The organism is Thermoplasmata archaeon, assembly GCA_015063285.1.
Classification (GTDB): Archaea; Thermoplasmatota; Thermoplasmata; order Methanomassiliicoccales; family Methanomethylophilaceae; genus Methanoprimaticola.
In genome coordinates this window covers 115,344-230,686 of record SUST01000001.1, presented here as the reverse complement: position 1 = coordinate 230,686, position 115,343 = coordinate 115,344, and the positions used below count along the sequence as shown (strand labels likewise).

General features: G+C 51.3%; 102 protein-coding genes, 3 tRNA genes and 2 pseudogenes (2 of these 107 cut by a window edge). 54 read left to right on the top strand and 53 right to left on the bottom strand.

All coding sequences use genetic code 11. The features are described 5' to 3' along the window. From gyrB to E7Z62_01115, 5 genes are all read left to right on the top strand, one after another. Positions 1-89: the 3' portion of a DNA topoisomerase (ATP-hydrolyzing) subunit B gene (gyrB, locus tag E7Z62_01135; protein MBE6521725.1), read on the top strand. It extends 1,819 nt beyond the left edge of the window; only the last 89 of its 1,908 coding nucleotides appear in the window; the start codon falls outside the window, past its left edge; it ends in the stop codon at positions 87-89. A 4-nt stretch (positions 90-93) separates the two neighbouring features. Next, positions 94-2,589: a DNA gyrase subunit A gene (gene gyrA / locus E7Z62_01130; protein ID MBE6521724.1), complete on the top strand. Its 2,496-nt coding sequence runs from the start codon at positions 94-96 to the stop codon at positions 2,587-2,589. Between the two features lie 75 nt (positions 2,590-2,664). Continuing rightward, positions 2,665-2,740: transfer RNA gene (locus E7Z62_01125), tRNA-Phe, on the top strand. Between the two features lie 33 nt (positions 2,741-2,773). Further along, entirely contained in the window at positions 2,774-3,049 is a 276-nt protein-coding gene (locus E7Z62_01120) for a hypothetical protein (protein ID MBE6521723.1), read from the top strand. Continuing rightward, complete coding sequence (locus E7Z62_01115) at positions 2,935-3,474, top strand: DUF531 domain-containing protein (GenBank protein ID MBE6521722.1); 540 nt, start codon at positions 2,935-2,937, stop codon at positions 3,472-3,474. Before E7Z62_01120 ends, E7Z62_01115 begins: the two co-directional genes overlap by 115 nt. 17 nt (positions 3,475-3,491) lie before the next feature. Here E7Z62_01115 and E7Z62_01110 read toward each other — a convergent pair whose 3' ends face one another. After that, on the bottom strand, positions 3,492-3,830 hold the full coding sequence (locus E7Z62_01110; GenBank protein MBE6521721.1) for a winged helix-turn-helix transcriptional regulator: 339 nt from the start codon (positions 3,828-3,830) through the stop codon (positions 3,492-3,494). 76 nt (positions 3,831-3,906) lie between these two features. On the opposite strand from E7Z62_01110, the gene E7Z62_01105 reads away from it, so the two are divergent. From E7Z62_01105 to E7Z62_01085, 5 genes are all read left to right on the top strand, one after another. Continuing rightward, complete coding sequence (locus E7Z62_01105; GenBank protein MBE6521720.1) at positions 3,907-4,293, top strand: nuclear transport factor 2 family protein; 387 nt, start codon at positions 3,907-3,909, stop codon at positions 4,291-4,293. Between the two features lies 1 nt (position 4,294). Further along, the gene (locus E7Z62_01100) at positions 4,295-4,861 is read left to right on the top strand and encodes a flavin oxidoreductase (GenBank protein MBE6521719.1); all 567 of its coding nucleotides are present in this window, start codon (positions 4,295-4,297) and stop codon (positions 4,859-4,861) included. Positions 4,862-4,999: 138 nt separating this feature from the next. Further along, positions 5,000-6,244: a hypothetical protein gene (locus E7Z62_01095; GenBank protein MBE6521718.1), complete on the top strand. Its 1,245-nt coding sequence runs from the start codon at positions 5,000-5,002 to the stop codon at positions 6,242-6,244. Between the two features lie 52 nt (positions 6,245-6,296). After that, entirely contained in the window at positions 6,297-7,661 is a 1,365-nt protein-coding gene (locus tag E7Z62_01090; GenBank protein MBE6521717.1) for an AAA family ATPase, read from the top strand. Beyond that, positions 7,658-8,335 carry a hypothetical protein gene (locus E7Z62_01085; protein MBE6521716.1) on the top strand — a complete coding sequence of 226 codons (678 nt, stop codon included), beginning with the start codon at positions 7,658-7,660 and terminating at the stop codon, positions 8,333-8,335. The genes E7Z62_01090 and E7Z62_01085 overlap by 4 nt, the downstream gene beginning before the upstream one ends. A 30-nt stretch (positions 8,336-8,365) precedes the next feature. Here the strand turns inward: E7Z62_01085 and E7Z62_01080 are convergent, their stop codons facing one another. From E7Z62_01080 to E7Z62_01070, 3 genes are all read right to left on the bottom strand, one after another. Then, positions 8,366-9,619, bottom strand: a complete 1,254-nt coding sequence (locus E7Z62_01080; protein MBE6521715.1) for an ATP-binding protein — start codon at positions 9,617-9,619, stop codon at positions 8,366-8,368. A gap of 185 nt (positions 9,620-9,804) precedes the next feature. Beyond that, entirely contained in the window at positions 9,805-11,439 is a 1,635-nt protein-coding gene (locus E7Z62_01075; GenBank protein MBE6521714.1) for a hypothetical protein, read from the bottom strand. Between the two features lie 103 nt (positions 11,440-11,542). After that, positions 11,543-13,126: a hypothetical protein gene (locus E7Z62_01070; GenBank protein MBE6521713.1), complete on the bottom strand. Its 1,584-nt coding sequence runs from the start codon at positions 13,124-13,126 to the stop codon at positions 11,543-11,545. Between the two features lie 163 nt (positions 13,127-13,289). Between E7Z62_01070 and E7Z62_01065 the strand changes: the two genes are divergently transcribed. Next, entirely contained in the window at positions 13,290-14,249 is a 960-nt protein-coding gene (locus E7Z62_01065; GenBank protein ID MBE6521712.1) for a polyprenyl synthetase family protein, read from the top strand. Here the strand turns inward: E7Z62_01065 and E7Z62_01060 are convergent, their stop codons facing one another. From E7Z62_01060 to E7Z62_01045, 4 genes are all read right to left on the bottom strand, one after another. Beyond that, complete coding sequence (locus tag E7Z62_01060) at positions 14,250-15,266, bottom strand: phosphoribosylformylglycinamidine cyclo-ligase (GenBank protein MBE6521711.1); 1,017 nt, start codon at positions 15,264-15,266, stop codon at positions 14,250-14,252. It abuts the gene before it with no gap. Between the two features lie 93 nt (positions 15,267-15,359). Continuing rightward, positions 15,360-15,755, bottom strand: a complete 396-nt coding sequence (locus E7Z62_01055) for an Rrf2 family transcriptional regulator (GenBank protein ID MBE6521710.1) — start codon at positions 15,753-15,755, stop codon at positions 15,360-15,362. Positions 15,756-15,764: 9 nt separating this feature from the next. Next, entirely contained in the window at positions 15,765-16,691 is a 927-nt protein-coding gene (gene cysK, locus E7Z62_01050) for a cysteine synthase A (GenBank protein MBE6521709.1), read from the bottom strand. Positions 16,692-16,696: 5 nt separating this feature from the next. Next, complete coding sequence (locus tag E7Z62_01045; protein MBE6521708.1) at positions 16,697-17,992, bottom strand: O-acetylhomoserine aminocarboxypropyltransferase/cysteine synthase; 1,296 nt, start codon at positions 17,990-17,992, stop codon at positions 16,697-16,699. Positions 17,993-18,095: 103 nt separating this feature from the next. Here E7Z62_01045 and metA point away from each other — a divergent pair, with 103 nt between their 5' ends. Genes metA through E7Z62_01025 form a run of 4 tightly spaced genes read left to right on the top strand, consistent with a single transcriptional unit; the run spans position 18,096 to position 21,163 of the window. Then, a complete protein-coding gene (metA, locus tag E7Z62_01040; protein ID MBE6521707.1) occupies positions 18,096-19,022 on the top strand; it encodes a homoserine O-succinyltransferase in 927 nt (308 codons plus the stop codon). 4 nt (positions 19,023-19,026) lie between these two features. After that, positions 19,027-20,208 carry a cysteine desulfurase NifS gene (nifS, locus tag E7Z62_01035; protein MBE6521706.1) on the top strand — a complete coding sequence of 394 codons (1,182 nt, stop codon included), beginning with the start codon at positions 19,027-19,029 and terminating at the stop codon, positions 20,206-20,208. A gap of 2 nt (positions 20,209-20,210) precedes the next feature. Next, the gene (gene nifU, locus E7Z62_01030) at positions 20,211-20,651 is read left to right on the top strand and encodes a Fe-S cluster assembly scaffold protein NifU (protein ID MBE6521705.1); all 441 of its coding nucleotides are present in this window, start codon (positions 20,211-20,213) and stop codon (positions 20,649-20,651) included. After that, positions 20,648-21,163 carry a hypothetical protein gene (locus E7Z62_01025; protein MBE6521704.1) on the top strand — a complete coding sequence of 172 codons (516 nt, stop codon included), beginning with the start codon at positions 20,648-20,650 and terminating at the stop codon, positions 21,161-21,163. Before nifU ends, E7Z62_01025 begins: the two co-directional genes overlap by 4 nt. Here the strand turns inward: E7Z62_01025 and gltS are convergent. The 4 genes from gltS to E7Z62_01005 all read right to left on the bottom strand — a co-directional run bounded on the left by gltS (position 21,144) and on the right by E7Z62_01005 (position 24,321). Continuing rightward, a complete protein-coding gene (gene gltS / locus E7Z62_01020; GenBank protein MBE6521703.1) occupies positions 21,144-22,319 on the bottom strand; it encodes a sodium/glutamate symporter in 1,176 nt (391 codons plus the stop codon). The two genes, E7Z62_01025 and gltS, sit on opposite strands and share 20 nt — an antisense overlap. Positions 22,320-22,337: 18 nt before the next feature. Next, positions 22,338-22,844 (bottom strand): flavodoxin family protein, encoded by a 507-nt coding sequence (locus E7Z62_01015; GenBank protein MBE6521702.1) that lies wholly within the window; start codon positions 22,842-22,844, stop codon positions 22,338-22,340. Positions 22,845-23,546: 702 nt separating this feature from the next. Next, the gene (locus tag E7Z62_01010) at positions 23,547-23,894 is read right to left on the bottom strand and encodes a hypothetical protein (protein ID MBE6521701.1); all 348 of its coding nucleotides are present in this window, start codon (positions 23,892-23,894) and stop codon (positions 23,547-23,549) included. Positions 23,895-24,126: 232 nt separating this feature from the next. Continuing rightward, positions 24,127-24,321, bottom strand: a complete 195-nt coding sequence (locus E7Z62_01005; GenBank protein ID MBE6521700.1) for a hypothetical protein — start codon at positions 24,319-24,321, stop codon at positions 24,127-24,129. A 227-nt stretch (positions 24,322-24,548) separates the two neighbouring features. Between E7Z62_01005 and E7Z62_01000 the strand changes: the two genes are divergently transcribed. The 5 genes from E7Z62_01000 to E7Z62_00980 all read left to right on the top strand — a co-directional run bounded on the left by E7Z62_01000 (position 24,549) and on the right by E7Z62_00980 (position 29,576). Next, positions 24,549-25,232 (top strand): RlmE family RNA methyltransferase, encoded by a 684-nt coding sequence (locus E7Z62_01000; GenBank protein MBE6521699.1) that lies wholly within the window; start codon positions 24,549-24,551, stop codon positions 25,230-25,232. Beyond that, the gene (locus tag E7Z62_00995) at positions 25,229-25,855 is read left to right on the top strand and encodes a fumarylacetoacetate hydrolase family protein (protein MBE6521698.1); all 627 of its coding nucleotides are present in this window, start codon (positions 25,229-25,231) and stop codon (positions 25,853-25,855) included. The genes E7Z62_01000 and E7Z62_00995 overlap by 4 nt, the downstream gene beginning before the upstream one ends. Positions 25,856-25,986: 131 nt before the next feature. Then, a complete protein-coding gene (locus E7Z62_00990) occupies positions 25,987-27,207 on the top strand; it encodes an ATP-binding protein (protein ID MBE6521697.1) in 1,221 nt (406 codons plus the stop codon). Between the two features lie 445 nt (positions 27,208-27,652). Next, on the top strand, positions 27,653-28,588 hold the full coding sequence (locus E7Z62_00985) for a hypothetical protein (protein ID MBE6521696.1): 936 nt from the start codon (positions 27,653-27,655) through the stop codon (positions 28,586-28,588). Positions 28,589-28,946: 358 nt separating this feature from the next. Next, positions 28,947-29,576: a flavodoxin family protein gene (locus E7Z62_00980; protein ID MBE6521695.1), complete on the top strand. Its 630-nt coding sequence runs from the start codon at positions 28,947-28,949 to the stop codon at positions 29,574-29,576. Positions 29,577-29,771: 195 nt separating this feature from the next. On the opposite strand, the gene E7Z62_00975 is transcribed toward E7Z62_00980, so the two are convergent. Next, positions 29,772-32,390: an acyl--CoA ligase gene (locus tag E7Z62_00975; GenBank protein MBE6521694.1), complete on the bottom strand. Its 2,619-nt coding sequence runs from the start codon at positions 32,388-32,390 to the stop codon at positions 29,772-29,774. Positions 32,391-32,575: 185 nt separating this feature from the next. Between E7Z62_00975 and E7Z62_00970 the strand changes: the two genes are divergently transcribed. The 4 genes from E7Z62_00970 to E7Z62_00955 all read left to right on the top strand — a co-directional run bounded on the left by E7Z62_00970 (position 32,576) and on the right by E7Z62_00955 (position 37,454). Continuing rightward, a complete protein-coding gene (locus E7Z62_00970) occupies positions 32,576-35,290 on the top strand; it encodes an acyl--CoA ligase (GenBank protein MBE6521693.1) in 2,715 nt (904 codons plus the stop codon). A 41-nt stretch (positions 35,291-35,331) separates the two neighbouring features. Further along, the gene (locus tag E7Z62_00965; protein ID MBE6521692.1) at positions 35,332-35,940 is read left to right on the top strand and encodes a hypothetical protein; all 609 of its coding nucleotides are present in this window, start codon (positions 35,332-35,334) and stop codon (positions 35,938-35,940) included. A 25-nt stretch (positions 35,941-35,965) separates the two neighbouring features. Continuing rightward, positions 35,966-36,871, top strand: coding sequence for an alpha/beta hydrolase (locus E7Z62_00960; GenBank protein ID MBE6521691.1), 906 nt, complete (start codon positions 35,966-35,968; stop codon positions 36,869-36,871). 100 nt (positions 36,872-36,971) lie between these two features. Continuing rightward, positions 36,972-37,454 carry a hypothetical protein gene (locus tag E7Z62_00955; GenBank protein ID MBE6521690.1) on the top strand — a complete coding sequence of 161 codons (483 nt, stop codon included), beginning with the start codon at positions 36,972-36,974 and terminating at the stop codon, positions 37,452-37,454. Positions 37,455-38,175: 721 nt separating this feature from the next. Here E7Z62_00955 and E7Z62_00950 read toward each other — a convergent pair. Next, positions 38,176-40,917 carry a DEAD/DEAH box helicase gene (locus E7Z62_00950; GenBank protein ID MBE6521689.1) on the bottom strand — a complete coding sequence of 914 codons (2,742 nt, stop codon included), beginning with the start codon at positions 40,915-40,917 and terminating at the stop codon, positions 38,176-38,178. Positions 40,918-40,963: 46 nt separating this feature from the next. Beyond that, complete coding sequence (locus E7Z62_00945) at positions 40,964-42,202, bottom strand: (Fe-S)-binding protein (protein ID MBE6521688.1); 1,239 nt, start codon at positions 42,200-42,202, stop codon at positions 40,964-40,966. A gap of 163 nt (positions 42,203-42,365) precedes the next feature. Between E7Z62_00945 and E7Z62_00940 the strand changes: the two genes are divergently transcribed. Next, the gene (locus tag E7Z62_00940) at positions 42,366-43,535 is read left to right on the top strand and encodes a hypothetical protein (protein ID MBE6521687.1); all 1,170 of its coding nucleotides are present in this window, start codon (positions 42,366-42,368) and stop codon (positions 43,533-43,535) included. 123 nt (positions 43,536-43,658) lie between these two features. After that, positions 43,659-44,933 (top strand): Fic family protein, encoded by a 1,275-nt coding sequence (locus E7Z62_00935; protein ID MBE6521686.1) that lies wholly within the window; start codon positions 43,659-43,661, stop codon positions 44,931-44,933. Positions 44,934-45,030: 97 nt separating this feature from the next. On the opposite strand, the gene E7Z62_00930 is transcribed toward E7Z62_00935, so the two are convergent. Then, positions 45,031-45,915, bottom strand: coding sequence for an EamA family transporter (locus tag E7Z62_00930; GenBank protein ID MBE6521685.1), 885 nt, complete (start codon positions 45,913-45,915; stop codon positions 45,031-45,033). A 43-nt stretch (positions 45,916-45,958) separates the two neighbouring features. Then, entirely contained in the window at positions 45,959-47,014 is a 1,056-nt protein-coding gene (locus tag E7Z62_00925; protein MBE6521684.1) for a hypothetical protein, read from the bottom strand. 760 nt (positions 47,015-47,774) lie between these two features. On the opposite strand from E7Z62_00925, the gene E7Z62_00920 reads away from it, so the two are divergent. Further along, positions 47,775-48,566, top strand: coding sequence for a class I SAM-dependent methyltransferase (locus E7Z62_00920; protein ID MBE6521683.1), 792 nt, complete (start codon positions 47,775-47,777; stop codon positions 48,564-48,566). Positions 48,567-48,571: 5 nt separating this feature from the next. Here E7Z62_00920 and E7Z62_00915 read toward each other — a convergent pair whose 3' ends face one another. From E7Z62_00915 to E7Z62_00895, 5 genes are all read right to left on the bottom strand, one after another. Beyond that, entirely contained in the window at positions 48,572-48,985 is a 414-nt protein-coding gene (locus E7Z62_00915; protein MBE6521682.1) for a hypothetical protein, read from the bottom strand. A 129-nt stretch (positions 48,986-49,114) separates the two neighbouring features. Beyond that, positions 49,115-50,335, bottom strand: a complete 1,221-nt coding sequence (locus E7Z62_00910; GenBank protein ID MBE6521681.1) for an ATP-binding protein — start codon at positions 50,333-50,335, stop codon at positions 49,115-49,117. A 243-nt stretch (positions 50,336-50,578) separates the two neighbouring features. After that, positions 50,579-51,520 (bottom strand): purine-nucleoside phosphorylase, encoded by a 942-nt coding sequence (locus E7Z62_00905; GenBank protein MBE6521680.1) that lies wholly within the window; start codon positions 51,518-51,520, stop codon positions 50,579-50,581. A 137-nt stretch (positions 51,521-51,657) separates the two neighbouring features. Beyond that, positions 51,658-53,091 (bottom strand): cardiolipin synthase, encoded by a 1,434-nt coding sequence (cls, locus tag E7Z62_00900; protein MBE6521679.1) that lies wholly within the window; start codon positions 53,089-53,091, stop codon positions 51,658-51,660. A 65-nt stretch (positions 53,092-53,156) separates the two neighbouring features. Next, positions 53,157-53,651, bottom strand: coding sequence for a hypothetical protein (locus tag E7Z62_00895; GenBank protein ID MBE6521678.1), 495 nt, complete (start codon positions 53,649-53,651; stop codon positions 53,157-53,159). A gap of 180 nt (positions 53,652-53,831) precedes the next feature. Between E7Z62_00895 and E7Z62_00890 the strand changes: the two genes are divergently transcribed. After that, a complete protein-coding gene (locus E7Z62_00890; protein ID MBE6521677.1) occupies positions 53,832-54,698 on the top strand; it encodes a histidinol phosphatase in 867 nt (288 codons plus the stop codon). Positions 54,699-54,741: 43 nt separating this feature from the next. Here E7Z62_00890 and E7Z62_00885 read toward each other — a convergent pair whose 3' ends face one another. Then, entirely contained in the window at positions 54,742-55,926 is a 1,185-nt protein-coding gene (locus E7Z62_00885) for a metalloregulator ArsR/SmtB family transcription factor (GenBank protein MBE6521676.1), read from the bottom strand. Between the two features lie 174 nt (positions 55,927-56,100). Here E7Z62_00885 and E7Z62_00880 point away from each other — a divergent pair, with 174 nt between their 5' ends. Genes E7Z62_00880 through E7Z62_00865 form a run of 4 tightly spaced genes read left to right on the top strand, consistent with a single transcriptional unit; the run spans position 56,101 to position 60,141 of the window. Then, positions 56,101-57,477 carry a hypothetical protein gene (locus tag E7Z62_00880; GenBank protein MBE6521675.1) on the top strand — a complete coding sequence of 459 codons (1,377 nt, stop codon included), beginning with the start codon at positions 56,101-56,103 and terminating at the stop codon, positions 57,475-57,477. A gap of 44 nt (positions 57,478-57,521) precedes the next feature. Then, on the top strand, positions 57,522-58,277 hold the full coding sequence (locus E7Z62_00875) for a class I SAM-dependent methyltransferase (protein ID MBE6521674.1): 756 nt from the start codon (positions 57,522-57,524) through the stop codon (positions 58,275-58,277). 2 nt (positions 58,278-58,279) lie between these two features. Then, a complete protein-coding gene (locus tag E7Z62_00870) occupies positions 58,280-59,347 on the top strand; it encodes an iron ABC transporter permease (GenBank protein MBE6521673.1) in 1,068 nt (355 codons plus the stop codon). Then, the gene (locus E7Z62_00865) at positions 59,347-60,141 is read left to right on the top strand and encodes an ABC transporter ATP-binding protein (GenBank protein MBE6521672.1); all 795 of its coding nucleotides are present in this window, start codon (positions 59,347-59,349) and stop codon (positions 60,139-60,141) included. The genes E7Z62_00870 and E7Z62_00865 overlap by 1 nt, the downstream gene beginning before the upstream one ends. A gap of 184 nt (positions 60,142-60,325) precedes the next feature. Here E7Z62_00865 and E7Z62_00860 read toward each other — a convergent pair whose 3' ends face one another. The 6 genes from E7Z62_00860 to E7Z62_00835 form a co-directional block, all read right to left on the bottom strand. Beyond that, entirely contained in the window at positions 60,326-60,856 is a 531-nt protein-coding gene (locus E7Z62_00860) for a sel1 repeat family protein (GenBank protein MBE6521671.1), read from the bottom strand. Between the two features lie 403 nt (positions 60,857-61,259). Continuing rightward, the gene (locus E7Z62_00855) at positions 61,260-64,280 is read right to left on the bottom strand and encodes a type I restriction endonuclease subunit R (protein MBE6521670.1); all 3,021 of its coding nucleotides are present in this window, start codon (positions 64,278-64,280) and stop codon (positions 61,260-61,262) included. Then, on the bottom strand, positions 64,277-64,903 hold the full coding sequence (locus E7Z62_00850; protein ID MBE6521669.1) for a hypothetical protein: 627 nt from the start codon (positions 64,901-64,903) through the stop codon (positions 64,277-64,279). Before E7Z62_00850 ends, E7Z62_00855 begins: the two co-directional genes overlap by 4 nt. 63 nt (positions 64,904-64,966) lie before the next feature. Next, positions 64,967-65,662 carry a hypothetical protein gene (locus E7Z62_00845; GenBank protein MBE6521668.1) on the bottom strand — a complete coding sequence of 232 codons (696 nt, stop codon included), beginning with the start codon at positions 65,660-65,662 and terminating at the stop codon, positions 64,967-64,969. A 9-nt stretch (positions 65,663-65,671) separates the two neighbouring features. After that, complete coding sequence (locus tag E7Z62_00840; protein ID MBE6521667.1) at positions 65,672-66,820, bottom strand: restriction endonuclease subunit S; 1,149 nt, start codon at positions 66,818-66,820, stop codon at positions 65,672-65,674. A 2-nt stretch (positions 66,821-66,822) separates the two neighbouring features. Then, complete coding sequence (locus tag E7Z62_00835; GenBank protein MBE6521666.1) at positions 66,823-68,391, bottom strand: type I restriction-modification system subunit M; 1,569 nt, start codon at positions 68,389-68,391, stop codon at positions 66,823-66,825. Positions 68,392-68,572: 181 nt separating this feature from the next. On the opposite strand from E7Z62_00835, the gene E7Z62_00830 reads away from it, so the two are divergent. Next, positions 68,573-69,493, top strand: a complete 921-nt coding sequence (locus E7Z62_00830; protein MBE6521665.1) for an HrgA protein — start codon at positions 68,573-68,575, stop codon at positions 69,491-69,493. A gap of 69 nt (positions 69,494-69,562) precedes the next feature. Continuing rightward, complete coding sequence (locus E7Z62_00825) at positions 69,563-71,209, top strand: DUF262 domain-containing protein (GenBank protein MBE6521664.1); 1,647 nt, start codon at positions 69,563-69,565, stop codon at positions 71,207-71,209. 595 nt (positions 71,210-71,804) lie between these two features. Here the strand turns inward: E7Z62_00825 and E7Z62_00820 are convergent. The 6 genes from E7Z62_00820 to E7Z62_00795 form a co-directional block, all read right to left on the bottom strand. Beyond that, a complete protein-coding gene (locus E7Z62_00820; GenBank protein ID MBE6521663.1) occupies positions 71,805-73,694 on the bottom strand; it encodes a hypothetical protein in 1,890 nt (629 codons plus the stop codon). Between the two features lie 129 nt (positions 73,695-73,823). Continuing rightward, positions 73,824-75,392, bottom strand: a complete 1,569-nt coding sequence (locus E7Z62_00815; protein ID MBE6521662.1) for a zinc-ribbon domain-containing protein — start codon at positions 75,390-75,392, stop codon at positions 73,824-73,826. 104 nt (positions 75,393-75,496) lie between these two features. Then, positions 75,497-76,267, bottom strand: coding sequence for an ABC transporter ATP-binding protein (locus tag E7Z62_00810; GenBank protein ID MBE6521661.1), 771 nt, complete (start codon positions 76,265-76,267; stop codon positions 75,497-75,499). Then, a complete protein-coding gene (locus tag E7Z62_00805; protein ID MBE6521660.1) occupies positions 76,264-77,346 on the bottom strand; it encodes an iron ABC transporter permease in 1,083 nt (360 codons plus the stop codon). The genes E7Z62_00810 and E7Z62_00805 overlap by 4 nt, the downstream gene beginning before the upstream one ends. A gap of 116 nt (positions 77,347-77,462) precedes the next feature. Continuing rightward, on the bottom strand, positions 77,463-78,833 hold the full coding sequence (locus tag E7Z62_00800) for a hypothetical protein (GenBank protein ID MBE6521659.1): 1,371 nt from the start codon (positions 78,831-78,833) through the stop codon (positions 77,463-77,465). A gap of 310 nt (positions 78,834-79,143) precedes the next feature. Next, positions 79,144-79,581: a hypothetical protein gene (locus E7Z62_00795; GenBank protein ID MBE6521658.1), complete on the bottom strand. Its 438-nt coding sequence runs from the start codon at positions 79,579-79,581 to the stop codon at positions 79,144-79,146. Between the two features lie 325 nt (positions 79,582-79,906). Here E7Z62_00795 and E7Z62_00790 point away from each other — a divergent pair, with 325 nt between their 5' ends. After that, complete coding sequence (locus E7Z62_00790) at positions 79,907-80,254, top strand: hypothetical protein (GenBank protein ID MBE6521657.1); 348 nt, start codon at positions 79,907-79,909, stop codon at positions 80,252-80,254. A 508-nt stretch (positions 80,255-80,762) separates the two neighbouring features. After that, positions 80,763-81,104 (top strand): zinc ribbon domain-containing protein, encoded by a 342-nt coding sequence (locus tag E7Z62_00785; GenBank protein ID MBE6521656.1) that lies wholly within the window; start codon positions 80,763-80,765, stop codon positions 81,102-81,104. Positions 81,105-81,156: 52 nt separating this feature from the next. On the opposite strand, the pseudogene E7Z62_00780 reads toward E7Z62_00785, so the two are convergent. After that, a pseudogene (locus tag E7Z62_00780) lies at positions 81,157-81,321 on the bottom strand (ATP-binding protein). A gap of 460 nt (positions 81,322-81,781) precedes the next feature. Here E7Z62_00780 and E7Z62_00775 point away from each other — a divergent pair. The 4 genes from E7Z62_00775 (at position 81,782) to E7Z62_00760 (ending at position 84,805) form a co-directional block, all read left to right on the top strand. Beyond that, positions 81,782-82,882: a transposase gene (locus E7Z62_00775; GenBank protein ID MBE6521655.1), complete on the top strand. Its 1,101-nt coding sequence runs from the start codon at positions 81,782-81,784 to the stop codon at positions 82,880-82,882. A 247-nt stretch (positions 82,883-83,129) separates the two neighbouring features. Further along, complete coding sequence (locus tag E7Z62_00770; GenBank protein ID MBE6521654.1) at positions 83,130-83,810, top strand: hypothetical protein; 681 nt, start codon at positions 83,130-83,132, stop codon at positions 83,808-83,810. Next, entirely contained in the window at positions 83,807-84,265 is a 459-nt protein-coding gene (locus tag E7Z62_00765; protein MBE6521653.1) for a hypothetical protein, read from the top strand. The genes E7Z62_00770 and E7Z62_00765 overlap by 4 nt, the downstream gene beginning before the upstream one ends. A gap of 174 nt (positions 84,266-84,439) precedes the next feature. Continuing rightward, a complete protein-coding gene (locus E7Z62_00760; GenBank protein MBE6521652.1) occupies positions 84,440-84,805 on the top strand; it encodes a hypothetical protein in 366 nt (121 codons plus the stop codon). A gap of 37 nt (positions 84,806-84,842) precedes the next feature. Here the strand turns inward: E7Z62_00760 and E7Z62_00755 are convergent, their stop codons facing one another. Together E7Z62_00755 and E7Z62_00750 are read right to left on the bottom strand one after the other, a co-directional pair. Then, positions 84,843-85,709, bottom strand: coding sequence for a nucleotidyl transferase AbiEii/AbiGii toxin family protein (locus E7Z62_00755; GenBank protein ID MBE6521651.1), 867 nt, complete (start codon positions 85,707-85,709; stop codon positions 84,843-84,845). 8 nt (positions 85,710-85,717) lie between these two features. Beyond that, positions 85,718-86,311, bottom strand: coding sequence for a hypothetical protein (locus tag E7Z62_00750; GenBank protein ID MBE6521650.1), 594 nt, complete (start codon positions 86,309-86,311; stop codon positions 85,718-85,720). Between the two features lie 210 nt (positions 86,312-86,521). Between E7Z62_00750 and E7Z62_00745 the strand changes: the two genes are divergently transcribed. Continuing rightward, the gene (locus E7Z62_00745; GenBank protein MBE6521649.1) at positions 86,522-87,721 is read left to right on the top strand and encodes a hypothetical protein; all 1,200 of its coding nucleotides are present in this window, start codon (positions 86,522-86,524) and stop codon (positions 87,719-87,721) included. On the opposite strand, the gene E7Z62_00740 is transcribed toward E7Z62_00745, so the two are convergent. Further along, complete coding sequence (locus E7Z62_00740) at positions 87,712-88,776, bottom strand: Fic family protein (protein MBE6521648.1); 1,065 nt, start codon at positions 88,774-88,776, stop codon at positions 87,712-87,714. The two genes, E7Z62_00745 and E7Z62_00740, sit on opposite strands and share 10 nt — an antisense overlap. Positions 88,777-88,979: 203 nt before the next feature. Between E7Z62_00740 and E7Z62_00735 the strand changes: the two genes are divergently transcribed. Then, the gene (locus E7Z62_00735; protein ID MBE6521647.1) at positions 88,980-90,065 is read left to right on the top strand and encodes a hypothetical protein; all 1,086 of its coding nucleotides are present in this window, start codon (positions 88,980-88,982) and stop codon (positions 90,063-90,065) included. Between the two features lie 490 nt (positions 90,066-90,555). Here E7Z62_00735 and E7Z62_00730 read toward each other — a convergent pair whose 3' ends face one another. From E7Z62_00730 to E7Z62_00715, 4 genes are all read right to left on the bottom strand, one after another. Continuing rightward, positions 90,556-91,488: a hypothetical protein gene (locus tag E7Z62_00730; GenBank protein MBE6521646.1), complete on the bottom strand. Its 933-nt coding sequence runs from the start codon at positions 91,486-91,488 to the stop codon at positions 90,556-90,558. A 30-nt stretch (positions 91,489-91,518) separates the two neighbouring features. Continuing rightward, on the bottom strand, positions 91,519-91,950 hold the full coding sequence (locus E7Z62_00725) for a hypothetical protein (protein ID MBE6521645.1): 432 nt from the start codon (positions 91,948-91,950) through the stop codon (positions 91,519-91,521). Positions 91,951-92,376: 426 nt separating this feature from the next. Then, positions 92,377-93,789: an MFS transporter gene (locus E7Z62_00720; GenBank protein ID MBE6521644.1), complete on the bottom strand. Its 1,413-nt coding sequence runs from the start codon at positions 93,787-93,789 to the stop codon at positions 92,377-92,379. 343 nt (positions 93,790-94,132) lie between these two features. Next, on the bottom strand, positions 94,133-94,978 hold the full coding sequence (locus tag E7Z62_00715; protein MBE6521643.1) for a hypothetical protein: 846 nt from the start codon (positions 94,976-94,978) through the stop codon (positions 94,133-94,135). A gap of 206 nt (positions 94,979-95,184) precedes the next feature. Between E7Z62_00715 and E7Z62_00710 the strand changes: the two genes are divergently transcribed. Further along, positions 95,185-95,523, top strand: a complete 339-nt coding sequence (locus E7Z62_00710; GenBank protein MBE6521642.1) for a helix-turn-helix transcriptional regulator — start codon at positions 95,185-95,187, stop codon at positions 95,521-95,523. Between the two features lie 52 nt (positions 95,524-95,575). Next, positions 95,576-96,814, top strand: a complete 1,239-nt coding sequence (locus tag E7Z62_00705; GenBank protein MBE6521641.1) for a hypothetical protein — start codon at positions 95,576-95,578, stop codon at positions 96,812-96,814. Here E7Z62_00705 and E7Z62_00700 read toward each other — a convergent pair whose 3' ends face one another. Both E7Z62_00700 and E7Z62_00695 read right to left on the bottom strand, forming a co-directional pair. Continuing rightward, positions 96,815-98,197, bottom strand: coding sequence for a hypothetical protein (locus E7Z62_00700; protein MBE6521640.1), 1,383 nt, complete (start codon positions 98,195-98,197; stop codon positions 96,815-96,817). 11 nt (positions 98,198-98,208) lie between these two features. Next, positions 98,209-98,682, bottom strand: a complete 474-nt coding sequence (locus E7Z62_00695) for a hypothetical protein (protein ID MBE6521639.1) — start codon at positions 98,680-98,682, stop codon at positions 98,209-98,211. 96 nt (positions 98,683-98,778) lie between these two features. Between E7Z62_00695 and E7Z62_00690 the strand changes: the two genes are divergently transcribed. Further along, positions 98,779-100,194, top strand: coding sequence for a hypothetical protein (locus E7Z62_00690; GenBank protein MBE6521638.1), 1,416 nt, complete (start codon positions 98,779-98,781; stop codon positions 100,192-100,194). Positions 100,195-100,208: 14 nt separating this feature from the next. Here E7Z62_00690 and E7Z62_00685 read toward each other — a convergent pair whose 3' ends face one another. Beyond that, on the bottom strand, positions 100,209-101,444 hold the full coding sequence (locus tag E7Z62_00685; GenBank protein MBE6521637.1) for a Fic family protein: 1,236 nt from the start codon (positions 101,442-101,444) through the stop codon (positions 100,209-100,211). Positions 101,445-101,489: 45 nt separating this feature from the next. On the opposite strand from E7Z62_00685, the pseudogene E7Z62_00680 reads away from it, so the two are divergent. Continuing rightward, positions 101,490-102,012: pseudogene (locus E7Z62_00680) on the top strand (flavodoxin). Positions 102,013-102,086: 74 nt separating this feature from the next. Here E7Z62_00680 and E7Z62_00675 read toward each other — a convergent pair. Beyond that, the gene (locus tag E7Z62_00675; protein MBE6521636.1) at positions 102,087-102,617 is read right to left on the bottom strand and encodes a DUF2798 domain-containing protein; all 531 of its coding nucleotides are present in this window, start codon (positions 102,615-102,617) and stop codon (positions 102,087-102,089) included. A gap of 196 nt (positions 102,618-102,813) precedes the next feature. Here E7Z62_00675 and E7Z62_00670 point away from each other — a divergent pair, with 196 nt between their 5' ends. Together E7Z62_00670 and E7Z62_00665 are read left to right on the top strand one after the other, a co-directional pair. After that, positions 102,814-103,785 carry a hypothetical protein gene (locus E7Z62_00670; protein MBE6521635.1) on the top strand — a complete coding sequence of 324 codons (972 nt, stop codon included), beginning with the start codon at positions 102,814-102,816 and terminating at the stop codon, positions 103,783-103,785. After that, entirely contained in the window at positions 103,782-104,777 is a 996-nt protein-coding gene (locus E7Z62_00665) for a hypothetical protein (GenBank protein MBE6521634.1), read from the top strand. The genes E7Z62_00670 and E7Z62_00665 overlap by 4 nt, the downstream gene beginning before the upstream one ends. 902 nt (positions 104,778-105,679) lie before the next feature. On the opposite strand, the gene E7Z62_00660 is transcribed toward E7Z62_00665, so the two are convergent. Continuing rightward, positions 105,680-105,753, bottom strand: a tRNA-Met gene (locus tag E7Z62_00660). Positions 105,754-105,843: 90 nt separating this feature from the next. Here E7Z62_00660 and E7Z62_00655 point away from each other — a divergent pair. After that, positions 105,844-107,013: an ATP-binding protein gene (locus tag E7Z62_00655; protein ID MBE6521633.1), complete on the top strand. Its 1,170-nt coding sequence runs from the start codon at positions 105,844-105,846 to the stop codon at positions 107,011-107,013. A gap of 332 nt (positions 107,014-107,345) precedes the next feature. On the opposite strand, the gene E7Z62_00650 is transcribed toward E7Z62_00655, so the two are convergent. The 5 genes from E7Z62_00650 to E7Z62_00630 form a co-directional block, all read right to left on the bottom strand. Next, entirely contained in the window at positions 107,346-108,875 is a 1,530-nt protein-coding gene (locus E7Z62_00650; protein ID MBE6521632.1) for a leucine-rich repeat domain-containing protein, read from the bottom strand. Positions 108,876-109,166: 291 nt separating this feature from the next. Continuing rightward, positions 109,167-109,242, bottom strand: a tRNA-Asn gene (locus tag E7Z62_00645). A 49-nt stretch (positions 109,243-109,291) separates the two neighbouring features. Next, complete coding sequence (locus E7Z62_00640; GenBank protein ID MBE6521631.1) at positions 109,292-109,597, bottom strand: hypothetical protein; 306 nt, start codon at positions 109,595-109,597, stop codon at positions 109,292-109,294. A gap of 317 nt (positions 109,598-109,914) precedes the next feature. Then, positions 109,915-111,336: a carbon starvation protein A gene (locus tag E7Z62_00635; protein ID MBE6521630.1), complete on the bottom strand. Its 1,422-nt coding sequence runs from the start codon at positions 111,334-111,336 to the stop codon at positions 109,915-109,917. A gap of 65 nt (positions 111,337-111,401) precedes the next feature. Beyond that, on the bottom strand, positions 111,402-112,823 hold the full coding sequence (locus E7Z62_00630) for a carbon starvation protein A (GenBank protein ID MBE6521629.1): 1,422 nt from the start codon (positions 112,821-112,823) through the stop codon (positions 111,402-111,404). A 219-nt stretch (positions 112,824-113,042) separates the two neighbouring features. On the opposite strand from E7Z62_00630, the gene E7Z62_00625 reads away from it, so the two are divergent. The 5 genes from E7Z62_00625 to E7Z62_00605 form a co-directional block, all read left to right on the top strand. Continuing rightward, positions 113,043-113,546, top strand: coding sequence for a hypothetical protein (locus E7Z62_00625; GenBank protein ID MBE6521628.1), 504 nt, complete (start codon positions 113,043-113,045; stop codon positions 113,544-113,546). After that, on the top strand, positions 113,543-114,058 hold the full coding sequence (locus tag E7Z62_00620) for a tRNA (cytidine(56)-2'-O)-methyltransferase (protein MBE6521627.1): 516 nt from the start codon (positions 113,543-113,545) through the stop codon (positions 114,056-114,058). Before E7Z62_00625 ends, E7Z62_00620 begins: the two co-directional genes overlap by 4 nt. 19 nt (positions 114,059-114,077) lie before the next feature. Beyond that, positions 114,078-114,620 carry an HDIG domain-containing protein gene (locus tag E7Z62_00615; protein MBE6521626.1) on the top strand — a complete coding sequence of 181 codons (543 nt, stop codon included), beginning with the start codon at positions 114,078-114,080 and terminating at the stop codon, positions 114,618-114,620. 75 nt (positions 114,621-114,695) lie between these two features. Then, a complete protein-coding gene (trxA, locus tag E7Z62_00610) occupies positions 114,696-115,007 on the top strand; it encodes a thioredoxin (GenBank protein ID MBE6521625.1) in 312 nt (103 codons plus the stop codon). Between the two features lie 4 nt (positions 115,008-115,011). Then, positions 115,012-115,343: the 5' portion of a thioredoxin reductase gene (locus E7Z62_00605; GenBank protein ID MBE6521624.1), read on the top strand. 550 nt of this gene lie beyond the right edge of the window; only the first 332 of its 882 coding nucleotides appear in the window; the start codon lies at positions 115,012-115,014; its stop codon lies off the right edge, out of view.

The window sequence follows — 115,343 nt, the reverse complement described above, 5'->3', positions numbered from 1 at the left end:
TGTTCTCCGTGCTGATGGGCGACGATGTGGAGCCCAGAAGGGAGTTCATCATCGAGCATGCACACGAAGTGATCAACCTGGATGTGTGATACCATGGATGAGGAACAGCCTACCAAGAGGATAATCAACCAGACAGTCGAGCAGGAGATGCAGCGCTCCTACATCGACTACTCCATGAGCGTCATAGTCGGACGTGCCCTTCCGGACGTCCGCGACGGACTGAAACCGGTCCACAGGAAGATCCTGTACGCCATGGACCAGCTCAGTCTAACATACAACAGACCACACAAGAAGTCCGCCACAGTGGTCGGAGAGGTCCTGGGAAAGTACCATCCCCACGGAGATTCCGCGGCATACGAAGCGATGGTCAGATTGGCCCAGCCTTTCTCCCTCAGGTATCCCCTGGTGGACGGACAGGGTAACTTCGGTTCGGTCGACGGTGACTCCGCGGCGGCCATGCGTTACACAGAGGCCAGGATGTCCAAGATGGCCAGCGACCTGCTGCTCGATCTGGACAAAGAGACCGTGGACATGGTGGACAACTACGACGGTTCCCTGAAGGAGCCTTCGGTACTGCCTTCCAAGTTCCCCAACCTGCTGGTGAACGGATCGGACGGTATCGCGGTCGGAATGGCCACCAAGATGCCCCCGCACAACCTCACCGAGGTGTGCAACGCCATCTCCTATACCATCGACAATCCCGAGGCATCCGTCGACGACCTGATGCAGTACGTCAAGGGTCCCGACTTCCCAACGGGAGGAACCATCTACGGCCTGTCGGGAATTAGGTCGGCATACGAGACCGGAAAGGGAAAGCTCAGGGTAAGGTCCAAGGTCCACTTCGAGGACATGGACAACGGTAAGACCAGGATCATCGTGGACGAGATCCCCTATCAGGTCAACAAGGCCATGCTGATCATGCAGATCGCCGACCGCGTAAAGGACAAGGAGATCGAGGGCATCACCGACCTGAGGGACGAGTCCGACAGGCACGGAATGCGCATAGTCATCGAGCTCCACAAGGACGCCATCCCCAACGTTGTGCTGGAGAACCTGTGGAGGAAGACCAACATGGAGATCACCTACGGTGTCATCAACATCGCCCTGGTGGACAACAAGCCCTCCCTCCTCGGTCTGAAGGAGCTCATCGTGCAGTACATCAAGCACAGGAAGAGCGTCGTCACACGCAGGACGCAGTTCGAACTGGACCAGGCGGCGAAGAGGTTCCACATCCTCGAGGGTCTGATGAAGGCCATCAACATGCTGGACGAGACCATCGCACTGATCCGCGAATCGGCCGATGGAGAGGCAGCGAACCTAGGTCTGCAGAACCTTCTGGGCATCGATTCGGAGCAGGCGAAGGCAATCCTGGACATGAGGCTCCAGAAGCTGACCGGACTCGAATTGGATTCCATCAAGAAGGAGTACGACGAGCTCATCGTCCTGATGAACGACCTGAAGGACATCCTCGCCCATGAGCAGAGGGTCCTGAACATCATCAAGGACGAGCTCAAGCAGATGTCCGATACCTACGGCGACGAGCGCCGCACGGAGATCGATCCCAACGAGATCGATGCCGACGAGGAGGACCTGATTCCCAACGAGAAGGTCGTCGTCACCGTTTCCAATGACAACTACATCAAGAGGATCCCCCTGAACACCTACAAGCAGCAGTCCCGCGGAGGAGTGGGGCTCACGGCCATGCAGACCAAGGAGGAGGACCACGTGGCGGCGATGTTCGTCATGATGTCGCACGACTACATCCTCTTCATCACCAACAAGGGACGCATGCAGTGGCTGAAGGGATACAGGATCCCCGAGGGAAGCAGGCAGGCCAAGGGCAAGCCGCTGGTCAACCTGATACCCGACCTGGAGGAAGGGGAGAAGATCATCAACTCCATCACCACCCACGACTTCCCCGACGACAGATACCTGGTGTTCTGCACCAGGAACGGTCTGTTCAAGAAGACCGTCATGTCCGCCTACGGAAACGTCAGGGCAAAGGGAATCAAGGCCATCAAGCTGGACGAGGGCGACGAGCTCATCGCCATGGGAATCACCGACGGAAGCGACCAGATCATAATCGCATCCGCCGACGGACAGGCCGTCAGGTTCGACGAGACCGACGCCCGCCCGCTGGGAAGGGACACCATGGGAGTCAAGGGAATGACCCTCTCCGACGGCGACAAGGTCGTATCCATGGCTGTTGTCAAGCCCGGCGACAGGCTGCTGACCGTGTCCGAGAACGGATACGGTAAGATCTCCGATGTCGACGACTACCGCAAGACCAAGCGCGGAGGAAAGGGTGTTATCACCATCAAGACCGACGAGCGCAACGGAAAGGTCGTCAGCGTCAGGAAGGTCGTCACCGGCGACGAGCTGATGCTCCAATCCAAGAGCGGAAAGATCATCCGCATGCAGGCGGACAGCATCCGTGAGACCGGACGCAACGCAAAGGGCGTCAGGGTCATGGACATGCGCGACGGTGACAAGATCATCGCCGTGGAGCCGCTGATGGCCGAGGACAGCGTCCCCGATGAGGAGCAGAGCGACTCCCCAGAGGTATCAGGGGAGAATCAGGCGCAGTGAGTATCCAGGGGGTGATGAACCCCCGTTTACCCACTAAAAAGGCTTATAAACAGGATGTTCATAGGGGGAAATTGCGCCGTGGTAACTCAGTTGGGAGAGTGCGAGACTGAAGATCTCGAAGTCGCTGGTTCGAGCCCGGCTCACGGCACCATCTCTTCTACCAATCATTCATGAAGGCAACTTTATGGACGAACCCGACCGTATCTTCATCGATTTCCACAAGGAGAAGCTCACCATGATGGAGGTCATGACGAAGGTCGCGGAGCTCCAGAGGCAGTACCCCGAATACGAGATATTCATGGACGGCGACAGCTACGCCATAGTCGGAAGGAGGAGGAAGGAGCGATGGGAAGGGGAAGGATCACGATCGGATTGTACAACTCCTACGACCAGAACTTCAGGGAGCCGCACAGGCGCATCATCGCCCGTGCAGGCGATCTCGCAATGGCATTCGAGATGAATCTGGCACTGTTCGGTTTCCCGATCCCGGAGGAGTGCCGCACGCCGGTGGAGGTGGCCAATTGGATAGCAGGGACCACCAGCATCGGCCATCACGGGGATTACTTCGTGGACCTCGCCGAGAAGGGCCGCTTCCAGCAGTTCCCCTATCCTTCCAAGGGTTTCCCTCCGCAGCTCGGGGAGCCGATACTCACCACATGCAGGGCGGAGCCGGACAAGAAGGTGTCCGTTGGGCAGCTCACGGATATGGTGGAGAACGGTCAGAGCATCCTTTTGGTCTTCGGGATCGGCCCCCACGGGGTACCGAAGAATGTCATGAAGATCCCGAAGTACAATCTGGACATAACGACGGGCGGATTCTCGCTGGAGACCTGCGCCGCTTTGGGATCGGTATGCGGCGCGCTTTATGCGAAGCTCAACTATTGATCCCGGCGATCAGACGGTCAAAGCTGTTCCGGGCGGTGCCTGTCCCCCCATTCGCACATCCCGTCCAGGAGGGGAATCAGTGATTTTCCGGTCTCTGTCAGGGAATATTCGACCTTCGGGGGTATCTGAGGATACATCTCCCTGTGCACCAGACCGTCCTGCTCCAGTTCCTTGAGCGCCGAACTGAGTGTCTTATCGGATACTCCTGCGATGTACCTCTTCATCTCGTTGAATCTGACGGAACCGAATTCCATCAGCGTGTAAAGTATTGTCATCTTGTACTTCCCGTTGATCAGGGAGAGGGTGTAGCTGAAACCCGTTCTGCACAGTTCTTCGTCCGCGATACATCTTACCATAGCACTTTCTCCAAGGTTAGTATATTGATTAACTGTAAGTACTTGACTTAACTATGGCTAACTCATCACTCTCTATATGAGGTCTTCTATAGCAGAATATAAGGCAGTCGAAGAAGCGGCGATGAATTTCGTGAAGAGCGTGGCGCAGGGGGACAGCACCCATGCCCGCAAGCTATTCACCGACGATGCCGTCCTCTTCGGTTTCCTGGATGGGAAACTCGAGCACGGTTCCATCGAACAGTTCTATCACAACGTCGACACCGTTTCGGGCGGGGATTCATTCAAGGCAAGAATCGATGTGATCGATTTGGAGGAGTCACTTGCGGTCGTGCGTGTGCTGGAAGAGGGCTGGGGAGGGAGGATCGACTTCACCGATTATCTCCTCCTTCTCAAGATGGACGGCGAATGGAAATGCGTCGCCAAGGCTTACAATCAGAACTCCAACACCATAAAGAGGGATTGAGATGAAGAAGGATCTGGGATCCGTACCGGCAGTCTGTCCGATGCCCGTACTCATAATATCGGCATACGACGACAAGGGAAACATCAACCTGATGAATGCAGCTTGGGGCATGATATGTCAAATGGACAAGATCGCCCTGTTCATCGACGAGGATCACAAGACCACTCAGAACATACTTTCTGCCAAATCCTTCACAGTGGGATTGGCCGACAGGAAGACAATGGTCCCTGCGGATTATGTGGGGATCGTGTCCGGGAACAAGGTTCCCGATAAGTTCGCGCATTCTGGACTTCATGCAGTGAGGAGCAGCCATGTGAACGCTCCGCTGATCGAGGAGTTCCCAATCTCCCTGGAATGCGATCTCGCAGAAGTGGTGAAGACGGAGAACATGTACGCAGTCGTAGGAAAGATCGTCAACGTCTGTGCCGACGAGGAGATTGTCGCGGAGAACGGCAAGATAGACATATCGAAGACAGATCTCATCATGTTCGACCAATTCAATTGGAACTACAACCTTCTCGGGGAGAAGGTCGGAAAGGCCGGACAGATTGGAAAAGAACTCAAATGAAATGCAGGGCGCACGGGTCTTCCCGTGCGCCTTGACCCTCCCCGCATCGGCAGCCGTCCTTCCAATTTTTCTATGGCGGATAGAATTGCTCTCCGTATGGTTTTTAGTCCTCGTAAAGGGATTCAGTGACCGATCCGCATGACAGGCAACAGGGCAGTGGCTGAGGAGATAGTGGCGAACTGCCGCACCGATCTTTGCATGGACCTCAGGTTCATCACGCGTCCGGTCCTGGCCTTGGAGACGGTCATCCTCGACGGCGACGGTCCGTACCATTACGACAGTTCCCATCTGTATTTCCACATCGACAGGGTTCTCAGGGATTTCTCCAAGGATCCGAACATCATATCGAGGGTCATAGCCCACATGGTCATGCACATGGTCCTCGGGCATTACGACAAGAACGAGAATAGGTTCCGCGACATTGCTGAGGATATGATAGTGGAGTACTCCCTCGATATGCTGGGCACGCCCCATGTCGCACTACCTCAGGCGGACGACCGCATATTCGTGTTCGAGAGGATGCTGAAGAAGACCGGCGCACCGACCGTGGACCTCCTTGCGGAGGAGCTCTCCAAGGTTTCCGAATGGCAGATCAACACCTACCCTCCCCTGTTCTGCATAGACAGCCACGAATCCAGGGACGGCAAGGAGCATCCCGAATGGCAGGAGATGTCCGCCCAGATGATGGTCGAGATCGAGGGTTTCTCCAAGAACCTCTCGGGGAAGACCGATGCCCTCATGCGCGTCCTGCGCATCAGGAACAGGAAGCAGACCGATTACCGCGCATTCCTGAGGAAGTTCCTGACAACCAGGGAGAGGGTCAAGCTGGATGTCAATGAGTTCGATCCGGCGTATTACAGCTACGGCATCCAGCTCTACGGGAACATCCCGCTGATCGATGCGGTGGAGCAATCCAATTCGCCGATGATAGAGGATTTCGTCATCGCCATAGACACCTCCGGTTCCACCATGAGGGGCCCTGTGGTCAGCTTCATCGAGGACGTCTACGACATAATGGAGCAGTGCGAGATTTCCAGGAGGACCAACCTTCATATAGTCCAGTGCGACGACAACGTCCGTTCGGACGATGTAATAAGGAGCCGTGCGGATATGAGGAGGCTCATCGACAACATGGAGATCAAGGGCGGGAAGGGTACCGACTTCAGGCCCGTGTTCGATTATGTCAACTATCTCTTGGACGAAGGGGAGTTCAACAACCTCAGGGGACTGATCTATTTCACCGACGGTATCGGGACCTACCCCACCAAGAAGCCCGACTATCCCGTGGCCTTCCTTTTCTGCGACGATAAGTATCTGGATTTCGAGACCCCCATGTGGGCCATGAAGGTCTGTATCGGCACCCATGATTTGGCTGAGAGGTGACATTCTTTCTCTCGTTCTTTTTATTGTACTAATGTGATTGCTTGGCTTGCCTATGATGAACATTCAGGATGCCAAGGACCATATCAAGGACGCCATTGAGGCGTACATGTCGAAGGACGACGCTGGGAACTACCTGATCCCCCGTGCTAGACAGAGGCCCATAATGGTACTGGGAGCGCCGGGATTGGGAAAGACGGCAATAATGTCGCAGATAGCTGCCGAGCTCGGTCTCGGATACGTGTCGTACACCATCACCCACCATACCCGTCAGTCCGCGATTGGTCTGCCGATGATCGAGAAGGAGACCTACGGAGGCTATGAGTGCACCGTGACTAGGTACACCATGAGCGAGATCATCACATCCGTGTACGACGTCATATACAACGAGGGGAAGAAGGAAGGCATACTGTTCATCGACGAGATCAACTGTGTCTCGGAGACGCTAGCCCCTGCGATGCTGGACCTCCTGCAGAACAAGAAGTTCGGCCCGCACCTGATCCCGGACGGATGGGTGCTGGTGGCGGCAGGGAACCCTCCCGAGTTCAACGATTCCGCCAGGGAGTTCGACGTTGCGACCCTGGACAGGATAAGGATCATCGAGGTGGAACCCGATACGGACGTCTGGCTGAGATACGCGATGAGCAACGGGGTCAACGATTCCATCATCTACTATCTGAAGGTCAAACCGCAGAACCTGCTGAAGATAGAGCGTACCGTTGACGGCATACAGTTCGTCACCCCACGTGCATGGGAGGACCTGTCCGTGGTGCTCAACGAATTCGAGGGCAAGGGCGTCTGGGCATGTATTGATGTCATAACGCAGTACATCAGGGACCCGGAGATAGCGGCGGAGTTCAACAAGTACAGGGAGTTCTACAGGAAGTACCGCGAGGATTACAATTCGGATGCGATCCTGGCCGGTTCCTTCGAGGCCGGTCCCAACACCATGAGCGCGGAAGGGAGGCTGGCCGTCATCTCTATCCTCATCGGAAGGCTGAATGCAGAGGCAGGGAACGCGATGTCTCTGGAGTATGCCATCGACCATCTTGACAGGGAGAAAGGAATGACCATCAACGAGGTCAGGAAGAAACTCAAGACCAACCTGACGGCGGAGGAGAGGGCCGGGCTGCAGTTCACCCTCAGATGCATGAACGATCTGAAGACCCTGGAGGAGCTCACGACCCAACTGGGCGAGGCCAAGGATAAGTTCGACACTCATGTCAGGAATGCGATGGAATTCGCAAAATCCACGTTCGGTACCGGTCCGGAGACCGTCTCGCTGCTCACCGGACTCATCTCATGCTACAATGTGGTAATGTTCTCCAAGCCGGGAGGAACGCTCTATGCGTACAACGACGAACTGCTCAGCGAAGGCAGGAACAGGAAGATCAAATCCATGATGGAGGGATTGCAATGAGCGCTGCCAGAGTGGAGACCGTCCTGACGGACGGAGGACTGGAGATCACGCGGCTGATCACCAGCGATTTGAATATAGTAGTGCCCGCAGTGGTGAACGGTGTGGAAGTGGTTTCTCTCGGACCGCAGTTCCTTAGGGACTGCCACGGGTCCAGCGGACGTACATTGGTCATCCCGGCCAGCATCACCAGGGCATCTTCGGAGGCCCTCGTATCGCTTTCGGGACTCAGGATGATAAACTATCTCGGCAGTTTCGAGGCATTCAACAGTTTCGGATGGAGCATCAGCACGGACTGTCAGGTCACATGCGGTGACGGGTTCTCATTCAACTTCCTGGCGGGCTATTCGATCTGTTTCCCGGATTTCGACAACGAGATCCTCACCACTCGTCAGAGGATGTCAGAGGAGATCGCCATGTCCAGGCTGTCGAACCCCATCTTGCTGACAGATGACAACCGTGAGATGTACATCCAGTACATGAGGTCCCGTATCATCCCCATGGCGGAGCATGCGATCATGGAGAACGATATCGTCGTTCTGCATTCTGCCGTGGATTCCAATCTGATCCCGGACAAGGATATGATCAGTCTTCTGGATTATTCGGTCAGGTCCGGGAAGACTTCCTGCACGTCGATCCTCATGTCCGTGATGAATGCGAAGGCCGTCAAGCAGTGAGGATCTGTTTTCTCGCTCGGATATTGCATCTCACGGGCCCAGACAGCCGAGGGGAACTACCCAAACCCCATCTTCCCTTCTGTATGCTGTTCCTGATCCGGTCAGTACCATCATGAACTTTGGTTTCTTGGACCTGGGATCCATGCAGTCGACCAATCTCAGCAGGTTAGAAGCACCCTCTTCGATGTATTCTTCAGAACCTAATTTGATTTCTATAGCAGCCCAATCGCCATTCCTCAGGGTGATAACTGCATCCACTTCTAGTCCTGATGAATCTCTGTAGTGCTTCACCTTGCCTTTGAGTCTCTCCGCGTAGACTCTTAGGTCGCGAACACAAAGGTTTTCGAACAGGAATCCGAATAGGTTAAGATCGCCTATCAGGCCTTCGGGACCTATGTCTAATGCGGCACAGGCTATGGAGGGATCGATAAAATAGCGCGTATTGGAGGTCCGAATGGCCGTCTTAGATCTGATGTTCGGATTCCACGCCTCTGATTCCTCGATGACGTACAACCCCTTTAGCGCTTTGACATACGATGCGATGGTATCCTCATCCAGTGACATCGTATCGTTCTCTATCATATCGGATTTGATCGTTGAGTTGTTGGCTTGAGTCGAACAGTTTCTGGCATAGGATCTTAGAAGAAGTCTGACCCTTTCAGGATCCCTCCTTACATCATCATTGGACATATCTGTATTCACTATACCGTCCAGATAGTCCACCGCTTGTTCCAAGGCCACATTACGTTCTTGACCGATGGCTTTCGGCCATCCTCCTCTTGCTGTGTAAAACGCGTAATCGGATAGTTTCTTATCGCAACGAGAGAAAGCGCCTCCTCCGTTGAAAAGGTCCTCTAATGATACCGATCCATCACTCTCTCCAGACTCGTAAAGCGTCATCGGTCTCATGGTCAAGGATGTTATGCGCCCAGTTCCTGTGTGTTTTTCAGAGTCATCGATGTCTTTGGGCTTCTTTGATCCTGTTAGAATGAATTGACCGAATGCATCGCGTATATCGACCTCAGTTCTGATCTGATTCCATATGAACGGTATGACCTGCCATTCGTCGATGAGAAGGGGCGTATCACCTTTCAGGAAATCAGAGGGGCTCAGTTTTGCAAGAGCTATGTTCTGCTGCCTGGTCTCCTCGTCCTGCATGCGGATTATTGTTTTGGCAAATTGTTTTGATGTTGTGGATTTTCCGCACCATTTAGGACCCTTGACCCAGACAGCACCCTTGCTCTTAAGTTTGAATTGTAGAGTCTCGTCGACGATTCTAGGCATGTATTTGAAGCTCAATCTATCATGAACACAATCCGTTCGGTAGTTTATTAAGATTCTGTTCGGTAGTTTGTAGATAATCCGTTCGGTAGTTTGTGACGAAATTGTTCGGTAGTTTGTAGAATTAGAACCTCTAAACTAGAAGTCAAAAGGCCCGCAGTCATTGAACTGCGGGCTTTGAATGTGTATCAGACGATCTCTATCGTGGTGGAAACGTTGGGGTAGTACTTCGCATCGAGGAAGTAATCCTCCACCTTGCCGGGGATGTCCCCGAGGTCGTAACCTGTGGCGGTGGTCTCTCCGAAGATGAATCCGTCGGGGTTCTTCTTGTAGTCGGTGGATTCCTTTATGATCACGCCTGCGCATGCGTGCTGAGGCATCAGCACGAGGGCGACTCTGGTATCGAAACCGAGGATCTCCCTGCTCTGATGCGCGATGGCGGCGAACAGTATCGAGGTGTCCTCGCAGTCCCCTCCCTTATCGAAGAGCGTTTCCAATGGGAACTTCCAGTATTCAATGTAGCCGGTGTATTCCTCATCGGCCTGGTATTCGATCTCCTGCGTGAACCTCAGTACGTAATCGAGGTATCCGTACTCGTCGACCTCGCTGTAGCTCATCTTGTACAGTTCGATAAGCTTGGAGACCAATCCATCCATGTACGGGGCCATGATTTTGTCGGTGTAGCTGTAGGTGACGAAGGTCCTGTCACGGACGTGGTCCGGTCTGTCGGAGCTCCTCTGCTGAGGTGTGTAGAGGTCCTTGGCGTAGGTGATATCGGAGTAATCGATCTTCATGGTTATCTGATAGTAGGAGCCGCCGTACGTCCACTCGAATAGACGTGTGACGGTTCCGTCCACATAGACGTTGTAAACCTTCTTGGGAACGTCCGATTCATAAGCGTAGATCGTGTAGGAACCCCCTTCGAAATCATATGTGCCGTCGGACATCTCGGTCGTGCCCATATCGTTGTTCTCTATGAGGAACCTGTCTGCTTGGACACCAAACGTGTCCTTGAGGTCAATCATCACTCCCGGCTCCAGCTCCCTATCCCATCCGAGCCCGTTGAGGGCCAGGATCTCGGTGTCGCGGGTAATTGTGATCTCCAGGGTCGGATCCTTTCCAAGCAGTTTGTTGTTGCGGTCGTACCATCCGCCGAATCCCTTGTCCTTGTCATATTCGGCCGTGAGCTTCACCTTGCTTCCGATGGCGTAGGTCCCCTCGTTGCCGCTGACCTTCACGCCCTCTCCCTCTGCTACAACAAGTTTGCAGTCGGTCTCGATGTCCTCGTGGCCGTTGCTTATGTAGGTGTAGGTCGTGGACGATATGAACGATCCCGACTGCTCGGCCGAACCGACCTCGCGGACTATCTTGTAGGGTATCCAATCGTCAGCTATCCAGTATGTCCAGGTATCTCCCAGTTTGACGAGATCCTTGTAGATGGTGCATTCTTTTTCGCCAGCGGCGGTGGATATGGTCTCGGTCCCGCCCTTCTTCATGGAGCCCTTCTCTTGCATCCAGGAGAATCCTATTATTGGGATTTGGGCCGTCTTACCCATCTCAGTGTATGTGCGGGTGGTCATCCCTGCATTCATGATCTGATAGCTCTTGTCCGATTTGCTGTGGAATGTGTATAGCATCGTTACCTGGCCCGTTTCTGTGTAGGATTCCATACCAGCATCTTTCTCACCGGACAGATCGTACTTTACCCAGTTGCCCTGAATGTCGGGCGAGCTTTCTTGGTTCATGACTATGAAGGCACCGGCTGCAATGCATGCGATGGCCGCGACGGCTATTACCGCTATTATCTTGGGATTGAGTGACATCTGAATCTTGATGGGAATCGTTCTGAATCAATAAATAGGATGATGGGAAAAACCGGAAGAGAATCGTCTGGGGAGGGGTTTCCCTCCCCGGTTAATGGTTTGTTCAGGGTTTCCTGAATTTGACGAAGTAGACCACGATACCGATCACGACTATAGCCGCGATGATCCCGACGACTATCCAGATGGTGTTGTCTGACATGTCGCCGCTGGATCCGCCGTAGAACTTGACCTCTTTCGAATCAGGGTCCTGGGCGACGTAGTATCCGTCGGTTGTCTTGAAGAATGCCGCAGGGTCCTTGTCGGGATTGGAAGCCTGATAGCCCTTGGTGAACACCCTGTCCTTCTTCTCCAGATCGATTCCGATCTCGGTGCCGTCCTTGAAGGTTCCGCATTCGATCGTGTTCTTGCCTTCGATGTAGACATTTGCGACTCCAAGGAATCCTTTCGTATCGCTGCCCTTCTCGTTCTCCATTATGTACATGGAGCCCTGCATTTTGACATTGGCATCGTCTCCGATCAGGATTCCTCCGATCCCATCCTCGGACTTGTTCTTGCTGATTTTACAATCCTCGAGCAGGAGATTGGCGTCGCCGGTCACATATATCGCTCCACCCGATTCATCCGTGAAGTTTTCACTTATTTCGGCTCCCCTTATCTCGACATCTCCTCCGTAGATACGGATCGCACCTCCGTTGACGCTGGCAGTGTTTTTGATGAAAAGGCATCCAGTATCCCCGTTGGGACCGATGAACACCTTACTCTCTTTGATGAAGACTCCTCCGCCGTCAATCCAATCATCACCCATATGGACATTGTTGTATCTGATAGTGCATCCTTTGATGTTGACCGTTTCCGCGTTGTCGATGCAGAGGGCCCCTCCGCATCCATAGCTGCTGTTCCTGAAGAACGTACATCCTATGATGTCAACCTGACCAGTATTTTCGAGACATATCGCTCCGCCGTCATCGCTGCTGAAGTTATCTTGGAATTCACAGTTAGTGATGGTCATGGTAGTTCCGTCTTCGGCGTTGATTGCACCCCCTTTTTCTCTGGCGGTACCCTCAATAAATTTCACATTCTCAAGGACTATATTCGAAGAGTCCAAAGCTCTGATGAAGCCCCCGTCGTCCTCCGCAACGCAATTGGAAATCTCTCCGTTCTTCATCACCAGAGTGGATGACTCTTTGATGAAAATGCAGCCTCCTTCATCGGAAGCATAGGAGTTCTTGAAGTTCACATTCTCAAGGGTGACGGAACTTCCTCCCTTGATATACAGTCCGGCTCCGTTATCATAACACCCTCCGTTCAGGGTTCCGTTTATGATCCTTACAACTGCGCCGTCTTCGAACTTGATCTGACCGGTCTCTTCATGTCCGCGGCCGCCGATCCATCTTTTGAGGACGTGGTTGAACATATCAATGGTCAGGTTCTTCACGCCCCCGATCGTTATGTCGTCATCATTATCCAGTTCTATGTCCTGGCCGAACATGATGACCTCGTCATTCTCGAGATGTTTCAATTCCTCTTTTAATTCACCCCAGTTGTTCACTGTCACGTTCTTGCTGACGGCATCGGACTGCTCCTCGGGGAGCAATGCGAGCGCTGAGAACGCCATGGCGGCGATAATCACTACCGCCAGGAACTTCGTACGGAATGAATGATATTCGTTTGAACGTTCGAAATCCATGTTATCGTGGTTGTATTTAATCTAATCAATTTAAATGCGCCACAGTATGACTCGTAGTTTTCGTCACTATGGCGGCGGCTGGGGTCGCATATGGTCTTAAAATGGGATTCGGTCAACTCTACTTCGCTATTTTCTTTATACTACTAAGGTATCGACGGCAAATATGGCAGCGGATGCTAGCGGATGGCAGGACATCATCTCGGAGGATCTGAAAGAGGTCTCCAGGATAATGCATGAGGTCACCCGCGACAGCAACAAGGAGGTCCAGGATGTTCTCGATTATGCATTGGACTCTCCGGGGAAGATGATTCGTCCGTCCATGATCATCCTCATATGCTATGCATGCGGGACCAAGGCGGACGAGAACACCCTGAAATACGCCGCTGCAGCGGAGCTCACCCATATGGCCACGCTCATCCACGATGACATCAACGATGAGAGCGAAAGCCGCCGCGGCAAGCCCGCGACCTACAGGCAGTTCGGAGTGAAGAAGGCGCTCACCACCGGCGATATGATGCTGGTGAAGGCCATGTCCCTCTTCGATTCCAACCCCAAGCTCCTTCAGAGCATCATCGATATGGGTTCATCCCTTGCCGACAGCGAGTTCCTGCAGTACAACCACAAGTTCGATCTCGATATCATCGAGCAGGAGTACTATCAAGTCATCTCCGGTAAGACGGCAGCGTTCCTTTCCGAATGTGCTAGAACAGGAGGAATCGCAGCAAAGGCATCCGATGAGGTCATCGAGGAGGTGGCCCGTTTCGGACAGCTCTACGGAATGGCATTCCAGATAGCCGATGACCTGATCGACCTTCTAGGAACCGAGAAGGTCTCCGGTAAGACGGCGATGAGGGACCTCAGCGAAGGGATCATTACTCTGCCGACAATTCTCGCTATGAGGGATGTGAAGCTAGGTAACAAGATCCGCGGAATGATCAAGAAGGGCGCACCCCTTGAGGATGTCCGCGAGCTGATCGTCCAGACTGAGGCAGTCTCCGACTGCAAGCTCATCATCAAGGATTATGTCGACGAGGCCGTGGACTGCCTCAGCATTCTTCCGGACAGCCCCTACAGGCAGTCCCTCATTGACCTTACGAAGCTGAACCTCACTAGGCTCAGCTGATCAGTAGTGGTCGTACAGTATGTTCCCGGGTTCCAGCAGGACACCGTTCCCTTTCTGGACGCGTCCGACTATCTCTGCGTTGGAGTACTTCTTGGCGATCTGCTCAGCATCGTCGGCGGGGGCGATGATGGTGAATCCCATGCTCATGTTGAGCGTCTGATAGATCTCCTTGTCCTCCACCTCTCCGAGCTCCTGGAGCTTCTGGAAGATGGGTGCGGGTTTGACGGGGTCGCTGATGACGTACTGGAGTCCCTTCTTCATGCGGAGGATGTTCCTGAGGCCTCCTCCGGTGATGTCCACCAGTCCGTGGACGTTAAAATTCGATGTGATCTCGAGGACCTGCTTCACGTAGATCTCAGTGGGAGTGAGGAGCTCCTCACCCATCGACTTGGAGAGGCCGGATACCTTGTCGTTCCATCTGATGTTGTTGGCCTCGACGATCTTCCTGGCGAGGGTCAGTCCGTTCGAGTGGATACCTGAGGACTTCAGAGCGATAATGAGGTCCCCTTCCTCGCAGGTCTCCCCGGTTATGATCCTGTCCTTGGCGACGTATCCGAGACAGGTTCCTGAGAGGTCCACGCCGTTCACGATCTCGGGGAGGACGGCTATCTCCCCACCGACGATCTCCATGTTGGAGAGTTCCGCACCTTTTTGGAGTCCGATACCGATCTCCTTGGTGATCTCCTCGTTGGGCTTGTCGATAGCGATGTAATCTACGAAGGATGTGGGCTCGGCGTTCACGCAGATGGTGTCGTTGACGTTCATCGCGATGCAGTCGATTCCAACGGTGTCCCATTTGTTCAGGGCTTCCGCGATCATGAGCTTGGTACCGACTCCGTCGGTGGCGAGTGTGATGTATTTGTCGCCGAAGTCGATCAGACTTGCGAAGAGTCCCGGAAGGCGGACGTTCTGTCCTATGCCGTCCCTCTTATACTCCAGCTTGTCGACCAATGCCTTGATCGCGTTCGATTTCTGATCGATGCTAACGCCCGATTTCTCGTAGGTCCAACCGCTCATGTGATCCTCTGAAAGAGGATATGGGCACCAGGTTTTTATGAGTTCGGATGGTGACTTAATGAAATACAACAAGTCTAGATTGTGAAAGAATGTTCAGAGTAGGTCCGTCAGCCTGACGGTGTCCAGATAATCGGATATTATCCCGTCGAGCTTCCTCCACATCGGAAGGGTCTTGCATGTGTCCGCCTTGGCGCAGACGAAGCCTTCGTTGAGGCATGCCACGGGGGCGAGCTGGTCCTCGGAGACTTTGAGTATCTCGCCCACCGTGTATTGGTCGGCAGGCTTGGACAGCTTGTATCCGCCGCCCTTGCCCGCGACCCCGGTCACAAGACCGGATTCCTTGAGGTTCGGCATTATGGCCTCAAGGTACTTGAGTGACAGTCCCTGTCTGTTGGCGATATCCTTGAGGGGTACGACCGCACCTTCCCCCTGCTCGGCCATGTCGAGCATGACGCGCAATGCGTACCTTCCCTTTGTGGATACCAACAGACTCATGTCTCATTCCTCGAACAGTGCTGTGGACAGATATCTCTCTCCAGTGTCGGCAAGGATGGCGACGATGTTCTTTCCCTCGTTCGCTGGATCCTTGGCCAGCTGGATCGCGGCTGTGATGGCTGCCCCTGCGGAGATTCCCACAAGGACCCCTTCCGTCTTTCCGACGAGCCTTCCGTTGACGAAGGCGTCGTTGTCCTCCACTGCGATGACCTGATCGTAGATCTTTGTGTCCAGTGTGTCGGGGACGAATCCTGCTCCGATTCCCTGTATCTTGTGGGGTCCGGTCTTTCCTTCGGACAGCAACGGTGAACCTTTGGGTTCCACTGCGACCACCTTAACACTAGGAATCTTAGATTTAAGATACTTTCCGGCTCCGGTAATGGTACCTCCAGTTCCGACTCCGGCGACGAGGATGTCCACCTTTCCGTTGAGATCCTTGCAGATCTCGGGACCTGTGGTCTTGAAATGGATCTCGGGGTTGGCAGGGTTGACGAACTGTCCGGGTATGACCGAGTTGGGTATCTCCTTGGAGAGCTCCTCAGCTTTGGCGACGGCTCCCTTCATTCCCTTGGCTCCCTCTGTGAGGACGAGCTCCGCTCCGTATGCCTTGATGAGCTTGCGGCGCTCGATGGACATGGTCTCGGGCATCACGATCTTGATCTTGTATCCCCTGGCGGTCGCGATGGATGCCAGAGCGATACCGGTGTTCCCGGATGTGGGTTCGATGAGGATGGTGTCCTTGTTGATCTTGCCCTGCTTCTCGAGCTCGTCGATCATCGCCTTCGCGATCCTGTCCTTGACGGATCCAGCGGGGTTGAAGTACTCCATCTTACCGAAGATCTTGGCCTTGAGGCCCAGTTCCTTCTCCAGGTTTGTGAATTCCACCAGAGGTGTGTTTCCGATTGTCTCGTCGATTGATTTGTAAAGCATTGATTTCACTCCTTGACTGCTTCGAATGCGTTTTTGAGATCGTTTATGATGTCGTCGATGTGCTCCGTACCGATGGAGAGACGGATGGTGTTTGGCTTGATGCCGCTCGCCAGAAGGTCCTTCTCCTCCATCTGCGAGTGCGTGGTGGATGCGGGGTGGATCACCAGGGATTTCACATCCGCGACGTTCGCTAGCAGGGAGAACAGCTGGAGGGACTCCGTGAACTTCTTGGCCTTCTGGGCATCTCCTTTGAGCTCGAAGGTGAAGATGGATCCGGCCCCTTTCGGGAAGTATCTGTCATAGAGCTCCTTCTTCGCACCGGTCTCCAGGGAAGGATGGTTGACCTTCTCCACCTGGGGGTGGTTCTTCAGGAACTCCACGACCTTCAGGGCGTTCTCGATATGGCGTTCGGTACGCAGGGACAGCGTCTCCAGCCCTAGCAGCAGCAGGAACGAGTTGAAAGGTGAGATGGCGGCCCCCTGGTCCCTCATGAGGGTGGTACGGATCTTCACGACGAATGCCGCCTTGCCGACGGCCTCGGTGAATACCACTCCGTGATAGGATGGGTTGGGCTTCGAGAGCGTGGGGAACTTGTCGTTCTGCGCCCAATCGAAGTTTCCGCTGTCGACGATCACTCCTCCCATTGCGACACCGTGCCCTCCGATGAACTTGGTAGCGGAGTGCACCACGATGTCTGCGCCGTGCTCGATGGGCCTGAATACGGAGGGCGGACTGAATGTGCTGTCGACGATGAGCGGGATCCCGTTCTCGTGGGCGATCTTGGAGATCGCATCGATGTCGGCGACATCGGAGTTCGGGTTGCCCAGGATCTCGGTGTAGAGCAGCTTGGTGTTGGGTTTAATGGCTTTCCTGAAGTTCTCGGGGTCGGAAGGGTCCACGAAGGTGGTCTCGATTCCCTGTTCCCTGAGGGTGTTGGCCAGAAGGTTGAAGGTACCGCCGTAGACGTTGGCAGAGGAGACGACGTGGTCCCCTGCGAGGGCGATGTTCTGTATCGAATATGTGATCGCAGCCGATCCCGATGCGGTGGCGAGCGCGGCTACCCCTCCTTCGAGTGCAGTGATCCTCTCTTCGAACACCGAGGATGTGGGGTTCATCAGTCTTGTGTAGATGTTTCCCGGTTCCGTGAGGGCGAAACGTCCGGCTGCCGTTGCGGAGTCCTTGAAGACATAGGATGTAGTCATATAGATGGGTACTGCGCGGGAGTCGGTCGCAGGATCGGCCTTCTCCTGACCAGCATGTACCTGCAAAGTCTCGAGTTTGTATCCATTCGGTGTTGTCATTTGATCACCGGGGCCTACAACACACAAGATGATTAAAAACCTACCTATTAAATTGGTAGGAATTACTAAATACACAATTTGGATTAGACCTTGTGGTGATGATATGCCGATAAACATTCCCGACGGACTTCCCGCCTTCTCCCAATTGGAGAAGGAGAACATATTCGTCATGAAAGAGACAAGGGCTCTCAGTCAGGACATCAGGCCCCTTAAGATTGCGATACTCAATCTGATGCCCACCAAAGTGGAGACTGAGATACAGCTAATGAGGTTGCTCAGCAACACTCCTCTGCAGATTGACATAACCCTATTGGTCCCTGCCTCCCACGAATCGAAGCATATCTCCCGCGAGTATCTGGACAGGTTCTACAAAACTTTCGATGACATCAGACATGAGAACCTGGACGGCATGATCATCACCGGGGCCCCTTTAGAGGATATAGAATATGAAGAGGTGGACTATTGGCCGGAACTCAAGGAGATCATGGACTGGTCCAAGCACCATGTGGTGACCACCGTCTACATCTGCTGGGCATCTCTCGCCGGACTCTATCATCACTACGGCATCCAGAAGCATGCGCTCCCCAAGAAGAAGGCGGGTATCTTCGAATACAGGAACCTCGCCCCCACAGAGCCCCTGCTCAGAGGGGTGGACGATGTCTTCAGGGTCCCCCAGTCAAGGTATGCGACCGTGGATCTGGACGATGTACTCAAGGACCCCAGGCTGCACGTGGCCGCAGTTGACTCCGAAAGGGATCCGGCCATAATCATCTCCGACGATCTGGAGATATTCATCACCGGTCACATGGAATACGACGTCAACACACTGGCCAACGAATACCAGAGGGATGTCGATAAGGGAATCGAGCCCGCATTCCCGCTCAATTACTATCCCGGGGACGATCCCCGTTTCGATCCTATACTGAGCTGGCGCAGCTATTCGACGCTGATCTTCACGAATTGGCTGAATTACTACGTCTACCAGCTCACACCTTACGATCTGAAGAGCAAAGAAAGAATCAGAGGATGACCTAATGCAGAGTGTATATCTAGATAATGCTGCGACCGCACGTATGAGGAAGGAGGCGCTGGACGCCATGATGCCTTATTTCATGGAGGAGTATGCGAACCCTTCGAGCATCCACGCCATGTCGAGGAACCCCAGGGCGGCCGTCAAGAAGGCAAGGGAGCAGATCGCTTCATGTATCGGTGCCGAACCGTCGGAGATATTCTTCACGTCCGGCGGAACGGAATCGGACAACTGGGCCCTGATAGGGACGATGGAGATGCTGGAGAAGAAAGGGAAGCATCTGATCATCTCCACCATCGAGCACCACGCGATACTGGAGACCGCGGTCTACCTCGAGAAGAGGGGATTCGAGGTCACCAGGGTCGGAGTGGATTCAGAAGGTATCATCAGGATGGATGAGCTGGAGAAGGCCATCAGGCCTGATACCGTCCTCATATCCGTGATGACCGCCAACAACGAGATCGGTTCCATACAGCCTATCGCCGCCATAGGAAAGCTCGCCCACGAGAAGGGTATCCTGTTCCATACCGATGCCGTACAGGCCTTCGGACACATACCCTTGGATGTCGGTAAGATGAACATCGATATGCTCAGTGCCAGCGGTCACAAGTTCGGTGGCCCGAAGGGGGTAGGTTTCCTCTATATCAAGAAAGGGATTAGGCTTCCCTCCTTCATGCACGGAGGGGAGCAGGAGGAGGGCCGCAGGGCCGGTACCACCAACGTCCCCGGAGTCGTCGGGATGGGTGTCGCTGCCGAGATCTCATGTAGGGAGATGCCCGACACCATCACAAAGCTCTCAGAGCTCCGCGACCATCTCATCGACCGCGTTCTGAAGGAGATCCCGTACTCTAGGCTGAACGGATCAAGGGACAAGAGGCTCCCGAGCAACGCGGATTTCAGCTTCGAGTTCATCGAGGGAGAGTCGATGCTGATGAGCCTCGGCATGAAGGGAGTGTACATCTCGACCGGTTCCGCATGTGCGTCTGGTTCGTTGGACCCTTCCCATGTCCTTTTGGGGATCGGACTCCCCCATGAGATCGCCCACGGTTCCATCAGGGTATCGATCCCGGAGGGAACGACGATGGAGCAGATCGATTATGCAGCGGATTCCCTCAAACAGACGGTGGAGACAATGAGGTCGCTCTCCCCGCTCTATGACGATTTCATCAAGAAACAGAAGGTATGATCATGTACGACGGAGAATACAGCGATAAGGTCATCGACCATTTCACCAACCCCAGGAATGTGGGGGAGATCGAGAACGCGTCTGGAGTGGGAACTGTCGGGAACGCGAAGTGCGGGGACATCATGAGGATATTCCTCGACATCGACGAGAACGGGATTATCAGGGACTGCAAGTTCAAGACATTCGGCTGCGGAGCGGCCGTCGCGAGCAGCAGCATGGCCACCGAGATGGTCAAAGGGAAATCCGTGCAGGAGGCTATGGAAATCACCAACAAGGCCGTCATGCAGGCATTGGACGGTCTACCGGTCGTGAAGATACACTGCTCCCTCCTTGCGGAGGAGGCGATCCATGCCGCACTTTGGGATTACTGTCAGAAGAGCGGTACCATCATCGAGGGGCTGAAGCCTCCGAAGGCGGATATCAACGACGAGTGTCCGTTATGAACGGGGAGGAGCTTTTCTCCAGGGCCGTGACGACTGTTCAGGAGATGTATCTGAAGATTGGGGATTCCTACGGGAGCGTGTCGCTTTACTATCCCTTCGAGGGGGATTCCCCCATCGAGGAGGAGTTCCGCAGAGCTTCTGAAAAGGATTTCCCCGACATGGTCCTGGAGAGGCTCCCTCAGCGCCTGAGGGTAACTGTCAACGAGAAGGACTGCGTCCGTATCTCGAGACTGCCGATGAAGAGGACGATGGTCGATGTCGTGTCGGCCACCAAGGGCGGTATGGATATCGAGAAGGTCAAGGGGTTCATCAAGGAGAGGTATCCGGAGTCGCTCATATCGAAGTCGGGGTACATCGATTTCGATTGGATACTCCTCTTCCCCGAAGAATTAGATGATGATGTCTATTGTCTCTCTGAGGAGCTGGGGCAGGTGACATACCACAGGTTCTCAAGGGAAGAATACCTGGCGCTGGGCTTCGAACTGCCCGGTGTCAGAGAATGTTCAGCATGACGGTCAGTATCGTCACGTTTACCAGGTCGGTGAAAACGCCCCCAACCAAAGGTATCAGGAAATAGGCCATGGGTGCAGGTCCGAATTCCTTCGTTATAGCTTCGATATTGGCCACAGCGTTGGGGATCGCACCCATACCGAATCCCATGAATCCCGCAGTAAGAGCCGCCGATTCGTAATTCTTTCCGGTCGCTCTGAAGACGATATAATAGACGAACAGGGCGAGGGCCACTCCCTGTATGATCAATGTAATCACCATCACCGCGGCGAGGTCCGCCAGCTGCCAGAGTTTGATCATCATCAGCGCTATGGCGAGGAACAGGCTGAGGCAGACCCATCCCGTGGTCTCTATCTCCCTTACCGGGAGCTCATAACCCAAGGCATCCGCTGCATTCCTGACGATGACGGCCACGATCAGCGCACCCAAGTATGTGGGCAGGGATATGCCGAGGTTGAAGAACAGGTCGTTGACCAGGGTGCCCAATCCCAAACACAATACTATCAGTATCATCCCTATGAGGAATCCGTGAGCGGACATCTCCCTGTTGGATTCGCTCACTATGAAGCTCTCTCCGACAGGGGTGAGGGAATGGTTCCTAATCCTTTTCTTTGCGATCGGACCGCCTATGATCCCGGCGATGGCGAGACCGAATGTAGCGGAGGCGATCGCGACCACATCCGCACCTTCAAGATGGTAATCGTTCACGAGGACCTGCCCGTAAGCGGCCGCCGTTCCGTGTCCTCCGAACAGGGAGATGGAACCGAGCGCAAGCCCGTACTTCGGATCCATACCGAACAGGCTGGCACAGAGCGGTCCCAAGGTATCCTGCATCAGGATGATCACGGCCACGAGGGCGATCAGGATCATCAGCATCTTACCTCCCGACTTGAGCATCGAGAAGGATGCAAGGAATCCTATCGAACAGAAGAATGCCCTCATGCAGATCTCTTTTATCGTCTCATCGAACGTGATCTCCGCTACGTCCCCGACGTGAAGGACCAGCAATATCAAGGAGAACGCTAGACCTCCGACGACTGCGGCGGGTATGCAGAAACGCCTGAGGAGTTCCGAGCGCTTCACCATCCATACCCCGACGATAAGAACGACAGCCCCTAATGCAGTCGTCTCATACATGTCGAGGAACAGAAATTGCACTTATATCCCTTCCCGCTATCAGTTTATGGATGCCCCAAGGTCGTATGCCGCCTGTGCGGAGCCCGAGCCAAGGACCTCTCCGAGGCTGTTCCATCCCACGCTGTCGACGTAGTTGCGGTACCATGTCACCGACTCATTGTACTGGGGGTCGTCGGATGTCATCAGCAGGGCGCAGTCCCTCTGACATGCCTCGTATCCGTATTTGGCGAAGACCGCTATCATGCGGTCCACAGCGGTCTTGAGGACTCCGGAGATGCCCAGGAAGTATACGGGTGATGACAGGACGACCACATCGCATGTCATGAATGCGTCGTAGATCTGCTTCATCTCGTCCTTCTGGGCGCAGGGATCCGCATTGCGTGAGCAGCCCATACAGGCCATGCATCCGCGGATCGTCATGGTCTGAAGATAGAATTCTTTCACAGTGTTTCCTGATGCCTTGGCCCCGTCCGTGAAGGATTTGACCAGTGATGATGTGTTCCCGTTCTTCCTCGGGGAACCGTTGAGAATGATGATATTCGCCATTTCGCTCGATTCAAGAATCAGATGTTCGAATATAATTTGTGTGAGGCTCAGTGTTGAAGGAACTCAGATCAGAATATGCGAGAATATGGTGCACGCGGGGGGAGCTGAGCTCTCCTCACGGGCTTTAACCTGTGTTTTACTTGGTAAACCGCGTGCTGGCACGGTTCTGTATGACGTGTCGGCTATTACACCGGCGCGAACGTGAATTAACCCGTTCCACCCTTGCGGGCGCTTATACTTACCCATGCCGTCCGGCGCTATTAACACCGGCTTTCGTGCCATGCGGCACGACCTATGCGTCACATACGCGGCGCAACACACTTTCTCTTACGAGTCAGATATGCTTAAGGCAATGAGACTATTCATCCAATGTATATAAAGCGAATCTATATTTGGTCAGTAATTGTGCAAATAAAACAAAAATCTTTTAAAATTATTCATTTTTGATATGATATCCCGCTTTCCTAAAGCTTTCCTTTAGCTACTCTCCTTCAAGAATGCAAAACTCTGGATGTCTCGGGATTTTAATCGGCCCCCGTTTTTCAAGGATCTCTATTGCTCTCTCGAAGTTAGATACTGCCTCCTCGGTGCTTAGATCTAGGTCCATGAAGAAACTCTCGGTTGCCATTTTTTGTCACCTATTGTCTTCATTTTTACTGTTGATATTTAATATAGCGGTCGGTTCGTTGGTTTTTAGATTAATTAAGGGAGCGGTTCTGGTTCTTCAGGACCGCTTAATTTGTTTAGATAAAAGCAATCATTTGTAGCTGGTTTTTTTTCTTTATTGAATGCTATTGATTTGAATCCATGTTTTTCATAGTAGCCCGTCATTATGGGGTCGCAGTCTACACGAATCAATTTACATCCTACTTCTTTTTTCACGTTTCTGAATACCTTCAGGGCACTATTCATCATGGATTCTCCAAAACCTGGGGCTGACGATTCTGATCTGCATAGCTGCCCAAGTAAGTGTGTCTGCAGTATTCTAGAGTCTGGATCCATATTCATTCTCTTTTGCAGGTTTTTAGATACAGATGTATTTTCACTCAATTGTAGACTTTTTAATCCAATTGAATAGAATCCAAGAATGACACCTTTAGATTCATCGTATACGATATACGTTCTCGAAAGGTCTCTTTTCTCAAATTCAATAGAGCGTTCGAATAGAAAACGCTCTAAATCCGGACTCTATTTGCATTCAAACGTGTGTAGGAAGGCCTGTAGTTGAGATTGTTCAAGCGTTTTCAACGCGTCCAACAATTGAATTGTCTTGATTTTAGAATCAATCATCTCCGACATTGTATCCCATATTTTTGAAAGAAGCTCTAGCTTCTTCAGCTGTTAAAATCGGAATATCGCAGTCATCGGTGATCTTTATGCCTCCCCGTTGATCATAATGCTCAATAGCCTTCAGCATATTCTCGCATTTCTCCTCGGTGTCGAGGACCATATCTTCAAGGAAGCTTTCGGTGGCCATTTGTTCACCTATTGTCTTCATTTTTACTATTGATATTTAATACAGCGGTCGATTCGTTGGTTTTACGTATCAATGTGCATCATTTTGCGTGAAGTCTTTGAATCAGTTTTGACCAGAGAGCGGCACAGTCGGTTATTTCTAAGGATGAAGCACGGTCTTTGATGTTCTTATATGACTTCAAGTCAGACTGCAAACCCCATTAATAGGAGAATCTCCTAATCAGATTCATGGCCGATCTCCACGACCGTTGGGTCGCTGAAAGAAGGAACGAGCATTATTACAAGCTCGCCAAGAAGCTCAACTATCGTTCCAGGGCATCCTTCAAGCTCATTCAGATAGATGAGAGGTTCGGCATATTCAAGGAGGGGGATTCCGTCGTGGACCTGGGAGCATGTCCCGGCGGATGGTGTCAGGTCGCCAAGGAGAGGACCTGGCCGAACGGGCATGTCATCGGCGTCGATCTAAGGTACATCAAACCTTTGGACGGGGTGGAGTTCATCATCGGCGACATCACCGAGGATTCCACCATGAGGGAGCTCCTCGAGAGGTTCAACGGGAAGGCCGATGTCATCCTGTCGGACATGGCCCCGAACATCGCGGGCCATTACTCCACCGACCATGCGAGGTCGATCAATCTGTGCATGTTCGCCGTGAACGTCTGCGACCGCATCCTGAAGAAGGAAGGTAAACTGGTAATGAAGGTCTTCATGGGAGATATGTTCGATTCCCTGAAATCCGAATTGGAGAAGAGGTTCCAATCGGTGAAGGTCCATTCTCCGGATGCTTCAAGGCCCACATCTTCCGAGGTCTACGTCATCTGTCAGGGGTTCTACGGCAAGACCGTCAAGCTGAAGGACGTGTCCGAGAAGGAGAAGAAACCCGAGTTCACTGTCAAGGGCGGGTTCATATGAGGCCCACCAAGATCGTCTGCGTGGGATGGAACTACAGATCCCACATCAAGGAGCTGAAATCGAAGCTCCCCGAGGAGCCCACCATTTTCTTCAAGCCCGTCAGCTGCCTGATCGGTAACGGCGATGACATCGTCATCCCGAAAGGGGTCACCAACGTGCAGCACGAGGTCGAGCTTGCGCTGATCTACGGGAAGGAATGCAAGCATGTTCCCGAGGAGGATGCGATGTCGTACATCTCCCACGTGGCGGTGTTCAACGACGTCTCCGCCAGAGATATGCAGTGGAAGGCCCGCGATGAGGGGAACACATGGGATCTTGCCAAGGGTATGGACACGTTCGGGCCGATGTCGGAGCCTGTTCCTGTGAAGGACGCGGGGGATCTGCAGAACCTTGAGCTCGAGCTCACCGTCAACGGAGAGGTCAGACAGAAGGGGAACACCGCGAACATGATCTTCACCCTGCCTTGGTTGGTCTCGTATGTGTCGAGGTACATCACCATGTACGAAGGGGACATCCTGATCACCGGTACGCCCGAGGGAGTGTCGGAGATAAGACCCGGGGATATTGTATGTGCCAGGATTCAGAATGTCGGTGTCCTGACCAATAATGTGAGAGCCGAGTGACTGTCGTTACTTCGTGGGAACAATGTAGGAAACACGATTCTCTTCCTGAATTTCATAAAAGTAAATTTGATATTCTATAACATATCAAATCAAAAATCAATTTATATAGTGATATTATATAACATATCAATATGGAAGAATGCTTGGTACCCCGTCCTGTATACCAATCCCTTCTGATGAGGTCTGTGCAATCGCCGACTATCAAGGTTATAGTGGGCATGAGGCGTACAGGTAAATCCAAACTCCTGAAGCTTCTGATGAAGGATCTGGTGGAATCGGGGACGTCTGCTGACAGGATCTATTACCGCAAGTTTGATGAGGAGTTGGATGATGAGAGGCCCGATTTACGCGGACTCATTGACGATGTCAAATCGAAGGTACAGGTCGGTGAGGGGGCATTCATCCTTCTCGATGAGATGCAGGACATCGAAGGATGGGAGCGTGCTGTGGAATCGTTCTATGATTCCGGCGCCAATGTTTTCATAACCGGTTCCAACGCGAATATGCTGTCATCGCAACTGGCGACCAAACTCTCAGGAAGATACATCGAGATACAGGTGTATCCTCTGACCTTCAGGGAGTTCGTGGAGTTCAGGAGGAGCCGTGGCGACCAATCGGATGAGGATGCACTGGTCAGGCGTTTCCAGGATTCAGGTTCTCTTCCGGCCGTGGCGCTGATGGACGAGGATGACACGGACCTGATAGACATGATGCTTTCAGGAACATTCGATACCGTTTTCGTCAAGGATGTAATACAGCGCAATGAGATCAGGAACCCTGCCAAGATCGTGAACCTGAATCGTTACATGATGCGCAGCATCGGAGACAGGGTGTCGGTCAGATCGGCAGCAGGGTATCTTACAAGCACCTCATCGCCCACCAATCCGGAGACCGTTGACGGATACATATCGATGCTGGAATCCGCCTTGTTGTTCTACCGTTCCAAGAGGATGGATTCGAAGACCAAGGAATATCTTCGCACGACGGACAAGTTCTACTGTACAGATATCGGAATCAGGAACAGGACGGTGCCCGTCCGCCCAGACGATATCGACGGTATCATGGAGAACATAGTGTTCATTGAGCTGAAGAAGAAGTATGGGGACGTGGCCACCTACGATGTGAATGGCAAAGAGGTCGATTTCGTGGTGTGGACGCCTAAGTACAAGGCCTACTACCAAGTGTGCTCCGATGCATTTTCCGCTGATACCTTCAGGAGAGAGCTGGCGCCGCTGAGGGCGATAGACGACAATTATCCGAAGTTCCTGCTATGCAAGGGTAAGACCATGATGGATGAAGCCGAAGGGATAAGGATCGTCGATTACGACGAGTGGGTTAAGGATCCTTTATGAGCACGGGCATGTACAGGAATTGCGTCCTAGGCTGTCTCGGGGATCAGGCACCGGGGCAGGGCAGAGCGATGATACAGAACGTGTTTACGCTCATGAACACCGTCGGATCCGGGCGAAAATTGACAGTTCTCAATAGTCTGGTGCCATCTTATTTCTGTGATATGATTGAACTGATCGTGATTATTCCGACGATTCTGAATTTGGGAAAAATGCAATAAAATACATTTTTACATGAGGAAAAATGTAGAAAAATACATTTTTCCCGATTCTGTGTATAGATATAATATCAATAAAGCGGCTGATGGTCGGTCAAAGGAGGTCGACGCCTCGGTTGTTTTGAACCCTTGTAAGAAAAGGCTCTGTGAGTACAGTATCATCCTGACGGCGGGAGTCAAGTTCACCCGATTTGACCATCATTATAAAGTCGATAGGCGATACTCTGGCCATGAGCAAGAACGCGTTCATCTTCGGGGCTGCCGCGGCTGCGGTCGTCCTGGTGATGCTGTTCTCATTCCTGACGTCGGAAGAGGGTTACAGCGTGAGGGAGGATGTGGTCGTAGGGGACTATATCGAATATGAGTTCTATGCCGAGCAGCACATCGCATACGATATGGAGATGAATGTGAATCAGTTCTACAACCGCTTCCTGCATTACGATGTGTCGCAGATGGCGCAGGGGGAGGATGCGCTCTACCCCTACAAGGGATCGGACCTCGAATGCCGCACCTTCCATTCCGACGATACCCTAGTGTATCTTGCCAAAGGGTCGGACGTCCCCGTCTACGAGGAGGAGGACTACTATTCCCTGCATTATGTGAGGTCATTGGTCTCGACGACGGTGGATCTCACCAAGCCGGTCTCCCCTTCGGATATAACCGAGGGTACGGAACTCAAGAGGGTGGACGTCCAGACAGGGGGAGATGCCAACACCACCGAGAGGCTGATGACCGTCGGGAAGATAGACGAACAAGGGAATACAGCCGTCGCTCTGAAGATGCTCGTCCTGATGGAGGAAACGGTCGATCTGACCGTGGCGTCCGTCGACGGCGACATGCTCACTATGGAGAACGGTGATGAGTACGACAGGGACAGTTTCCTGTCCTATGTTTCCTATGCATACAAGCTGCAGGAATTGAAAGAGCAGTACGAGACAATCATCGAGGAGTCCGACAGCAGGGAGAGGTTCGACCTTCCCATGGGGAACGGATATTACGATGTGCACACGCTGGTAACGGAGGGGCTGAACAAGGAGGAGCGGACTTTCACGATTGCCCATTTGGGAGATGCCGTCGCCCTGCAGGAGATGCAGTTCAAGACCCGTCTTGTCCAATCAAGTTATTCTTCCTGGAAGCTGATCGGGTCCAGTCTTCTCGAGAAGTGATCCGATACCATTCATCTCAGGGCCTCAGGCCCTGATTTTCATCAAGGAATCGATGATCGTCGATTTCCAATGGAGATTACGACAGCAGTGCCTTCACGAAGATGAAGGCTGCTATGCCTATGAACACCACTCCGAAGAGTGAGAAGAACCACGGGGCGCCCGAGTCGTTGGCCAAGTATATCCATACTATGCCGAATATGATTGCTATGAGGGCCGACAGCATCCTGTAGAACTTGTTAGACATGGGATTGGTATCATTGCTTCCATACTTATATTGGATGTCACGACCTATGTGAAAGGGTTCTGCATATGCGGAACTTAAGAAACGGATTTATTCCGACATTCTTTACAATCATGCATGTCCAGAAAGGTAGTCGCTGTCAACGGGAGCCCGCGTTCGGGTTGGAATACGGATATGCTCATCAACGAGGCTGCCAAGGGTGCCGAATCCAAAGGTGCGGCGGTCGATAAGTTCGACCTCTACAAACTGGACAGCTATACCGGATGCATCTCGTGCTTCGGATGCAAGAGGAAGGCACATGAGGGCGAATGCGTCGTTAAGGATGGACTCAAGCCTGTTTTGGATTCGATAAGGGAAGCTGACGGTCTCATCATAGGTGCGCCCAACTACTTCGGAGACCTGTGCGCACAGTTCAAGACATTCTACGAGAGGCTGGTCTTCCCCTACCTCACTTACAACAAGGAGCACCCTTGCTGCAACACACGCAGGATCCCCGTGCTCCTGATCATGACGTCCAATGCTCCCTCAGGCTTCTACGATGAGATGCTGGAGAAGTACAGGTCGACATTGGATTCATTCATAGGTCCTACGAAGGTTCTTGTCGTGGGAGAGACCCTTCAGGTGAAGGATTACAGCAAGTTCGACTGGACCTTCTTCGATGCCGAACAGAGGATCGAGAGGAGGGAGAAGGTGTTCCCCGGAGAACTGAGGACGGCCTTCGCGATGGGCGAGAATCTTCTAGGATGAGACAACCGTTGGAACCAATCTCCTTAGTCCCCGATGATAGAACCGAATCTAGAGCCGATATAGAATTGCCGATCGTCGTTATAGGCGGAGAGGCACGTACGGAGACGGTCGCTAACTGATTGGTAGAGAAGGATGTTTCATGGGGGGTTTGACCCCCCGTTAAGGGAATCCTGTTCGATCCTTGCAGAATCGTTTTCACGCTTTCTTGGCTTTCTTAGTTTTGCCATCGACGGTGGCCTTCGGTTTGGGTTTGGCAGCTTTCTTGGCGGAAGATTTCTTCGCTTTCTTTTCTGCATCGTCATCCTCCTTCGTAACTGTCGGCCCCATCGGCATGGGGAAGAATGGGAATGGCGGGAAGCCCGGCATCATGGGAGGTTTCTGCATCTTGATGATCGGATTCCAGAGGTTCTCCATGTCAGCGTTGAAATCAGGCATCTTCGGACCGAATCCGGGGAGCGGCATGAAAGGCATGGGGGGCATCATAGGCGGGCTCATCATACCGGAACTGGAAATCGCATCCTCTAATTGGTTGATCTCTTTCATCAATGGCATCAGATGATCCATGTAGACCATTTTGAAAAGCTTCGGTGCCAGATTCCATAGGCTCTGCGGGATGTTATCGACGTCGAAATCGGTCAGCTTCATGATGAGCTCTCTGAGTCCGGGGATGTTCAGCGCCTTCAGCATTCCTCCTTCCTTCATTTCCGGTATCGCAGCGAAGAATTCCGCCAGGATCTTGTAGGAATCCTCCTCGAGTTCCTGAGGTACTCCGGCTCCCACCGTGGCGAATTCGCCTTCCGCCGCCGGGACCAGAACTATGTCCACCAACAGGTCATCGACATAGGCGGGTTTGATGGAGTAGCGGACTCCCGTAACCAATCCCGATTTGAGCATCTTGGCATCAACCTTTCCGTTGGAATTCAGGGGCATTTTATCCAAGAACACGACTTGGCTGGGGAGGTTGGTGTTCGAAATAAGCTCGTCCTTTATGAATACCTGGACCAGCGCGTCGCGCAGGGTGGTGAGTCTATCTCCGTCTTGATCCTTCATCTCCACGTAGAGGATGGGGATGTTATCGTGCAGGACCTTGTGGAATTCCGGTGCGAGAGCGCAGAACCTTATCCCGGGCTGCTTCGTGACAGCCGTCTCCACCAATCCGGCATCGAAGCGTATCCCGGCGTTGTTGACGAAGTAGTTGTTGGATCTGCCGATGCAGGTCATGCATCCGTCCTCGGCGACTTTTACCAGATCGTGCGAGTTGAAGTACATCTCCCCGTCCACTTTCTCAAGGTCGAAGAACATGGTGTTGTCCAGTTTGCCGTCGCTCATTGTCGGTGAACTGAGCAAGAGGACTCCTGTGCGCGGGCCGTCGGATACATCGTAGTAGCGCTTCTCATCCTCGACGTAGATCTTGGCCTTGAATCCAGGCAGCAGATATCCGATGGCATCGTCCTCCCTTGACGAGGGGCAGACGATGCACGCTCCTCCGAGTTCCGAGAGTCCGTAACCGTTGATGAAGCGCGCTTCGGAACCGCATGATCTCAGATAGGCGTTGAGCTCCTTCTTGTACTCGGGTGAGATGTATGTGCCGCCCATGATCACCAGTTTCAGTTCGGAGAGGTCCATCTTCGGCCTGAACTTGTTCCATGTGTCGAACAGGATCATCCCGGTGAACAGCACATTGACCTTGTAACGCTCGATCGCTTCCGAGTAATGGGGATTCATAGATGCCATGGGCAGACATATGATCTCCGCACCCCAGCTCAGCGCTGTGTGCAGTGAGTCGATCATGAAATACGCCCAGCTCAGGTAGAAGGGGACGGTGGTGACGACATGCTCCGGGATCACCTTGAAATCATCGTGTTCCAACCTGGCCTGCCTTATGCTTAACACCACGGTGTTTATGGCCTTGTTGGAAAGGGGCACTGGTTTGTGCATACCGCTGACGGTTCCGGTGGTGTGGAGGATGATCGGGCCGGCCTTCTTGGAGTTTGATATGGGGTATGCCTCGTACTTCTCCAGAAGGTCTTCCATCAAGATGATGTCCGAAAGTTCGCCGCACAGGGTCTTGTTCAGTTTCCTGACCATTTCGAACGCAGGGATGGCGTATTCTCCTCCCATTGGGCTGGGCAATAGGATGATGTTTTCGATGCCCAGTCTCTCCTTGTCCTCGAGGAGACGTTTCATCACATTAGGGAATGCAAAGACCTCAGAGATTATCAGATCGGTTATCTTCTCCCTCTCGATCATACTGTATATCTGCTTCTCATCGTATAGGTCGAGATGGTAGATCAGGGAGACGCTAGCCCCGGTCATGTTCAGACCGTACAATGCGAAGATGGTCTCAGGAAGAGGCACGCTGATGATCCCTACACGGGAACGGTTCTCGCCGGTAAGGCCGAGTCCCGAGAATGCCTCTGCATACCTCTCCCAAGCGCGGAACATCTGCCTGTACGTATACTGTCTGTAGCCGTCCGTCAGCGCCACGTTGTCGAGGCGTTCTTTGGAGACAGAGTTCATTTCCTTGATGAAGGACCAGCATGGCTGATCCGCGATCTCTCCGCTTTCGATGCGCTTCGTTATATTGCTCTTTTTTGTGGTCAAAAGATTCCCTCGCAATAATGTCTCTGTGGTGTATCGGTCTAACTCGTTTATAGTTTCCCGACAACAGGTCAATTTTTTCAAACATCGAGCCGATAGTTCTAGAAGGGAAAAGTCTGCAGTCGGAGGAACGGATCCGACATGGCAGGAGAACCGAGGACGGTCTTCGAGATGGGTGATGAGTTTCTCGGATGAGGCTGTCTGCAAATTCATTTCTCAGGACCATTGAAAACTGATCGGTTCCTACATTGCTCGGATGTTACTTTATCCGACAATGGTCGAAAATCTTTATAATTTAAAATTGGCGTATACGTCCTTACTTCGTAAGGGGCTCCAAAGCGCTCACTTAGCGTGCTAAACCAAATTCATCCCAATTCAAGAAATCAAAGGTTCATAGAATGAATGCAGCCGAAAAGAAAAGACTCGAGAAGGTGAAAGCCCGCATCGAAAACGGAAAGATAGCAGATCAGAAATGCTGGTCCTTCATCAAGGAATTGAATTCTTACAGCGATGAACGTCTTGACACCGTGGCCATCAGGGACGGTTATAGGAAGTATACGTACCGTCAGATGTTCCGCAATTGGGAGCACTACGCGGAGGCCTTCTCCGCTTTGGACATCACCGATAAAAACCATTCCCGTGTGATGTTGGTCGGAACGATGTTGACGGAGACGATCTTCGCGCTGTACGGTCTGAACATGACCGGTGCTTCCGTATCGCTCCTGTTCCATTTCGACATGTACGACGATGAGAACGTACGCAACATGATCAAGAAGGAGAAGGTCACAGACCTTGTGGTATCCGAGCTGTTCGCCTTCCCCAACGTCATGAAGAAGCTTCTCCGCGACAAGGATGAGCTGGGGCTGCGCAACATCATCGTATTGGGAAGCCCCATGGGAGGGGAATACGCCATCCCTCCGTTGGAGATAGCACGCAAGCTGAACACATCCATGTTCAGGGAATTCGAGGGCGGCCTTGTGATGGACGACCTTCTTCAGGAGTACGAGGCTTCTCCGATCTCTTATGGCAAAGATGGATCTACCGATGCTTCAGTCATCCTTCATACGACAGGAACGGTCAGCGGGATCCATAAACCGGTCCCCATGTCCGACAGGGCGGTGAACTCGTTCGTCGTCGGTGCAATGGAGGCCAAGGAAACATACGAGGACTTCAAGGATGCACCCGACCATATCGTCAGTTGCCTGATGCTGAACATGTCATGGGCATATGCTACTATAGACATGCTCCACACTACGCTCGGTCTCGGCGGTGAGGTCGTGTGTTTGCCTTACGGCGCCACCAACCCCCGTTATGCAGAGGCCATAGAGGAGTACGGCGTCAACGTATTCTTCACCAGCAGAACGATCCTGGATTCCTGGGGTAAGTCCATGCCCGACATGGACCTGTCCAAGGTGAAGATAGTGTTCATGGGAGGAAGCTACGTCTCTCCCGAATTCAAGAAGACATTCAACGATTATCTGAAATCCTGCGGTTCCTCGGCACGCATTATCAACGGTTACGGCCTGTCCGAATTGGGAGGAGCCTGCCTCATCGCGGGAGCCGACAGGAATGATGACGCCATAGGCTATCCGTTCCCCGGAGTGAAGGTGAAGATCTATTCGGAGGAGGAGAAGAAGTTCTACGATCTCTCCGACGGACCCCGTACCGGAATCCTGTACCTTTCATCCCCTTCGATGAGCAACGGAAAGATAGACGACCTGGTGTGCTTCGAACTGGAGAAAGTAGATGGGGAGGATTACTTCAATTCCAACGACCTCGTCCGCGTCAACAAGGACGGAAGCCTTACGTGCATAGGACGTTCGAATCAATTCTTCGTCAACAATGCGGGAGTCCGCTTCAACGCAGGTCTCATCGAGACCGCAGTCACCGGACAGCCCGGAATAGTTGCCTGCGGTCTTGTTCCGGAGTTTTACAAGGTCTTGCACGATAACATCCCCATCCTCTACGTGGAGACCAAGGGCTCGAAGAATGATGAACTCATCACCCTGCGCAAGGCCCTTATTCAGGTCTTCCTCAAGGATGGGAAGATCAAGGATACTAATCTTCCCAGCCAGTGCGTTCTGATGGATTCCATCCCTCTGAACGCAGGGGGCAAGGTGGATACAAAGAAGCTGAAGAGCGGGAACGTCAAAGGAAGGCGCTTCCACGTGAAGCCCGTCAAGGTTAACGGTCAGGTTACGGACATCCTGCTCGTACCCGCTTCGGAGGGCGAGAACGCCACCCAGGGAGCAGGAGTGCCAGATGAGCTAGAGAACGATCCCTATAACATCGTCTCCGAGCTGTTCGCGGCCATTCCGGAGATCCTCGAGGGCCAGTACGGAAGGGTCTTCAAGATCCCGGGACTCAGGGAGATGTTCCTGAAGCTCATGGACTTCGACATCAACAATATACCCGCGAGCATGTACAAGCTCACACCAAGGCTGATCAAGATGGCCATGGATGAGTATCCGATGAACATGTTCAAGGGAATGGACATAAAGAACTTCAAACTGGATCCTGAGAAGGGCCTCATACCTTTCTTCCAGGGTATGATGCCGATGTTCCCCACGATAATGCCCATGCCTCCGATGCCATTCATGCCGTTCGGAACCCCCTGGGGATGGCCCGGGAGCGACGACAATGACAAGTCCAAAGAGGGCTGGGAGACTTTCAATTCCAATCTGAATGCTTTCTGGAAACAGATGAAGGAAATGTACAAAGCGTCCCTGGAAGCGTCCAAGGGACAGTGGAATGCATACTTCGACCAGTGCATGGAGATGCAGGAATCCTTCGCAGATTCCCTGCCCGACGAGATGCCGTTCTTCACACCGGTATCCCCGAAGGAGTATCTGAAGAAGGACAAGGAATTCCGCGAGAAGGCCAACAGGCAGGCCATGGAGCAGGCGGACTCATTCTTCGAATTCGCATCGAAGAGACAGGAGTACGTCGAGGACATGATCTCCGAGGGTGTCAAGAACACCAAGACCAAGATCGAGGAGAAGAAGAAAGAGAACGCTAACGCAAAGAGCACCAAGGCCAAAGCCGGCAGCAAGAAATCCGGTAAGGCGGGCAGCAGCAAGAAGGCCGCCCCGTCAAAGACTGATGCTCAATGAGTTTCAAAACGCTTTAACGAAAAGAAAAAGGAAGTGACTAGATGAGCGACAAAAAGAAAGAGAAGAACACACCCCCGATGCCTTTCCCCCCGGTATTCCCCCTGAAGAAGCCCGAGCAGAAGATCGACTTCGATGAGCAGTGGGAGAAGTTCGAGGAGAACCTCGATACATTCTGCAAGCAGATCGACGAGATGCAGAAGACCTACATCGAGACCACCAAGAAGCAGTGGAACACATTCTTCAAACAGTGCATGGATATGCAGGATTCCTTCGCAGACACCCTGCCCGACGAGTTCCCCTTCTTCGTCCCCGTGTCCCCCAAGGACTACATAAAGAAGAACAAGAAGTTCCAGGAGATGGCCAACAAGCAGGCCACCGAGCAGGCTGACGCATTCTTCGACTTCGTCGCTCAGAGGCAGAAGTTCGACAAGGACATGATCTCCGAGGGTGTAAAGAACACCAAGGCCAAGATCGAGGAGAAGAAGACCGAGGCAAAGAAGGCAGCCGAGAAGGTAGCTGAGCAGGCTGAGGCAAAGAAGGCACCTGCCAAGAAAGCAGATGCCAAGAAGGCAGAGCCCAAGAAGGCACCCGCCAAGAAAGCAGAGCCCAAGAAGCCCGTCGAGAAGAAAGAGCCCGTCGAGCAGGCTTGAAGAAACGGATTTCAGAAACTGACCCATGGGTCTGTTATTAAAACTCGTCACCAGGGGAATGGATGGCAAATGCCGGGACTGGGAAGCCAGATCCGAGGCGGGCCACCGGACCCCTGATGGCGTTGAAGAGTTTTTGGATGAAACATTTCAGGGCGCAGGCGGCGCTCCGTTGGGAGTGGACATCTTCCGTCCCAAGGACCGCGGCCCTGTCCCCCTTCCCGTCGTCGTCGTGATACACGGAGGCGGGCTCGTAGTCGGTACACGGAAGCTAACACGGACAATCAGCGAGAACCTTGTCTCGAAAGGATTCCTTGTCTTCAATCCGGAGTACAGGTTGTTATCGGAGGCGGATGCATTCTCGGAGATAGGAGATGTCTTTGCGGCATTCACCTTCGTTTCCGAACATCTCGAGGAGTACGGCGGCGACCCCAATCGCGTGGCGGTGGTATCGGAGAGCGCCGGTTGCTTCTTGGCCGTGTATGCCGTTGCCTCATTGGGTTCCCCGGTTCTGAGGGAGGCCCTGGGATTGAAGGAACCATCCCTTCACGTATCTTCCCTTGCCTGTTTCAGCGGAATGTTCTACACCTTCAAGAGGGACATGCTCAGCTTTGCCTATGCCAAGACCCTCTATGGGGAGAAGAGGAAGGATCCGTCCTTCAAGCAGCTCATGGATCCGGAGTGCCTCGAGGTGATGGGTCACCTGCCCCCGATGTTCCTGGTCAGCAGCGACAAGGATTTCCTCAAGAATTACACCGAGTGCTATGAGGCGGCCCTGCGCAAGGCGGAACATCCATGCAAGTATCTTTTCTACAGGGGCAACAAAGAGCTGGACCACGCGTTCCCTTCCCTGAAGCCCGATCTGCCGGAGAGCCGTGAGGTCCTGGAGGAGTTGATAGGGTGGATTGGGAAAATTGAAGACGGGAACAGCTGATGGATTCGGAAAAGGAATGAGGCCGGAGGCATCGGATGGGCCATCAGTCTTTGGAAATTCCAATCTCAACGGCTTTATATCTAAACAACTTCGAATAATCATGAACAGGACCGTCATGGTGGTAGCCGTTTTAGCAGTCGTATTGGCCGCGGGCATAGGCGTCTACTTCGCAATCAATGGCGGGCAGGGTGATGAGCCCTCTCCTGTGGATCCCGGGGTCGATGACATGGATCTGATTCTCACGATAGACGGAAAGAAGGTGGATGTGGTCTGGGAGGACAATCCGTCGGTGGATGCCATCAAGGTCCTTGCGAAGGATAAGATGACGGTCAGCATGGAACGCTACGGGGGTTTCGAGCAGACCGGCAGCATGCCGAAGTCTGTAGTTAAGAACGATTCGTGGATACAGACCAGTTCCGGGGACATTGTTCTTTACAGAGGAGTCCAGATCAGCATCTTCTTCGAAGACAACGCTTACGATTACACCAGGCTGGGGAAGATATCGGGAATGTCGGAATCGGAGATCACAGCGATGCTGGACAAGCCGAACGTGACTGTTGTTTTCACTTTGGAGAAGAGCTGAGATTCATTTTGTTTGAGGATTCAAATTGCCTCAATGCTGCACTTTGCCTGATAAACTTGCCTTATAGGACAAAAATATTGCCTTATAAACAGAAAATTGCCTTATAATTGCCTTAATACAGCCTTTTGCCTGATAAATTGCCTGATAAAAATCTCAGTCAAACAAAGGCAATAAATGAAGAAGGCTGAAAATAGGATCGATTCATTTCACACCGTACTTTTCACCGAATCCCATCAGGGCTTCAGGTCATCGACAGGGACTGGCGCTGTGACGGGAAACCCGTCAGTCGTTTGACATTTGTTCCGACATCACCGGTCTACCCTTTATGTACTATGAACGCAGATGATTGAATGGTGACAAGATGGGGCTTAGAGAATTCCTCAAGAAGCACGAGGTAGAAGACGATGGCGTAATGCGCGACGAGTTCGGGGAGGAACAGGAAGGCCTCACCATAGACCTCGATGGCGCTTTCAAAGCCATCAAGAGTCTGAAAAAGGGCAAGCAGTGACCCTTTGAGGATTGCACGTCCGTTCCGGATCGAAGGCCCAGCGGAGTCTTTCTCCTGGAAGGTTTTCGGGTGAGCGGCTAAGGGAAATATGAGCAGGCACCGCCTGCTCATTTTAGTGTTGTTTTCGGATCATTCGATGATCATTACTCGGTCCATTCCAAACGGGGAGTAACAAGACGGGCGTCCAGTAGATCCTACTGAATGGATGACGGGTCAATCCCAGAATCTCTTGTTCTTGGCAAACAGTATCTCCGCGTTCATGATGTCCCTCAGGAATTCGTCCTCGTCGGAATGGAGCGTGCGGAGTATCCTGGCTGCAGTATCTGGGCCTATCCCCCTTCCTGCAAGCACGATGACGGCCCTTTGGCCCTGCTCGAACACAAGGTTGGCGTTCTTTCCCATCTTCTGAAGGTCCTGCTTCTCCTGCTTGGAAAGGGCGGGCTCCTTCAGCAGCTTCACCGTGTCTCTCTCGTAGTTCTTCAGGACGGCGATCATGACTCCGCCGCACTGGGGGCACTTGAATTTCTTGGGCGCATCGCCCACTCTGAATCTGGACTGAGAGCCGCAGTGCATGCAGGATGCGAACAGGATCTCGTCCTCCAGCCTCTTCTTCAGGGCCATGAGGATCGAATGGTCCGCGCGGACCGGCTGCATCAGCTCCTTGGACCTGGTGATGCCTTCCAGGCCGATCTTCGATATCCTGTCGGTCTCCAGCTGTATCTCACCGTTGGCGATCATGGAGACGACCTTCTCGGTGTTGGGGATGTCCAGATCCTCCCACAGGACCTTGTTTATCGCCTCCTGGTAGGCTGGGGTGTCCTTGTGCAGGTCAAACAGCCTGGAGAAGTTCATGAAGCGGTGGTCCGCCTCCTTCTCGATGATGCCGAACTTCTTGGCGACGAAGACGAACCTCCATCTCAGGAAGGAGGAGTTAAGGATTGTCATCCTCGACAATGCCTCGACGGTTCCCGGTTTTACCGAGCGGATGGTGTTCATCATCGTATCCCTGTCGACATGCCTGGGGAGCTCCAGGATGATCCTGTAGGGGTCCGCGGTGACACCGATGGACTCCCCGAGACGTGCGGTGAGCAGGGCGGAGTAAATCTTCCCGAGGGTCTCGTTGACCTTGCTGCCGAAGCAGCAATTGATGATCGCCATCCTGTCGGCGATCTCCACGGTGACCAGTTTATCGGTGGGCATCTTGGACTTCTCGTCCTGTCCCGCGAAGTACTCTTTCAATACTCTGGCACATCCTTCGTCGCCGGGGTAGTCGGAGAAGTTCCTGAGCCTTCTCATGCGTCCTACCTCCATGGCGATCTCGAAGGGGACGGGTATGTCGGAACCGACCCAATTGGGTACCGCTCCCACCTCCCTCGCCTCCTCGACGAGGATCTCGTCCTCCCTCATCTCGACTATGCGCCACGTCCTTCCCTTGGCGATGAACATGGCGAACTCCTCCGCGAAGGATGCGACGAAGCTCTCGTCCAATGTACCTATGATCGCTCTCGTCCCGATGTCGCGGACCAGATAGGACCTCTCGTCGGGGATCATGGAGATGTTGTCGTAGAAGTAGCTCATTCCCTTCTTGGAGCGCTTGAAGGTGGTATCGTCATCGAAGACCATCTTGATGCCCTTCAATTGTTCTAAGACATCGAGCATCTGGCCGTAGGTCAGGTTGCGGAAGGGGTACGCGTTGTGCATCACCTTGTAGGCTAGCTCCTTGTCCATGGGCCCGGTCATGGTCATGGCGATGAGCTGGTTGGCCACGACGGACAGCGGTGATTCCCTGCCCTCGAAGTACTCCAGCTCCTTGGAGTCGCTCCTTCTCGCGACGACCATCGCCTCGGCGACCTCGTCCGGTGCGGTGGCGATGATCTTGGCCCTGATGGTCTCACCTATCCTGTGACCTGCACGGCCAGCGCGCTGTATCATGCGGGAGACCTGTCTGGGGGAGTTGTACTGGATGACCATCTCCGTTGTTCCCACGTCGATTCCCAGTTCGAGCGATGATGTGCATATCAGGCACTTCACCTCCCCTCTCTTGAAGCTGTCCTCCATCTCCATCCTGTTCTCCTTGGAGAGGGATCCGTGGTGGACCTCGATGGAGATGTCCTTGTCCCAAAGATGGTAGCGGGCGGCCAGCCATTCGGCTGTCTCCCTGGTGTTCACGAAGAACAGTGTGGATTTTCCGTTGTCGACGATCTCTCTGGCCCTTTTCATAACACCAAGGATGTCCGGGTCGCTCTGGAGCCTGTCCAGCAATGTAGGGTCGTTTTCTGGGGGAGGGCTCTCGACCTTGATGTCGAAGTCCCTGTGGGTGTCGTGCTTGCGCACGACCACCTCCCTGTTGTTCCCCGCAAGGAATCTGGCGACGTGATCGATGTTACCAACCGTTGCCGACAATCCTATCCTCTGATAGTTCCCTGCCAGCAGCACCAGTCTCTCGAGGGCGACGCTCATCTGTGCTCCTCTCTCTGTGTTGGACAGTTCGTGTATCTCGTCCACGATCACCCATTCAACGTGCTTCATGTGCTGAACCAGGTTCTTCCCGGTGAACATGACCTGCAATGTCTCGGGGGTGGTGATGAGGATATCCGGAGGGTGCTGCGACTGGTAGTTCCTCTCGGCCTGGGTGGTGTCGCCGTGTCTCACGCCCACCTTTATGTCCAAGGCCCTTCCGTAATCCTCCATCCTCTTCAGCATGTCCCTGTTGAGGGCCCTGAGGGGGGTGATGTAGATGCATCTGATGCCGGGCTTGCCTTTGGAGCGCATGATTAGCTCCAGAATCGGCAGTATTGCGGCCTCGGTCTTCCCGATACCTGTGGGTGCGACCAGGAGGAGGTTCTCCCCTCTGATGATCCTCGGTATGGAATCCGCCTGGGGCGGCGTGGGTTCCTTGATCCCCTTCTCGGCCAGGACGCGTATGATGTCGGGGCAGAGTTCGGGGAATGTCATGTAAAAAGGAAATGAGGGGGCCGGAGCCCCCGTGATTGTTCGTGTTTCAGGCCTTTGCTTCTGCTGCGGGTTTCTCTGCAGCGGGCTCGGCGGGTTTGGGAGCGGTGACCTCGAGGAGGACCTGCGAAAGGTCCATGACCTTGATGTTGGAACCGATCTTCTTTGCCGCCTGTGTGAGGTTCAGGACACAGAAGGGACAGCAGCTGATGAGAACGTCAGCTCCGGTTGCCTCGGCGTCGTGGATCCTCTCGATACCGATGTTGAGGGCGAAGTCGGGGTATGTGGACTTGTATCCTCCTCCGGCACCGCAGCACCTGGAGTTCTCCCTGGACCTCTCCATCTCGACGAACTCGACACCCTTGATCTTCTTGATGACGTTCCTGGGAGCGTCATAGACACCGGAGTGCCTTCCGAGGTGGCAGGGGTCGTGGTATGTGACCTTGTGGTTGAACTCGTTGTTGAGGGGCAGCTTCCTGTCGTTGATGAGCTGCTCGACGTACTGTGAGAAGTGGTAGACGTTCTGTCCTGCCTTGGCGTAGAACCTTCCGAAGTCGCAGGAGACGGTCTTGTAGCATCCGGAGCAGGTCATGACCATGTCCTTCGCTCCGATGGCGTCGGCCTTCTCGACGTTGTGGTAGGCACAGTCTGTGGACTCCTTCTCGTTTCCTGTCCTGATGAGAGGGGAGGAACAGCACCACTCGTCGGGTCCGAGACAGTTCATCTGGACTCCGGCGCGGTCGAGAACGTGAACTCCGGCCTGTGCGATGTGCTGCATCCTATAGGATCCGGTACATCCGGCGAAGAAGACGACGTTGGCGGGTACGTGCCTCTCGACATCCTCGGGCCACCATGCGTCCCTCTTGGAGTCGGGCTCGTTGTAGGGGTTGTGGTTCTTGTGGATGCTCTTACCCATCGCGACTGCGGCGGGCATGGGTCCGATTCCGACATCGACCATCCATTTCCTCATTGTCTCCCAAAGTTCCACGAGGTGGATCTTGGCGTGGCAGACTACCTCACAGTTTCCGCATCCAGTACACTTGTACATGGCGTCGACGAACTCGGGGCTGAGCTCGACGGGCCTGTTGAGGAGCTTGTCCATTCCTCCGGTTCCCATCAGGTCGATCTGCTTGATGTAGTAGATCTTTCCCCTGGGGGTGACGGAGTCCCAAGGTGTCTGAGCGTGTGCCTCGCAGACGTCGATACAGTATCCGCACTGTACGCACTGTGTGAGCTCCTGCGCGATGTGGGGCAGGTTGTGGATCTTCTTTCCAAATAGTTCCGGCATTCTTATTCCTCTGTTCGGAGCGGGGGGCTCCGGGATGTAATGGTCAGTCGACCTTGTATCCTTATTTAATGGTTATAGGGCGGATGGGGCGGAATCCCTTCTGATGGGGGAATGATAATGAGAATAAATGAGATTATAACGGAGTACCTCTTAACGTCATGACGTGAAGAGCGTATACGACGATTGGACGGGGAACGTGGTCCAGGAAGCGGACATCCGCAGCTTGGACCCCGAGGCCATGAGGGCGGTCAGGGCGACCTATATGTCGGAGCATCCTGAGCACAGGGAGGAGGTGTCCGCAATGGACGACCAGGAGTTCCTGTCATACGTCGGCGTTTTGAAGAGGGGGAAGGTCACCGTCGCCGCCATGATCCTGTTGGGGAAGGCTTCCGAGAAGGTGCTCCCGTCGACGGTCTGCATGAGGTGGAGGCTGCTGGACATAGACGGGTCCGTGGCCGACTCGCGTACCTTCACTGGCTCTATGGTTTTGGCGGCAAGGAAACTGGCCTCGATCATCAGCAATTCCACCGTAAAGATAGACGAGGGGAGCGGGCCTGTTTTCATGAGCACATACCGTGTCGCTTCGCTCACGGAGGCGATATTCAACGCCCTGCAGCATCAGGACTACACCATGGGCGGGACCATCGACGTTATCGAGAGGGAGAACGAGTCCGTCACGGTGTACAGCAAGGGATCCTTCCCCGACGTGGAGCCGGAATCCTTCGTCAAGGGCCAGAATCAGACTATGGCCTCCAGGAACTCTTTCCTCATCAAGGCGATGACCGAGATCGGTCTTGTATCCAATTCCGGTGCGGGCATCCGTAATTTCTATCTCTCTCAGATACACAAGCACTTCCCGCTGCCCAGATTCTCCATAACCGACGATTCTGTGTCGGTGACGTTCCCCGGAAGGAGGGAGGGCGCTCTGGCAAGGGCCTTGGACATCCGCAGGGACATGGAGATACAGGACATACTGGACCTGGACAGGCTGGATTCCGGTAGGTATCTGTCTGACAAGAGAATGGAATCCCTCATATCGAGGGGACTGGTCACAGTATACGACGGCGTGCCCTGTATCAATCTGGACTATCAGGATCCGTCGTCCCGTTTCAGCAAAGGGTCCGATTACGACGCCGTAATGGAGCTGCTGAAAGAGAACGGTTCCGTGACCCGCGGGGATGTGGTCGATATGCTGAGGTTCAGGGACAGGAAGGGTCTGACCGATGAACAGCTTTCTGTGAAGGCCACCAATCTCCTGCAGAACATGAGGAAGGACGGAAGGATCGAGAAGGCCGAAGGCAGTACGCGTTCGGCGAGGTACATCCTGAGCTGATCCTCATAATCAGTGATATTACACTACCAATATACTACCAATTTGGTATTGTATAAACTGATAACCCTACCAAAACAGTACTTAATTGGTAGGGTATTAATACTCATCATCAATCTTTATGTCATGCGCATTCTAAGGAATCCTCCGGATATCGAGGCGATGATGTCCGATGGGCAGAGCTCTAAAGACATACTTTCAGACGAGGTCAGGGAATACGCTAAGGATTTCAACGAGAGATATCTCCACTGGTCGGAGGTTCGCAACAGGGACACGGGAAGATTCGATCCCGATGTCGTATGGGCGAGGATGAAGCTCGTCCGCGGGGACTGTGGTTCCGAATTGGTATTTGGGAACACGCATTACCGGTATTTCATAACGGAAAGGGTCTGGACGATGCTCCGCATGTTCGATGCGAGAGCGAACAAGGGATTCTCCCAAGGTGATGACGTTCTGAACAGTGGAGCGTACCATCCAGCTAGGACACTGATGGAGGAATCGATAGCCTCCAGTCAGGCGGAGGGTGCCGTGACCACTACTAAGAAGGCCATAGAGATGCTGTGTCACAACATCCGTCCGAAGGACAGGTCCGAAAGGATGATAGTCAACAACTACAGGGCCATGCTGTACATCAAGGACCATACGGATCAGCCTTTGACCCCTCAATTGATCAAGGACATCCACAGGATAGTGGCCGACGGGACCATGGATGGGAGGTACATGGGTACCTTCCGCGACAACGACGATGTGGTCGTGCAGGATTCTCTGACCGGGGAGGTGTTCCATCAGCCGATTCCCAAAGAGGAGATCGAGTGCTCGGTGGAGCAGCTATGCGGGTTCATTAACGGAAACGACTCTCTGCATCCCGTGGTCAAAGGGATGATCCTGCACTACGCGATCGCATACATCCACCCGTTCGAGGACGGGAACGGCCGTGTGGCGCGCTCTCTGTTCTATTGGTACACGCTGAAGAGCGGATACGGCATAATGGAATACCTGGCCCTTTCCAGGTACATCAGGGACCACAAGGGAAGGTATGAGGAGTCGTACATCTTCGGGGAGACCGACGGGAACGACATGACCTACTTCATGCTGTACAACCTCAAGGCTCTGGAGGATTCGATGGACACTTTCGAAGGATATCTGGAAAGGAGGACCGGGGAGGAGATGGTTATGAGGGCCAGGCTGTCGGGATACGGTCTGAACGACAGGCAGATAGGGATATTCACCGGTCTGATGAACGGGGAGGATATCTCCGTCAGGTCCGTCATGAACCAATACGGCGTATCGCTGAATACGGCCAGGGCGGATATAGCCGCTCTGATCGATGCCGAACTAATCATAGAAACAGGAAGGGAGGTCAACTCGAGGATCTACTCCTGGTCAGGGAGAAAGGTGTGACCATTTTTGTAAAAAGTGTATTGATATTACATTTTTTATTTGTAAAAAGTGTGTTTTGATAACACTTTTTACAGAACTTGTCCTGCCAGGATAAGGATCAGCTTGATACCTTATCCGATTGTCCCGTCTTTGCATTGAGCAATATTATGGATCCCAGGATCAGCGCTATACCGAGGACGTTGGTCCATCCGAACGGGTCGTCTATGGCGATGCTAGCGATGGTGGCCACCATCGGCTCGACGAACGCTATGATGGATGCCTTGCCCGCATCCATCCCCTTCAATCCCACCGTGTAGAAGTAGTAAGGCAGCACGGTCGAAAGCAATCCCAATCCCAATGCCTCCAAGAGTACGGAGGAGTCCCCGCATATATCGATGACCGAGGGGACATCGGAGAAGGGAAGCAGGCAAACCGCCGCGATCAGGAAGGTGTAGAAGAGGATGGTCAGGAGGCCGTACTTCTCCAATGCGTACTTGCCGAATATCGAGTATAGGGAATAACCGAAACCTGCGAGGATCCCGTAGGCGATGCCCATGTTCAGGTCCCCGGTCCCGATGCCCGTGGTGAACACGCATCCCACGAACGCTAGTACCAGTGCCAGCAGCTTGTTCCTGGTGAGCTTTTCCTTGAACAGGATCATGCTCATGACCATGACGAAGCAGGGTGCGGTGTACAGCAGCACCGATGCGGTCGACAGCGACACCATCTGCTGCGATGTGAAGTACATGACGTTGAAGAATACGATGCTGAAGATCCCGGTGCCGATGAACATCCAAATGTCCCTCAGCTCTATCCTGAAGAGCTTCCTGTCGGTGACCAGGATAGCTACGGTCATGACCGCCAGGGTCACGACGCATCTGACGAAGGTTATCTGCAGGGGGGACAGACCCGCCTCGTACATCGGACGGGTGAAAAGACCTATGATACCCCATAACGACGCGCCTATGATGACGTACACCGCAGGTATCAGGTCCTTCCTCATGATGGGGTGACCAGCGGTTCAGGATATCTATGTTGCGCTAGACTTACTGGGCATCCTCATGGATGCTGCTGACGGTCTCCACGCCTTCGAACTTTATCTCGTTGCTCGCAGGCTGCTTCAGCTTCGTTCCGTTCAGGACCGTCTTCTGCAGTACGGGGTTCTTCTTCTGATGCGCTATCACGAATCCCCTGTCCGCTTCGTGGAGCATCCTGTAGTCCACCATATTGTCGCCGAGTGCGATGACCTCGCGTCCGGCATCCTTCAGATATCTGGCGATGTAGGCCTTCCCGAATTGAGACATGTTGCGATATGCGTTCACATCGGTGCCGATGGCCATGTCGAATGCGGTGCCCTCGATGGCGTATGACCACAGGTCCTCCAGCCCTGCGGTGATGACGACTCTGTAGGAGTCTATCTGAGAAAGGTCGTCCAGGAGAGGTCTGTTCAGCTGTGCGTCCTCCGATCTCTTGCGCATCTTCTCGGCGAGATGCGGGACCTCGCGGTAGATGTTGTACACATACCAGAATTGGAAGGTGGTGTACCTGTCGCCGTAGAACAGATCCCTCAGATCCATGAGACGGGGGAGGTCCAGGCTCAGAGTGAGGTCGATATCGGACAGCGTCCTGTCCCCGTCCGAGAGGATTATCGTGTGCTTGTCGGTGGATTGGAGGATGCGGTCCGCAGCAAGCCTGGATACCTGCGGGGATGTGAGGATATTGCCGCTGAGCAGCCCCTCGATGAATTCCTGCATCTTATCGAACTTGGGATCGAGGATGACGAATTCCTTTCCTTCGGAGAAGCATTCGGAACGGAGATTGGAGACTTCGAAATCCCTCCAGGATACAAGGTCCTCGGGGGTGAGGTCGGAGTACCTGTTGTTCTCCTCGGATTGCCTCATACGGTCGAGGATGATTTCCGGTGCGGTGTCGAGGTAGGCGATGACGTCATACGAATCGCTGTCGGCGGGTGATCTTGTATATCCTCCGTCGGAGGGGAAGGAGAAATGGCCTTCGGCGATGGCGTCCTTATCGGTTCCCCTGTTTTTGGAGATGAGGGTGCTCTTCCCCGAGCACGGGAGTCCGTAGATCGCAATCTTCATCCTGTTCACCTGCTAAAAGAGGTAGAAGGGCCGGGTGGCCCTTCGTGATCAAACGGTTTTATTCGTTAAGGAAGTTCACCTGATATTGATGGAGATCTTCGGGAAGACGAAGAGTCCTTTCAGCTTGTCAACGACGAACTTGACCTTGTCCTTGAACCAGTTCTTCACCCTCTTTTGACTGTCAGTTTCTACTGACTAGTGATATAAGAAAGGTCACATCGGATTATCGGTGCATACGTAAGGGAATCGGATGCCCATACCGTATGATGAAGGTCAATGAGGAAGGGGTTTTAGTTCAGTCGAACGAGGGCCCAGAGAATCTCATCTCCAAAGGCTGTCCGCACTGCATGCAGCGGCTGAATGGATTGAGTTCGTCGTTCATGAAACCGCAGTAAACACATTTGCATCCCGTCATGGACCCTCGAATTCAGGAGGGGTATTTTAGGCAGAGTGTAGGCGGTTAAGTTGTCATTTTTACTTTTGCGAACCGCTTGCGCCAGCGTATAAAAGGAATGAGCAAAGGGCATGCCCGGTGTCTGTAAACATATTCTTATAATTTAGGTATTCCTAAAATATAATAATAAGAACTTTAATGTCGTTGCATGAATGGAAAAATGACATCAGAGAATTCAGCCGTGACGACGGACGATACGATCATAGCGATACGCGATCCGCCCGCGGAATACAGCGCCAAGCCCGTCTTCTACATATGGGACCACGGGAGGCGCAGGAACTCAGGTCTCTGAATCAAGGACTGAAAATGACGAACGAAGGCGTACCCGACACGCTATACATCCCCCTGGCCGCCAGGATATACTCCACACAGATGTTTCCTGAATACTTCAGCGACAGCGTGTCGCTGAGATTCAAGCGCGACATCCCCAAGAGCATCATGGACGGTTCCTCGGAGTATGCCATGCTGGCATCCGTTGCCAGATACTACAACACCGACAGGATGGAGAGGGAATTCGTGAAGAGGAACGGGAGGAGCAGCATTATCCATCTCGGAACGGGTCTGGAGACCGCTTACTGCCGTCTCGCGGACCTCCCTGCCCATTTCTACGACATGGACCTCCCTGAGGTGATCGAGCTGAGGAGGAGCCTCCTTCCAGAGAGCAGCAACGAGACTCTGATCTCAGGTGACCTCTTCGATATGAACTGGGCGAACCTCATTCCGGATAATCTGCCCGTCATGATCCTGGTCCTCGGGGTCTTCCAGTATTTCCACGAAGAGGAAGTGGTGGATGTCATCAGGAGGATGGGGAGCAGGTTCCCCGGAGCAGAGCTCGTTTTCGATGCAACTAGCACCAAAGGTCTGAGCTACACCAACAGGTATGTGAAGAAGACAGGGAACGATTCCGCGGCCATGTACTTCGCCGTGGACGATCCCAGCGGATTCGCCAAGAAGTGCGGTGCGGAACTCATCGAATGCAGGCCGTTCTTCACAGAGGCCCGCAAGATACTCCGCAACAAGGCCGACCTGTCCACCCTCATCTCCATGAGGTTCGCCGACAAGTACGGTATGGTCAAACTGCTTCGTCTGAGGCTGTGATCGGTTCACACCTTCAGTTTTGCTCCGCATATCTTGCAGAAGTCGTATTCCTCGTCGATGACGTTGCCGCAATGGCGGCAGATCTTCGAAGGATCGATACGGGGCACGGTTCTCGAACGGCTCTTGAAGGTGCCCAGGGCGATACCCATGAACATGTTGACACCCAGCCAGAGGGCCGCAGCCGCTATGATGCAGGTATCGTAACTGTCGTAGACTCCGAGGAAGTTGTTGATCGCCAGAGCGATGACGATCACCAGGATGAGTCTGAAGACAAATCCGACCAGAAGTTTCTTGAAGGCGGAGAATTCGTTAAGGCGTGATACACCGGGCCTGTCCAGTCTGTTGATGATGGCTACGGCCGCGATCCTCTCTGCCACGCAGATGGCCATCAGAAGCAGGCAGAACATCCCTTCGCTCATCATCCGCCTTAATGCGAAACAGCATTAAACATTTTTCAGTTTATTTGGCGACCCTGTCAATCTCATCGCCGGACATACAGCGTAATCGGATTGGAGCATTGGACTGATTTTCGAGAATATACCTGCTCGTCACAGTTTGAATCCGTCGCCGAGAAGGAAATCCTCGACCAGATTCAATCTGATGATGCCGTTGTCGCTGACGGTTATCGGGTCCATGGATACGATGTACTTGGGGAATCCGTCCTTCATCGCGAGCAAAGGCCCCTCCTCCCTGTCCACGACATCCTTCGTGGGCATCAGATAGACCGCTTGGATGTAGGCTTTCCTCATACCGTCCGTGACCACGAAATCGATCTCCTTGCCGCCCTTCTTCCCGACGGTCACTATGTATCCTCTGGAGATCAGTTCGTTGTAGACCATGTTCTCGATCAGCATCCCGAAGTCCAATCTGTCCTTCTTCCCTGAGATGAATGTATGAAGCGCCAGATCCGTAAGATAGGATTTGTAAACGGTGTTCAGAGTCTTCTTTCCAACTACGTCGTATCTCCTGCATTTGGATGCTATGTTGCTGGAGAATATCAGGTCCAGATACTTCTTCACCGTATCTCTCTTGACCTTTAGTCCGTTCTTTTGCAGGAATTCGGTTATCGAATCGTTGCTGATTTCTTGACTGGGAATCGATGCTACGAACGAGACCAGGTCATCAAGGAGTGCTTTATTCTTTATCCCGCTTCTTGCCATTATGTCTTTCTTTTTTATCTCGCTGAGGACTGCGAATACATATCTTTCCTGGGCTGCTGCAGAGGGATAATCGAATCTCTTCGGAAGTCCTCCGTATATCAGGTAGTCGTTGAAATCCGACATGGCGTTGATGGGGACACCATTTAGTTTACGGTATTCCTCCACCTCCGAGAATGAGAAGGGCATGATCCTGAACTCGATGTATCTGCCGGTGAGTTTTGTGGAGATCTCGTCCGATAGGAGGTATGAGTTGCTGCCGGTGATGAAAACCGACACGTCTTTCATCCTGTAGGCTTCAACGACCTTTTCGAAACTTTCCACATTCTGTATTTCATCTATGAAGAGATACCTCTTGCTGTCGTTATCTTTGAAGCATTCCTCTATGGCCTCACGCAATTGGTCTGGGGTCGATATGTTGCTGTATACATCGTCATCCAATTCCAGATAGGCCACGGATGTGCCCGGTTCATTTTGCAGGGAGATCATTATCTGGCGCAAGATGGTGGATTTGCCGCATCTCCTCATCCCTGTGAGGACTTTGATCATGCCGCCGTCATGTATGAAAGGTTCTATCTGCGATAGATATCTGGTACGCTGGAGTTCTATCATTGCAGATGATGATATGCATCAATAATATAAAATCATACTTTTGAAAAGTCTTGTAGGGGGTAAAAAATAGTTAAAATCAATTTTTTACCCCTTTGAGAATAGATGAAAGGGGTAAAAATTGAAAAAATGTAAAAATAGGCTCTTTTAAGAACCTACGAAAGGGGTATCTTAGAACACATTCAAAAGATTTGAATGGCACGCCTCCCGGCAGTATAGCCGAGAGGGTACCAGTTTTCATAAGGTTCAGAGTTCCGATAGGTTGTAACGGCTCAGGAGCTCGTTGATTATCATCGCCAGCTGGCCGCTCATCTTCTCGGTCATCTTCTGCACTTCCTCATGGGAGGGCGAGACGTCGGTCATACCCGTTGCCATATCCGTGAGGCAGCTGATCCCTGCGATCTTCATGCCCATGTGCTGTGCGGCGATGGCCTCTACAGCGGTGCTCATTCCCACGGCGTCCGCGCCCCAGGATTGGAACATCTTGGTCTCCGCTGCGGTCTCGTACTGGGGTCCGGAGTACTGTACGTAGACTCCCTCCGCCATCTCGATGTCGAAATCCGCTGCGACTTCCTTGATCGCTTTGGTGAGGGCCGGATCGTAGGCATCCTTCATGCCGATGAATCTGTCGCCCAGTTCATCGATGTTCGGGCCTATAAGAGGGGAGTCGATCGCGCATATGTGGTCGGTGATGAGCATGAACGTACCGGGTTCGTTCTCGTAGTCCAGGGAACCGGCCGCGTTCGTGATGATGACGGTCTCCGCTCCGAGCTCGTGCATCACCCTCAACGGGAGGACGACGTCCATTGCGCTGTATCCTTCGTAGTAGTGTACCCTTCCCTGCATGAGGACCACATCTGTGCCAGCCATCTTCCCGAACACGAAGTTTCCTTTGTGCCCTTCGACCGTTGATATGGGGAAGCTGTCTATGTCCGAATACGGGATGACGGTCTCCACATCGACGTAGTCGGCGACCTTGGAGAGTCCGCTGCCGAGGACGATAGCGACCTCGGGCTTCATGTCCGTGTACTTCCTGACCTGCTCCGCGCAATATACGATGCGATCGTATTCGGGACCCTCCCCTTCGTCGGGATTGTCCGATTGCGCGATGTACACGCAGCAGCAGAGGGAAGCGACCGCTATCACCACTGCGATGATTGCGATTATCCTGTCTGTTGATATTGCCATGGGCTAGAAGACAGTCTTCAGGGTATATAATCGGTACAATCCGTCGGTTCACGGATTTGTAAGGGCCTCAAAAGGGTTGGAAGGGACACCCTCACGCATCGTTGGGATGCGGTCGGATGCCCCTCAGGATTAGGGTTTCAGGTAAGGTTGACGAACAGTCTGGAGATGGCGAGCCTGATCGACTGTATGAAGGTCAGCTTCTCGAACTGCTCCATCTTGTACTCTGTACAGTACTCCAGGTCCTCCCTGAAGGCATCGGCCATCTGCTTGCCCAGCGACTTGGACATTATCAGCATGTTGGTCTCGAAGTTGAGGACCAGGGAACGGTCGTCGAAGTTTGCAGATCCGACAGAGCAGATCTCCTCGTCGACAACCATCGTCTTGGAGTGGACGAATCCGCGGTTGTACATGAAGACCCTCACGCCGTTGCCCATGACGTCGTATGCGGAGCTGATGTTGTTCCAGAACACGAAAAGGTGGTCCGGCTTATCCGGGATGATCACCCTGACATCCACCCCCCTTGCGGCGGCCAGCGAGAGGGCGTCCTTGAGGGAGTTATCAGGGATGAAGTACGGGCTGTGAAGGTACACGGACTTCTTCGCGTTGTTGATCATCGTCAGGTACTGCATCCTGATGGGGTTGAACGCGGCCACGTCCGGTCCTCCGGAGACGGCGATCATCTTCGCGTCGCCGCTCTGGTCCAGCTCGACACCAGTGTAATGCTGGGCGATGTCCAGGGTGGATTTGCTGGCGTACTCCCAGTCCATCTCGAACCTCATGTGGATGGGGATGACACCGTATCCTACGACACGTACGGCGGTGTCCCTCCAGAATCCGAGAGGTCCCTTTCCGAGATACTCGTCCCCGATGTTGAATCCGCCGCAGTATCCGATCTTACCGTCTATGACGGCGATCTTCCTGTGGTTACGGTTGTTCTTCTTGGGGCTGAACATGAGGGTGAACACCCTGTGGAAGAGAGCGAACTCCCCTCCTGCGGCCTTGAACGCCTTGATGGCCTTCTGCGGCCCCTTTCCCCATCCGAAGTCGTCGGTGAGCAGCTTGACCTCCACTCCCTCCTTGACCTTCTCGGTGAGGATTTGCATCAGCTCGTTGCCGAGCTCGTCGTTCCTGATGATGTAGTACTCCAGGTGGATGAACTTCTTCGCAGCCCTGAGGTCATCGTAGAGCGCCTTGAACTTGTCCTCTCCCAGCGTGTAGAGTTGGACGGTGTCGCCGGCCGTGTAGCCGACGCATCCGAAGTTCTGCATCGTCTTGATGAGCTGGCGGTACTCGGGCACCTCCTCATTGTCGGCGTTGCCCCTATCGTACTCAACGAGCGCCTTCGTCTTCTCATCGTTCAGACTCTTCATCCTGAAAGCGCGGTCGGAGTATACCGTCTGTCCTATGAAGATGTACAGTATGAAACCGACGAACGGGAGCAAAAGGAAGACCAATGCCCACACCACTATCTTGGATGGGTTCTTCTTCTCGGTCATCAGGATGACCAGGAGGAAGATGATGTCTGATATGATAATCAGAAATTCCAGTATCTGTACCCAATCAAATTCCATACCCCTGAATTGATGTGATATGTATTAAATTGTAGTCAAATCACCAGTGTGCCGATCGATATGCATCAGTATCCGCGGACGATGCGTCTGATGACGCCGAACAGGACTATTCCGATCACTAGGATGACGCATATCCAAATGGCAACATTTTCCAGCGCTGAATTCTCATGATCGCTCACGGTAAATTGGAAATGCATATCGTGATGGCCGGAATCGGACCTCAGATCGATCTGGTAGGTGTGGTTGTCGAGATTGACCAGCACATCATCATCGTCGGTTATCTTGAAAGACATCCTGTCCGAAGAGGGAGTGACCGTCCCGTCCTTCGTTATGATCCTGGTCCCGCCCGTGTCGGTATCGTAGTAGATGTAGGCGGTCCATTGGCCGTCAGGAAGGGCCTCTTCGAGGGTGACCGCGATCACGCCTTCCTTGCTGTCGTAGGAGATCTCGTAATTGGTGTTCTCGGATTCTCCTGCGAAGAAGACGAAGATGACAACGCCCAACAGCAATAATATCCCGATTATCACAAAGATCCTGGTAGTTGCTGGGTTGGCATTCATTCTCGCGGCCTCTTGGGACACCAATAGTCAAGGTCGGTAATAAACATACGTCGGTCAGGTCGGCGAACGTGTTGCTATCACATTTCAACGGCGCATTCGGTATGCGCGGCAAGGGTTGAATGGGAAAGTGTATCCATGCCTGACAGCAAAAACAAAAACGGATGACCGTCATGCACGCTCATGCAAGGCGCGGAGGACGGCAGGGTAAGGTTCGAAAGACCCGATATGGATTGGATCAGGGGATCCAACATGCTCTGTGCCGACATGCACTTCCACACCAACTGCTCCGATTCCTACACATCGGTGAAGAGCGCATTGGCGCTGGCGAAGAAGAGGGATGTTGGCCTTGCGATAACCGACCACAACCTGATCAACGGGTCGCTGAAGGCCAGGGAGCTGAACAAGGATTACGGCAGGTTCCTGGTGCCGGGCATAGAGATAAGCGCCTGGGACGGACCGCACATCCTGGTGTACTTCTACGATTACGACGAGATGACCGAGTACTGGACGAAGAACGTCAAGCCCAACATGCACTCCAGCCTGTGGCTGGCCATAGACAAGGGGACGGAGTGGATACTCGATTCGCTGGAGGACGTGAACTGCGTGGTTTCCGCGGCGCATCCGTTGGGATATCTGACATCGGTCAAGGGTCTGCAGAAGGCCATCGACCACGGCATACTGGAGAAGGATGTGTCGAAGAGGTTCGACGCATACGAGGTCATATGCAGCGGCATGTTCCGCAGCGAGAACATCAGTGCGAGGGACCATGCCATCGAATACGGTCTGGGATTTACCGGAGGCACGGACGGACATCTGCTGCATGAATTGGGCCATGTGCTCACGGTGTCGGATGCCACGGATCTGGACGGGTTCTTGGATGACATCGTCAAACACAGGAACACCGTCGTGGGTTTGGAGAAGCAGATTCCCACGAAGTTCATAATGGGAATGACCAGCCTGTCACGCATCGCGATGCATTTCCCGTCATCGTTCGTCAGGAAGCTCGAGCTCATGCGCTATCATGGGACGAAGAACTATCCCCGCTGATGATTCGGTCGTTGCTCCCTATAGTACAATATCTATATTGCAGTCACAGATCCTTCTTGTTCCCGTACAGCAGGAACGTGCAGACATCCAGAATGCTGTTGATGGAGTTGGGGTCCGACAGGGAGTAGAATATCTCCTTCCCGTCGCGTTCGGCAACGACTATGTTCACATCCTTCAGGGTCTTGAGGTTATGGGAGGTCAGCGATGTGGATTCCCCGGTGACCGTTGCAAGCTGACTGACGCTCATCTTGCCGCCCATCAGTGCGGACAGGAGCGCCAGGCGCTTGGGGTCGGACAGGGCCTTGAGCACCTTGGAGTACTCGAAGTCGGTGGAGTTGAGCCTCTCGGCGACCGCTTTGAGGTCGTCCTCGGTGTACATGTTGGGGTTCATCACCTCGCTGTAAGGGCTGACCGCATTCCTCGGCAGGCGGGCGATGATGGCGAAGGACAGCGGGATCTTCATCAGTCCGTCGCGTGTCAGGACGGAGAAGGGTTCCTTGTCCAACGAGTAGATCTTCAGGTCGGAAATGCCCAACCCTATCAGCACACCCACATCCCATGCGGGTCTGCGCTCCATGCTCGCCGGGAAGTTGCATGATAACCTGCGTATGATGTCCAGGTCCACCCCGTCGACGTTGGTGTGGGCGTGGAGGTTGTTGTCCTTCCCGTACTTCATGTCCATGTAGACCCTGCGCTTCCTGAAGTCCTCGTCGTATTCCTCGAGATACCAGTTGCCGTCGATGATCAGTATTGCTCCTCCGGGCTTCAGCAGGTCGATCCATGCGGCGTATGCCGCTGTGGGGTCTATGAGGTTCCACACGACGCTCTTCGCGACCACCAGGTCGTAATTGTGCTTCAGCAGCGGAGGTGCGGTGACATCCCCCAGGATGAAGTTGATGTCGACCTTGGCCAGTATGGCGTTCTTCCTCGCCTCCTCCAGCATCTTCTCCGATGCATCTATGGATGTGACGTCGTGGCCCAGACGGGCCATGGTGATGGCAGAGCCTCCTGCGCCCGTTCCCATATCGACGACCTTCAGCTTCCTGTTGAGGTTCATCCTGTGACGCATGATGTTCCTGAGGACGTTGTTGTCCTGCTCGAGCTCCTTGCGGGTCGATATCCCGTATCCCTTCGAACGTGCGTCCCAAAATTCAATTGTCTGCTGTTGGGCGGACAAATTGTCCAACTTGTACGTCGTCTGCGGCTCGGTCTGATCGTCGGAGGACATCGATTGGAGTTATCAGCCAGCCTCATATAAACAACCTTTCAATACGACCAGGCAACTAACTCATCCATATAATCAAAGAATTTTTCAGATGTTTTTGTCCGCAAACATTAGCTTTATATTCCATTGTCACAGAACGTGCAATCAGTTGGAGCATAATTCCAATCGAGTGATAAAATGGACAAGAAGATGATAATCGCGATCGTTCTCGTGGCCATCCTGGCCGTCGCAGCGATCGCAGTCATAATCTCGATGAACGGAGGAAAGGACCTCCCCAACAGCAACAACCTGGATGGGCGTCTGGCCGTCTTCGGGAACGCGAATCAGGACGATTACCTCGACAGCCGTGATGTCGATACAGTGAAGAAGATCATCGCGGGCGAGATAGAGCCCACATACTATGATTGTTACAAGTCTTACGGCGGACAGCTCGTACAGAGGTCCCTCGCGGACGCCAACGTCGACGGAAAGATCGACGAGGCCGATGTGAAATGGATCGAGAGGATGGTCGACCGTGAGAAGAACATGCAGGTCTACTTCTACGACGTGGACGCTGTCATCGGTTCCTGTACCTACCCCCTCACCACCGCAGCAGTCGGATACAAGAGCAACTATGATTCCATGCTCATCCTCGGCGCAGTTGACAACGTCAAGTACGTCTGCGACCAGGTCGGAAACAACGGTTCATACCACAAGTGGTTCACCATGTTCGACGGTGCGAAATGCTTCGGAAGCAGGTTCACACCCGATTACGAGGTATTCGTCAAGGACGGCAACACACCCCCGAGCTTCATGCTCTCTGGAACCAGGGCCTGGTTCGACCCCAACATGGAGGAGACCTGCGCACGCATCGGAACCGATGTCGTACGTCTTCCCTTCTACGAGGACAACTGGACCGTACCCGCCATCATCACCCTCGGATACCTTCTGAACCATGAGAAGCAGGCATACGCCTACGCAGAGAAGGCAGACTCCGTCTACCAGACGATCTCCGACGCCCTGAAGGACGTGAAGATGGAGGACCGTCCCTTGGTGTTCGCAAGCTACTCCCTCAACAGCATCTCCAAGATGCACGGAGGAGTCCAGGAGCTCGTCTACCTCGCAGGAGGACGCACACCTCTCGACGACGGCTACCCCACCGGAAGCATCGACGGAGAGGCCATCATGATGATGAACCCCGATTGGATCATCAGCTCCCAGTACTTCGGATTCATGGAGACCTACGAGGACCATGATAGCTGCCAGAAGGCCATGTTCACACAGTACGGAACCACCGACGGAAAGTACGAGAAGAACATCGTCCAGACTCAGGCATACAAGGACGGAAAGGTGCTCTTGTTCAACCAGGGAGTCTACATGGGAACAGCAAGCTACGTCGCATGCGCATACCTGGCGAACCACCTGTATCCCGATAAGTTCAACTTCGACGTGGATGCACTGTTCGACGACTACCTGAGCAAGTACCACTCCGACTGGAAGGCACAGGACTTCAAGGACATCGACTACCTTGACCTCAAGACCTACCAGGCAAAGAAGAGCGCATACGGCATCTGAAACCATAAGGGGGCCTGACGGCCCCCGCTCATTGCTGAGATAACATGACGTTAATCGAAGAGATCAGGGATTATTGGAACCTACGCAGTTCCGGTTTCTCCGGATCCGTCAATTACGATATGGACAACAGGTCCGAAGAGGCGTTGGCGAAGATGGAGCGCTACCTCGAGGGGCACGATGTCAGGGATATCCTGGACGTCGGATGCGGCCCGGGGTTCTACTCCATGCTGTTCGGGTCCAAGGGATACAGGGTCACCGGCATAGACTATTCCGACAAGATGGTCGAGGAGGCCAGGAAGAACGCGAAGGACAGGGGCGTCGAGGCGGATTTCCGCGTGATGGATGCCCAGGACCTGCAGTTCCCCGACGGATCCTTCGACCTTGTCCTGTCTAGGGACGTCTTCTGGTGCCTGGAGCACCCCGAGAGGGCCTATTCGGAGATCCTGAGGGTACTCCGTCCCGGAGGGATGGCCATCGTCTCCGACGGGAACTACTATCTGCACCATTTCGACGAGGAATATGCGGAGAGCAGGGAGGGGGCCAGGAAGGCCTTCGAGGCAAGCAGGAAGGAGATGAAGGGAGGCCATTACGCCTTCGACGACGGAAAGGTCGACTTCAAGGTTATAGACGATCTCTCCATGCAGATGCCCCTGAGCCGCGTAAGACGTCCCGTGTGGGATGCTGATACATTGATGGAATTGGGTTGCAGGGATGTGACTCTCCACGTGCGTCACGCAAGGCCGTACGGCGACAGGGACCTGGTGTTCTCGTTCGATGTTATCTTCACCAAGGAGGCATGAGAATGGAAACGAATGCAGATACGAAGATGATGCAGGACTACCACCGCTACACCTTCAGGAAGATACTGTTCATCGCGGGATGCATAGTGGCGATGTTCATCACATTGGGATACGCCACCACCGTGGGTTCCTCCGGGATATCGATCTGGGAGGCATACGCGGGGATATGGAACCACTTCTTCAACCCCGATGCGGTTGACGAAACGATTGATTGGGTGCTCTTCGATGTCAGGCTTCCCCGTATAATGACGGGACTCGTCGCAGGAATGTCCCTGGGTGTCGCGGGAGCCGCGATGCAGAGCATGATGAAGAACCCGCTGGCCGATCCTTACACCACGGGAATATCCTCGGGTGCGTCATTCGGTGCCACTTTGGCATTGGGATTGGGATTGTCTGTAGCAGGTGTCGGAGGGACCATAGGTCTCGTAACCACCGCATTCGTGTTCTCGCTGATCCCGGCGATCGTTATCATAGGGGTATCCTCGCTGAGGAACACCTCCGCGGCGACCATGATCCTAGCGGGAATAGCGGTCATGTACCTGTTCAACGCATGCACCACGATAATCAAGCTCACACTGTCAGAGCAATCCCTCTCGGCCGTCTTCCAGTGGTCAATCGGTGACCTGTCGGGTTCGTCATGGACATCCTTCGTGGTGATCCTGATATTCGCTGTGATCGGAACGATCATACTGATGCTGCTCTCCAAGCAGCTCAACATCCTGATCACAGGCGACAAGAACGCTACCGCTTTGGGATTGGACGCTCACAAGCTGCGCATAACCCTGCTGATCCTGATCTCCCTGATGGCCGCATCGGTTGTCTGCTTCACGGGAATCATCGGATTCATAGGATTGGTCGCACCGCACATAGTACGCATATTCCTCGGTTCGGACAACAGGTACCTGATCCCGGCATCCGCCGCATTCGGCGCGGTGCTGCTGATGGTGGCCGATCTGATCTCAAGGGTGATAATCGCACCGACATTCCTGCCGGTGGGGGTCATCACAGCGTTCATAGGCTGTCCCCTGTTCCTCTATCTGCTCATCAAGCAGAGGAAGTCGTTCTGGTGATGGAAATGAAGGTAGAGATGAAGGATTTGGAGTTCGGGTATGATCCCAACGTACCTGTATTGAAGGGGATCACACAGACCTTGGACAAGCCGGAGTTCGTCTGCATCATGGGACCGAACGGTGTCGGGAAATCCACCCTGATCCATTGCATGAACAAGATCCTGAAACCATCCTCGGGATTCGTGTACATCAACGACAAGGAGGTCAGGGAGTACAAGCTGAAGGAGCTCGCCGGGCACATGGGATACGTTCCCAATGCCAGTGAGGACTCCTTCCCCCTGTCCGTGGTGGACACCGTCATGGTTGGATTGCAGAACGACCACAAGTTCGGTACCAGCGACGACGACCTGCAGAAGGTGTACGACGTGCTGAGGCTGATGAAGATACAGCACCTGGCCATGAGGGACTTCAACGAGCTATCCGCGGGACAGCATCAGAAGGTCATGCTCGCCAGGGGATTGGTGAGGACGCCGGAGATAGTTCTCCTGGACGAACCGACATCCAATCTGGACGTGAGGCATCAGCTGGAGGTCACCAAGGTGCTCAGCGAGCTTCCCAGGCAGAAGGGGATGCTGGTGATCATGATCAGCCATGACATCAACATCACCGCGAAGTACGCGGACAGGATCATAATGCTCCACGGAGGAGGCATCTACGCAGTGGGTACCCCTTCGGAGGTTATCACCAAGGAGAACATCCGCACCGTGTACGGGGTGGATGCCGACGTGATCGATGTGAACGGAAGGCCGCATGTGATACTGAACGAATCCCTGGAGGATTCGGAGGATATCTGACAACGCTCCATGATATCACCTGGATAAAGGGGCCGCGGGAGAGATTCCGCGGTCCTGAAAACTCTTTTTCGTATCTGGCTATGTTGTTTTTTCAAAGAAGGGTCTAAGGAATTCTCAAAGTTTTCTGAAGGATTTTCTTTTTATCATAAACGATATGAGCGGGCATAGCCCGCCCCAAACAGTTTCAAGGATCGTCTATTATGATGTAATCCAAATCCATCCTCTCCATCAGGTCCTTCAGCAGTTCCTTTGCCATCGGATCCCCGAGGTCTGCGGCCTTCCGATAGAATTTCAGGGCCTTTTCGAAGGACTGCTTCACCTCTTCTCCGTTCTCCAGCATGTATCCCGCCTTCATCATCGCGTTGACGTTGCCGTATTTCGATGCGTATGCGTAGGCCCTCAACGCCATGAATTTGTGGTTCGGCAGGTCGTTGGATTGGTACAGGCTGTTCCCCAATCTGAGGATCAGCGTTCCCAGGTCGGCCGCGGGACCGTCGTGGGCCACCTGGGAGATGTTAACGAGGTCGTCTATGCAGTCGGTGTCGTAGACGTCGATTATCATAAGGTACAGCGCGGCCTCCTCTTGGCCGTTCTTCTCCGCGTTGCGCAGCTGCAGCAGTCCTTCCTCACGGTTGTATATCCTGCTGTTCGGTGTGAGCATCAGCGTCCCGAGGCAGTACATGGCGTCGGCGTTCCCGCGGGCGGCGGAGAGCATCAGCCATATGAGTGCGTCCCCGTCGGTGGCGGATTCCAGGGGATCTATGGAATACTAGGCCATCGCGAATTGGCATTCGGCGTTGCCTTTGATCGCTTCGCCGTATGCCCACAGGGTCTTTTCGTTCAATGTGTCGGGCGCGCTGGGGTATCTTATTGATACTGTTCTCATCATTCCTCATTCCTTTTGTTTTATGGGGATTTCTTGCAGATCGATGAAAAAGGCGTATACGGGATCTGCTTGTCGGTTCAGGATCGAGGATCGTGTCTTCGGCACAGAGCTTGCTGTCTTCCTTGAGAGGGCGTAGCGGTAGGTAGTATTTATATTGGATGATTGGTCCAATAAACAATGTAACGCCTGATTGTAATTCGGATTCACTTCTTATTGTGTATACCAGGTTGAATCATATCAATCCGAAATACTTGTCAAAGAAAGTCTTGAGCTTCTCTATGACTGTATTCTTCTGCTGAAGTCTGTCCCCTCCGCCGAAACGGCGCATGGGGGGCATGATCTTGTCTATATCCGTACCGGTAGTTTTGAGAGTGCCGTCCCTGAACGCATTGCTGACGAACTGTGCGGTCTCTTCCGGCCTCAGTTTGTTCTCATCTATCAGCTTCTTGAGATCCTCATCCTTCTGCTGCGATACGAACCTGGCCCAATCCGCATCGATATCGGCTGAGGGATCCACCCTGCTGATGAACTGCATGATGAGTTCCTTCTTGCTGCGCAGCTGTGTGGAGGACCCTATGGCCTTCTCGATATCCACGAGGATCTCCTTGTCCTTGCAGTTGTCGTCGTGATACTTCTTAACGAGCATCAGGACGTAATCGATGTTGACCTCCACCTGCTTGATGAGCTCGATCTCGAATACGATGTCCGCCGTGACGTCCGATTTGACCTTCTTGATGCGTATATTGCGATATATGTCTAGATAGTTGCTCTGATAGTCCTGCATATCTCTCGGGCTGATGATCTCGTTCCCTTGGAACTGATCGAATGCCGTGAGTATGTTCTGCAGCCTCAGGATGGAACCGAAGAGCTTGATGAACTCCTTGTTCTTCTCCTCCCCGATGATGGGTTTACCGACAGGGAATTCCTGGACGAGCCTTTCGATGAGATCCTTGTATCCGTTGACATGTTTCCCTTCGTCGTCTGTGTATCCGAAATAGTACTCGTTGTAGGTCTTGAGGAGCACCGTACCCGTAGCATTCTCGTCACCGAACAATGCAATGGCGTTCTCCGTTGCTTTGCGGAGGTTCCTGAAGCAGATTATGTTCCCGTATGTCTTGACAGAATTCAGGATACGGTTGGTCCTCGAGAATGCCTGTATGAGCCCGTGGGATCTGAGGTTCTTGTCCACCCACAACGTGTTCAATGTTGTAGCATCGAATCCGGTGAGGAACATGTTCACGACTATCAGGAGGTCGAGGTCGCGGTTCTTCATCCTCTGTGAGATGTCCTTGTAGTAATTCTGGAAGCCATCCGAGGAGGTGTCGAAGTTGGTCTTGAATGTGGCGTTGTAATCGCTGATGGAACGGTCCAGGTATTGGCGTTCTGAGATCGTCAAGGTCTCGAGTTCGAAGTCCCCGACGGTTATACCCTCGTCCCAATCGTCGCCGTTCTGCTGCGAGGTGTAGATGATGGCGATGTTGAGCTGTTTCCCAGTCTCCTTGAGCTGTCTTTGGAATTCGTTGTAATACTTGATAGCGGTGGGGATCGAGCTCACAGCGAAGATGGAGTTGAATCCGTTGACCTTCTTACCTTTGTAATCGTAATAGGTGTTGCGCTTGGTCTTCTGGTCGAAATGGTCGAGGATGTATTTGGTGACCATACTGATCCTTTCGGGAGCGGCCATGATCTTCTCCGTCTCGATTCCTGAGATCTCCTCGTCGGAGATGTCGTCGGCGGCCTTGATGGTCTTCACGTAGTCGATGAGAAAGGGCAATACGTTGCCATCGTTGATCGCATTGACGATGGTATACGAATGGAGCTTGTCCCCGAACGCATCCTGGGTGGTACGCAATGTAGGGTTCTTACCAGCGGTGGAGTTCATGGCGAAGATAGGCGTACCGGTGAATCCGAACAGGTGGTAGTTCTTGAACGCCTTGGTGATGGCGATATGCATCTCGCCGAACTGAGAACGGTGGCATTCGTCGAAGATCATCACTATGTGCTTGTTGTAGATCTCGTGGTCCTTGTACTTCTTGATGAAGACCTCCAGCTTCTGGATCGTGGTGACGATGATCCTGCATTGGGGGTCGGACAACTGCTTCTGGAGGATGGTCGTGTTCTTGTTCCCGTTGGCGGCACCCTTCTCGAATCTGTCGTATTCCCTGATGGTCTGATAGTCGAGGTCCTGACGGTCGACAACGAAGAGGACCTTCTCTATGAAGGGCAGCTCCGTCGCCAGTTGAGCGGTCTTGAACGATGTGAGCGTCTTGCCGCTGCCGGTGGTATGCCATATGTATCCTCCCGCTTTGACCGTACCCATCGTCTTGTAATTGTTGGAGATCTGGATCCTGTTGATGATCCTCTCGGTCGCAGCGATCTGGTAGGGCCTCATGACGAGCAATTTGTCGTCGGCATCGAAGATGCAGTATCTGGTGAGGATGCTGAGGATTGAATGCCTGGAGAAGAACGTCCTTGTGAAATCCAACAGATCAGGGATGATGCGGTTGCTGCCGTCTGCCCAGAAGGAGGTGAATTCGAAGCTATTGCTGGTCTTCTTCCCTTTATTCCTTCCTCCGACGGAGGCCTCGATGATGTGATTCGAACGGGTGGTGTTCGAGTAGTACTTGGTGTTCGTTCCGTTGGAGATTACGAAGATCTGGACATACTCGTACAATCCGGAGCCTGACCAGAAGCTCTCGTTTTGATAGCGGTTGATCTGATTGAACGCTTCCTTCAACTCGACCCCACGGCGCTTGAGCTCCACATGCACCAAAGGCAATCCATTGACCAGGACGGTGACATCGTAGCGGTTCTCATGGGTGCCGTCTGTTGCGGTATACTGATTCAATACCTGCAGGGAGTTGTTGTGTATGTCCTTCTTGTCGATGAGCCGTATGTTCTTAGAGGAGCCGTCATCACGCTGAAGGACTTGGACGTGATCTTTTTGGATCCTCCTTGTCTTCTCCTCGATGGAATCGTTGGATGATGAAATACACGTACTGAAGAATCTCTTCCATTCATCCTCGGAGAACGCATAACCATTGAGCTTTTCCAACTGTTTGCGAAGATTGTTCTTGAGGTCGTCCTCGCTGTTGATACGGATGTATTCATAGCCTTGGGATTGGAGATCCTTGATGAACTGTTCTTCTAGGGCTGCTTCGGACTGGTAGGCATCGGAACGTTTCTTGACTGGAGTGTACTCGGATACTACAGTGCATTCATCTGTTGAGGCTATGATATTGTAAGTACTCATATAATCGCCGCGTTCATATTATTTTGATGTCCGGATGTCATGTTTAGTTCGTGTATAGAACATGCAAGGATATTAAGAAAAAGACGGTAGTCATCCATTTCTATTAGATCTTCTAACAAATCATACTTCTTTACAAAATCAGGGATGACAATTACCATGAACAGTTTTGAGATATCTGAACGTGGAATACGTTGGCAGTTTCTGTAATACCACGAAACTAGATCTATCCTATCTTTATGCGAAGCTTCTTTCAATTCTTCTAAATTCAAAAGTTTATCAAATTCTAACCTAAGGAAATCCGAGGGGGTTTTGACTGGATTTGGATTATGCAGAGGATATTCTTCAGTTTCATAGTCATTGTAATCCAATTCTATTAAGTTGTTACATTGATGGATATCACAACCAATGTTTTCAAACATAATACGCGCATCAGAGTGCAAATCATTGGATTCACAATTTAAATCTTGAATCTTGTTTCTTATAACATGTAAACGATCCCAAATCCAGTGAATAAGTTCGTCATTATATTGATCCAAAGGATGCTCGGACAGATAAGTAAGTGTATGATGATACGTTTTTAGCCCATAGTCATGATATCCATTCCGAAAGTGATCTAGCTTCATTAGTTGTTCTAGATTATCAACAGAGCGATCAGGTGAGATGATAACAATCGGTTTATGACGTAGCTAATCGAGAGTTTTCTTAGTACGTTCAACCATGGTTTTGTGTATTTCTTCAATCAATTGTTTGTATCTGTAATCCACATACGCCCATATTTCTTTACTACAAATGTAGAAATCATCGTCCCATGAGTTATTATCGCTCAATACCTGGACCCAGAAATCAGCACCCTTAGGTTTCATCCATTCATGTACTGGTCTATCGTTGATATAGTCAACAAATTTACAATATGCATAAGTTCCTGGTATGAATCCTTCGCTTGTTGTTTTATATTCTGTTCTCAAAGGATGGGCACATATGAAGGACCTTAGAAATCTGAAAGCTTCAAAGTCATTCGTTGGTTTGCTTCCGGCTCTTTCGCCATATAATTTGACGGTTTGAATAAAATGTGTATCGCATTCGATGTGGTAGCCATTTTTATCCTTGATACCGATATGTGCGAATTCCGCAGCATCCTCTATACAATCCAGTATAGTGTAAGCGAACCCAATAAGCATAGAGAACTGTTTTCCATCATGAATGCCAGTACTAATTTCGTTTTCCAAATATCCTTTTTGTTCCCCCGCTTGCCAAAACAGAGTTTTTAGTGCCAATGATGCTTTTTCCGCGTAAGATTCCGATGCGCCTTGACTTTTTAAGTATAATTTATAATCATCTGATCCAGAATTGATCTTATCAAGAACATCTTGTAAAGGGATCATCAAATCAGCTCAAACATCAGTAGTAAATGATAATAGCTTGTCACGATAGTATTCATATTGTTTTTGGCGAGATGCAATTTCTGCCGGTAATCCTATGATAATGTCTGTGCTCAGTGTTTCGAACTGTTTCAATATTGATATTATTTCCCTTTGCTTGCTTATATCGGGTATCGGGATAGTTAATTGGTGAAGTTTGCTGCCTTTGATGCCTTTTACAGTACTGCCTGTTGCCGCATTATTCAACTTATGTTGAAATTCATCCCCCATTAATATGTACTTCAAGTACGTTGGTTCTAGGAATGAAGGATTTTTTGGACTATATTTTATTACACGCTGAGCTAAAGCAACATCTTCGCGATCAATCTGGGCAACAAAACCGCAGGGAGCTTCGGTTGTTATCAAGACATCCCCTATTCTTGGCTTACCTCTGTGCATAATTTCATCATAATCCTCTTCTAAAACGTATTCTGAAGAAAGAGAATAATCGATGTAACCCATACGGATGTTTTTTGCGGTAACGAGAAACACCCCTTTATCCACTTTTTTAGGAGTTTTTCCACGATAATCTACAATATTACAGACCGATTCTAAGGAATAATAGGGGAAATTTGAGAGAGATAGCACTTTATTACGATAGAATTCATATTGCTTTTTTCTTGCAGTGAGTTCTGCAGTAAGTTTTGCAGTGAGTTCTGCAGTGAGGGCGGCGAAGGAATCGAGGATGCAGACTATTTCATTTTGGATCTCTAATGGGGGGATTGGAATCATTAACTGTGATAGAATCTTCAAAGGCAGATGAGCAGGTATGGCCTTCGTTCTTTGAGAATAGAGGTAGTTTTGATTCGATTTGAGAACGTGATAAAGAAAACGGTTGTTAAGTTCCGATGAGGGATATATGCAATAGCACACGTCATTTGCCCAGAATGGGGATGATTGCCAATCAACATACCCCGCTGCACCATACTGGGCGATTGTGATGGTATTCGAGTCTCTGTTGAACATTTCGTAAAACCCCATAGGTTTTTCACCACCACTTATAACAGGATATGTCCCTGAATCAGTTATTTCTGATTTTGTTATGCGAGTACCGCGTTTTATTCTGGCACAGTTTTCAAGACTATCGTATCTTATAACTGTCTCGTTTTTCCAACGATGCACTGTTAATCACTCTCGATGTCTTTGATTATCTGATCAATCTGGTTTCTGAGCTCGTTCTCTCTTGCAACTATCTGCTCAATCTCTGAGTTGAGCTCTTTAATGTCGATTACCTCTCTCGTGTCTTCTTGCTCCACATATTGTGATACAGATAGGTTGTAATCATTATCCTTGATCTGCTGGTTGGGTATGACCTTTGCCACATACTGAACATCATTGTGATCTGTGAATATAGAGATGATCTTGGAGATGTTATCCTCGGTGAGCTTGTTGTTATTGGTGACCCTGATGCATTCCTTGGAAGCATCAATGAACAGAGTGTCGTTGGATGATTTGGATCTCTTCAATACCATGATGCATGTTGCTATTGATGTTCCGTAGAATAGGTTGTCAGGAAGTTGAATGACGCAGTCCACATAGTTGTTATCGATGAGATACTTCCTAATCTTCTGCTCCTTGCCGCTACGATACATGATGCCGGGGAAACAGACGATTGCCGCGGTTCCGTTGGTCGCCAGCCATGCCAATGAGTGCATGATGAAGGCCATATCCGCCTTGGAGTTGGGTGCGAGGACTCCGGCAGGAGAGAATCTCGGGTCGTTGATCAGGACAGGATTCGTATCCCCTTCCCATTTGATCGAGTAGGGCGGATTGGATACGATGGCCTCGAAAGGCTCATCATCGTAATGCATCGGATTGATGAGGGTGTCCCCGTGGGCGATATCGAACTTGTCGTAATCGATGTCATGGAGGAACATGTTGATCCTGCACAGGTTGTATGTGGTGATGTTGATCTCCTGGCCGAAGAATCCCTGCCTGACATGGTCCTTACCAAGGATCTTTGCGAACTTGAGAAGAAGAGAACCGGATCCGCAGGCAGGATCGTAGACCTTGTTCACTTCTGTCTTCCCAACAATGGTCAGGCGTGTAAGGAGCTCAGATACTTCTTGGGGCGTGTAGTACTCCCCGCCACTCTTACCGGCATTGGATGCGTACATCCCCATGAGGAACTCGTAGGCATCCCCGAATGCATCGATGGTGTTGTCCTTGTAGTTGCCGAGATTCATCTCGCCTACGCCGTCCATGAGCTTGACGAGCTTCTTGTTCCTCTCTGCGACGGACCCACCGAGCTTGTTGCTGTTCACATCGAGGTCATCGAAGAGTCCTTTGAAATCCGATTCGCTCTCGGTACCCATCGCAGATGATTCGATATGCTTGAATACATTCTCCAGAGTCTCATTTAAGTTTTCATCCAATGGTGCTTTCTTTCTTACATTCTGGAAGAGTTCGCTGGGAAGGATGAAGAAACCCTTGTCGTTAATCATCTCCTCCCTGATGGTCTCGGCATCCTTATCAGAAAGATCAGAGTATTTGAACGAGGTGTCTCCTGCCTCGTGCTCGTTCTTCTCTATGTAATTTGACAGATTCTCGGAGATGTATCTGTAGAACAACATTCCAAGTACATACTGTTTGAAATCCCATCCGTCAACACTGCCGCGGAGGTCGTTTGCTATTCCCCATATGGTGCGGTGGAGCTCCGCACGTTCGGTTTCTTTCTTATTGTCTAGCGTCATCAGTGATACCCTGCTGTTCTTGTGAATGCAAATTGATGATAATCCGACTTAAATACGCCAACTATCTGATGTAAAGCATCCGACCCAAAGATCATAGAACATATTGAAAGAATCGTATTTAATTCATTGATGTACAACGATAATCACTTAATTCTAGTCCTTCATTACATATTTTGTTACTATGTCAATGACAGGCCTTCAGTTATCCGAAAAGATTCTTAGGGAGACCAAACGTCCAATGACTCCTGGCGATATGTGGGAGTATGCAGTGGAGAAAGGTTATGATAAAGAATCAGGAATACATGGAAATACTCCCTGGCAAACAATTCAAGCACAGATGTATGTAAATATGCAGAAGCATGAGGATAGTATTTTTACCAAAGTGTCCCCAGGAGTTTTTGGATTGAAGGAATTAAAATATGAAACTAATGGCGACATTGTAGTAAAACCGAAAAATGAAGATAAGGTGTATGAAAGGGATCTCCATCCTCTGCTAGTTTCATATGTCAACGCTGATCCAAATTTTTTAGGAAATACGATGACCATTCATCATGAGAATTCTGTTAAATCTAGTAAGAATGCTGAGAAATGGATGCATCCGGATCTTGTCTCAGTCAGGTTTCCGTTTGATGAATTAAAAAATGATACAATTGTTCTTGCAAAGAATGCGGGCATAGATACTATTTCCATTTATTCTTTTGAAATGAAAAAAGAAATTAATGGGTCGAATGTAAGGGAGTGTTATTTTCAAGCTGTTTCAAATTCTTCTTGGGCAAATGAAGGTTATCTTGTGGCACCCAAGATAACTGATGATGCTTTGAAGCAACTCACAAAATTGAATTCTTCTTTCGGTATCGGGGTTATTTGGCTTAATATTGAAGATGTTCATCAATCAGAGATTCTTTTGCCTTCAAGAGATAATGAGTTAGACATCGTAATGATAGATGAATTAGTTCGTATAAACAAGGATTTCTCAACTTTTGTATCAGTTATTAATAAATCGATGTTGGCTACCGGTTTATTCGGAGAAAATAAGTTTGATAAGGTTCTAGATGACGAGGAACTTCAAAAATACATTGAGAAGAAGAAAATCGTCAATTGAAAGTGATACAAGATATAAAGTGAAGAACGTAAGATCTTTAGATCTGATCCTCAGTTATTGTTTGATCACATGCAATGGTCTGACAAGGCAATGAAGGAATTGTTTACAAATAATCTTATGGTTCCTGAATATCAAAGAGACTTTTCTTGGACAGAAGACAACATCGGTGATTTCTTTACAGATTTGACAAAATTTATTGATAGTTCAGAAAACACGTATCTGTTTGGTCTTGTCATAATTCATCGCGATAATGAAGTTTATAACATAGTTGATGGCCAGCAAAGAATTACCACATCTACAATTTTCTTATGTGTTTTGAGAGATTTTATAAAGGAACGCAATTACCAGAAAGTAGATTCCCTTACTCATAGCATCAATGGGGCAATAGGGTTTGAAGATGGTGGTTATCGTCTTACCAGTGGTTTAGATAATAATGAGTTTCTGTTGAATTATGTTCAGGGGGCCAATCACGACTATAATGTTCAGCATGAATCAGATAAATTGGTCAAGAGGGCCTATGAACTCTTACGCGAGTGTGTAGAGAGATATATTGACGATAGTGATCAGGAAATTGAGGCAATCAAAGAACTTGCTAACAGTTTTTTGAGTGGATTTCATGTTGCATACGTAGAGACTGAAAGCTTATCACAAGCGTTCACTGTGTTTGAAACTTTGAATGCAAGAGGAACACCATTAAAGGCACCAGATCTTCTTAAGAATCATTTTTTTAGTAAGTTGGATAGCAATCATGACTATATCAAAGACAAATGGGTCAATATGATCAATAAGATTGAGAATAGTGGTAAAGATCTGAGTCCAACTCAATTCATTAAATATTATTGGAATTCGTCTCATGAATTCATACGTGAAAAAGAATTATTTGGAACAGTTAGTAAGGAGTTGAAAGGGGATATTTATCCATTCTTGATTGGAATGTTTGACTCTGTTGATCTTTATCTCTATATTATAAATCCATCAAAGAACAGCAAGTACTATTCTGACGATACTTACGATCATTTGATGAATCTGAAGCAATTCGGAGCAACATCGTTTTGTCCATTGATAATGGCGTTATATAACACAGGACAGAAAGAATGCGTCGGCGAGGTGCTTAAGGCAGTAGAGACTTTAATTCTCAGAAATCAGGTCATTGGGAAGAAAACAGCCAATAAGAACGAAAGGAATTATGCTAATTGGGCAGAATCAGTAAGTAATAGGCACTGGTCCCCATTGAAGGTCATATCCGAGGTTTATAGTGTAGTTGACTCTGATGCTGATGTTGAATTGGCATTTCGTAAATTTGCTCCTAAGAAGAGCATTGGAAAGGTCATTTTAATTGAAATCTACAATAAGAATCATACTGAAACAAAGATCGCTGAAAGGGGAAAGGATGTTCATTTGGAACATATTATGCCAGAAAGTAATGCAAAATGGATGGTTGATGAAACAACTTGGAAGGAGTATCATAAACGTATAGGGAATATGATACTTCTTGATGGGTTGAAGAATATTAGAATTGGTAATGAAACTTTTGATGTAAAAAAGATCAAGTACGCTGAATCTAGCATAGAAGATACCCGGGAGATTTCTTTCTTAGATAAGTGGAGTATTGATGAAATTGAGGAGCGTCAGAAGAAATTGTTAAAAGAAGTTCTTAGGATTTGGCCGAAAAAAGAGTTTCCTGTTGAAAGTATGACTCTAGATGAATTCCTTTAAAGCAAGAACGAATCAGTTAGTTTTGCATTTTACGACAGATATTGTGAGTGTGATGTTATTATTCACGATTGAAGTAGCTTCACAATTCTGTTAATGTTACTGTAAAAAAACAAAATAGAGAGTATCGATGAGACTCTCTGATTATTGTTTGAGAAAGAGGGGCATTATGGCCCTTTGTAACTAAATTATTTCATTCATCTGAAGATCATCGGCAGTACGGTCAGGCCTTTCAGTTTGTACGGGCCTATGACTCTTCCCGCTATCTGATTCTCAGATCCTTCCTTTCGATCCATTGTCATCCTCAGAAGACTGAGCCCTATCGATGTTCCTGCCGCAGTACATGCAGAACGAGCCCCCCTCATGGAGCGATGCGCCGCATTGGGGACAGAATCTGATGGAACGGCCGGCAGACTGCCGCCGGGCCATAATATGCTGCCATAACCCTCCTGGAGGATCTCCTGCGGTAACAGATGAATCGAGATATGATGACGGCTAGAAGATGGCCTGACCAGGCGATGATGGAAATCTGACGGTCAGAACATGAAAAACTAGGGGGGCGACCCCCCCTATCAAGGCTTCTCCGAAGGCATTCCGATCAGATTATGACCACCACATCGACGGAGCCGTAATCTTCCGGCGTTTCGCCCAGCGTCCACCCCGGAACGGTCGTCTCGCAGTAGTAGTAGCTGATCCCGCCTACTTCGTAGCATTTGCCCGGGGTGCCGGAGGGCATGCCGATTCCTGCGGCCATGTGGTTGCCATACAGCAGGAGTGCGACATCGTAACCCATCGCCTTCATCAGTGAGGCATAGAGGATTGTCTTGTCCTCGCAGTCCCCGATGGTATTGAACAGGGTCTCGAAGGGATACTTCCAGTATCCGTCCATGCCTTTGCCCGAAGAGTCACTGGTGTAGGTCAGGCCCTCCTGGACGAACCTGAGGACAAAATTGGCCATCTGGAGGTCGGAAAAGTGCTCTTCCTCACTCATCTTTTTCACCAGATTGACGATTTCGGGGGAGGTGTATGCGAGGAACTCGCTGTCCTTGACATTGTCTGTATGATGCCTTCCGTCCGTGTTGAAGTTCTTGTAATACACATAGCTGGGGATGTAATCCTCCGAGGTTATGGTATACCTGTAACTGTTGAAATCCCAAGTGTATTTGTTCGTACGCACAAAGCCGGTGATCAGGTCCTGTTTCAGATCCACATCCTTGCCGCCCGATTTTGCCGTAAACGATGCGGTATATGACATGGATTCCTCAAGGGAAACGAACGCAGGATTGGAGTGGGCGGTGGCCACGACATTGCCGGTACGGTCGTCGGTGACGGTCCATTTAGGATCGGAATAGGATCCTTCGGCATAGACGGCGTACTCGTTCTTCTCCAGGGCAAACAATGTCAGGGAATCGCAGGCCACGAACTTCATCGAAGGATTGCTGTAGATGCCGTTTCCGTCGAAGCAGAACCCTTTGAATTTCTTTCCGGAGGATGCCGTCGCGGTCAGACTGACGTCGTCCCCGACGCTGTAGGTGCCTGAACCCTTGACGGTTATGCCGTCGCTCGAGTAGACGGTTATCGTAACTGCCGTCGGGACCGTGTAAGCGGAATATGATGACAGAGTGAATCTCAAGCTATACTCTTCCACTCTGTAAGGATGGAAGTACTCATCGATCCAATATGTCGAATCGTCGTTCTGGAAAACGAACAGTTCTTTCTTTCCGTCGATCGTGGTCAGAGTGTCCATCCTGATGAAATCGAAATCGGATTCGTCATCGGACCAAGTGGAATCATACCAGGAATAATGGACCGTCCCCGATCCGACTACATAATCATAACTTGCGAAAGACGACGACAGTACCCTCTTGCCATCGTCTATGGCTATCCTCATCTCTGCGGTGCTGGAATCGGCCATGGGGTGCGAAGGGTCCGTGCTTTCGACACTGAACACGTATTTTGTGCCGGCGAGACTCTTCCATTTCGCGTAGAGGGTCGTATCCGACTTGATGTCCGTGAACGAACCGACTTTGGAGGCGGGCTCGAAGGTCGGAGTGGAATACCAGGCATCGAAGCAGCGGTCGAGGGAGCATGCGCCTCTGAGGGTGCCGGATTCCCAAGTGACGGATTTCGGATTGATGTTGACCGCCGTATCACAGTTGAGAACATACTCGACGTTGTAGACCTTGTACGCCCATTTGGCGTAGACGGTGACCTTGCCCATGGATTTGTTCAGGGACGTGACCTTGTTGATGAAACCTGGTTCCAGATACCAGCCGGAGAAGTCATACCCCTCCCTGCTGGGATCGTACAGGGTGACGACATCGGATTTGTAACCCGTAGGGTTGTTCTCGTTGTTGACACCTCCGTTCAGCTCATATGTGATATCGTCGCTGCCGCCTCCGCCCATCATAGCGAGCGCCGCAACGGCGACGATGGCGATGACGGCAACTGCCGCGATACCGATGATTGCGTTTTTGGATAATTCCATGAAGAAGCCTCAGAAAAGAACCGTAAGGCAACAATATAATGACATACCTGCAAACGGGCGTTCTATAGTGGATTTAAGATGATCATCAGGCGATGACGAAAGGGGGCCTCGGATTCCCTCATGATGCTCTCATGTCTTTCCGTCCGTCCTGTCATCGTTCTCGGAGGACAGCGGTCTGTCTATGTTCCTGCCGCAGTACATGCAGAATGTGTCCTCTTTATGAATCGATGCGCCGCATTGGGGGCAGAATCCGACGGAACGGCCTGCAGACTGCTTCCGGGATTCGGACTGCGGATACCGGGGCGAATAGCCATAGTATGCCGCCATGGCCCTCTTGGAGGATCTTCTGCGGTACCAGATGAACAGGGATATGATGACGGCCACTACGAGGATGAATATCAGCAGCGGTATGAAGTCTATAGCGACATACCCCACGGTGAACCTGTCGAGGTCCTTGAGCTTCAGACCGCTCCCCTTGTCGAAGGATATTCCGTCAAGGGAATAGTATTCGGGCACATAGCTCGGCTCCGAGACCGAATCCGGAGGAACGAACTTTATCAGCCCATCCAGACCCTCTGAGCTTAGGCTGACGATCTTTGTATCATCTAGATACATCCCTATCTCGTAATCCTTCAGATCCACAGATTCCACAGGCGTAGAGGACCGGTAGGTCTTGACCGTCACGTACCAATAATCCGAATCGTAACGGAGCATCGCCGAGACCAAAGCCTTGCGTGCATCCTCGTCGACCTGGATCTGGACATCATGTATGGTCCAATAGTAGTAGCTGTTCTTGAGCTCCGCTTTGGAGAGGGTCTTGTAGGGGACCGGTATGTAGTCCATCCAATAACCGTCCTGATACGGATCGAACGCGTATGCCTTTGAGGAGACCTCGATCCCGAAACCGTAATCGACGGTACGGTTCTTGCCGAAGGTCCCAGTAGGGGTATCGGTGTCCGAACCTATGAGGAAATAGTCGTATTCCACCATATCGGGACATCTCGGGTCGTCCCATGTGGCATCGACATGGTACCATCTGCCGTCCTCCATCCGGACCGCGTTCCATGCGTGCCTCCCCTCCGAGACCACATCGCCGGTGAAGGTGACGCAGGGGATGTCCAGCATCTTGCAGCAGAATTGGAACGCAGCCGAATACCCGTCGCATTTGGCCCTGCCGTTCACCAATGCGCCGTACAGGTCGCCGCAGTTCTCCGTCGTCTTGTCGTAGACTGTATTGAAGGCTAGGTACTGCTGGATGCACTGTAGCCTTTCGGCATCGGTATCTCCTGTGATATCGATCCTCTTGAACGTTTCGTTTATCTCGTCCACGCCCCTCTTCAGCTTCTTGGAATCCAGATGACTATCGGCCTTGATCTCCGAGGGCAGGCCGGTATCCTCGTAATAGTAGATGGAATATGATTCCCCGAACCAATAGAACTCGGGAAAATCCGAAGTGAAGGCGTAATAGACCTCCCAGGTCTCCTCGAGGGTGAGCCCGGAGACCTTGACGGTCGTCCTGAAGGAACCGACGGCGTCCTCCAGTCTGTCGTACAGGTACTTCTGGGACGGGTTGAGAGAATCGTATGCGGGATGGCAGTCGTCACGGGACCCGGCATCCGAGTCGGTTCCTAGGGGGAGGCATGGCAGGGCGATGATGAATGCCATCAGCAAAGCCGCCATTATCGTCCTGTACCTCATCGGGGGATGGTAAATGATGATGATACTTATTGATTGGGCAGATGGGAAAGCTGGTGTACTCTAAAATGGATGCAGGGGGGACTGTTGTTTGACCCTCCCACTTTTCATTCTGCATCCAGGAGTACCACGTGTGGGCGCCCGTTGACATCGATGACTTCGGATTTCACCCCGTAGACCTCTTCGAGCATGGATTCCGTTATGACCTCGCTCGGGGAGCCTATGGCGTATATGACTCCGGGTTTGGCCATGACTATGATCCTGTCTCCGTACCTGGATGCGATGTTCAGGTCATGGCTTATCATGAGTACCGATAGCCCTCTGGTCTCGGAGAGTTCCCTGAGTTTCTTTGTGATGAGTATCTGATGGCGTATGTCGAGGTTGGCGGTAGGCTCATCGAGTATGAGGAGCTTAGGCTCCTGCGCCAATCCTTTGGCGATAGCGACCTTCTGCTGCTGTCCGGCTGACAGGCTTCCAGCATCGCGGAGGGCCAGATTCTCGATGCCGACCTCTTTGAGGGCCTCATATGCGTAGTGGATGTCATCGGCGCGTGACCCGAAGCTCTGATGGGGGTGTCTCCCCATGAGGACGGTTTCGAGCACGTTCATGGCGTTGTTGTTATTGTTCGCCACAGGGACAAAGGCCATGAATTTCGCCAGCTCGCTAAGCTTGTAGTCTCTGACGCTGCGATCGTCGATACTGACGGAGCCCTCGTCCGGATTCAGGATCCTGTTCATACATTTCACAAGTGTCGATTTGCCTACTCCATTAGGTCCTATGATGCAGGTCAGCCCAGGGCCGAGGATATCGAACGATATCCCGTTGAGTACCATGTTCTCGTCGTATCCGTAGGACACGTTGGAGACGTTAACTTTCATGATGTCGCCCCCGTCTTGTTCCTGAGTATGAGGTAGAGGAACATTGGACCGCCGATGAATGAGGTTACGACACCTACCGGAACGGCTCCTTGGGGAAGTGCGGATCTCGAGATCAGGTCACAGGTGATCAGGAAAGCGGCACCGAATACGGCTGATGCGGGTATCAGGTATCTGTTGTCTCCGCCGATGAATATACGCACGATGTGCGGCGAGACGAGCCCGATGAAGCCGATTATTCCGGTGAATGAGACCACGGATGCGGATACAAGAGACACGATTATTAGGCAGAGGATGCGGAGCTTTCCCGCATCTATGCCGAGTGTGGTCGCCCCTTCGTCGCCGCTTGCCAGGATGTTGATCTTGCTGGAGAGGATCATCAGGATGATGGTGCCTATGATGACTATCAGGAGCATGACAGGAATGTTCGCCCACGTGGCTGTGGAAAGGGTCCCGACCTGCCAGGTGTAAACTGCTGCCAGGTCATCCGGATCCGCTCTGAGCATAAGATATGTGGTTATGGCATTGAAGAAGTACATGACTGCAAGACCTGACAGAATCATGGTGACTGCGGCACTTCCTTTGATCTTGGATATGATGATGATGGCCGCCGCCGGTATCAATGAAAAGATGAAAGCGTTGACGACGAGTCCATAATGGCCTTGCAGGATGGTCAATCCGCTTATCATGGCGAATGTTGCACCCAGCGAAGCACCAGAGGAGATACCTGTGGTGTAAGGGTCTGCAAGAGGATTCTTCATGATTCCCTGCATGACAGCACCGGCCACAGCCAGTCCAGCACCTGTGAGTATGCCTTCGACGATTCTCGGCAGGCGGAGATTGATTACGACGTGATCCTTCGTAACATCGGTCACATTGCCCGTTATGTTGGCCCAGATGATCTCATACGATTCCCAGAAACCCAGGTTGTATGGCCCTATGGATATGGCAATCCCTATCACCATTATCATTAGGGCGAGGCAGATGATTATGAACAGTATCTTTCTGAACGTGTAGTTGCGATAGATATCTAACAGCTGTTCCTCGGAATCAACCGAGGACACGTTAGTGAGAGCGTTCATCTTGCCCGACATTATTCTTTTCTTTAATTTCCTGGTAAAGTTGGACAATGTACCCCGCCTGTGATCTGAAAAGAAGATGGTTCGGAGGTGCGCGGATGCGCACCCCCTGGGTTTGATCAGAGCTTATAGCCTGCGTCTATCAGGTCCTGAGAGGTGCAGAAGAAGAACGCGTCTTTGGTAACGTCGATCTTCATCATGGTGAACTTGTCATAGAATTCCTGGAGGTATTCATACACGTTCACGTCCTTGAAAGAATCTGGATAGAGCAGAGAAGCAATGACTATGGGGCCTAGGCACAGCGGGGTGCCGTTGGTGAGGTTGTAGCATATGGCTATGGCCTTTCCATCCTGGTAGTTCTTTAGCTTGTCGAGACCCACGGATTTCATGTAGTTGTAGAAGTCATCCATGAACGTCTTCTTATCGGAGCCTATGATGGTGGACTTCTTGGTGAATATCAGCAGATCGAGTCCTGGATCCTTTTCCAGACCGTACACGAATTCGGTGTTCTCAGGGTAGTAGTACAGGGTACTGTACTTCTCATAGAATCCGTCCGCGACATTCTCGGTTCTGGCGAACTCGGAGACCTCATAGCTACCAGAGTTCTCGCAGTGGATCTTGAACTTGGTTTCGCTGTCGAAGTATATGGAAAGGGACTTGGGGACATCGCTGTTCAGACCAGTGGTTCTCTCTTTGACTGTGTTCATGCACTTGTTGTAGAAGTCGAGGTAGTTGTAACCGCCGTCGGATCCCAGGATGTAGCCCAGGGTGACGACATGCCATACGATTACAGGTCCGCTTGCACCGTTGCAGAGACGGACCATGTCGTAGTTGGACGGCAGCTGCTTCTCCACTTCCTCGGAGATGTGGTAGGTGGCAGAACCGGAGATGATGGTGGTGGCACCGGTGGACATGAGGTCCTCGGCGGTGATCTCGGATTTCTGTCCGAGGTTCTTCATCTTCTCGATTCCTGGGAATTGAGAGGCTTTGTCTACGCAAGTGTATTCGTCTGTAGCGACAGCCTTGTCAAACGCACCCAGAAGGACGACTGCTTCCATGACCTGGTAGTATATGACGGTCATCTTATCGATAGGAACGGCGACTGACTTGACGTCGTACTTGTAGTTCTGGTAGTACAGACGGGTAGGGTCACCTTTGATGATGCCTTGCAGATAGGTGACATCCTTGTTGTTTATGACACCGTCCTGGTTGACATCAGCATAGAAGGTCTGTTCCTTCTCTCCCTTGATTATGGCCTTTAGGTAGGTCATGTCGTCGTTGTTGATGTACGCATCGCCGTTCACGTTACCGAATACACGTAGAAGAGTGTCGGCTGGAAGATCCAGTGTTTTGACGACGATTTCATTGGTAATGTCATCGCCTCCGTTGTTGTCGGAGCTGTTGTCATTACCGTTGAGGACGATGACTGCCCCCACAGCAGCGATGGCAACTATTGCCGCGACCGCGATAATCAGAAATTTGTTGTCCATAGTATCATTTGGATTATTACTCCAACTAATGGATCAGTACTGATTATATTTATAGATTTAGTATACAAATATATACTATATTCATAAATTATTCTAACCTAATTTATTTTAGACTGTCATTTATTACCACCAATAATTTCTAGATGGCTGTCGACAGAATATGTTTTGACTTAGCATTTCAGGAAAAAACTGTCCGGAGCTGAAGGGTCTGCTAACTACGAGGTTGCCGATTACTAACGGGTAACTTTGCAAGGTCTGTCAAGATTTAACTCTTTGAATTGAGGTGTTCTTTGAATTGGAGTACGTCGTCTCACCACGACACATACGGAAGCAGCTTGGTCCACAGCCTGCTTGCCTTCTGCAGTTTCCCGAAGGCCTTGACGGATTTGTCTGGATTTTCGCGGTTCACGAGATAGTACCTGGTCCATTTCAGGACCTTGTCAATAGCCTCGATCTGAGTGTATTCCTTCCCATCGAACTCTATGGAATAATAGGTCAGGTCCACGGCCTTGGACGCCCTTTTGCGGTACATCATGAGGCGGCTGTACAGCCATTCGGCGTAGGCGACGTCCATCTCACGGGTCTCCCTCTCGTCGAAGCCGTACTTCCTCCTCTGCCTGTCCCATCTCCTCAGGTCCTTCCTCTTATCATCAAGGGTCCAGTTCACACCGTACTGATAGGGCTCCAGTCCGAGGTCCTCGAGGAACTTGTTCCTCTGCTTGACGAGATAGGCGCGTCTCTTGGCCATGACGAATCAAACTCTGTTCGGGTATAACGAAGTAACGGTAAGGTACTCGGGGAAATTATGTAGCTCCAATCGTCCAGTTGTGACGATCATAACTACAAATGATTGTATTATTTGTGTAGTCGCGCGCACAAAGATTCATGATGTTTGAAAATAAGATATGATGCCGTGCAGGATACGGTTTAAACTCCTGTTTGATTTGGATTGATGGGGGCCCAGCCGTCTGTTTTCTTGCGATAACTAGTGTGAGGAAGCCGAGTTATACGCCCTGTGACGAGTCATGTGCTATATTCAAATATCATGAACCTCACTATAATTCATAGGAACTATGGTCGGCAATTATTCTGACGATGGCGATACCGCAACGGTTAAGAATCAACCTCCGCAAGCATTCTCCAGTATCTACCATGTACTCATTGAACAGTTGGGCAGATTTAGATTCGTCAGTCCTATCTCTTTTGAAGTTTCCAGAGAATCGGAGGGACTCGTTCTCGCAAACGACGAGGCCAACCTCTATGGCGCGGGCATGTCTGTGGAAGAAGCAATCATAGATCTTGAATCCGAGATTGAGTTCGCATGGCGCCATTATGTCGTTGTCGAAGATACATCCAAATTTCACAAATCTGCCATCAAGTATCGTCGCTGGCTTCTGGAAAATGTAGAGGTATTGCAGTGACGGTTCTGAAAGTGAGATTCATAAACTCAAATCTGGAAAAGAAAGGTTTTGTCAAAGCCGAAGAATCAGATCATATCTGGTATACATTACAAGTCAATGGCCTTGACACCTGTATAAAGACCAAAGTAAGTCACGGCGAGAGTGAGATTAGCGATCCACTCATATCAAAGATGTCTAAGCAGCTGCATATCAGCAAATCCGATTTTATCGATCTTATTTCATGTAAAATAGACAGCAGTCAATATCTGTCGATGGTCAGTGAGTATATCTAATGATATTCTGGTAAAGTAGAGTTTTTTCTAGTGATTCAGAAGATTTTACTACCAGGTGCCTCCACGGTATATGCTGTCGATCTAATAGCGGCAGTACCCTAGTCCGGTCGGTCAGGATAAGGGTGGCAAGGCGGTGAAAACTACCTTGTGAGCATCTCTGGACAAAAGACATCGGAGAACATGGCATGACCGGATGTTAAGGATAGTTTTATCTCAAATCTAACCTATTAACACCCATGTACTGTCAGAACTGCGGCAAGGAGATCTCTGGCAACGAATCGTTCTGCCCCTCGTGCGGAAAGAAGGTCGGGAACTCATCGGGTTACAGCTCTAATTACGATCAGGCGCCCAAGGAGCCCGCTACGCTGGTCCCGTTCCTCTTGGGAATGTTCCTAGGCGTGCTGGGAGTGGTCATAGCGGTCGTTGTCTACAACGGAAACGACGGGCCCTACACCAAGAATCCCACGACTCACGCTCTTCTGTGGAGCATCATAGGCATGTTTATTTGGGTCCCCATAAGTCTCATGATAATCCTGCCGTTCATCTTCGCGGCCATGTCAGCCGTGCTGATCATCTGAAACCATAAGGGGTCTCGGCCCCTTATTCGAATTGCGGACCTTTCTCTAAAAATCAAACCCCAGACCTGTGATTCCAGTTCAGGAGGAAATCGAACAGATCCATAGTGACGATGCCGTCATCATCCTGGAAGGTATGAAGGCCGTTCTTCGTCACAATAATCTTGGTGAAGGAATCGTCGATGTTCGCAAGGGGTCTCTTCTCCTGAGTCATTTTTTCCGATCCTTCCAGACAATTTGCGAACGTATGACTCTCTCGGATAATCCATGAGGTTGACCCCCTCTGTTTATAGATTATGTGTGGTCGATATTATTCAAAAAACTTTGGAAAATATCGACTAGATATTCTGAGCTCGATGTATTCGGTCGCACACAAAGAAAAAGAACGTGAAATCCAAGGACGAGACATTTCGATTCCTATCAGAAAGGACCGTTTCTCTGCATGAATGGACCTTTTCGTCCATTTTAAAATGCTGGCCTAGTTAGTAGACATTAGCATTGAGGAAACCCTCGGTTTAACGTTAAAATCGATGATTTAACAGAACTTTCTAAGAACCCTAGACACCGAAACCGAAAGTGGAAAAAGGATATCTGGGTAGGTGCTTTTTCTGTTGCACTTTCGGTGACCCCCTTCGTAGCTTCTTATACTAATCGTACGGTGTATATCATGGAGGCATCCCATGGACAGGACGATGAGGACTATGATCGTAAGGTTGTATCCCAACAGGGAGCAGGAGCGCCAGCTCAATGATTGTCTATATGTCTGCCATGACCTCTACAATATTTTGCTGGAGCATTGTATCGAGACGCATAAGGAAGGAGGGAAGCACCCCTCGGCATATGATCTGGAGAAACTCCTTCCGGAGATGAAGCAAAACAATCCGAAGCTGAAGACGGTGTACTCACAGGTGTTATGCGATGTCTGTTTCCGTCTGAGCAGGACCTTCGACGGGTTCTTCAGGCGTGTGAAGGAGGACCCGGAGCATGCCGGCTTCCCGAGGTTCAGATCATGGAAGAGGTACGATTCGTTCACCTATACTCAGAAAGGTTTCAAACTATCTTCTAATCACATCAGGCTGAGCCCGTGGAAGATGGATGTGAGGATCAGAGGATACCGCAAGATGGACGGTACTATGAAGACATGCACCATCATTAGGAAGGGTGCTGGACCCAACTACCACTGGGAGGCCGCTGTGACCTTCGAGATGGATGGCAAGGACAAAAGTGGGATGACCATCCAGACCTCTACAGAGCCCTCCAGGCCCATAGGCATAGACCTCGGTCTGAGGAACATCGTGGTGACCTCCGAGGGCACTACATACCCGAACAGGAAGAATTACATACAAGCGGAAAGGCAGGTATCGAAGATCCTCAGGAAGATGTCGAAATTCGAGAAAGGCTCGAAGGAGAGGGAGAGGTACCGCCAGAGGCTGTTCCATGCCTTCGAGAGGCTGAACAATGTTAACAGGGGATATATCCACGCGATAGTGAACAGCCTACTGGACAATTACGATATGATAATCATGGAGGATCTTCAGACCAAGGAGCTCGCCGATAGGAGCAGGTCCAAGGGGATGAGGAAGTCCTACAGGGATGCTGGTTGGAGCAAATTCATCTTCACACTGGGATACAAAGCGGCAGAGGCTGGTATCCAGGTGGTGAAGGTGGATCCGGCGTACACGTCTCAACAGTGTTCAAAATGCGGGATTATGGTGCCAAAGGACCTCTCGGTCCGCAGGCACCAATGCCCGCATTGCGGTCTGGATGTCGACCGCGATTAGAACGCTGCATGCAACATCCTCACCTTGGGCATGCAAGGTGTTCAGTCACTGAGCTGATGGATGGAGAGCAGGGAGACCTGCGATCACATAGAGGAAACCGAGGGTTTCCTCAAAGCCTAGACATTAGTTCTACCTTCTACCACTGTTTCTTATTATTCAATATGATTCAACTCCTCGGGGACACGTGCCGCAGCGTCAATCTAAGGCCGTTCCCGTAAAAATGTCCTTGAAGGACTAGGAGAATCTTATGAGATACTCAAAACTGATAATCGGGATCCTGGCGATCGTGGCCATCGCCTGGATCGGGATAGGCTTCGCCTTCCAATCCTCTTACGAGAGCGAGAACAACGGAATCGAAGGACGGTACGTGACCATAAACGCCGGCGGATCCGGATCCGCCGTCCTGGACTATATCCAGTACTACGACACGGTCATCGCCGATTCCACCACATTGTACTATCTGCCGATGACCAACGGCACCGACCTGATAAAACTGAATGACTCTCCTTACAGCGTGACGATCAGCGACGGGGATACGAACGGCACATACAATCTCGTCATCACATCGCAGCTGCCCACTCTGTTCACGCAATCCGTGAAGAACGCGAACGAGTGGTGCCAATTCGTGTTCAAGCTCACCAAGGGTGTCAATTCCTACTACGGCATCACCACATTGACAGAACTCGCAGCCGGAAGCCAATACAGCTTCTACGCCGCTGAGCAGGACGATGACGATTCGACCGCTCACGCAGATGAGGTGGCATCGATCACCGCCGGGGAATACACTTTGGACCTGTACCTTAAGACCTGTGAGGCGGCGGGTACCGTCGGCGGCATCACCGGCATACAGGTCGACAAGACCAACTTCGTCGACCAGTTCAACCTGGCGAACTTCAAGATCGTGTTCACCGCAGTGGGGACTCCATGAACTTCGGAATCCTGGTGTTAGCACTGCTCATTTCCCAGGCCGCTCTGGCGGAATTCACGTCGGAGGACAACTGCATCTCTTATGGATATTGCACGGTGGGATGCGATGCATATTCCGTGTCGATGGACGACGGCAACCTGTACTTCGGATACGATGCATCATGCGTCATGAGTTATGACGATTACCTCGGGGAGGATGGCAGCATCACCCTCTCCTTCTCGGGCGAGATACCCGACGGAACGCATCTCACGCTGTCCTGCAGGACCGATGGGAAGCAATCACTTGCAGAGGGATCGTTCCACGGCGGATCCTGCGATATCGTCATCGAGGATGTGAGGAACGGAGCGGACATCGAGATATCCGGGACCGCGAGTTCTACCGAACCCGCGAGCCTAATTCTGGCGATTATCGCGTCCGGATCGGATGGGTACAGATCATTTCTGACGATCTGCTGATTGGGGAATCAAACGATTTCGGGGCCTTTCGGCCCTTTTTCATCGAAAAACATGGCTGAAAAAGTCAAATTTTTCTGAACCAATACATAGATTGATATACCGGACACCTGCGTGGGCGCATCAGCGACCTGTATCGGATGCCAAGCGAGCCATGTTGCCGAAGGTGAACGATATATGGGATCCCAAAGAAGAGACCTTGTAATAGTACAGGGAAGGAACTGCAATCAGAACGAATACGATTTGAGCATCTTATTGGACCTGCTGGGCTTTTTGGAAAGGTCGAAGATGCTCCAGGTATTGGTGGACCTCTACAGGTCCCCGAAGAAGATGATGGAGATCATCGACAACAAACCGTATTTCCGGAACAAGGCGGTCCTGGAGAAGTTGGACGAGCTCGAGAAAGAGGGATTCGTGAGATTCACGCCCTGCGGAAGAGGGAAGATAGTGTCCCTGACCGAAGACGGTGAGAAGCTGGCCGCCCTGGCCGCCGAGATGTTCTCCGAACTGAAGAAGAAGATGAGGTTCAAGGACCATAATTGAATCCTTCTGAGGAAAAGACCGAGGCGGTTCAAGTTCCTCATTTGATAATACCGGATTTCAATGAGACGGTTATCTGCTCGAACATCTCGGGGCACCAGATGCGGACGGAGTTGTACTCTTCCGATCCGATGAAGTTGCTCACATCCTCGATGGCCGATCTGTAATCGATCTCCTTGAATCTCCTGTTCAGCAGTTCCATGACATCGGCGTGCGACAGATCACCCTCCATATCGGGAATCGTCCTCCTCATCTTGGAATTGAGGAAGGCAAGGTTGTACGGTACGCCGTTGTTGAGGTAGAAGATGTAATCGTACAGGTCCCTTCCCTTGAATCTGTTGGCCCACGGTCTGCACAGGATGGCGTGGATCTTCCCGGCGAACATGGTGGGCATGTCGCAGGAGGTCAGCATGTATCCGAACGGCTGTGTCTTGAATCTCTTCTCATACTGAGCGCCTTCCGCGGGATCGGTGTCCACCTCCATTTTTATCTTCGAGAGTTGGGTGGGATAGATCTTATCGGAACGGTCTTCGTCGCTGTAGAATTTCAGGTAGAGCTCCTTCGTGTTGGCCTTCACCAGGCCTTCCCTGATGCTTCCTTGATGCTTCTTTTCAACTGCTTCGACCTTGAAGTCGATGCCGAATGTCGTAAGGGTATCCTCCAGGCTTTCTGTGTACGGAGCAAAGGAGAACCCTTCATCAGGTTCCCTGAGGATGAAATCCAGGACCTCCGAGAATCTGTTCAGCCCATGGAATATCCTCAGATCGGTACCGCCCATGAAAGCGGCCCTGTCAAAGAAATCGGTCTGTGAGAGTCCGTAAAGCGTCATTTCCTGAATGACCTCTCTGACAGCATTTTCCCTCGCTTTGGGGTTCGAGACGTCATAGTTCTTCAGTAGGTAGTCCAAGCGGCCCGTCACTGTTCACACCTTCTTTTCATGTATTTTGACAGGAGGGACACGTTGCGGCTCCTGTAGTGTTCCGAGATGTCCGCGATCTTTCCCGCATCCATCTCATCCAGGCCATCCTCGTAGATCCTGAGATCATCAAGAAGTGTCATCTCCATGTCCTTCATCGACCCTATCTTAGGAAGCTTGTACACCTTGTCGCAGAGAGCTTTCTCCGGAGACGCCATCCAGTAGGTGTACTCGCCGGCGTTGAACATCTCGATCCCCCTTATGAAGACCGAGGAGGGGACATCCTGGTAGGTGTACCTGCCGAACGGGGTGATGTAGCATTTCGATCTCCTCTTCTTGCAGGTCGCCGAAGTGTATGCTTCGACCCTCTCAGGGATGAGTCCGTAATAGGAAAGCGCATAGTCGAATGAAAGGTACGATGGGCTGTATATGATGTCCGCCAGTAGCCTCCCGTCAAGGTTGGGGTCGGTTTCATAGAGTCCCCTGATTATTGGGATGTATTTTCCGTCCTTGACGAGTCTGTTTAGTTTCATCTTGGGATTTGAATACTCTTTGCTGAGTTGCTCCAAGATCATCGGGGTGGCCATTATCATACAGTTTTCTCCAATAAGTATCGAAATATAATACTTTCTGGAGAAATAACAGACTATCCCTATCTTATTGCTGGTCATTTCCTTAGTGAGTGTTCAATGTTCGTTTCCTATCATCAATGTTGCATTTAGTCCATTTTTATGAAACAATTAAATCGCCTCACCAGGATTCCATCCGTATAATCCGTGCGATCCCTGAAGGAGGGGAGGCATTTGGCCATACAGAGCAAGTACGTAATCATCATCGCCATCGCCGCCGTTGCTATTCTTGCGGCGGTAGTCTTCGCAATGCAACAGGACAGCCACGACCCCAAGGATGACCTTCCCGAGTTCAAGATCACGGGCAGCACAGACCTGGATGGGAACATCTTCGTATCCTTTGTCTACACCAAGAACATTATAATGTTCGACGGTAAGGGCGATATCGTTTGGTACAAGCACGAGGACCTGCCCGACGGGGTCCACGCAGGCTATTGGGATTTCAAGAAGCATGTGATAGACGGCAAGGTCTACTACAGCTACCACGACCAGAACATCAATGCCGACCACTACGGCCTTCCGGGATACGCCCCGGGAGAGAGGGTCATTTTGGATTCCGATTTCAAGGAGGTCAAGCGCATAACCTTTGAGAAGTCCGACATAGTCGACAAGGGGCACTTCCTAGACGGTCACGACTTTCTTCTGATCGACCTAGACCACTACATCATGTCGGGTTACATCAAGGATATTGTAACCAATGTGCCAGGCTATGAGGAATCATCCGTCGTGTACTCCTATCTGCAGGAGGTCGACCACGGGAAGGTCGTATGGGATTGGAGGAGCGTCGACTACCCCGAGCTGTACTCTCTGACGGTCACCGACGCCGTGGATACCGCTAACGATTTCGGCAATGAGAAGACCGATGCCCCCGATTACGTCCATTTCAACGCCATGCGTCTGAACGACGACGGCGACCTCGTATGCTCCTTCCGCCATCTCAACACGATCATGTGCCTGGATCGCACCAAGGACACCGACCAGATCAAATGGAAGCTCTCAGGAAACGGGGACGAGTTCGGTCTGACCGATGACCAGAGGACCTCCAGCCAGCATTACGTCACCGTGGACGGCGACACCATCAGGGCGTTCGACAACCACAACATCACAGAGAGGACACGCATAGTCGAGTACAAGGTGGACATGGACTCCCAAGAGCTGAAGGCATTCAAGGAGAGGGTCGTACCGGGTAAGTTCTCATCCGCATGCGGAGCGCAGCAGCAGATCAAGGACGAGCTGTTCATGATCGGATGGGGATGCACCGAGAATGATGCGATATGCTTCTCAGTGTATGACTTCGCCTCCGGCAAGGAACTGATGTCCATGGAGCTGGCGCAGCCCCAGAACTTCACCTATCGCTGCGTGTATTACGAATGATCCGGCCGGTCCCCCGCCCTCCTGTACCTGGTGGCGGGGCCCGACCCAACCTTTTCAATCTTCCCTTCCTCCAACAGTCTCCTAAGGACGTTGGCGACCATGGCCTCGCTTATGTCCGGGAGATTCTCGCACAGTTCCCTCTTGGAGATTGGCAGGAGCGAGTTCATAACCGCGTATTCTATCCTGGAGGTCTTGTTCGTCTTCGCTCCCACTGCGGTAGCGAAGCGCCTGTCCAGTTCCTTGTAGCATAGCAACAGTATGCCTAGGAAGTTCCTTATGAACGGCATATAGTCGTTCTTGCCCTCTAACCAGTCCTTGGATGATCTTGAAAGAGAGCGATAGTATTCCGGACGATTTCTGTAGGTCATGTTTTCGAATGAGACGTATTTTCCGACATCGTACCCCTCCTTGTAGAGCAGCAGAAGGGACAGGAGCCTGGATGTCCTCCCGTTGCCGTCCAGGAACGGATGGATAGAAAGGAAGTCCTGTATGAAGCAGGGAATGAGGAGCAGTCTGTTTATCTCCGAATCCTGAATCGCAAGCCTGTAGGCCAGAATGAGCTGCTCCATTGCCTCTGGAGTATCCTCTGCCGACACCGGACGGAACACTACATTGATGGATCCATCTTCGTTCCTGCTACCGATGATGTTGTCAACGGTCTTCCATTCTCCTCCGCCTTCTTTGGTGTAAGAGAGGGTGATTCTGTGCAGCAAGCGTATGGTTGGCAGGTCGATATCAAGTGATCTGTATTCCCTGTGAACAAGATCTAATGCATCACGGTACCCTGCTATCTCATTCTCACTGTGGCCTTTAGGTTTAACCTTTTTCATGCAGATGTCCTTCAGGCGGTCGTCGGATGTGAATATACCTTCAATTGCATTGGAACCGAAGACAGATTGGATTCTCGCAGCCGATTCCATGTTCGAATATGTGGTAGGGAACTGCACTATGCGATTACTGTCCCTCTCTTTCAAGGACTCTATCATCGATACGGTGTTGAGCAGATCCATGTTCACAGTGAGTCCTTTCAGGAACGAATAATCGAATGTCCTCATAACATATAACAGCGGGTATTATCTATATAATTTTATAGATTTTATATACATAATCAATATAATTATATGTAAAAATTATAGAGATATTATGCAATAATTAGAATATATGCCTTCTGAACCGAAAAGAAGAATTCATCCCGATCGTTCACTTGAAGTTCCTAATAGTCGGACCATACAAATATCGGATTACACATCCAATACTCATGAAGAAGAGCACATTGATGGCATCTGCATTCGTGGTGAGTGCATTGGTGCTGCTATCTTTCGCATTGATCTCATCCGCCGACGCGGATGACAACGATGCCCATATGGACGTCGGTACGGAGGTGAAGGTCTGTACAGGTACCGGACACACCACCCATGGTCCGAGTCAGGACGTGAGCAAATACGGCGAGAACACCAAGGTCACAATCACCCTGACCGTTCTCACGAAGCCCTCCGGACCCAATCTCGGATGGGATACCACCGGAACTCTCAAGATTACCGATATCGAGTTCAGCGAGTCCTCAGACCTCGCCTATTTCCCTTCGTACATCCTGGACAAGGATGGGAACGACATCACCATCTACAAGGTGACATCCATCGACGACAGCGTTAGGGACAAGATCAATGAGAGGACCATTTCCGTCGTTCTCCCGCAGGCCCTGAAGGACACATCCTTCGGCAAATCCGTCACCAAGGTGACCGAGGGAATGTACACCGATACCAACGGAACCCAAGTGCGCTATGCGATCGACGAGACCGCTCCCCTCTACTACAACGGATACGCATGCTACATGGCATACGCTTACGCCACCGAATCCCCTGACATGAGGATGTGCGAGATTGGGCATGTGATTAGCACCGTCCCAGAGGGAGCATCATACGAGACCAAGATGGTCCAGTGGAGCAAGAACGACCTCGTGTCATGCGATAGTTGGGTTTGCGGTTCGTACCCGGACATGCTCGCCACGGTCCTCACCTGCGAAGTCGAATTCTCGGGCAAGAACGTCAGCTATTCCGAGGATAAGCTCACATGCGCCGCAGGCTCCGTCATCAACACGGATGGGATGAAGATCACCATCAACGGAGTCACCGTAACGGCGGAACCCAAGAAGGACACCATGGTCTTCGAGGGATGGAACGTAGAGGACGGTCAGAAGATCACGGCAGACATTGAGATCGAGGCCGTCTTCTCCGGAGATGCTGGTTCGGACAACTACGTCTACTGGTTCACGGCAGCGATCATCCTCGTTATCGTCCTTATCGTGTTGGCGGTCGCCCACGTGAAAGCACACAAGAAGGATTGAAACCATAGATCCCGGGGATCATCCCCCGCAAGGGGGAATCCCACTCGATTCATATGAGTTAAACTAATAGTCCGTTAAGTTGTAAAATTTTACAAAATAACGGACGTTAAATTGTAATAATTTGCATAAAAAATTCCGTTAAATCCCGTGTCTGACACTTACGTGACCTTTGACCTAGCATTTGCTGGATCCATGTCGACCGACCCATCGAAATCACGTTCTCAGTTAGCTCTCCGAAGCCATCGGAACGAGTCTAGGGACGTCTGACCCGGTTCTTTCGGGACCGGAATCGACGTCCGTTCTCCGAAAATTGCCCTCAATATCGGTCCGAAGTTGCTCCACACGCGTCTTTTCTCACCGTTCCTCTTCACGAAAACGGTAACTGAGAATGAGATGTACAATGAAAGGGCAGTGCGGAGAAGCTGTTCTCATCGAGAACAGCTATCCCACTGACAGTCACCAGCGGGATAGCTGCCGTCATCAAATGGTTTCAGAATAGTTGAAAATTGCGTAACGGCGTGAACCATTCTCTGAGGTTGTACTTCAGATCGAAGATCATTACTTCCAGGTACTTGCGTGCCGTGTCTATGAAGCCCGTCGCTAAATCATCTACCGGCTCTTGATCTTCACCGGCTGTCACCGCTTTAGCGACACTGTCGTCAATCTCAAAGATATGCCCGCCAATCTGGCCCCCTATCAACTGCTTGCCGTCAAGATCATACCATGCTCTGATATCGAACGATTTGCTGAACAGGGTGTCCACAATGGCGATGCCCTGTGGCATATACAGACTTTTCAGGGGGACGCCCTGGAAGGCCATACTGTAGACTATCTCGACGGATTCTCCTAGTACTATGGTCTCAAGGCTTGTACAATCGCGGAATGCAGCAGGCCCTATGGACTTGACTGCTCCCCCTACGACCACATCGTATAGTTTCTCGCACTCCCTGAACGCGTTCATCTCGATGGTCTCCACGGACTCACCTATCACGACCGATTCGATGTTTGATCCTCTAAACATTCCTGCCGGGACGTTCGTTATGCCATCGCCGATCACGACCTTCTTGATGTCGTAAACTCCAGCGGATTTCCAGATATTCTTAGTGAATAATATCCTGCCATCCTCATCATTGGGGTTCTTGGAAAGGGTAAGAGAGCCATCTTGGATCTTCCAGTCTATGTTCATTATGGTCCCCGAGGTCGGATAATCGAACTCGACAGGGACCATTTTATCCGCGTAATCGCTCCATCCGGGCGCGGCCTTATAGGCTTCCAAAGAACTTGCAGGAACATTTATCTGAGTAAGGTAGTAGTTATAGGAGAACACATCTTTTCCTATTTTCGGCGGGATCTTAGGCATCACCGTGACACTTTTCAGTTCATTGGCAAAAAAAACCCTGTCACCGATCTCGGTGACATTCATCGGAATAGTAATATCCTCAATTATACTGTACTAAAATGTCCTATCACCGATCGTGGTTAGAGTGTTCGGGAGAGAGACATCCCTCAAGCCCATTCCTTCAGAATTATGATTGTTACAGCCGGTCCAACTGAATGAATCGCTTGATAAAGATGTCACACCCTCTTTGACATAGACCCTTATCAGATCTGCGCTCCCGGGGTATTTAGAATCATACTCTAATCCCCACCAAAAATTATCGGAGTGTGCCATGACTCCCATTTCATACCCTGGAGCAGGATTCTTCGACGGATAGACATCGATTGTTCCGTTATTGTACACCCAATCTACGCCGCCCAATTGACCCGAGAGATGCAAATCGGCATCCAAGTCCTGATTGTCATCATAGATCACCACTGCGGATACCATCACTACACCAACTATGAACAGCGATGCGATGGCAATTTTATCTCTATTATGATTCATGATATCACTCTTACCACATTGACGGACACATTCAGGCCGTCCTAGAGTCTCTGCCGAAGCCGAACTCCTAATGTATATTAAATAAGCAAAGACCTAAGAATAAAAAGTTTGCTAGCAGTTTATCAGAATCTGTAGTAAACCTCGATTGTGCTGTGTTCTAATAATTAATTCAATTCTCTGGCATCTGTAAGTTATATCCGGATAGCCCCCGTTCGAACAGACAGAGGTATCGCATCAGAGAACGATTTCCAAAATGGTAACCCCATAGCTTTGCGGAGACCGGCTCTCTTGATCCAAACCATTGGAATCGTACTCAGCCCCCTATCGAATCTCGCACCCAGCGAAGATGGAGAAAATGTTCATAACAGTCGAGGTCAGGCACCGCAGCCGTTCAGTCATACCATATACCAATCGAGAGCTTGAGTATCAGGAAGAGGGGCTCCTCTCCTTGTCCCTTAACCCCATCCCTACAACGAATGCAAGCAGCGCGATGATTATCGCGACGAAGAATGCATGCTTGAAACCGGGTATGAGATCGACCGCGGGAACGGTCACGATGAACGCCATGAATACCGCGTTGAGGATCGCGACACCCGCGGAGCTTCCCGCCTGTCTGAACGTGTTCGTGATTCCTGACAGCTGTCCGTTCTGACCCTCTGTGATATACTCGAAAGAGAGGTTCGTGCAGGCCACCATCGCCATACCTATTCCCGCTCCCATCACGAACAGCGAGATGAGGATCCATGCGATGCCTGTGCTGTCGTTGTAAAGCATCATCATGTAGAATCCGACGGCGCATACCAATGCACCCGCGACGATGAATCTCTTGTTCTTTCCCGTACGGTCCGCGAGCTTCCCGACTATTGGTCCCATGACCATCATTCCGACGGAATTCGCGATGAGGATGAAACCGTATTCCATGGTCTCGTAGCCCTGCACGAATTGCAGATAATAGGGCAGCAGGAGATAGCTTCCCGCCATCGCTATGAACAGCAGCATCGTGACCGTCACGCTCCTCAGGATCATCGGGTTCCTTATGAGGTCCAGATTGACGAGCGGATCCTTCGTCCTCTGCTCCCACCAGAATACCAATCCCGCCGCGATCATCATGACGAAGATGAGTGCGATTCCGAGCTCTGAGGTCCATCCGATATCGGGTCCCTTGTTGAGGTAGTAGATGAGCGTGAAGAGCATCACGAACAGCAGTGCGACACCGACATAATCCAACTTGCTTCCTGCGTTCTCCAGATTCTCCTTGACATGCATGTACCTGAAGCAAAGGAACAGGCAGAGCAGTCCTATCGGGACGTTGATGAAGAAGATGTAAGACCAGTGGAATGTCGTTAAGATTCCTCCTATCGCAGGACCGAAAGCGGTACCTGCGGAAGCGGCCAATGTGACCGCTCCGATGGACGATCCCCTGATCTCTTTCGGAAGGTATGACGATACCATCGCAAGCGACATAGCGGTGACCATTCCGGCACCCAATCCCTGCACGGCACGGAGAAGGATGATCGCGTTCAATCCCAATCCCGGGAAGAACCCGCAGAGGCCTATCATGAGCGACGATGCGGCAAACACTCCGATACCGGTCATGAAGACCTTCTTGTATCCCTTGTTGGAACCGAGTTTCGACCATAACAGGATGAAGCAGCACAGCATCAGTGTGTAGATCAGCAGGACCCATGAGATGTTCGATGTGTCGTGTCCCGCTTCCAACAGTTCCTCTGCCATAGTAGGCAGCGCCACGGAAACGATGGTGGCGTCAAGAGCTGTCATGAACGTCCCCAGGACGAGTGCGAAAAGGATGATCTTCGTGTTCGGCTGACCTTCCGTCATGAACGGGAAAACATTATAGCACGATATAAAACAAGATAATGTACAATTGTTCAGGTATCAATCATAATCTCGTCAGTGCATAGTGCTTCCATTCATAATTCGACATTTCGGAGTCTGCTTCATGGAGTTTGTTCTTCCACATATCGACCTTTTCCATACAGCCCTTATTCTCGTATATGCCGATCAGTCTGCACATGGCTCTCATATCCCCTCTTTCTGCTGCTTCAGTATAGTATCCAATAGCGATAGCGAGATTATCTTCATTATCACATTTGGCGAATATGTCTCCCAGCGCCAGCAGTGAAGGGACGTAACCTTCTCTACCGCTTCTCTTCAGGCGGTTCTATCCGAATTCTTGATCAAAGGAATCTGCCGGATGATAGTATTGGATGATGCCCATCAGATACTGTCCTTCCAGAGGGTTCCATCCGTCTAATGATTTCTTGATCAGATCCATCCCTACGATACGTTTCCCTGAAAGGACATACTCCAAGGCCAGGTATCTGAAGGCGCATACGTCGAGTTTCGATGCTTCCCAATACAACAATCTTGCCTTGGACAGGTCATAGTAATGATAGAATTCTGATGAGCAGATCTCCGCTAGCTTTACCATTGATTGGAAGCACCCTCTTTTCGATTCCGACTCCAGTTTTTCAACCGTGTCGTCGATGCTTTCGCCATCATCCGACCAAAATACTCTCTCGAGGGCATCTTCAGCAAATCTGCAACCGTTCAGGGCGGACTCTGCATACCAATATACCATCTTTGTGCATGAGATGCGGTTCTCTTCATAGTATGCACCCATACGATATTGATAGTAGGCATCGCCAGACACTGCCTTCTTATGCATTTCGATGATAACGGGATCTGTATCGCTGCCCAACAGTTCGCTATCGAAGCCGATGAGTTCTTCGAAATAGGAGATGCTTCTGCGGAACTCGACCTCCGTTATCTTTGCCTCCGGCTGAGGTTTCTTTTTCAGAATGATGGGGTGGTCGGGGATCCTTCTTTTAGGAATCCCTAGGTCCACACGTCTGCGGTGTCTTGCTTTTTGCTTTTTCCTAACATTCTGCGGCGATATCTGAGCCTGTTTCTCTCTGCGCGATTCTTTTTTCGGAATTCCGTTGTGTTTGCGATATTCATTGTTATGGACTCTGATCACGATGGAGTCGAACTCCCATCCTAGCACTTCCGCACATCTGGAGGCGGATTGGATGCTGTGATGATTATGTCCGCAATCCTTCTACAAGGATCTATTGTAGGCACGGTAATTCCATCTGCGATCCATAGTATCGTTCCAAGAGTTCTACGTATGTGCCAGCATTACTATTATCAATTTGATGCATAGTCTAATATACTGCATACGCTATACTTAAGTATAGTGTAAAAAGGACCATGGATGAAGAGAAGATCGCCATCGGAATACATAGGATCGAGAATAAGGGGCTCTATTACACGATGTCAATGGTTCAGGGAAGATACAGGGTACCTATCCTATACTGCCTGTCGCTGAACGGACCTATGAGATACAACGAGCTGAAAAGGATGATCGATCCCGTGACATTTAGGTCACTAGCATTGACTCTAAAATCATTGGAGGATGATGGTTTGATCATTCGGAAAGATTACAATCAAAAGCCCCCGAGGGTTGAATACTATCTATCGGAAAAGGGCGAATCCATGGTTCCGTTGCTGAACAATTTCGTCGAATGGGGCGAGGACAACATAGGCTGACCCTAAACTCTCTGTATCGTTTGACACTAAGTCAAATGGGAGAGAATAACCAATGGTAGAATCAGTACCGGGCCTGGTCAAGATGACTGCGCCTGCCCTCAAGCATTACCTCACCAGTAGATATGAGGAGTTTGCGCTGTCGGAAAAGGCCGAGAAAGAATTATTCGACAAGATAGAAGCGATCGTCAAAGAACTGCCCGAATGTGATAGTTACGATCATCTGAGGGCTATGTGGATAAAGGTCCCCAGAGGGACCATCGAAGATTTCGATGATTACGAGTATTACGAGGAAGAGGGGATTCCCTATGAGGAATTTGAAGAGATATGGGAATCGAATTACCCTGATGAATACAACTGGTATGTTGTTAGATGTGCGGATGCCGGGCAGTATGGCAGATGGATAAGCATCGATCAGACTGCCTTCACTCCGGATAGAGACGATGATTATCCGCATGCCTGGTGCCATAAACCTTTGCTGGAGTGGCTAGTTACCGCGGTAAGGCAGCGTGTGGATGAGATAAAGGCAGGAACTTATGAGAGGGACGTATTGGAGAATCTCCCCCTGAAGTATCGTAGAGGGATCATGAGAAGAACGGATCTGTGGGAAAGTGGATACATCACCAAGGAAAGGGATATGGACGGACTGACCGCTGAGCAGATCTCCAAGTTCGAGGAGATGGTCAATGCGGGAATCGAGGATGTTCCTGTAGAGAGGATCCCTGAGATGACCGTGAATGAATACCTTGAGATGTGCAAGTTTTGCTATCGTGCCCGCGGGGATGGAAGCGGGGAATCCGATTTGTTCAGACAGCGGCATCATTTTGAGTGCTGGGCCTTGAACCCTTTAGAGGAAAAGGATCATGATGACCCGGATGCATACTACAAATGGCTTACCGGCAACTGTGACGGACATGCTTGGGAGATACGCGGAGGACACAGTTTTTCCAGAATGTCGCTGCATACCTGCTTTGACGGGGGAGGGTACTATTACATCCTTAACGGAAGCTGGGATCGCGGAGATTTCGTTCGCATAGCGATAGCACTGTACGAGGAAGGGGTGCCGGTATGTGTCGATGAGGCCAAGAAAGTGCTGAGGATGCTGAAGGGCGAAGATTGGGTAGGTGTCACGACATTCAAAGAGTGGCCCGCCTATTGCAACGGGAATTATTCTGATTATGATGTTCTCGATTGCATCGGGTACAGCGAAGAGTTGATCGATGCAGCGGGTGAGAAGATCGAGTGGTTCCCTGTTAAGACATTCTATCCTCTGAAGAATGCGAGGAACGAATGATCAGAGAACCCGTCTCAGTTTCCTGAACTGCCAAACGGCCAGTATGTTCATCAGCACGCCGCTGATCGAGTACACAGTAACCATGATGTAGATGATGCCGTCGAATGGATCGACACCGAGAAGACCGTATGCGCTCAGGGCGTAGAGCACCATCCTCACAGATCCCCAGAACAGGTCGAAGTACATCGGGACCTTGGCCTTCTTCATCGCCTGCAGCAATGCTGCACCTACACCTCTCAATGCAAGGAACGGCAGCATTATCGCTGACAGTCCTAGGCACCATACGAGCTTCGGCATCAGCTCCTTCATGCTGGGCTCGTAGGCCATGATGGACATCAGCGGTTCTGCGAACACCATGATGAATATCATCGCAGCAATCGAGAATGCCGCTGTCAGCTTGAAGCAGTACTTGTACGCTGTCCACATCTTCTCCGTATCGTTCTGGCCGTAGGCCGCCGAACCAACAGGTATGAGACTGTTCTCGAACGCCCTCCCGGGAAGGTTGAACAGTGTGATGAACCTCCACGGATAGTTGTACAGCAACACGGCTGCTGTACCTCCGGCAACCACGAAGAATATCCTTTGGATGAAGGTCATCGCACTTGCGATGAGTTCGTTCACGGTCCTCGGACCACCGACCGCCATCAGCTCCATCATTATGGGGCGGTCGATCCTGAAGTTGGTGCGGGTGATACGCAGAACGGTCTTCCCTCTGAGATACCATGACAATCCGATGATGAGGGAGATCAGGGATGCAAGTCCCGTTGCCAGTCCTGCACCCATTATCCCCAGGTTGAAGGTGTAGATCAGTATGGGGTCCAGGATCATGTTGAACGCTGCTGCAGAGATCTGAATGATGGTGGACTTCCTGGCCGCACCCTCTCCCCTGAGAGTTCCTCCCAGGATGAGCAGGCAGATCATCGGAGTGGACATCAGGATAAGCGGTAGCATGTAATCCCAACATTCCTTCCTGATGCTGTCGACGCCGAGCAGGTCCATGGCGGGATCGAGTCCGAAGAAGAGGATCACGGATGCCAAGATCGACATCAAAACCCCCAGGTTGAGCGCGTTCGCGGCGAGTTTCTCGGCCATGCCGTTATCGCCCTTCCCGACACGGAATGCGACTGTCGTCGTAGCTCCCACGGATATACCTATCCCTGCACTCATCAGCAGGACGTAGAAGGGAACGACGGTCGAGATGGCGGAAGCAGATTGGGTTCCAAGACCGGATATCCAAAACGTATCGATGAATTGATTCGCCTCTATGATGGCGAACGCTATCAGGAAGGGAAGGAACATGCTGCGGACTGCCTTCTTCGGCTCCCCCAGCAGGGTCTCGAGTTCGTGGCGGTCAGATCTCAGAAGCTGTACCGTACCGATCACCCTCCATATCCTCAGTGTTCGAACCACTTGGCGTATTCCTTCTTTTCCATGCAGTCAAGCATCTGCAGTCTTAACCTGGTGAGGTCCTCTTGGTATCTCTCGTATTTCTTTTTCTGAGATACCTTCAGGAGTCCTTCGGAAATCCCGTTGCAGATCTCGATCGCCTCTTCGTCCAGATCGGCGGCGAACATGATCTTCACGAAATCGTATCTGTTCTTGAGGTTAGGTCCTGCGCTAGGAACGAGGTCGTCATCATCCTCGTCATCGTAGTAGGCGCTCTCGATATCGAACCTCGTGTTCTCGATCGCACGCTCCACCTCGTACTCATAATCGGAGCTGCGCTTCGCTATCTCCGCGAACACGTTGCGCATGCACTCCTTGAACTCCTCGTCCGTGAGGCGGCTGCTCATGTCCTTTATCAGGCCGGCGACGAACATGTCGGCCATGTCCCTGTTGATGAACTCGAACAGCTTTGCCTTGTCCATGCTGGAGGGATGTTGTTCCGATAAGTAATCCTTTCGGGTTTTTCGATATAAAAGTTCTAACTTCTATAAATTAAATGTAAAAGTTATAACTTCTATATGCTAAACTATATCTATAAACGACCCCATGCACAACCGATGGCCAGACTTATCGGGAGAGGGGCGGAGATCAGGGAGCTGAACAGGGCGTTCAACGATCCCGAGACCAAGACCGTTATGGTTTGGGGCAGACGTCGCGTAGGTAAGACCGCTTTGGTCCGCGAGTTCTGCAGGGATAAGGCGCACGTCATTTTGACGGCGGTGGAAGGCTCGTTGGAAGGGTCATTGAGGTCATTCGACCGGTCATTGGACGCCTTCACAGGGACCGAGGGGAGCGGTTCGAAGAGCCTTTCCGATGTGTTCGAACGCATCATGAACATCTTCGCCGGAGGAGATCGTCTGGTCATCATTCTCGACGATTACCCCCTACTTTGCGTTGCAGATAAGGCATCCGATGAGTACCTTCGGAAGTTCATCGACACCGGGTTAAAGGGGATGAAGGCGCTATTGGTCGTTTGCGGTTCCTCAGGTAAAACCATGAGGAGCATCCTCGAGAACAAGGCGTCGCCGTTGTACGGTAGCTTCCAGGTTAAGCTTTCCGTTGAGCCTCTCCGTTACAGGGAATGCAGGGCTTTTCATCCTTATCTCTCAGAGCAGAATCTCCTGAGAGTTTACTCAATAGCAGGTGGGATGCCGTACTACCATTTGATGATGTGGGGGAACGACATCGAGGACTGCATCAAGAATTCCCTGATGGGGTCGGGCACACCACTCTTCGAAGAGGTCAGGCGCATGATCTCCGTGGATATGCAGCCCGTCGACACCAACATGAGGATACTGAGGGCGATATCTGAAGGTCATTCGACCGGTAGGGAGATCGCAGATTATACCGGACAGACCACGACCGCATGCTATCAGAATCTGAGCAACCTCGAGGCGCTCGGTATCGTATCCCAATTGAATCCGATGTGCGGCGCGAACAAGAAGGAGAAGATCTACCGCATATCGAGCGGACTGGTCCGTGTCTATAATGATATTATTATTCCTAATATGACGGCGGTCACCGAACCCGACAGGGACGTAGGATACAAGGCGATGCTGCACCCTCTCATAGACTTCTACGGATCCGCTTTCGAGACAATGTGCAGGCAGTATGTCGCCGATAATTACAGATGTACGGAGATGGGCTCCTGGTGGGAGAAGAAACCGGAGAAGGATCCTATCGTCGATATCGTGGCGCACTGCAGGGACGGGGGCAACGAGTTCCATCTGGTATGCGAATGCAGGTTCGGCAACGAGGAGACCGGGATGAAGGAGCTGGACAGGCTGGTGGAAGCATCGGATAGGATGGAAGGGTGCTACAACAGGAGGTATTGTCTTTTCTCGCGTGCAGGGTTCACCGAGGAACTGAGGATGTATGCAGAGAATAACGGAATCGACCTGGTGGATCTTCGCAGGATGTACAGTATCGGATGATCTCTCGACCTTTTTCATTCCAAAATGGGCCTCTGGTTTTCATTCTCCAGTTTTATCCTCAAATCGCGGAGAGGGTCCTTGAAAGAGTATGTCATCCCCTTTGTATTGCCGTTCTTCTCGATTAGATCCATTTCGACCAGATTATCCATAATCTTCCGAAGTGTCTGACTGCCCAGACCGGGGATCCATGTGGTCGCCTCGTTAAAGGTAAACGTACCCTTCACTTTGGCGGTCTTCACGATGGTACGGGCATTCTCATTCAGATCCGAAATGCGGTCTTTGGCAGCGAATACAGTGACGGCCTCCTTGTAGGCTTTTTCCAGCGATTCTGCGACATACATGACCAGTTGAGAGTATATCCCGGTTGAGTCAGTGTAGGCCAGCAGATCATAGTATGTGGCGGAGTCTGACAGCATCTCCTTTTCGAATTTGCATAGTTTGCAGTTCTTCAGACCCAATTCCTGCAACAGTATCTGGAAAAGGGTGCGCCCTGTTCTTCCGTTGCCGTCTCTGAACGGATGTATGCTCTCGAATTCGTGGAAGAACAACGTGGCGGTGACTATCTCGTCGAAAGGCGAATTGTTCAGCCAATCTATCAAGTAGTCAAGTTCCTCTTCGATGTTCTTGGGCGGACAGGTGATGAAGAATTCGGTTCCGTCTGAACCGATGACACTGACCTCTTCGTCTCTAATTATTCCCGGGACGACGTCCTTGTTCACGCCCTTCATTAGGATGGAATGCGTGCTTTTGACGGTATCCAGATCCCACGGGAGGCTCATGGCATTCTTTGCGAAGAACGAGTAAAGGTGGTTGAGAATCTCTTGCACCGGACCGGTGTTCACCTCCATTGTTTCGCCGCTGGTGTATCTGTTCGTGATCTTCTTGACTTCTTCTAATGATAGTTGACTGCCCTCTATCTTGGTGGTCCAATGGATGTTATCCGCATATGCATCTTTGACGAGCTCCAGATAGTCATCCGATCCGAGAACGAAGCTATCCAATGTCGCATCCATTTTTCTGATTTCTTTGATTATTTTGCGATAGGTGAGCGGCAGAGCGATCATGGGTTGGAAAGGAACTTTGCGCTTATGTCTGACAGGGTATCCTATGGGCTTGAATCTGCTGTAATCGCTTTTATTATGATAATCTTCAGACATAATCGACAATAAGTCTCTAATACAGTTTAAAAATATTTTGTAATTAAGTTGTGTTATTATAATAAAAAATATCATAATCATGCTCCATTGCATTCTTAATCTAACAAATATATACTTGAACGGACCAAGGTGATGATGATGTCAAGGACACTGATTGCATTCTTCTCGAGAGCGGATGAGAACTACTTCGGTGGGAGCTACAGATATGTCGATGTGGGGAACACCGAGATAGCGATGAAGATGATCGCGGACATGATCGATGCCGGACATGTTCAAGATCGAGATGAAGAAGCCGTATTCCAAGGAATATGACAAATGTATCGACGAGGCCAAGAAGGATCTGAACAGCAAGGCCAGGCCAGAGATCAAAGATTTCCCTTACGACATGTCCTCCTACGACACGATCATACTAGGTTATCCCAACTATTGGGGCACAGTCCCCATGGCAGTACTGACCTTCCTCGAGGGCAACAACCTCTCGGGAAAGAGGATCCTGCCCCTGTGCACCAACGAGGGGAGCGGCATGGGCCGCAGCGAGAAGGACATCTCCGCGGCATGTCCGGATTCAACGGTCGCCGACGGCCTCTCTGTCAACGGAAGCCGTGTCGCGGACAGCGGGAAGAGCATCCGCAAGTGGTTGGAATCCAACAAGATCCTTTGAAAATTCAAGGGTTCGGGAGACGATTCCCGAACCCAGTTTTTGCAATGTGCCAGATAATAGAAATCTGACTTTTTTCAAGAAGTTATTTCACCCATCTTTGCCTTGTGCATCCTGACCATCACCATACGTGCTGCGGGCTGGGCTATGAGCATCTCCACCCAGAATGCAATGCAGAAGTTCCTCGGCCAGATCCTGGGCCAGTTCTCAATGAGCTCCATTACATCGATAGGGGTTCCTCCCAAGAGGTATCCGATGGTCTCTCCGACAAGTCCGCCAAGGAAGGTCAGTATGACGGACATCAGAAGTACACACGCGATCAGGTTGAAGCACAGATATGCGTTCGAGCTGTCCTCAGGTCCGATATATCTGTGGACGATCTTCTTCGCACCCCATCCCACGACGGTGTTCGCCAGGGTGAAGGCGACCAGGAACATCACCGGCCAGATCACGATATATCTGGCTGCGAAATCCCCGAAGGTATCCAAAGTGTAGCCCATATTGTCGTAGACGTTGTATCCGCCTATGATAAGTGAGGAAAGAGCCGCTATGACGCATCCGTAGATGATCCCTTCCCTTGCGTTCCAAGGTAATCTGAATTCTTGCATGTTGTGGCCTCGGCAGGATCCGCTGTTTCCGCCGAAGCTTACGATTTTTACGCGGATGCCTAGAAGGGGCGAAAGTGGGGACGATTATAAGGCTTCCCTCTGATAACGCATCAGATTATAACTAAATGGATAGAATGCATCGCTATCTCACAACTGCCCTGACATTCAGGCTGTCGATTTTGGGTGATGAAGGGACATGGACAACAGGAGTTTCAGAGAGGAACCGAAGAAGTGGATTGCTGGATGCGCATTGGGCGTAGTGATGGCATGCGTCGGTATCATCCTGATCATCTCCCTGATCGTCAACATGATAGGTTCCGAGAGCGCTTTGGTCTACCTCGGGGACAAATTTTTCCTGTTTTTGAGTAGGATAACCCTCATCATAGGCGGCGGTATCATAATCTTTGGAAGGCTGAGGGGAAACTACTACGCCGTCGGGGTATATGCCGTGACGCTGGGAACCTCCAGGATACTCAGGTCTCTGCCTGGCCTCATGACCCTAAACAATGTGATATTCTATGCGAACGTGGTCTTCATCATCGTCGGAGTGAATCTGGTCCTGGCGGGAGTCAACCATCTGACGGTGAGGACGAGGGACCCGACATTCATGAGGTACACGACCACAGCCATAGTCCTGGGATTCCTGCTTCTGGAGCTGTTCATCCTGTACGCCAGAGTAGAGCCTTCCAGTATCCTCGAGGTCACAGGCGACACCCTGGCGTACATCCCGCTATACATCGCCCTGCTCTTCGTGCTGTATTCGAAGGAATTGATCAGGAACAGGCCGATGGGACGCATCAAAGGGTTCGCCGGTGTATCCGCAGATAGTCTCTCCATAGGGAACGACGCATCGATAAGCGCGGATGACTGCAGCAAGCTGAAGGAGGGCTTCAACGCCTCTGGATGGAGTACTAAAGCCGTAGGCGGAAGGAACGTGATGGAGGAGACGATCAGCCTCCGTACGAAGCGCGGCGACAGGGATGTCGTCCTGAACAGATGGGACGGCGACCCGTGTCTTTACATCTCAATCGTTAACGATATCAGGGATTCGTTCGTAAGCGGCTACAGGATAAAGGCCAACGGCTATGAGGAGCATGACGGCAGGATCGACCTCCTGGATGACATGGGGGTATGTGCTTCCATCAGGGTAGAGGAGGGGGTACAGTGAACAAGAAGCTGGATGAGGTGTTCTTCTACCGTGCGGCCATCATCCTGATGATCGTCGCCGCAGTAGTGGACACCCTTTTGAGGATAATCACCGGGAGCCTATACATATCGGAGGAACTGGTCTATACCATCTCGGATTATCTCCAGACTGCTCTGTGCATATTGGGAGCACTTGCACTGTTCCTCATGAAGGACAGGTCTCTCAGAAGGATACTGCTGGTCTTGGGAGTCATGGCGTGCATAATGTCGCTGTTCTCGGCTTATATGATGCTGGTGCAGTACGCGGGACTCGTGGAGTACGATGTGTACAATTTCGTGAACGGGGCCCTGCAGCTGTACATCGGCGTCTTCCTAATCATCAACCTATCCCTGTTCGCTTCGAGGGTGTCCAACAGCACCACGGTGATGTTCTTCTGTATGCTGGGCATGGTTATCCTCAAAGTGATCGACATGATCACACCCATCCGTTTCGATACGGGACTCGAATTCATTCTGGAGGTCATCGCGTATTCGATCCCGTCCATACTCATTTTGGTCTTGGCCATGGTGATACTGAGGACGGACAGCATCAAGGCGGAGACGCTGCTTTTCAACATAAAGAACTCATTTAGCGATATCAGGGATTCAGCGGTCCCTGTGGGGGTCACGATGCTCCGCTCTGACCTGAGGACGATCGCCGATTCCCGGGACAGTGGTGTATGGGATCACGGATGCGAGTTCCGCATGAAATCCGCCTATTCCAATGAATACAAGGCAGTCTTCGATAGGAAGGGTGAAAGGACTCTCATGTACCTGTCCCCTGCCGGGGACGGAGCGGTCATCGATGCCCACAGGCTCGTGCTCAGAGGCATATCGACGGACTCCGGGGACTTGGAAACGTGCGATACTGCAAGATTCTACGGCGAGGACGGATTCTACATGCAGTTCATAGTCGCGGATTCTCTCCAAGGTGATGAGGAGACCAAGCAAAGCGACAATGAAGGATCGGTCTGAATTCCGGAAGCGGAAAGTGTCCTCTTGATCGGCTGTCCAGATCTGTGATTGTAATTCCTTCTCGACTCTAATGATAAAACGAAAATGACGAGGAACAGTGCGATGACAGTTATCAAGGCACTCTCTGACAATCTCCCTTCATACGATATTGACTTACGACTGCCACCTTTATGTAAGACGAATGATATCGTATCACTATGAGCAAATCTTATGATGCTTACATGAAGCTGGACAAGCGCCCCTATGCTGGGGAGTTCGTAGGTATGTGTGACGGCTTCATCATCGCTCATTCTCCTTGCCTAGAATAGGTCGCAGAGGCTACGAAGAAGGCATGCGGGCCTACTAAGGTACCTTTCATCGCACAGGTCCTTCCAGCCGATTGCATGCTCCTGTGATACCATGTCTATGGTTTTCAGATACTCGGAGACAGCCAATCCGGATGGCACTACTTGCAAGCGCCCTGCAATCCCCATTTGTTCTCCAATGGCAGTTTGAAGTACGACATACTCTCGTTGATTGACAGCGGAGCAGATATGTCTGCTTTGGATTTCAGATGGGCTAAACTTCTCGGTCTGGACCTCAATGGCGAAAGGACCAAATCATATGGTGTGACCGGTTCAGCTGATACCATTATCAGCAAAGTGACGTTGGAGATCAGTAAGGGTCATGAGAGCTATAGCATCAATGTTCCCGTCAGAGTTTTGTTCGTTGATGATACCGCCCCATATGGTACCCACGTTGATAGGAAGGAAAGGGTTCTTCGATGTTTTTGTGATAACCATCGACGAATCCAATCAGAAGATTAAATTGAAGCATAACGGTCAATCAGACTGAGTAAGCCATATCCTGTCATATATGCAAGTGCCGAAAAACTGTACACGAGCACTTTTTATAGAATGAGGTGGGCCCTACCGGGTTCGAACCAGTGACCACTCGGTTATGAGCCGAGCGCTCTACCTGACTAAGCTAAGAGCCCACAAGTGCGGTTAAACAGATTATACATAATAAATTATCGAATATCGGTTCAGAACATGTCCCTATATATGCCCGAGCGGTTAAGGGTATCATGGATTGGAGCCATTCCAGCGGAGAGAACAGGATTCCGACCAGGACGCTGGTCCTTTACGTTTCCTTCCTCGCCCTAGACATACTCATCATCGTCAGCGAGCTCCTCGCAGGCAGGATCGACCAACTTCTTCTGTCCGTCCCGATTGCGATCATGCTGCTGATAGCGATCATAACCGACCGCAAGGTAGCACATGTGCCTCCTCTCCTGATAATGCTGATGGTGTTCACGCTCCTTGTTGTGGTCATATCCAACCAGTTCAGGGACGCCCATGCTTTTATCAGTATTTTCTCAAGCATCCTGACGGGAGTCTGTCTGATGCTCATGGGACAGGTCGTGGTGTACACGATGATGCACTCCTCTCCGGAGAAGGAGCAGGACAACAAGAGTTTCGTCTACATGGCGGCCTTCGGCATCGCCATGACCGTCCAGCTGCTCATGTTCGTGGCGCAGATAACCTACTACCATTTCCAGCAGAACACCGAATTCGAGATTTGGATAATAACCACCTACGTCATCTACTCGATAGTCGGGGCCCTCATCACCATGTTCCTCAGCGAGCTGGGGGTTGACAGGTTCATCATCAACAGCGGCCTCAACAAGAGCATGGAGGCCTATACGGGCGGTTCATATTCCAACGAGCGCGCCAAGGAGGAGGCCCTGGCCATCATCGCCTCGGGCGAATCCGAGAAACTGGAGTTCAAATCGACGATCACCACCAACATACAGACGGGGGAGAACGACAAGAGGATGGAGAAGGCCGTCCTCAAGACGATCGTGGCGTTCCTCAACACCACCGGCGGAATCCTGATGATCGGGGTCTCCGACGACGGCTCCATCTACGGGGTGGACGAGAAGGAGTTCGACAGCAGGGACAAGATGAACCTGCATTTCACCCATATGATCTCCTCGAAGATCGGGGATGAGTTCTTCCCCTACATCTCTTTCAGGGTCATCGACATGGACGAGGGGAAAGCGATCATCCGTGTAGACTGTGCCAGATGTAAGAAACCCGTGTTCTTGAAGGACGGTAAGGTCGAGGAGTTCTACGTACGTTCCGGACCTTCTAGCGTCATGCTCACGGGATCGAATCTCGTCAACTATGTGAACAACAAGTCCACCAAGGACAAGATGAGCATAGTGCGCAGGATCGAAGAATTCGAGGAATGAGCATAGCCTTGCCCACCGATCGCATGATTGAAGAAGTAATGGTCGGTCAACGGTCTTCCTTAGTGTTCATTATTGTTCATAACCTGAGTTCGCCACATAAGGCAATATGATGCGAGCTCAGGTTTTAAAAATAAACAGCAGAGAGATTCGGGCCGTAACGCGATTTACCCGGCCATTTACTAGGACATTTACACGGACATGCCTCAGCGGACAGTTCGTGAGAGGACTCACAGAGATACTGGTGTGAGACCTCTCACGAGTTATCCACTTGAAACAAGCGGTACAAGGCACTTTAGGCTCCAGATACTGATTCCATCATATTCATACTCCTGTCACGATTCGAAATGAGGTGACCAAGAGGTTTTGATCATCAGATAGATGGTTACTCCGATGTCGAGCAGTCCCGGGATCTCGCTCGTTGCCCAATCGATGAGTCTGCTTACCGAGCGGCGTAAATAATCCTGTAACGGACTCAGCTTCTCAGGGATCTGATCGGACGGGGTACTGTCAGAATCCGATTCTCCAGCTGTGACCATATGTGCGGTGCCGAACAGCTTACCATCTGATTCCCACAAATGCCCTCTTAGGTTTTCCACTGTGGGCTCTACCAGATTCCCGTCGAGATCGTACCACTTGAAAAGACGATATGTGGGATCTATGATCTCGAGACCAGCTGGAAGATAGAAATTCTTCAGCAATTGGAACCCAGAGGTTGCTTCACCCATCCTTTTCAGTGATTCAGGGAATATGATGCCATCCAGCTTATCGCACCCTTGGAACGCGAAGAAACCTATCTCTTCTACTGATCCACCCATCATTACATCTGTTAACTGCTTGCAATTCGAGAAAGCACTACTTTCGATTATCTTCACGGAATCCGGTATGCGTATGGATTGCAGACCGCTGTTGCTGAACATGTCCCATTTGATGACTTCGATCGAGTCGGGCAATTCTACAGTACTCAGAAGCCCACAGCTTTCGAATGCGCCATATCCAATCTCTTTGACGGAATCAGGAATTACTACGGCAGTAAGACTGGTGCAATGTTTGAATGCGCCATCCCCTATATACTCGATCGTTTCGGGAATCTTGATCGATTTAAGATTACTGCAATAACTGAAGGCGTCTTTACCGATACTCTTGAGATCTGCAGGCAGCTGAACACTCTCTATACCGGAGAAGCGGAACGCCCCCGAAATCGTCTTAACAGAATTTGGCAAGTTAATTTCTTTGAGAGGACACCATTTGAATGCGCCACTCCCAATAGTATTCACGGATTCGCCCAGATAGACGTGCGAAAGCCTTTTGCACTCTGAGAAAGCGTCGCTTCCGATCCATTCAAGATTATCTCTTGTAATAACTTCCTTCAGATTCCCACACTTTTCGAAAGCGCCGTCCCCTATACTGATGAGCGAATGTGGCAAAACTACTTCATTAAGATTGTATAAGCCCTGGAAGGATAAGGCCCCGACATGAGTGACCCCTTCCATAATGACAACCTTCTCCACGGTATTGCACGTACTGTTATAACCCGCTGCATCAATCCAAGGTGCAGTAGTGTAATAGGAATACTGGGTTGCCGGGTAGTCTGCCATTGGACCAGTACCACTGACAGTCAGAGTGGTGTTGGACCAGTGATTAATACCATCAATCGATTTTATATGACCAGTAAGTTCTATGATGCAGTCATTCGATCCCCATGTACTGTGATGATCCCATTCAGATACATTAGCGTCAGCATCCTCAGAAACGATCAACAATCCAGATACGGCGGCAAGTGTAAGCATTAAGCATGCGAGGGATCTAACGTATGTAGACACCTTTCCTTTGAACGTTTTTATCCCAGAATCGGCGATCATCATATCACTGTTAAATCCAGGTCGTACTCGTATAAATAAAAGAGAGTTGGATTGTCATAAAAACTGAGCTCGCATCATATTACCTTATGTGGCGAACTCAGGTTCATAAGACGTTTCGTTCATGAGAATAATGATGTGTTTTTACCTTGAATTGATAGCTCGGATTATCTCACATTTTTTTCTGTTTTTTTCCAAAATTTTTTCCATTTTTTATGACAGTAAGGTCTGTTGGATTGCTCTTTATAAAGAAATAAGTGCCAGGAAGAGATTTATTTAGAAAAAAGTGAAAAAAAATGGCGCCGCCGCACGGATTTGAACCGAGGACCTTGTGATTAACAGTCACACGCTCTACCTACTGAGCTACAGCGGCAAGGTAGTAATCCTCGCAATGATGGAGACCTATATTAACCTATGTGACGTCAGATTTGCGAAAGCAACTCTTCCACCTTGGAATAGAGTCCCTTGACGTATTCCGAGATGTTCTTCAGGAATTCATCGTACCTGTCGGTGACCATCGCTCCCTCGGGAGTGGCCTTGATGATTCCTTCCTGCTCGAGGAGCTTCAAAGAATATCTGACCTTGTGCTTTGGAATCCCGGTCATCTCCGAGAGCCTGATGAGTCCGACGGGCTGGTTGAGCTTGACGGTCTTGAGAATCAGGACATGTCTTTCGAGAAGCGCAAATTCTTCCGAGATGGATCCGATTGGTTCTTTGCCGTCCGACATGTTGAATACCTAATGTCAACTGGAATGTAAAAAGAAATTGGGTTGAGGAGACTCAGGAAAGGTACGGAATCATCTTCCGTACCAGTTCTGCTTGCCCCATTTGCCGTAGTTCGTCCACCATCCCTGGATGAGCGATCCGCAGCAGTCGAGGGCTTTCTGCTCTCCCTCAGCACCCTTATAGACCTTGTAGCAGTTGAGACACTGCCACCTGAGTTCGGGTTCCTTGGTCTGCTTCATGCGTTTGTGATTAGGAAGTCGGTTAATAAGAGTTTGCTTTCGACCAGACCCTTGAATACAGGTTTAACGCTGGCAGAGCCTCAGAATTCTGTGGGATGAGGCTTGATCACCCTGAGGTAGTACCTGATGAACACCAGGGTGACGATGATAGTGAACATCGCTCCCAGGGCTATGGAGAGGTCGTAATCGAGGCTAAATCCCTCCGACCAGTGCAGTATGAACGACGATGTGACCATCGTCATGAATACCGCCGGGATGACCAGGAAGATGGCGTAACCCATGCGGTTCCTGTACGAAAGGACGAATATCGCAGCCGTCCACAGGGTCAGGCATGCCAAGGTCTGGTTCAGCCAGGAGAAGTAGTTCCAAAGGATGGAGAAGTCTATGGAGCAAAGCAGGAGGATCGGTATCATGAGGATGAGGGTGACCAGAATGACCTTTTTCCTGTTGGACGAGTCCATGTCCCTGTCGTCCTGAACCATCAGCCTTGCGGACCTCAGCGCGGTATCTCCCGAAGTGATTGGACATATCACGACTCCGATGACCGCCAGTATGCCTCCTATAGGCCCGGCTACGCCCACGGCGATGTCGTAGACCGCAGTGGACGCCCCTCCTGCCGCCAGCTCCTCGGCCAATCCTACGGTACCATGGAAGAAGGCCAGTCCGGCGGTCGCCCAGAGCAGTGCGATGACGGATTCGACGACCATGGCGCCGTAGAACACCATGCGGCAGTCCCTCTCGTTCCTGACGCATCTGGAAACCATGGGGGCCTGAGTCGCATGGAATCCGGAGATCGCTCCGCAGGCCACTGTGATGAACATGTCCGGGAAGTAATCGGTCCCGTCAGGGTGGAGGTTCTCCAATGTGAAGGTTGGGAACTCGTATCCTCCGACGATCAGTCCGCCTGTGATCAGGACGGCCATCGCAATCAGTATGATGCCGAATATGGGGTACAGTCTTCCGATGAGCTTGTTTATGGGCAGGACCGTTGATACCATGAAGTAGATTAGAATAAGTATGACCCAAACCAGCGAAGGAACGCCGGTGATCGTGTCCAGAAGGTCGCTGGCGCTCCTCGCGAACGTCGCGGATACCATGATCAGGACGAACAGGAGCAGGATGAGGACAGGATATCTCGTCTTGTTCCCGAGATAACGGCGGACAAGGTATGAGAGCGATTTACCATCATTGCGCTCGGACATCATCCCGCACATGTAATCATGGACGGCTCCTCCGAAGATCGTTCCGGCGACGATCCATATGAAGACGATGGGTCCCCATTTCGCTCCCATAAGGGCGCCGAATATGGGTCCGGTACCTGCTATGTTGAGAAGCTCGATGAGGTGGTTCTGGGCCTTGGGCATGGGGACGTAGTCGATGCCGTCCGCATGTTCCATCGCGGGAGTCGTTTCACGGAACGGGATGACCATCTTCTCGACGAACCTGCTGTATATCAGATAGCCCAGCAAAAGGCAGATCAGACATACAATCAGCAACAGCATGAGTTAACAGTATAAAAAGGACTGATAAAACTGTTTGCTGTATAGGTGCACCTCCAATCGGGCCCTCAGAAGTCTTCGGCATGGGTCCTGACTTTCTTGAGATAGTATCTGATGAAAAGGATGGTAACGGCGACCGTGAACAGCGCTGCCAATGCTATGCTGAGGTTGTAATCGAGGCCCAGTCCCTGCGACGAGTGGAGGATGAAGGACGATGTCACCATCGTCATGAATATCGCAGGGATGACGATGAACAGCGCGTAGTTGATATGGTTCCTGTACGAGAGGATGAACACCGTCGCTGTCCACAGCATCAGGCATGCCAACGTCTGATTCAGCCAGGAGAAGTAGTTCCAAAGTATGGAGAAATCGATGCAGCACAGCAGCATTATGGGCACCATGAGGGCGAGAGTGATCAGCATGACCTTCTTCATGTCGGACGAATCCATGTCTCTGTCGTCCTGAACCATCAGCCTCGCGGATCTTAGTGCGGTATCTCCCGAGGTAATCGGGCAGATCACGACACCGATGACCGCAAGTATACCTCCCACAGGTCCCGCCACACCGACAGCGATGTTGTAGACCACTGTGGAGGCACCTCCCGCTGCCAATGCATCTGCTAATTCTGCGGTTCCCTGGAAGAATGTCAGCCCGGCGGTTGCCCAGAGCAGGGCGATGACCGACTCGACGACCATCGCGCCGTAGAACACCATACGGCCGTCCCTCTCGCTCGTGATGCACCTCGAGACCATGGGCGCCTGTGTGGCGTGGAATCCTGAGATCGCTCCGCATGCGACCGTGATGAACATGTCCGGGAAGAACTCCTTCCCGTCAGGGTGGAGGTTATCCAAAGTGAAGACGGGGAACTCGTATCCTCCGAAGAACAGTCCGCCTGTGATCACGACGGCCATGGCGATCAGAAGGACACCGAATACGGGGTACAGTTTCCCTATGAGCTTGTTGATGGGCAGGAGTGTGGATGCCAGGAAGTAGATGAGAATGATGACGATCCATATTATCGACGGGATGTCCGTGATGTAGCCCAGGAGGTCACTGGCGCTCCTTGCGAACGTCGCTGATACCATGATCAGGACGAAAAGGAGCAGGATGAGGACGGGATACCTTGTCCTCTCTCCGAGGTAATGGCGGACGAGATACGATACGGACCTGCCGTTGTTGCGCTCGGACATCATCCCGCACATATAGTCGTGTACAGCTCCGCCGAAGATCGTACCGGCAACGATCCATACGAAGACGATAGGCCCCCATTTCGCTCCCATCAGGGCACCGAATATGGGGCCGGTACCTGCTATGTTGAGAAGCTCGATGAGGTGGTTCTTCATCCTGGACATCGGGACGTAATCGATGCCGTCAGGATGCGCTACTGCGGGTGTAGAATCACGGAAGGGGACTACCATCCTCTCGACGAATCTGCTGTATATCAGATAGCCCAGCAAAAGGCACATCAGACATACAACTAGCAATAGCATGAAATGCCCATAAAAATAGGTCCGATAAAAACGTTTTTTGGCTGTTAAGGAGGATTTAAGCACCTTGATTCCGGTTCCAATCTTCTTCTAAAATGCCAGATAAAGGCCAGTAATATGACAGAAAAATGAACAAAAACAGACAAAAACGGTCAATTTCTTAGTTTTTTCCTAATAATTTTCCCTATTTCATTTATAATATTGACGCTATTTAGCTAGTTTATGAACAGAATAAAGGTCATCAACGAGCCGTCCGAGCTGGTCCCCATGCTCAGGTCCGTTGACACACCAATCAAAAGAGAGGTGTTGAAAGAGGTGACCTTGGAATGGAGAACAGCCGACGAGATCGAGGAGAAATACGGTCCCGAAGGCAGGGACGCTATCATCTTCTTCGAGAAGATGAAGCTCGTGGAGATGCGTTGGATGTCCACGGACGGGAACTACCCCAAGAAGTCCTACCATACATACTACACCTCATTCAATATCAACGCTCAGTGGCCGGTCTATGAGATCAGCGATGTTCTCACGGCCGCCATGATGAGCGAGGAGGAGTACTCCGAGATCGAGTCCAAGATCCTCGAAGAGGTCGGTAAGGACGGTAAGTTCTCGGGCGACATCGCAGAGACATTGGGTCTGTCTTCGACGATGCTCAAGAGCCTTGTCCGCAGGTCGGTCAAGATGGATTACCGCGGGCACAGGATAGAGCTCATCAAAGAAGAGAAATGAACAACATTTGGATAATGAGGATAGGCCACCGTCCCGAGAGGGACAAAAGGGTGACCACCCATGTCGCATTGTCCTCCAGGGCCCTCGGAGCCAAGGGAATCTACGTCGATACGTACGACCCTGTGCTAGAGGAGAACATCCGCAGCGTAGTGGACCGCTTCGGCGGCGATTACACCATCAAGACCGGGGTGTCATGGAAAGAGGCGATGAAGGACTTCCAGGGAAAGGTAGTCCATCTGACGATGTACGGCCAGCAGGTAGTCGACGCCATACCGAAGATCCCCAAGGATGAGGACATCATGATCATTGTGGGTGCATCCAAGGTTCCGTTTGAGGTCTACGAGCGCGCCGATTTCAACGTCTCGGTTGGAAACCAGCCACATTCGGAGATAGCGGCATTGGCCATATTCCTGGACCGCTACACCGAAGGTAAGGCTCTGTACGAGGACCGTCACGGCAAGGTCACAGTCGTTCCTAACGAAAGGGGGAAGACCGTTGTCAATTCCGAATGACCGCCAGTGCATCCAGTATCTGATAGATTCGGGCTGCAAGAAGAGGGTCATAATCCATTGCTGCACCGTCAGGGCCGTCGCGGAGGAGATAGCCTCCAAGATAAGGATAGCAGACATGCCCACGGTCATAGCCGGAGCCCTTCTGCATGACATAGGGCGCTCCAAGGAGCACACGATCATGCACGCTTACATCGGATCGAAGATCGTCGAGGACTACGGCCTCCCGCAGACATTGGTCGATATTGTACGCAAGCATACCGGTGCAGGATTGGACCAGGAGGACGTGGAGGAGCTCGGACTCCCGCCGGGGGACTACATGCCGAAGACCATCGAGGAGAAGATCGTAGCCCACGCGGACAATCTGGTAAGCGACAACAGGGTTGTGGATCACAACCATTCGGTGTCCAAGCTGATCAACAAGGGCGCCTTCCGCGGAGCGGACAGGATTGAGATGCTGCATATGGAGCTCTCCGATCTGTACGGCGAGGACCTGGACATAATGCCCAAGAGGATCGGCGAATACCCCAAGCTCAAGACCGTTGATCAGTTCAGCATAGATTGAACACAGTTCGATATTTCCGAATAGCCATGTGAGTCCTTTTTATTACTGAATGGTATCCGTCCGTTCAGTGATATTATGGTGACTGAACTCACAGAATCAACGTTCGACAAGTTCATCGAGGACAACAAGGTCGCAATTATCGACTGCTGGGCACCCTGGTGCGGACCCTGCAGGAGGATGGGCCCCATCATCGAGGAGCTCTCAAACGAACTCGCAGGAAAGGTAGGAGTAGCAAAGCTAAACACCGATGAGAACCAGGCGATCTCCGTCAGGTTCAACATCAACGCGATCCCCACCCTTCTCATGTTCAAGGACAACGTCCTTGTGAAGACCTCGGTAGGACTCAAGCCCAAAGAGGCCATCCTCGAGGATATCAACAGCCTGTGAAAATATGGAAACAGATGTTCTGATAATCGGGAGCGGGCCTGCCGGAGTGCAGGCCGCTATCCACTCTTCCCGCAAGAAGGTCAAGACTCTGGTGGTGGGGAAGCCCATAAACAGTTCCGTCCACGGTACCGAGATAGAGAACTATTTCGGAGTGTATATGGACGGGGAAGGGCTTCTCAACGAAGGTATCGGTCAGGCCAAGACCTTCGGAGCGGAGTTCATCAATCAGAACATAGTGTCGTCAAAGGCGGAGGACGGTTCCTTCTCGTTTACCACCGATGACGGAACAGAGATCAAGGCCAAGGCCGTCATCATCGCAACTGGCGTATCAAGAAA

Excerpts from the sequence above, each read along its gene's own strand:
- E7Z62_00640 (MBE6521631.1), bottom strand. The coding sequence starts at position 109,597 with ATGTCGGACGGCAAAGAACCAATCGGATCCATCTCGGAAGAATTTGCG.
- E7Z62_01005 (MBE6521700.1), bottom strand. The coding sequence starts at position 24,321 with ATGGCCACCGAAAGCTTCCTTGAAGATATGGTCCTCGACACCGAGGAG.
- E7Z62_00690 (MBE6521638.1), top strand. The coding sequence starts at position 98,779 with ATGCTAAACTATATCTATAAACGACCCCATGCACAACCGATGGCCAGA.
- E7Z62_00990 (MBE6521697.1), top strand. The coding sequence starts at position 25,987 with ATGGAAGAATGCTTGGTACCCCGTCCTGTATACCAATCCCTTCTGATG.
- E7Z62_00770 (MBE6521654.1), top strand. The coding sequence starts at position 83,130 with ATGAGATACTCAAAACTGATAATCGGGATCCTGGCGATCGTGGCCATC.
- metA (MBE6521707.1), top strand. The coding sequence starts at position 18,096 with ATGCCGATAAACATTCCCGACGGACTTCCCGCCTTCTCCCAATTGGAG.
- E7Z62_00675 (MBE6521636.1), bottom strand. The coding sequence starts at position 102,617 with ATGCAAGAATTCAGATTACCTTGGAACGCAAGGGAAGGGATCATCTAC.
- E7Z62_00830 (MBE6521665.1), top strand. The coding sequence starts at position 68,573 with ATGTCAATGACAGGCCTTCAGTTATCCGAAAAGATTCTTAGGGAGACC.
- E7Z62_00760 (MBE6521652.1), top strand. The coding sequence starts at position 84,440 with ATGGGATCCCAAAGAAGAGACCTTGTAATAGTACAGGGAAGGAACTGC.
- E7Z62_01025 (MBE6521704.1), top strand. The coding sequence starts at position 20,648 with ATGAACGGGGAGGAGCTTTTCTCCAGGGCCGTGACGACTGTTCAGGAG.
- E7Z62_01090 (MBE6521717.1), top strand. The coding sequence starts at position 6,297 with ATGATGAACATTCAGGATGCCAAGGACCATATCAAGGACGCCATTGAG.
- E7Z62_00845 (MBE6521668.1), bottom strand. The coding sequence starts at position 65,662 with ATGATCCCTTTACAAGATGTTCTTGATAAGATCAATTCTGGATCAGAT.
- E7Z62_00860 (MBE6521671.1), bottom strand. The coding sequence starts at position 60,856 with ATGCTCTCCGCCGCCCGCGGGAACGCCGACGCCATGTACTGCCTCGGG.
- E7Z62_00695 (MBE6521639.1), bottom strand. The coding sequence starts at position 98,682 with ATGGACAAGGCAAAGCTGTTCGAGTTCATCAACAGGGACATGGCCGAC.
- E7Z62_00960 (MBE6521691.1), top strand. The coding sequence starts at position 35,966 with ATGGGTCTGTTATTAAAACTCGTCACCAGGGGAATGGATGGCAAATGC.
- E7Z62_01080 (MBE6521715.1), bottom strand. The coding sequence starts at position 9,619 with ATGCCTAGAATCGTCGACGAGACTCTACAATTCAAACTTAAGAGCAAG.
- E7Z62_00790 (MBE6521657.1), top strand. The coding sequence starts at position 79,907 with ATGGTCGGCAATTATTCTGACGATGGCGATACCGCAACGGTTAAGAAT.
- E7Z62_00785 (MBE6521656.1), top strand. The coding sequence starts at position 80,763 with ATGTACTGTCAGAACTGCGGCAAGGAGATCTCTGGCAACGAATCGTTC.
- trxA (MBE6521625.1), top strand. The coding sequence starts at position 114,696 with ATGGTGACTGAACTCACAGAATCAACGTTCGACAAGTTCATCGAGGAC.
- E7Z62_00750 (MBE6521650.1), bottom strand. The coding sequence starts at position 86,311 with ATGATAATGGCCACCCCGATGATCTTGGAGCAACTCAGCAAAGAGTAT.
- E7Z62_00685 (MBE6521637.1), bottom strand. The coding sequence starts at position 101,444 with ATGCAATGGAGCATGATTATGATATTTTTTATTATAATAACACAACTT.
- E7Z62_01095 (MBE6521718.1), top strand. The coding sequence starts at position 5,000 with ATGACAGGCAACAGGGCAGTGGCTGAGGAGATAGTGGCGAACTGCCGC.
- E7Z62_00655 (MBE6521633.1), top strand. The coding sequence starts at position 105,844 with ATGGATTGGAGCCATTCCAGCGGAGAGAACAGGATTCCGACCAGGACG.
- E7Z62_00955 (MBE6521690.1), top strand. The coding sequence starts at position 36,972 with ATGAACAGGACCGTCATGGTGGTAGCCGTTTTAGCAGTCGTATTGGCC.
- E7Z62_01045 (MBE6521708.1), bottom strand. The coding sequence starts at position 17,992 with ATGACAACACCGAATGGATACAAACTCGAGACTTTGCAGGTACATGCT.
- E7Z62_00895 (MBE6521678.1), bottom strand. The coding sequence starts at position 53,651 with ATGAATGCCAACCCAGCAACTACCAGGATCTTTGTGATAATCGGGATA.
- E7Z62_00835 (MBE6521666.1), bottom strand. The coding sequence starts at position 68,391 with ATGACGCTAGACAATAAGAAAGAAACCGAACGTGCGGAGCTCCACCGC.
- E7Z62_00995 (MBE6521698.1), top strand. The coding sequence starts at position 25,229 with ATGAGGCCCACCAAGATCGTCTGCGTGGGATGGAACTACAGATCCCAC.
- E7Z62_01070 (MBE6521713.1), bottom strand. The coding sequence starts at position 13,126 with ATGGATTTCGAACGTTCAAACGAATATCATTCATTCCGTACGAAGTTC.
- E7Z62_00670 (MBE6521635.1), top strand. The coding sequence starts at position 102,814 with ATGGACAACAGGAGTTTCAGAGAGGAACCGAAGAAGTGGATTGCTGGA.
- E7Z62_01110 (MBE6521721.1), bottom strand. The coding sequence starts at position 3,830 with ATGGTAAGATGTATCGCGGACGAAGAACTGTGCAGAACGGGTTTCAGC.
- E7Z62_00820 (MBE6521663.1), bottom strand. The coding sequence starts at position 73,694 with ATGGAATTATCCAAAAACGCAATCATCGGTATCGCGGCAGTTGCCGTC.
- E7Z62_01060 (MBE6521711.1), bottom strand. The coding sequence starts at position 15,266 with ATGAGCGGTTGGACCTACGAGAAATCGGGCGTTAGCATCGATCAGAAA.
- E7Z62_00810 (MBE6521661.1), bottom strand. The coding sequence starts at position 76,267 with ATGAAAGTTAACGTCTCCAACGTGTCCTACGGATACGACGAGAACATG.
- nifU (MBE6521705.1), top strand. The coding sequence starts at position 20,211 with ATGTACGACGGAGAATACAGCGATAAGGTCATCGACCATTTCACCAAC.
- E7Z62_00880 (MBE6521675.1), top strand. The coding sequence starts at position 56,101 with ATGGACAAGAAGATGATAATCGCGATCGTTCTCGTGGCCATCCTGGCC.
- E7Z62_00710 (MBE6521642.1), top strand. The coding sequence starts at position 95,185 with ATGGATGAAGAGAAGATCGCCATCGGAATACATAGGATCGAGAATAAG.
- E7Z62_00985 (MBE6521696.1), top strand. The coding sequence starts at position 27,653 with ATGAGCAAGAACGCGTTCATCTTCGGGGCTGCCGCGGCTGCGGTCGTC.
- E7Z62_00870 (MBE6521673.1), top strand. The coding sequence starts at position 58,280 with ATGGAAACGAATGCAGATACGAAGATGATGCAGGACTACCACCGCTAC.
- E7Z62_00725 (MBE6521645.1), bottom strand. The coding sequence starts at position 91,950 with ATGAATCATAATAGAGATAAAATTGCCATCGCATCGCTGTTCATAGTT.
- E7Z62_01000 (MBE6521699.1), top strand. The coding sequence starts at position 24,549 with ATGGCCGATCTCCACGACCGTTGGGTCGCTGAAAGAAGGAACGAGCAT.
- E7Z62_00910 (MBE6521681.1), bottom strand. The coding sequence starts at position 50,335 with ATGATAGAACTCCAGCGTACCAGATATCTATCGCAGATAGAACCTTTC.
- E7Z62_01105 (MBE6521720.1), top strand. The coding sequence starts at position 3,907 with ATGAGGTCTTCTATAGCAGAATATAAGGCAGTCGAAGAAGCGGCGATG.
- E7Z62_00650 (MBE6521632.1), bottom strand. The coding sequence starts at position 108,875 with ATGATGATCGCCGATTCTGGGATAAAAACGTTCAAAGGAAAGGTGTCT.
- E7Z62_00930 (MBE6521685.1), bottom strand. The coding sequence starts at position 45,915 with ATGAGGAAGGACCTGATACCTGCGGTGTACGTCATCATAGGCGCGTCG.
- E7Z62_00875 (MBE6521674.1), top strand. The coding sequence starts at position 57,522 with ATGACGTTAATCGAAGAGATCAGGGATTATTGGAACCTACGCAGTTCC.
- E7Z62_00915 (MBE6521682.1), bottom strand. The coding sequence starts at position 48,985 with ATGAGCGAAGGGATGTTCTGCCTGCTTCTGATGGCCATCTGCGTGGCA.
- E7Z62_01015 (MBE6521702.1), bottom strand. The coding sequence starts at position 22,844 with ATGGCGAATATCATCATTCTCAACGGTTCCCCGAGGAAGAACGGGAAC.
- E7Z62_00825 (MBE6521664.1), top strand. The coding sequence starts at position 69,563 with ATGCAATGGTCTGACAAGGCAATGAAGGAATTGTTTACAAATAATCTT.
- E7Z62_00805 (MBE6521660.1), bottom strand. The coding sequence starts at position 77,346 with ATGAACGCTCTCACTAACGTGTCCTCGGTTGATTCCGAGGAACAGCTG.
- E7Z62_00905 (MBE6521680.1), bottom strand. The coding sequence starts at position 51,520 with ATGGCAATATCAACAGACAGGATAATCGCAATCATCGCAGTGGTGATA.
- E7Z62_00855 (MBE6521670.1), bottom strand. The coding sequence starts at position 64,280 with ATGAGTACTTACAATATCATAGCCTCAACAGATGAATGCACTGTAGTA.
- E7Z62_00970 (MBE6521693.1), top strand. The coding sequence starts at position 32,576 with ATGAATGCAGCCGAAAAGAAAAGACTCGAGAAGGTGAAAGCCCGCATC.
- E7Z62_01085 (MBE6521716.1), top strand. The coding sequence starts at position 7,658 with ATGAGCGCTGCCAGAGTGGAGACCGTCCTGACGGACGGAGGACTGGAG.
- E7Z62_00730 (MBE6521646.1), bottom strand. The coding sequence starts at position 91,488 with ATGAATGTCACCGAGATCGGTGACAGGGTTTTTTTTGCCAATGAACTG.
- E7Z62_00945 (MBE6521688.1), bottom strand. The coding sequence starts at position 42,202 with ATGCCGGAACTATTTGGAAAGAAGATCCACAACCTGCCCCACATCGCG.
- E7Z62_00850 (MBE6521669.1), bottom strand. The coding sequence starts at position 64,903 with ATGAAGCTAGATCACTTTCGGAATGGATATCATGACTATGGGCTAAAA.
- E7Z62_00740 (MBE6521648.1), bottom strand. The coding sequence starts at position 88,776 with ATGAGGACATTCGATTATTCGTTCCTGAAAGGACTCACTGTGAACATG.
- E7Z62_01120 (MBE6521723.1), top strand. The coding sequence starts at position 2,774 with ATGGACGAACCCGACCGTATCTTCATCGATTTCCACAAGGAGAAGCTC.
- E7Z62_00965 (MBE6521692.1), top strand. The coding sequence starts at position 35,332 with ATGAGCGACAAAAAGAAAGAGAAGAACACACCCCCGATGCCTTTCCCC.
- E7Z62_00800 (MBE6521659.1), bottom strand. The coding sequence starts at position 78,833 with ATGGACAACAAATTTCTGATTATCGCGGTCGCGGCAATAGTTGCCATC.
- cls (MBE6521679.1), bottom strand. The coding sequence starts at position 53,091 with ATGGAATTTGATTGGGTACAGATACTGGAATTTCTGATTATCATATCA.
- E7Z62_00950 (MBE6521689.1), bottom strand. The coding sequence starts at position 40,917 with ATGACATTCCCCGAACTCTGCCCCGACATCATACGCGTCCTGGCCGAG.
- E7Z62_00625 (MBE6521628.1), top strand. The coding sequence starts at position 113,043 with ATGAACAGAATAAAGGTCATCAACGAGCCGTCCGAGCTGGTCCCCATG.
- E7Z62_00815 (MBE6521662.1), bottom strand. The coding sequence starts at position 75,392 with ATGAGGTACAGGACGATAATGGCGGCTTTGCTGATGGCATTCATCATC.
- E7Z62_00975 (MBE6521694.1), bottom strand. The coding sequence starts at position 32,390 with ATGAATTTGCAGACAGCCTCATCCGAGAAACTCATCACCCATCTCGAA.
- E7Z62_00865 (MBE6521672.1), top strand. The coding sequence starts at position 59,347 with ATGGAAATGAAGGTAGAGATGAAGGATTTGGAGTTCGGGTATGATCCC.
- E7Z62_01115 (MBE6521722.1), top strand. The coding sequence starts at position 2,935 with ATGGGAAGGGGAAGGATCACGATCGGATTGTACAACTCCTACGACCAG.
- E7Z62_01100 (MBE6521719.1), top strand. The coding sequence starts at position 4,295 with ATGAAGAAGGATCTGGGATCCGTACCGGCAGTCTGTCCGATGCCCGTA.
- gyrA (MBE6521724.1), top strand. The coding sequence starts at position 94 with ATGGATGAGGAACAGCCTACCAAGAGGATAATCAACCAGACAGTCGAG.
- E7Z62_01065 (MBE6521712.1), top strand. The coding sequence starts at position 13,290 with ATGGCAGCGGATGCTAGCGGATGGCAGGACATCATCTCGGAGGATCTG.
- E7Z62_00890 (MBE6521677.1), top strand. The coding sequence starts at position 53,832 with ATGCAAGGCGCGGAGGACGGCAGGGTAAGGTTCGAAAGACCCGATATG.
- E7Z62_00735 (MBE6521647.1), top strand. The coding sequence starts at position 88,980 with ATGAAGAAGAGCACATTGATGGCATCTGCATTCGTGGTGAGTGCATTG.
- E7Z62_00775 (MBE6521655.1), top strand. The coding sequence starts at position 81,782 with ATGGACAGGACGATGAGGACTATGATCGTAAGGTTGTATCCCAACAGG.
- E7Z62_00795 (MBE6521658.1), bottom strand. The coding sequence starts at position 79,581 with ATGGCCAAGAGACGCGCCTATCTCGTCAAGCAGAGGAACAAGTTCCTC.
- E7Z62_00635 (MBE6521630.1), bottom strand. The coding sequence starts at position 111,336 with ATGCTGTTGCTGATTGTATGTCTGATCTGCCTTTTGCTGGGCTATCTG.
- E7Z62_00935 (MBE6521686.1), top strand. The coding sequence starts at position 43,659 with ATGCGCATTCTAAGGAATCCTCCGGATATCGAGGCGATGATGTCCGAT.
- E7Z62_00920 (MBE6521683.1), top strand. The coding sequence starts at position 47,775 with ATGACGAACGAAGGCGTACCCGACACGCTATACATCCCCCTGGCCGCC.
- cysK (MBE6521709.1), bottom strand. The coding sequence starts at position 16,691 with ATGCTTTACAAATCAATCGACGAGACAATCGGAAACACACCTCTGGTG.
- E7Z62_00980 (MBE6521695.1), top strand. The coding sequence starts at position 28,947 with ATGTCCAGAAAGGTAGTCGCTGTCAACGGGAGCCCGCGTTCGGGTTGG.
- E7Z62_00630 (MBE6521629.1), bottom strand. The coding sequence starts at position 112,823 with ATGCTATTGCTAGTTGTATGTCTGATGTGCCTTTTGCTGGGCTATCTG.
- E7Z62_00720 (MBE6521644.1), bottom strand. The coding sequence starts at position 93,789 with ATGACGGAAGGTCAGCCGAACACGAAGATCATCCTTTTCGCACTCGTC.
- nifS (MBE6521706.1), top strand. The coding sequence starts at position 19,027 with ATGCAGAGTGTATATCTAGATAATGCTGCGACCGCACGTATGAGGAAG.
- E7Z62_00765 (MBE6521653.1), top strand. The coding sequence starts at position 83,807 with ATGAACTTCGGAATCCTGGTGTTAGCACTGCTCATTTCCCAGGCCGCT.
- E7Z62_00705 (MBE6521641.1), top strand. The coding sequence starts at position 95,576 with ATGGTAGAATCAGTACCGGGCCTGGTCAAGATGACTGCGCCTGCCCTC.
- E7Z62_01075 (MBE6521714.1), bottom strand. The coding sequence starts at position 11,439 with ATGTCACTCAATCCCAAGATAATAGCGGTAATAGCCGTCGCGGCCATC.
- E7Z62_00885 (MBE6521676.1), bottom strand. The coding sequence starts at position 55,926 with ATGTCCTCCGACGATCAGACCGAGCCGCAGACGACGTACAAGTTGGAC.
- E7Z62_00620 (MBE6521627.1), top strand. The coding sequence starts at position 113,543 with ATGAACAACATTTGGATAATGAGGATAGGCCACCGTCCCGAGAGGGAC.
- E7Z62_00925 (MBE6521684.1), bottom strand. The coding sequence starts at position 47,014 with ATGAAGATTGCGATCTACGGACTCCCGTGCTCGGGGAAGAGCACCCTC.